The organism is Burkholderia sp. AU45274, assembly GCF_030482505.1.
Taxonomy (GTDB): Bacteria; Pseudomonadota; Gammaproteobacteria; order Burkholderiales; family Burkholderiaceae; genus Burkholderia.
Genome location: NZ_JAUJQE010000012.1, coordinates 111,568 through 200,771 on the forward strand (window position 1 = coordinate 111,568; position 89,204 = coordinate 200,771).

General features: G+C 65.4%; 77 protein-coding genes, 2 tRNA genes, 1 rRNA gene and 1 pseudogene (1 of these 81 running past the window's edge). 30 read left to right on the plus strand and 51 right to left on the minus strand.

Annotated features, from left to right (window positions below; translation table 11 throughout):
- The 5 genes from QZM35_RS31740 to gatC form a co-directional block, all read right to left on the minus strand.
- Positions 1-580 carry the 5' portion of an exodeoxyribonuclease III gene (locus QZM35_RS31740; protein WP_089431843.1) on the minus strand. 194 nt of this gene lie to the left of the window's left edge, so 580 of the gene's 774 nt are visible here — the first part of the coding sequence; it begins with the start codon at positions 578-580; its stop codon lies beyond the left edge, outside the window.
- Between the two features lie 40 nt (positions 581-620).
- A complete protein-coding gene (locus QZM35_RS31745; protein ID WP_089426582.1) occupies positions 621-1,460 on the minus strand; it encodes a polyphosphate kinase 2 family protein in 840 nt (279 codons plus the stop codon).
- A gap of 119 nt (positions 1,461-1,579) precedes the next feature.
- Complete coding sequence (gene gatB / locus QZM35_RS31750; RefSeq protein WP_089426583.1) at positions 1,580-3,055, minus strand: Asp-tRNA(Asn)/Glu-tRNA(Gln) amidotransferase subunit GatB; 1,476 nt, start codon at positions 3,053-3,055, stop codon at positions 1,580-1,582.
- Between the two features lie 4 nt (positions 3,056-3,059).
- Entirely contained in the window at positions 3,060-4,550 is a 1,491-nt protein-coding gene (gatA, locus tag QZM35_RS31755; protein ID WP_301777457.1) for an Asp-tRNA(Asn)/Glu-tRNA(Gln) amidotransferase subunit GatA, read from the minus strand.
- Positions 4,551-4,619: 69 nt separating this feature from the next.
- Positions 4,620-4,919, minus strand: a complete 300-nt coding sequence (gatC, locus tag QZM35_RS31760; RefSeq protein ID WP_089426585.1) for an Asp-tRNA(Asn)/Glu-tRNA(Gln) amidotransferase subunit GatC — start codon at positions 4,917-4,919, stop codon at positions 4,620-4,622.
- A 367-nt stretch (positions 4,920-5,286) separates the two neighbouring features.
- On the opposite strand from gatC, the gene QZM35_RS31765 reads away from it, so the two are divergent.
- The 5 genes from QZM35_RS31765 (at position 5,287) to rodA (ending at position 11,589) form a co-directional block, all read left to right on the plus strand.
- Positions 5,287-6,330, plus strand: a complete 1,044-nt coding sequence (locus tag QZM35_RS31765; protein WP_004189550.1) for a rod shape-determining protein — start codon at positions 5,287-5,289, stop codon at positions 6,328-6,330.
- Between the two features lie 125 nt (positions 6,331-6,455).
- Positions 6,456-7,526: a rod shape-determining protein MreC gene (gene mreC / locus QZM35_RS31770; RefSeq protein WP_089426586.1), complete on the plus strand. Its 1,071-nt coding sequence runs from the start codon at positions 6,456-6,458 to the stop codon at positions 7,524-7,526.
- Positions 7,523-8,035 carry a rod shape-determining protein MreD gene (mreD, locus tag QZM35_RS31775; protein WP_009687274.1) on the plus strand — a complete coding sequence of 171 codons (513 nt, stop codon included), beginning with the start codon at positions 7,523-7,525 and terminating at the stop codon, positions 8,033-8,035. The genes mreC and mreD overlap by 4 nt, the downstream gene beginning before the upstream one ends.
- A 108-nt stretch (positions 8,036-8,143) precedes the next feature.
- Entirely contained in the window at positions 8,144-10,429 is a 2,286-nt protein-coding gene (mrdA, locus tag QZM35_RS31780) for a penicillin-binding protein 2 (protein ID WP_089426587.1), read from the plus strand.
- 11 nt (positions 10,430-10,440) lie between these two features.
- The gene (gene rodA, locus QZM35_RS31785) at positions 10,441-11,589 is read left to right on the plus strand and encodes a rod shape-determining protein RodA (protein WP_089426588.1); all 1,149 of its coding nucleotides are present in this window, start codon (positions 10,441-10,443) and stop codon (positions 11,587-11,589) included.
- Positions 11,590-11,695: 106 nt separating this feature from the next.
- On the opposite strand, the gene QZM35_RS31790 is transcribed toward rodA, so the two are convergent.
- The 14 genes from QZM35_RS31790 to def all read right to left on the minus strand — a co-directional run bounded on the left by QZM35_RS31790 (position 11,696) and on the right by def (position 24,526).
- Positions 11,696-12,472: a tetratricopeptide repeat protein gene (locus tag QZM35_RS31790; protein WP_089426589.1), complete on the minus strand. Its 777-nt coding sequence runs from the start codon at positions 12,470-12,472 to the stop codon at positions 11,696-11,698.
- The gene (locus tag QZM35_RS31795) at positions 12,469-13,254 is read right to left on the minus strand and encodes an HpcH/HpaI aldolase/citrate lyase family protein (protein WP_089426590.1); all 786 of its coding nucleotides are present in this window, start codon (positions 13,252-13,254) and stop codon (positions 12,469-12,471) included. Before QZM35_RS31795 ends, QZM35_RS31790 begins: the two co-directional genes overlap by 4 nt.
- A gap of 309 nt (positions 13,255-13,563) precedes the next feature.
- On the minus strand, positions 13,564-14,016 hold the full coding sequence (queD, locus tag QZM35_RS31800; protein ID WP_011353563.1) for a 6-carboxytetrahydropterin synthase QueD: 453 nt from the start codon (positions 14,014-14,016) through the stop codon (positions 13,564-13,566).
- Positions 14,017-14,034: 18 nt separating this feature from the next.
- Positions 14,035-14,667, minus strand: coding sequence for a 7-carboxy-7-deazaguanine synthase (gene queE / locus QZM35_RS31805; protein WP_011353564.1), 633 nt, complete (start codon positions 14,665-14,667; stop codon positions 14,035-14,037).
- A gap of 75 nt (positions 14,668-14,742) precedes the next feature.
- Positions 14,743-15,477 (minus strand): 7-cyano-7-deazaguanine synthase QueC, encoded by a 735-nt coding sequence (gene queC / locus QZM35_RS31810; RefSeq protein WP_089426591.1) that lies wholly within the window; start codon positions 15,475-15,477, stop codon positions 14,743-14,745.
- A 358-nt stretch (positions 15,478-15,835) separates the two neighbouring features.
- A tRNA-Phe gene (locus QZM35_RS31815) sits at positions 15,836-15,911 on the minus strand.
- Positions 15,912-15,972: 61 nt separating this feature from the next.
- Positions 15,973-16,674, minus strand: coding sequence for a response regulator transcription factor EsaR (gene esaR / locus QZM35_RS31820; RefSeq protein ID WP_021163978.1), 702 nt, complete (start codon positions 16,672-16,674; stop codon positions 15,973-15,975).
- Positions 16,675-19,089: a sensor histidine kinase EsaS gene (esaS, locus tag QZM35_RS31825; RefSeq protein WP_089426592.1), complete on the minus strand. Its 2,415-nt coding sequence runs from the start codon at positions 19,087-19,089 to the stop codon at positions 16,675-16,677.
- Positions 19,079-19,669 (minus strand): DUF4390 domain-containing protein, encoded by a 591-nt coding sequence (locus QZM35_RS31830; RefSeq protein ID WP_039353770.1) that lies wholly within the window; start codon positions 19,667-19,669, stop codon positions 19,079-19,081. The genes esaS and QZM35_RS31830 overlap by 11 nt, the downstream gene beginning before the upstream one ends.
- Positions 19,666-21,057, minus strand: coding sequence for a 16S rRNA (cytosine(967)-C(5))-methyltransferase RsmB (gene rsmB / locus QZM35_RS31835; RefSeq protein ID WP_089426593.1), 1,392 nt, complete (start codon positions 21,055-21,057; stop codon positions 19,666-19,668). Before rsmB ends, QZM35_RS31830 begins: the two co-directional genes overlap by 4 nt.
- A 232-nt stretch (positions 21,058-21,289) precedes the next feature.
- Positions 21,290-22,147: a zinc metalloprotease HtpX gene (gene htpX / locus QZM35_RS31840; RefSeq protein ID WP_011353570.1), complete on the minus strand. Its 858-nt coding sequence runs from the start codon at positions 22,145-22,147 to the stop codon at positions 21,290-21,292.
- 101 nt (positions 22,148-22,248) lie between these two features.
- On the minus strand, positions 22,249-22,884 hold the full coding sequence (locus tag QZM35_RS31845; protein ID WP_089426594.1) for a LysE family translocator: 636 nt from the start codon (positions 22,882-22,884) through the stop codon (positions 22,249-22,251).
- 120 nt (positions 22,885-23,004) lie between these two features.
- Positions 23,005-23,988 (minus strand): methionyl-tRNA formyltransferase, encoded by a 984-nt coding sequence (fmt, locus tag QZM35_RS31850; protein WP_301777458.1) that lies wholly within the window; start codon positions 23,986-23,988, stop codon positions 23,005-23,007.
- Between the two features lie 34 nt (positions 23,989-24,022).
- Entirely contained in the window at positions 24,023-24,526 is a 504-nt protein-coding gene (gene def / locus QZM35_RS31855; RefSeq protein ID WP_006477461.1) for a peptide deformylase, read from the minus strand.
- Between the two features lie 185 nt (positions 24,527-24,711).
- Between def and dprA the strand changes: the two genes are divergently transcribed.
- From dprA to QZM35_RS31870, 3 genes are all read left to right on the plus strand, one after another.
- A complete protein-coding gene (gene dprA / locus QZM35_RS31860) occupies positions 24,712-26,058 on the plus strand; it encodes a DNA-processing protein DprA (RefSeq protein ID WP_301777459.1) in 1,347 nt (448 codons plus the stop codon).
- Positions 26,059-26,094: 36 nt separating this feature from the next.
- Positions 26,095-26,475: a thioredoxin family protein gene (locus QZM35_RS31865; protein ID WP_039353754.1), complete on the plus strand. Its 381-nt coding sequence runs from the start codon at positions 26,095-26,097 to the stop codon at positions 26,473-26,475.
- A 192-nt stretch (positions 26,476-26,667) separates the two neighbouring features.
- Positions 26,668-29,265, plus strand: coding sequence for a DNA topoisomerase III (locus tag QZM35_RS31870; protein WP_039353751.1), 2,598 nt, complete (start codon positions 26,668-26,670; stop codon positions 29,263-29,265).
- A gap of 127 nt (positions 29,266-29,392) precedes the next feature.
- Here the strand turns inward: QZM35_RS31870 and QZM35_RS31875 are convergent, their stop codons facing one another.
- Positions 29,393-30,442 carry a LysR family transcriptional regulator gene (locus QZM35_RS31875; RefSeq protein WP_089426598.1) on the minus strand — a complete coding sequence of 350 codons (1,050 nt, stop codon included), beginning with the start codon at positions 30,440-30,442 and terminating at the stop codon, positions 29,393-29,395.
- 426 nt (positions 30,443-30,868) lie between these two features.
- Here QZM35_RS31875 and QZM35_RS31880 point away from each other — a divergent pair, with 426 nt between their 5' ends.
- Positions 30,869-31,882, plus strand: coding sequence for a D-2-hydroxyacid dehydrogenase family protein (locus tag QZM35_RS31880; RefSeq protein ID WP_089426599.1), 1,014 nt, complete (start codon positions 30,869-30,871; stop codon positions 31,880-31,882).
- A 58-nt stretch (positions 31,883-31,940) separates the two neighbouring features.
- On the opposite strand, the gene QZM35_RS31885 is transcribed toward QZM35_RS31880, so the two are convergent.
- Entirely contained in the window at positions 31,941-32,807 is an 867-nt protein-coding gene (locus tag QZM35_RS31885) for a patatin-like phospholipase family protein (protein ID WP_089426600.1), read from the minus strand.
- Between the two features lie 8 nt (positions 32,808-32,815).
- Positions 32,816-33,220 carry a PaaI family thioesterase gene (locus QZM35_RS31890; protein ID WP_059232891.1) on the minus strand — a complete coding sequence of 135 codons (405 nt, stop codon included), beginning with the start codon at positions 33,218-33,220 and terminating at the stop codon, positions 32,816-32,818.
- 191 nt (positions 33,221-33,411) lie between these two features.
- On the opposite strand from QZM35_RS31890, the gene QZM35_RS31895 reads away from it, so the two are divergent.
- Positions 33,412-33,487, plus strand: a tRNA-Lys gene (locus QZM35_RS31895).
- 184 nt (positions 33,488-33,671) lie between these two features.
- A complete protein-coding gene (locus QZM35_RS31900) occupies positions 33,672-34,721 on the plus strand; it encodes a DUF3592 domain-containing protein (RefSeq protein WP_174975899.1) in 1,050 nt (349 codons plus the stop codon).
- A 54-nt stretch (positions 34,722-34,775) separates the two neighbouring features.
- Here QZM35_RS31900 and QZM35_RS31905 read toward each other — a convergent pair whose 3' ends face one another.
- The gene (locus QZM35_RS31905) at positions 34,776-35,390 is read right to left on the minus strand and encodes a CGNR zinc finger domain-containing protein (protein ID WP_089426602.1); all 615 of its coding nucleotides are present in this window, start codon (positions 35,388-35,390) and stop codon (positions 34,776-34,778) included.
- Positions 35,391-35,471: 81 nt separating this feature from the next.
- Between QZM35_RS31905 and QZM35_RS31910 the strand changes: the two genes are divergently transcribed.
- Positions 35,472-36,287 carry an alpha/beta fold hydrolase gene (locus tag QZM35_RS31910; protein ID WP_089426603.1) on the plus strand — a complete coding sequence of 272 codons (816 nt, stop codon included), beginning with the start codon at positions 35,472-35,474 and terminating at the stop codon, positions 36,285-36,287.
- Positions 36,288-36,333: 46 nt separating this feature from the next.
- Here QZM35_RS31910 and QZM35_RS31915 read toward each other — a convergent pair whose 3' ends face one another.
- From QZM35_RS31915 to QZM35_RS31925, 3 genes are read right to left on the minus strand one after another with little or no spacing between them, the layout of a single operon-like run.
- Positions 36,334-37,092 (minus strand): amino acid ABC transporter ATP-binding protein, encoded by a 759-nt coding sequence (locus tag QZM35_RS31915; RefSeq protein WP_174975896.1) that lies wholly within the window; start codon positions 37,090-37,092, stop codon positions 36,334-36,336.
- A complete protein-coding gene (locus QZM35_RS31920) occupies positions 37,089-37,769 on the minus strand; it encodes an amino acid ABC transporter permease (protein ID WP_089426605.1) in 681 nt (226 codons plus the stop codon). The genes QZM35_RS31915 and QZM35_RS31920 overlap by 4 nt, the downstream gene beginning before the upstream one ends.
- Before the next feature lie 14 nt (positions 37,770-37,783).
- Positions 37,784-38,566: an amino acid ABC transporter substrate-binding protein gene (locus QZM35_RS31925; RefSeq protein WP_043185191.1), complete on the minus strand. Its 783-nt coding sequence runs from the start codon at positions 38,564-38,566 to the stop codon at positions 37,784-37,786.
- Positions 38,567-38,891: 325 nt separating this feature from the next.
- On the opposite strand from QZM35_RS31925, the gene QZM35_RS31930 reads away from it, so the two are divergent.
- Positions 38,892-39,164, plus strand: coding sequence for a hypothetical protein (locus QZM35_RS31930; RefSeq protein WP_301777460.1), 273 nt, complete (start codon positions 38,892-38,894; stop codon positions 39,162-39,164).
- A gap of 88 nt (positions 39,165-39,252) precedes the next feature.
- Here the strand turns inward: QZM35_RS31930 and phnY are convergent, their stop codons facing one another.
- On the minus strand, positions 39,253-40,707 hold the full coding sequence (gene phnY / locus QZM35_RS31935) for a phosphonoacetaldehyde dehydrogenase (RefSeq protein WP_301777461.1): 1,455 nt from the start codon (positions 40,705-40,707) through the stop codon (positions 39,253-39,255).
- 29 nt (positions 40,708-40,736) lie between these two features.
- Positions 40,737-41,975, minus strand: a complete 1,239-nt coding sequence (gene phnA / locus QZM35_RS31940; protein WP_047852694.1) for a phosphonoacetate hydrolase — start codon at positions 41,973-41,975, stop codon at positions 40,737-40,739.
- Between the two features lie 208 nt (positions 41,976-42,183).
- Between phnA and QZM35_RS31945 the strand changes: the two genes are divergently transcribed.
- The 5 genes from QZM35_RS31945 to QZM35_RS31965 all read left to right on the plus strand — a co-directional run bounded on the left by QZM35_RS31945 (position 42,184) and on the right by QZM35_RS31965 (position 48,816).
- Positions 42,184-43,239, plus strand: a complete 1,056-nt coding sequence (locus QZM35_RS31945) for a putative 2-aminoethylphosphonate ABC transporter substrate-binding protein (protein WP_089426608.1) — start codon at positions 42,184-42,186, stop codon at positions 43,237-43,239.
- A 97-nt stretch (positions 43,240-43,336) separates the two neighbouring features.
- On the plus strand, positions 43,337-44,428 hold the full coding sequence (locus QZM35_RS31950) for a putative 2-aminoethylphosphonate ABC transporter ATP-binding protein (RefSeq protein WP_089426675.1): 1,092 nt from the start codon (positions 43,337-43,339) through the stop codon (positions 44,426-44,428).
- Positions 44,425-46,152, plus strand: a complete 1,728-nt coding sequence (locus QZM35_RS31955) for a putative 2-aminoethylphosphonate ABC transporter permease subunit (RefSeq protein ID WP_301777462.1) — start codon at positions 44,425-44,427, stop codon at positions 46,150-46,152. Before QZM35_RS31950 ends, QZM35_RS31955 begins: the two co-directional genes overlap by 4 nt.
- Before the next feature lie 48 nt (positions 46,153-46,200).
- Entirely contained in the window at positions 46,201-47,331 is a 1,131-nt protein-coding gene (locus QZM35_RS31960; RefSeq protein ID WP_089426610.1) for a 2-aminoethylphosphonate--pyruvate transaminase, read from the plus strand.
- Between the two features lie 96 nt (positions 47,332-47,427).
- The gene (locus QZM35_RS31965) at positions 47,428-48,816 is read left to right on the plus strand and encodes an FAD-dependent oxidoreductase (protein ID WP_301777463.1); all 1,389 of its coding nucleotides are present in this window, start codon (positions 47,428-47,430) and stop codon (positions 48,814-48,816) included.
- Between the two features lie 117 nt (positions 48,817-48,933).
- On the opposite strand, the gene QZM35_RS31970 is transcribed toward QZM35_RS31965, so the two are convergent.
- Both QZM35_RS31970 and QZM35_RS31975 read right to left on the minus strand, forming a co-directional pair.
- Entirely contained in the window at positions 48,934-49,662 is a 729-nt protein-coding gene (locus QZM35_RS31970) for a phosphonate utilization associated transcriptional regulator (protein WP_301777464.1), read from the minus strand.
- Positions 49,663-49,868: 206 nt separating this feature from the next.
- Complete coding sequence (locus QZM35_RS31975; RefSeq protein ID WP_089431859.1) at positions 49,869-52,043, minus strand: phosphocholine-specific phospholipase C; 2,175 nt, start codon at positions 52,041-52,043, stop codon at positions 49,869-49,871.
- Positions 52,044-52,271: 228 nt separating this feature from the next.
- On the opposite strand from QZM35_RS31975, the gene QZM35_RS31980 reads away from it, so the two are divergent.
- Positions 52,272-53,189: a LysR family transcriptional regulator gene (locus QZM35_RS31980; RefSeq protein WP_089426614.1), complete on the plus strand. Its 918-nt coding sequence runs from the start codon at positions 52,272-52,274 to the stop codon at positions 53,187-53,189.
- Between the two features lie 95 nt (positions 53,190-53,284).
- Here QZM35_RS31980 and QZM35_RS31985 read toward each other — a convergent pair whose 3' ends face one another.
- Positions 53,285-54,925, minus strand: coding sequence for an L-lactate permease (locus QZM35_RS31985; RefSeq protein ID WP_089431860.1), 1,641 nt, complete (start codon positions 54,923-54,925; stop codon positions 53,285-53,287).
- Between the two features lie 420 nt (positions 54,926-55,345).
- Between QZM35_RS31985 and QZM35_RS31990 the strand changes: the two genes are divergently transcribed.
- The gene (locus QZM35_RS31990) at positions 55,346-55,657 is read left to right on the plus strand and encodes a DUF4148 domain-containing protein (RefSeq protein ID WP_301777465.1); all 312 of its coding nucleotides are present in this window, start codon (positions 55,346-55,348) and stop codon (positions 55,655-55,657) included.
- 102 nt (positions 55,658-55,759) lie between these two features.
- Here QZM35_RS31990 and gshA read toward each other — a convergent pair whose 3' ends face one another.
- The 3 genes from gshA to ada form a co-directional block, all read right to left on the minus strand.
- Positions 55,760-57,373, minus strand: coding sequence for a glutamate--cysteine ligase (gene gshA / locus QZM35_RS31995; RefSeq protein WP_174975889.1), 1,614 nt, complete (start codon positions 57,371-57,373; stop codon positions 55,760-55,762).
- Between the two features lie 511 nt (positions 57,374-57,884).
- The gene (locus QZM35_RS32000) at positions 57,885-58,844 is read right to left on the minus strand and encodes a DNA-3-methyladenine glycosylase (RefSeq protein WP_089441298.1); all 960 of its coding nucleotides are present in this window, start codon (positions 58,842-58,844) and stop codon (positions 57,885-57,887) included.
- Positions 58,841-59,932: a bifunctional DNA-binding transcriptional regulator/O6-methylguanine-DNA methyltransferase Ada gene (gene ada, locus QZM35_RS32005; RefSeq protein WP_301777466.1), complete on the minus strand. Its 1,092-nt coding sequence runs from the start codon at positions 59,930-59,932 to the stop codon at positions 58,841-58,843. The genes QZM35_RS32000 and ada overlap by 4 nt, the downstream gene beginning before the upstream one ends.
- Before the next feature lie 431 nt (positions 59,933-60,363).
- Between ada and QZM35_RS32010 the strand changes: the two genes are divergently transcribed.
- On the plus strand, positions 60,364-60,780 hold the full coding sequence (locus QZM35_RS32010) for a VOC family protein (protein ID WP_301777467.1): 417 nt from the start codon (positions 60,364-60,366) through the stop codon (positions 60,778-60,780).
- Positions 60,781-60,801: 21 nt separating this feature from the next.
- On the opposite strand, the gene QZM35_RS32015 is transcribed toward QZM35_RS32010, so the two are convergent.
- The 3 genes from QZM35_RS32015 to speG all read right to left on the minus strand — a co-directional run bounded on the left by QZM35_RS32015 (position 60,802) and on the right by speG (position 62,938).
- Positions 60,802-61,356 (minus strand): YaeQ family protein, encoded by a 555-nt coding sequence (locus QZM35_RS32015; protein WP_089473768.1) that lies wholly within the window; start codon positions 61,354-61,356, stop codon positions 60,802-60,804.
- Between the two features lie 189 nt (positions 61,357-61,545).
- Positions 61,546-61,893, minus strand: a complete 348-nt coding sequence (gene sap1, locus QZM35_RS32020; protein ID WP_011353606.1) for a surface attachment protein Sap1 — start codon at positions 61,891-61,893, stop codon at positions 61,546-61,548.
- A gap of 487 nt (positions 61,894-62,380) precedes the next feature.
- The gene (speG, locus tag QZM35_RS32025) at positions 62,381-62,938 is read right to left on the minus strand and encodes a spermidine N1-acetyltransferase (RefSeq protein ID WP_089426678.1); all 558 of its coding nucleotides are present in this window, start codon (positions 62,936-62,938) and stop codon (positions 62,381-62,383) included.
- Positions 62,939-63,382: 444 nt separating this feature from the next.
- On the opposite strand from speG, the gene QZM35_RS32030 reads away from it, so the two are divergent.
- The 3 genes from QZM35_RS32030 (at position 63,383) to QZM35_RS32040 (ending at position 65,384) form a co-directional block, all read left to right on the plus strand.
- Positions 63,383-63,631: a DUF2795 domain-containing protein gene (locus QZM35_RS32030; protein ID WP_089426620.1), complete on the plus strand. Its 249-nt coding sequence runs from the start codon at positions 63,383-63,385 to the stop codon at positions 63,629-63,631.
- 109 nt (positions 63,632-63,740) lie between these two features.
- Positions 63,741-65,099, plus strand: coding sequence for a diguanylate cyclase (locus QZM35_RS32035; protein ID WP_089426621.1), 1,359 nt, complete (start codon positions 63,741-63,743; stop codon positions 65,097-65,099).
- Positions 65,100-65,261: 162 nt separating this feature from the next.
- Positions 65,262-65,384 (plus strand): hypothetical protein, encoded by a 123-nt coding sequence (locus tag QZM35_RS32040; protein WP_256976788.1) that lies wholly within the window; start codon positions 65,262-65,264, stop codon positions 65,382-65,384.
- A 45-nt stretch (positions 65,385-65,429) separates the two neighbouring features.
- Here QZM35_RS32040 and QZM35_RS32045 read toward each other — a convergent pair whose 3' ends face one another.
- Both QZM35_RS32045 and mnmE read right to left on the minus strand, forming a co-directional pair.
- Positions 65,430-66,125: a hypothetical protein gene (locus QZM35_RS32045; RefSeq protein ID WP_089426679.1), complete on the minus strand. Its 696-nt coding sequence runs from the start codon at positions 66,123-66,125 to the stop codon at positions 65,430-65,432.
- Between the two features lie 107 nt (positions 66,126-66,232).
- Positions 66,233-67,627 (minus strand): tRNA uridine-5-carboxymethylaminomethyl(34) synthesis GTPase MnmE, encoded by a 1,395-nt coding sequence (gene mnmE / locus QZM35_RS32050; RefSeq protein ID WP_301777468.1) that lies wholly within the window; start codon positions 67,625-67,627, stop codon positions 66,233-66,235.
- Positions 67,628-67,972: 345 nt separating this feature from the next.
- Here mnmE and QZM35_RS32055 point away from each other — a divergent pair, with 345 nt between their 5' ends.
- Positions 67,973-68,404, plus strand: coding sequence for a helix-turn-helix domain-containing protein (locus QZM35_RS32055; protein WP_301777469.1), 432 nt, complete (start codon positions 67,973-67,975; stop codon positions 68,402-68,404).
- Positions 68,405-68,511: 107 nt separating this feature from the next.
- On the opposite strand, the gene yidC is transcribed toward QZM35_RS32055, so the two are convergent.
- The 4 genes from yidC to rpmH all read right to left on the minus strand — a co-directional run bounded on the left by yidC (position 68,512) and on the right by rpmH (position 71,141).
- Entirely contained in the window at positions 68,512-70,179 is a 1,668-nt protein-coding gene (gene yidC / locus QZM35_RS32060; RefSeq protein WP_089426623.1) for a membrane protein insertase YidC, read from the minus strand.
- Positions 70,180-70,187: 8 nt separating this feature from the next.
- Positions 70,188-70,454, minus strand: a complete 267-nt coding sequence (gene yidD / locus QZM35_RS32065) for a membrane protein insertion efficiency factor YidD (protein WP_006750110.1) — start codon at positions 70,452-70,454, stop codon at positions 70,188-70,190.
- Between the two features lie 75 nt (positions 70,455-70,529).
- Positions 70,530-70,991 (minus strand): ribonuclease P protein component, encoded by a 462-nt coding sequence (gene rnpA, locus QZM35_RS32070; protein WP_039364627.1) that lies wholly within the window; start codon positions 70,989-70,991, stop codon positions 70,530-70,532.
- Positions 70,992-71,006: 15 nt separating this feature from the next.
- Entirely contained in the window at positions 71,007-71,141 is a 135-nt protein-coding gene (gene rpmH / locus QZM35_RS32075) for a 50S ribosomal protein L34 (protein WP_004198824.1), read from the minus strand.
- A 421-nt stretch (positions 71,142-71,562) separates the two neighbouring features.
- On the opposite strand from rpmH, the gene dnaA reads away from it, so the two are divergent.
- From dnaA to gyrB, 3 genes are all read left to right on the plus strand, one after another.
- The gene (dnaA, locus tag QZM35_RS32080) at positions 71,563-73,140 is read left to right on the plus strand and encodes a chromosomal replication initiator protein DnaA (RefSeq protein ID WP_301777470.1); all 1,578 of its coding nucleotides are present in this window, start codon (positions 71,563-71,565) and stop codon (positions 73,138-73,140) included.
- Positions 73,141-73,308: 168 nt separating this feature from the next.
- The gene (gene dnaN, locus QZM35_RS32085) at positions 73,309-74,415 is read left to right on the plus strand and encodes a DNA polymerase III subunit beta (RefSeq protein ID WP_039364632.1); all 1,107 of its coding nucleotides are present in this window, start codon (positions 73,309-73,311) and stop codon (positions 74,413-74,415) included.
- A gap of 192 nt (positions 74,416-74,607) precedes the next feature.
- Positions 74,608-77,082 (plus strand): DNA topoisomerase (ATP-hydrolyzing) subunit B, encoded by a 2,475-nt coding sequence (gyrB, locus tag QZM35_RS32090; RefSeq protein ID WP_301777471.1) that lies wholly within the window; start codon positions 74,608-74,610, stop codon positions 77,080-77,082.
- Positions 77,083-77,289: 207 nt separating this feature from the next.
- Here gyrB and QZM35_RS32095 read toward each other — a convergent pair whose 3' ends face one another.
- From QZM35_RS32095 to QZM35_RS32125, 7 genes are read right to left on the minus strand one after another with little or no spacing between them, the layout of a single operon-like run.
- The gene (locus QZM35_RS32095) at positions 77,290-77,997 is read right to left on the minus strand and encodes a M48 family metallopeptidase (protein WP_301777472.1); all 708 of its coding nucleotides are present in this window, start codon (positions 77,995-77,997) and stop codon (positions 77,290-77,292) included.
- A complete protein-coding gene (locus QZM35_RS32100; protein WP_301777473.1) occupies positions 77,997-81,260 on the minus strand; it encodes a type I restriction endonuclease subunit R in 3,264 nt (1,087 codons plus the stop codon). Before QZM35_RS32100 ends, QZM35_RS32095 begins: the two co-directional genes overlap by 1 nt.
- A gap of 9 nt (positions 81,261-81,269) precedes the next feature.
- Positions 81,270-82,346 (minus strand): macro domain-containing protein, encoded by a 1,077-nt coding sequence (locus QZM35_RS32105; RefSeq protein WP_301777474.1) that lies wholly within the window; start codon positions 82,344-82,346, stop codon positions 81,270-81,272.
- On the minus strand, positions 82,346-82,996 hold the full coding sequence (locus tag QZM35_RS32110) for a DUF4433 domain-containing protein (protein WP_301777475.1): 651 nt from the start codon (positions 82,994-82,996) through the stop codon (positions 82,346-82,348). The genes QZM35_RS32105 and QZM35_RS32110 overlap by 1 nt, the downstream gene beginning before the upstream one ends.
- Positions 82,989-84,260, minus strand: coding sequence for a restriction endonuclease subunit S (locus QZM35_RS32115; RefSeq protein WP_301777476.1), 1,272 nt, complete (start codon positions 84,258-84,260; stop codon positions 82,989-82,991). Before QZM35_RS32115 ends, QZM35_RS32110 begins: the two co-directional genes overlap by 8 nt.
- The gene (locus tag QZM35_RS32120; protein WP_301777477.1) at positions 84,253-87,024 is read right to left on the minus strand and encodes a class I SAM-dependent DNA methyltransferase; all 2,772 of its coding nucleotides are present in this window, start codon (positions 87,022-87,024) and stop codon (positions 84,253-84,255) included. Before QZM35_RS32120 ends, QZM35_RS32115 begins: the two co-directional genes overlap by 8 nt.
- Before the next feature lie 35 nt (positions 87,025-87,059).
- Complete coding sequence (locus tag QZM35_RS32125) at positions 87,060-87,380, minus strand: MarR family transcriptional regulator (RefSeq protein ID WP_301777478.1); 321 nt, start codon at positions 87,378-87,380, stop codon at positions 87,060-87,062.
- Positions 87,381-87,675: 295 nt separating this feature from the next.
- Between QZM35_RS32125 and QZM35_RS32130 the strand changes: the two are divergent.
- Positions 87,676-88,251, plus strand: a pseudogene (locus QZM35_RS32130) (transposase); the annotation flags it as partial.
- A gap of 261 nt (positions 88,252-88,512) precedes the next feature.
- On the plus strand, positions 88,513-88,845 hold the full coding sequence (locus tag QZM35_RS32135; RefSeq protein ID WP_131932173.1) for a hypothetical protein: 333 nt from the start codon (positions 88,513-88,515) through the stop codon (positions 88,843-88,845).
- A gap of 242 nt (positions 88,846-89,087) precedes the next feature.
- Here the strand turns inward: QZM35_RS32135 and rrf are convergent.
- Positions 89,088-89,200 (minus strand): 5S ribosomal RNA (gene rrf, locus QZM35_RS32140).
- Positions 89,201-89,204 lie beyond the last annotated feature (4 nt).

Sequence of the window (89,204 nt, forward strand, 5' to 3'; positions counted from 1 at the left end):
GCGTGCGGAACACGTCGACATAGCCGACATCGTCGAACAGCTTCGTGAGCCACTCGCGCTCTTCCGGCAGGCAGCCCGAATTCTTCTGGTTGCTCTTCCAGTTCTTGATGTCGATTTCCTTGTGGACGATGTTCACGTCGCCGCACAGGATCACCTCGCGCTTTTTCTTCAGCGCGGCGAGGTGCGGCATGAACTCGTCCATGAAGCGGTACTTCGCCTGCTGGCGCTCTTCGCCGCTCGAGCCGGACGGCACGTACACCGACACGACCGACAGCTTGCCGTAGCGCGCCTCGACATAGCGCCCTTCGGCATCGAATTCGCTGCTGCCGAAGCCGATGATCACGTCATCGGGCTCGCGGCGGCTGTACACGCCCGCGCCGCTGTAACCCTTCTTCTCGGCATGGTGAAAATAGCTCTTGAAGCCGTGCGGCTCGACGAATTCGGCCGGAAGATCATCGGCCGAGACCTTGATTTCCTGCACGCACACGCAATCGGCGTTCTGTTCGCCGAGCCACTCGAAGAAGCCCTTCTTCGCGGCGGAGCGGATGCCGTTCAGGTTGGCGGTAATCACTCGCATCATGTCGGATTCCGTTCAGTTCGATGTTTTTCAGGGGGGCAGCTTAGCGGATCTTCACGCCTTCGAGCTCGGGCTTCGGCGGCGGGAATTCCAGCTTCATGTCGGTCATCGTGCGCAGCAGCAGCTCGGCGATCATCACGTTGCGGTGCGTCTTCGAGTTCGCCGGGATCACGTACCACGGCGCATGCTCGGCGGACGTCGCGGCAAGCGCGTCGCGGTAGGCGGACTGGTACGCGTCCCAGTGCTTGCGCGCGTCGAGATCGGAGATGTCGAACTTCCAGTGCTTGGTCGGATCGTCGATGCGTGCCTGCAGCCGCGCGCGCTGCTCGTCCTTCGAGATGTGCAGGAAGCACTTGATGATCGTCGTGCCGTTCTCGACCAGCATCGTCTCGAAATCGCGGATCTGCCGATAGCGGCGCTCGCATTCCTTCGTGTCGATCAGGTCGAGCACGCGCGGCACGAGCACGTCTTCATAGTGGCTGCGGTTGAAGATCGCGAGCTCGCCCGCGGCCGGCGCCTGCGCATGCACGCGCCACAAGAAGTCGTGCGCGGCCTCGATCGGCGTGGGCGCCTTGAACGACACGACGCGCAGGCCGAGCGGATCGACCTCGCGGAACACCGCGCGCACGGTGCCGTCCTTGCCGCTGGTGTCCATCCCCTGCAGCACGAGCAGCACGCGCTTCTTCTGCTGCGTGTGCAGGCGCTCCTGCTGCACGTCGAGCTCGGTCGACACGACCGACAGCCGTGCGCGGTCGTCGTCCTTCGAACCGGACGAGAACGGCTTCGCGGCCGGGTCGAACGCATCGAGCTTGAATGCTGCGGCTTCCTTCTCGCGCGTGCAGTACGGCACGCGGAAATCGTCGAGCGACGGTTGTTTCGCCATTCGTTCCTCCGTTGGACGCTGTGGTGCATACGATAACGCATCCACCAAAACGCAACGGGCCGCCCCGATCCGGTTCGGGGCGGCCCGTCGTCATGCGCGGTTCAGGCGCGCGGTCATGCTCAGCCGAGCTTCTTCTTCAGCAGCTCGTTGACCTGCTGCGGATTGGCCTTGCCCTTCGTCGCCTTCATTGCCTGGCCGATCAGCGCGTTGAACGCCTTTTCCTTGCCCGCGCGGAATTCCTCGACCGACTTCGCGTTCGCCGCGAGCACTTCGTCGATGATCGCTTCCAGCGCGCCGGTGTCGGAGATCTGCTTCAGCCCCTTCGCGTCGATGATGCGGTCGGCCGCGCCTTCGTCGGTCGCCTTCTCGTCCCAGATCGTCGCGAAGATTTCCTTCGCGATCTTGTTCGAGATCGTGCCGTCGGCGATGCGCTGCAGCACGAGCGCGAGCTGCGCGGCCGAGACCGGAATCGCGTCGATCTCGATGCCGTCGCGGTTCAGCTGCGACGAAACGTCGCCCATCAGCCAGTTCGCGGCGATCTTCGCGTTCGCGGTGCCGGCCTTCGCGACCACGGCCTCGAAGTACGCGGCCATCGCCTTGCTCGACGTCAGCACGCCCGCGTCGTACGCGGACACGCCGTATTCGTCGGCGAAGCGCTGCTGCATCGCGGCCGGCAGCTCGGGCATCCCGGACTGCACGCGCTCGATCCAGTCCTGGCCGATCACGAGCGGCATCAGGTCGGGGTCGGGGAAGTAGCGGTAGTCGTGCGCGTCTTCCTTGCTGCGCATCGAACGCGTCTCGCGCTTGTCCGGATCGTAGAGGCGCGTTTCCTGCACGACTTCGCCGCCGTCCTCGATCAGCTCGATCTGGCGACGCACTTCGTAGTTGATCGCTTCCTCGAGGAACCGGAACGAGTTCAGGTTCTTGATTTCCGCGCGCGTGCCGAACTTCTCCTGGCCGACCGGACGCACCGACACGTTCGCGTCGCAGCGGAACGAGCCTTCCTGCATGTTGCCGTCGCAGATGCCGAGCCACACGACGAGCCCGTGCAGCGCCTTCGCGTAGGCCACCGCCTCGGCCGCGCTGCGCATTTCCGGCTCGGTGACGATCTCGAGCAGCGGCGTGCCCGCTCGGTTCAGGTCGATCCCCGTCATCCCGGCGAAGTCTTCATGCAGTGACTTGCCGGCATCTTCCTCGAGGTGCGCGCGGGTCAGGTTGACCGTTTTTTCGTACGCTTCCTTGCCGGCCTTTTCGTTGGCGGGCACCTGGATCGTGATCTGGCCGCCCTGCACGACCGGAATCTCGTACTGGCTGATCTGATAGCCCTTCGGCAGATCGGGGTAGAAATAATTCTTGCGCGCGAAGATGCTGCGCGGCGCGATGGTCGAGCCGATCGCGAGGCCGAAGCGGATCGCGCGTTCGACCGCGCCGCGGTTCAGCACCGGCAGCACGCCCGGCAGCGCCAGGTCGACCGGGCAGGCCTGCGTGTTCGGCTCGGCGCCGAACTGCGTCGACGCGCCCGAGAAAATTTTCGAGACGGTCGACAGTTGCGCGTGCGTCTCGAGACCGATGACGACTTCCCATTGAGTAGTCATATGCTTACACCCCTGCCGGAACTTGCTTGTGCCAGTCGGTCGCGCGCTGGAACGCGTCGGCGACCTGCAGCATCCGGGCTTCGTTGAAATAGTTGCCGATGATCTGCAGGCCGACCGGGCGCTTCGCATTCGCGCCCGCGCCGAAGCCGCACGGCACGCTCATGCCGGGCAGGCCGGCGAGGCTCACCGACAGCGTGTAGATATCCGCGAGATACATCTGCACCGGATCGTCGCCCTTCGAGCCGAGATCCCATGCGACCGTCGGCGACGCCGGGCCCATGATCACGTCGCAGGACTTGAACGCTTCCTGGAAATCGTTCGCGATGATGCGGCGGATTTTCTGCGCCTGCAGGTAGTACGCGTCGTAGTAGCCGTGCGACAGCACGTACGCGCCGACCAGGATCCGGCGCTTCACTTCAGGCCCGAAGCCTTCCGCGCGCGACTTCTTGTACATGTCGAGCAGGTCGCCGTACTGCGCGGCGCGGTGGCCGAAGCGCACGCCGTCGAAACGCGACAGGTTCGACGACGCTTCCGCCGGCGCGATCACGTAGTACACGGGGATCGACAGTTCCGTCTTCGGCAGCGACACGGGCACGAGCGTCGCGCCGAGCGCTTCGTATTGCTTGAGCGCCGCGTCGATCGCCGCGCGCACGTCGTCGGCGAGGCCCGCGCCGAAATACTCGTTCGGCAGGCCGATGCGCAGGCCGGCGAGCGGCTTGCCCGCATCGTTGCCGGCGGCCCACGGCTGGCCGAGGTGGCGCGTGAAATCCTCGTCGTCGCGCTCGAGGCTCGTCGAGTCGCGCTCGTCGAAGCCGGCCATTCCGTTCAGCAGCAGCGCGCAGTCGGACGCGCTCTGCGCCATCGGGCCGCCCTGGTCGAGCGACGACGCGAACGCGATCATCCCGTAGCGCGACACGCGGCCGTAGGTCGGCTTGATGCCGGTGACGCCCGCGAACGATGCGGGCTGGCGGATCGAGCCGCCGGTGTCGGTGCCGGTCGCGGCCGGCGCGAGGCGCGCGGCCACGGCGGCCGAGCTGCCGCCCGAGCTGCCGCCCGGCACCGCGTTCGTGTCCCACGGGTTCTTCACCGCGCCGAACGCCGAATTCTCGTTCGACGAGCCCATCGCGAACTCGTCCATGTTGGTCTTGCCGAGCGTGACCATGCCGGCCGCCTGCAGGCGGGCGACGACGGTCGCGTCGAACGGGCTCTCGTAGTTCGCGAGCATCTTCGAGCCGGCGGTCGAGTGCCAGCCGCGCGTGACGAAGACATCCTTGTGCGCGATCGGCAGGCCGGTGAGCGCGCCGCCCGCGCCGCGCGCGAGCTCGGCATCGGCGGCTTTGGCCTGCGCGAGGGTGAGATCGGCGTCGACGTGGACGAACGCGTTCAGGTCGCGCGCGGCTTCGATCCGTTTCAGGTAGAGCTGCGCGAGCTCGACGGCCGAGCATTCCTTGGCGGCGAGCGCGGCGCGCAGTTCGGTCAGGCTTTTTGCGTGCATTGAGTGGTTTTCCTGGGAATTCTGGGTGGCGCGCGGCGCAGCGGCGGCGGCGCGCTTGTCATCGAATGCTTACTCGATCACCTTCGGCACGAGATAGAGGCCGTCCTGGACGGCCGGCGCCGGACGCTGGTTGTCGTCGCGATTGACGACTTCCGTCACGGCGTCGTCGCGCAGGCGCTGCGCGACTGCCTGGATCTGTTCGATCGGGTGGGCGAGCGGCGCGATGCCGGCGGTGTCGACCGCCTGCATCTGCTCGACGAGGCCGAAGAGTTCATTGAGCTGGCCGAGCATGTGCTCGGCGTCGGCGTCGGCCATTTCGAGTCGCGCCAGGTGCGCGATGCGTTTCACATCGGTCAGGGTCAGGGCCATGCGATCACCGGAAAAACAAGGCTGCGCAGCGCATCAAAAGCAGCGCTGCGGCGGGGGGTTGGAGGGTGCGATCCCACCCTCAAAAATCGGGGCCGAAGCGGCAAAAATACCGCCCGTTTCGATTCAAATACCGTGAAATTATAAGGTATCATTACGCGTTCGACCCAAACCCGGCAGCCTTTTCCCGCACCGTTTCGCCCCGCTTCGGCAGGCCGTGCGTGCATCGTGCGATCCCCGGTAGACATCACTCGCAGCTTCGTGCGCCGCGGCGGCCGCTTCCGCCACGCTTCCCGAGGCTGTTATTTTTTCCGCTGCCGCCCTCAGCGCTCGCTATGCAGGGCCGGCCCAGAGCGAAACAGGATTCTGAATGTTCGGTTTTTTGCGCAGCTACTTCTCCAACGATCTCGCGATCGACCTCGGCACCGCAAACACCCTGATCTACATGCGCGGCAAGGGCATCGTGCTCGATGAGCCCTCCGTCGTGTCGATCCGCCAGGAAGGCGGCCCCAACGGCAAGAAGACCATCCAGGCAGTCGGCAAGGAAGCCAAGCAGATGCTCGGCAAGGTGCCGGGCAACATCGAGGCGATCCGCCCGATGAAGGACGGCGTGATCGCCGACTTCACCGTCACCGAGCAGATGATCAAGCAGTTCATCAAGACGGCCCACGAGTCGCGCATGTTCTCGCCGTCGCCGCGCATCATCATCTGCGTGCCGTGCGGCTCGACCCAGGTCGAGCGCCGCGCGATCAAGGAAGCCGCGCACGGCGCCGGCGCCTCGCAGGTCTACCTGATCGAAGAGCCGATGGCCGCTGCGATCGGCGCGGGCCTGCCGGTGTCGGAAGCCACCGGCTCGATGGTCGTCGACATCGGCGGCGGCACGACGGAAGTCGGCGTGATCTCGCTCGGCGGGATCGTGTACAAGGGTTCGGTGCGCGTCGGCGGCGACAAGTTCGACGAGGCGATCGTCAACTACATCCGCCGCAACTACGGGATGCTGATCGGCGAACAGACCGCCGAGGCGATCAAGAAGGAAATCGGCTCCGCGTTCCCGGGCTCCGAAGTCAAGGAAATGGAAGTGAAGGGCCGCAACCTGTCGGAAGGCATTCCGCGCAGCTTCACGATCTCCAGCAACGAAATCCTCGAAGCGCTGACCGATCCGCTGAACCAGATCGTGTCGTCGGTGAAGATCGCGCTCGAACAGACGCCGCCGGAACTCGGCGCCGACATCGCCGAACGCGGGATGATGCTGACGGGCGGCGGCGCACTGCTGCGCGACCTCGATCGCCTGCTCGCGGAAGAAACCGGCCTGCCGGTGCTCGTCGCGGAAGATCCGCTCACCTGCGTCGTACGCGGTTCGGGCATGGCGCTCGAGCGCATGGACAAGCTGGGCAGCATCTTCTCGTACGAGTGATCGTCCAGGCAGTTCCCTGACATGACGCAACCGCGGCGTGGCCGGCTCGCTCGTTTAGAACGAACCGCCGCGCCGTTTGCGCGTCTGAGCATCATTTAACCGATCATTCGCGCCCGGCGCCGACCATGGAATACAGTCCGCCGCCCCTCTTCAAGCAAGGTCCGCCCGCGCTCGCGCGGCTCATCTTCTTCGTTGCCCTCGCCATCGCGCTCCTCGTCTCGGACGCGCGCTTCAGCACGCTCGAAATCGTCCGCGGCGTGCTCGGCACCGTGCTCTATCCGCTGCAGCGCGCCGCGCTCGTGCCGCGCGACCTGTTCATGGGCGCGGCCGACATCGCCGTCACCGGCGCGTCGCTGCGCCACGAGAACGACGACCTCCGCAAACGCAACCTGCAGCTGTCCACGCAAGCCAACCAGGCCGCCGTGCTCACGCAGGAGAACGCGCACCTGCGCGCGGTGCTCGAGCTGCGCCAGCACATCGCGACACAGTCGACGCCGGCCGAGATCCAGTACGACACGAGCGATCCGTTCACGCAGAAGATCGTGATCGGCCAGGGCTCCCAGCAAGGCATCCAGAACGGCGCGCCCGTCGTGAGCGAAAACGGCGTGGTCGGCCAGGTCACGCGCGTGTTCCCGCTGCAGTCCGAAGTCACGCTGGTCACCGACCGCGATCTCGCGATTCCCGTGCAGGTGCTGCGCACCGGCCTGCGCAGCGTGATCTACGGCACGCCGAAGGGCGATTCGCTCGATTTGCGCTTCGTGCCGACCAGCGCGGATCTCGTCGTCGGCGACGAGCTCGTCACGAGCGGCCTCGACGGCGTCTATCCGCCCGGCCTGCCGGTCGCGAAGGTCGTGCGCGTCGACAAGCTCGCCGATACGGCGTTCGCACGCGTGACCTGCGCGCCGATCGCCGCCGTGCGCGGCGCGCGCCAGATGCTCGTGCTGCATTACCAGAACGACATCCCGCCGCGCCCGGCCGAGCCCGATCCGGCCGCCGACAAGAACGCGAAGGGCAAGAAGGGCGCGAAAGCCGCCGCGAAGGGCGAGAAGAGCGAGAAGGCCGACAAGGCTGACGCGAACGCGAAGCCGGCCGCCGCGGCCCAGCCCGGCGCAAAGCCTGCGGCGCCGGCCGCCCCGGCCAAGCCCGCCGCCACGCCCGCGAAGCCCGCGGCCGGGCAATCAGGAGCCCAGCGATGAATCGCCCGCAATACATCCTGCAGCCGGTCAATCCGTACTTCATCGTCTTCAGCCTCGCCGCCGCGTTCCTGCTGAACCTGATGCCGTGGGGCCGCCTGCCCGGCGTGCCCGACTTCGTCGCGCTCGTGCTGCTGTTCTGGAACATCCACCAGCCGCGCAAGGTCGGGATGGGCGTCGCGTTCGCGCTCGGCATCCTGATGGACGTGCATGACGCGGGGCTGCTCGGCGAGCATGCGCTCGCCTATACGCTGCTGTCGTACGGCGCGATCACGATCCACCGCCGCGTGCTGTGGATGCCGATCGGCGTGCAGGTGCTGTACGTCACGCCGCTCCTGGTCGTCGCGCAGCTCGTGCCGTTCGTGATCCGCCTCGTGATGGGCGCCGCGTTCCCGGGCTGGCGCTACCTGGTCGACGGCTTCGTCGAAGCCGCGCTGTGGCCGATCGCGAGCCACCTGCTGCTGATGCCGCAACGCCGCCCGGTCGATCCGGACGATACGCGCCCCATCTGAGCCAGGGGCCTGCCTTGAATACCCGCCGCCTCCACGCCCGCCGCGCGCCGCGCTCCGGGGCGGCACCGCGCCCGCACGGGGTGCGCGGGCCAGATCGCTCCTAACCGCATGACCGAATTCAACGACACCCAACAGCAGCTCTCGAAGTTCCGCCTGCGCGTCGCGGCGGCGGGCGTGTTCGTGTTCGTCTGCTTCGGGCTGCTCGCGAGCCGCTTCTTCTACCTGCAGTTGATGCAGCACGGCAAATACGCGCTGCAGGCCGAGGAAAACCGCATCTCCGTCGCGCCGATCGTGCCGAACCGCGGGATCATCACCGACCGCAACGGCGTGATCCTCGCGAAGAACTATTCGGCGTACACGCTCGAGATCACGCCGTCGAAGCTCGACGACACGCTCGACAACACGATCGACAAGCTGTCCGAAATCATCCCGATCGACGCCCGCGACCGCCGCCGCTTCAAGAAGCTGCAGGAAGACTCGAAGAACTTCGAGAGCCTGCCGATCCGCACCCGCCTCACCGACGCCGAAGTCGCGCGCTTCACCGCGCAGCGCTTCCGCTTCCCCGGCGTCGACGTGCGCGCACGGCTGTTCCGGCAATATCCGCTCGGCACGACGGCCGCGCACGTGATCGGCTACATCGGCCGGATCTCGAAGCGCGACCAGGATCGCATCGACGCGATGAGCGACGACAACGACAGCGATCAGGAAAACTACGATCCGCGCCGCGACGCGAACAACTACAAGGGCACCGACTACATCGGCAAGATCGGCGTCGAGCAGAGCTACGAGACCGAGCTGCACGGGCTGACGGGCTTCGAGGAGGTCGAGGTGACGGCCGGCGGCCGGCCGGTGCGCACGCTGTCGCGCACGCAGGCGACGCCCGGCAACAACCTCGTGCTGTCGCTCGACATCGGGCTGCAGCAGGTGGCCGAGCAGGCGTTCGCCGGCAAGCGCGGCGCGCTGGTCGCGATCGAGCCGAAGACGGGCGACGTGCTCGCGTTCGTGTCGTCGCCGAGCTTCGACCCGAACTCGTTCGTCGACGGCATCGACCAGCAGACCTGGGACGAGCTGAACAACTCGACCGACAAGCCGCTCCTGAACCGCCCGCTGCACGGCACCTATCCGCCCGGCTCGACGTACAAGCCGTTCATGGCGCTCGCCGGCCTGACGCTCGGCAAGCGCACGCCGGGCTGGGGCTTCCAGGATCCCGGCTACTTCACGTTCGGCGGCCACACGTTCCGCAACGACGTGCGCTCGGGCCAGGGCTGGGTCGACATGAACAAGGCGATCATGGTGTCGAACGACACCTACTTCTACATGCTCGCGCGCGACCTCGGCGTGAACTCGATCGCGAACTTCATGAAGCCGTTCGGCTTCGGCCAGATCACCGGGATCGACATCCAGGGCGAGGCGCGCGGGATCCTGCCGTCGACCGACTGGAAGAAAAAGGCGTTCAAGAAGGCCGCGCAGCAGAAGTGGTTCGACGGCGAGACGATCAGCCTCGGGATCGGCCAGGGCTACAACTCGTTCACGATCCTGCAGCTCGCGCACGCGACCGCGACGCTCGCGAACAACGGCGTCGTGATGAAGCCTCACCTCGTGAAGGAAGTCGAGGATCCGATCACGCGCGGGCGCCGCCTGACCGTGCCGAAGGAAAGCGAAACGATCCCGCTCAAGCAGGCCGACATCGACGTCGTGAAGCGCGGGATGGAGAACGTGATCGAGAACCCGTCCGGCACCGCGTACAAGGTGTTCCGCGGCGCGCCGTACCTCGCCGCCGGCAAGACCGGTACCGCGCAGGTGTTCTCGCTGCAAGGCTCCAACTACAAGGGCCACCTGCTCGCCGAGCACCTGCGCGACCACGCGCTGTTCATCGCATACGCGCCGGTCGACCATCCGCAGATCGCCGTCGCGCTGGTTGTCGAGAACGGTGGCTGGGGTGCGCAGGCCGCTGGCCCGATCGCGCGCCGCGTGCTCGACTTCTTCCTCGTCGACCGCCAGAACCCGCAGAACGAGGCCGCGGCCGTGGCTGCCGCGGCGTCGGCGACCGAACCCGTCAACGCGCCGGTGATCGGCGACGCGAACAAGCCGGCTGCCGTCGCGGCCGGCTTCACCGCGCTGCCGCAGCCGGTCGTGCCGACCGCGGCCAGCGCGGCGGAAGCAGCATCGGCCGCGGCCGCCTCCGAAGCATCGGCTGCCGCCAGCGCGAGCGCCGCCCCGCCGGCCAGCGCCAGTGCCGCTGCGCCGAGGGCCGCGAGCCTGCCGCCGATTAGGCGCCCGCACCGGCCACGCCGGCCCGCCAGCGATGCGCAGCCGCTCGTCGCCACGCCGCGCGACGACAATCACCGTGCAACGGCCCCCGCGAAGGCGGCGGACGCCGGCACCGCTCATTAACGGAGAAAGGCATGCAATTCGACAAGCGCGCCTGGCTCGACAAGATCAAGCAGATGTTCGCGGGCTTCGACCGCCCGCTCGCCCTCATCGTGTTCCTGCTGCTGTGCGTCGGCATCGTCACGCTGTACAGCGCGGCGATCGACATGCCCGGCCGCGTCGAGGACCAGTTGCGCAACATCCTGCTGACGTTCGTGCTGATGTGGGTGATCGCCAACATCCCGCCCACGACGCTGATGCGCTTCGCGGTTCCGCTCTATACGTTCGGGGTCGCGCTATTGATTGCGGTCGCGCTGTTCGGGATGACCAAGAAGGGGGCGAAGCGCTGGCTGAACGTCGGCGTCGTGATCCAGCCGTCGGAAATCCTCAAGATCGCGACACCGCTGATGCTCGCGTGGTACTACCAGCGCCGTGAAGGCGGGCTGCGCTGGTACGACTTCATCGTCGCGTTCGGGATCCTGCTGGTGCCGGTCGGGCTGATCGCGAAGCAGCCTGACCTCGGCACGGGCCTGCTCGTGTTCGCGGCCGGCTTCTTCGTGATCTATCTCGCCGGCCTGTCGTTCAAGCTGATCGTGCCGGTGCTCGTCGCGGGCGTGATCGCGGTCGGCTCGATCGCCGTGTTCGAAGAGCGCATCTGCCAGCCCGAAGTGCAGTGGCCGCTGATGCACGATTACCAGAAGCACCGCGTATGTACGCTGCTCGACCCGACTTCCGACCCGCTCGGCAAGGGCTTCCACACGATCCAGGCCGTGATTGCGATCGGCTCGGGCGGCGTGCTCGGCAAGGGCTACCTGAAAGGCACGCAGGCGCACCTCGAATTCATTCCGGAGAAGCACACCGACTTCATCTTCGCGGTGTTCTCCGAGGAATGGGGGCTCGTCGGCGGGCTCGTGCTGCTGACGCTGTACATGGCGCTGATCGCACGCGGGCTCTATATCGCCGCGCAGGGCGCGACGCTGTTCGGCCGCCTGCTCGCGGGCTCGCTCACGCTCGCGTTCTTCGTCTATGCGTTCGTCAACATCGGGATGGTGAGCGGCGTGCTGCCGGTCGTCGGCGTGCCGCTGCCGTTCATGAGTTATGGCGGCACCGCGCTCACGACGCTCGGCATCGCGATCGGGATGATCATGAGCGTCGGGCGGCAGCGGCGGTTGATGAAGAGTTGACCGCGCGGCACGCACCGCATAAAGAAAAACGGCGCATCGGCGCCGTTTTTTTTCGACTGCGGATGACAAGCGCGGCCACGCAGTGCCGCGCGGCGCGCGCCCCGGCTCACGGCGGCGGTGCGTGCGCCCCGCCCGGCTCCGCGCCGGCGCCCGATGCCGGCCCCTGCGCCTTCAGCCGCGCACTCAGCTCCTTGAATTTCAGCCCGGCCGTCTCGTCGCCCTGCGCAGCCGCCGCCGCGTAATACGCCCGCGCGATGTTGAGGTTCTGCGCGACGCCGTCGCCACCGCGCTCGTAGAACGACGCGGTCACGTACTGCGCGGTCGGCTCGCCCGCGTCGGCGGCCTGCTTGTACCACGTGAACGCCTGCCGGTTGTCGCGCGGCGTGCCGCGTCCGTCGAGGAACTGGTTCGCGAGCGACAACTCGGCCTGCACGTGCCCCTGCTTCGCCGCCCGCAGGAACCAGCGGTGCGCTTCGGCCGGATCGCGCGCGACGAACTCGCCGTCGTCGAACATCCGGCCGTATACATACTGCGCATGCGACATGTTCGCGTCGGCCGCGCGCTTCAGCCAGCGCAACCCTTCGTCGACGTTCGCGGTCACGCCTTCGCCCGTCAGCAGCATCATCGCGTAGTTGAATTGCGCGAGACGGTCGCCGCGCTCGGCCGCGTCGTGGAACTGCACCAGCGCCGCACGAAAGTCGCCGGCGTTGTAGTCGGCGACCGCCGATTGCGTCTCGTGCGACGGATCGGGCTTCGCCTGCGGCGCGCCCTGCGCGGCAGCCGCGATCCACACGACCCACAGGCCGAGCACCGCGCCGACCTGCCGGCGCCTCCCGATCCCACCCTGCGCGCGCCCACGGCACGCGCCATCGCCACCGTTCATGACCGCACCTCCTGCAGCGCCTGCCGCGTTGCCCGCAACAACCAGCTGACGTCGGCCGACACCGTGATCATCCGGTAGCCGGCCTCGCGATACTGGCGCGCGGCCGCCGTATCGCCCGCGAAGATCCCGACCGCGACGCCGGCCTGCCGGCCGGCCGCGAGCACGCGCGCCATCGCGGTTTCGACGTCCGGGTGACGGATGTCGCCAAGGTGCCCGAGGCTCGCCGCGAGATCGGCCGGGCCGACGAACAGGCAATCGATGCCGGGCAGCGCCGCAATCCGCTCGACTTCATCGACGCCGCGCGCCGATTCGATCTGCACGATCACCGCGACCTGCGCATTCGCCGTCTGCACGTAGTCGCGACGCATGCCGAACGCCGCCGCGCGCACCATGCCCGCGACGCCGCGCAGCCCGTCCGGCGAATCGGGCGACGGATAGCGCGTGAGCCGCACCGCGTGCGTGGCGTCGTCGAGCGTCTCGATGCAGGGAAACATCAGCGTGCGCGCGCCCGCATCGAGCGCACGCTTCACGAGCCACGGCTCACGCGCCGGCACGCGCACGACGGGCTCGCTCGGCAGATGGGCGGCGGCGATCGCGCGCAACTGCGATGCAACATCGCGGCTGTCGTTCGGCGCGTGCTCCATGTCGATGCAGAGCCAGTCGTAGCCGGCATGTGCGAGCGCTTCCGCGACCGACTCGCTGCCGAGCGACAGCCACAGGCCGTACAGCGGCTCGTCGCCGTCGCGCAGGCGTTGTTTGAGGGAATTGGTGAGCGTGCTCATCGATACGGCCTCCTGGACGGAACGGCAATCGAACGGGACAAGCAACGGGCAAAGCGGAGCGCGACACACCGGGCAGCGAAGCACGGCGGCGCCAGGACCGGGCCCTGGAACGTTGGTCGGCCATGGGCGGCCGATCTGACAGCGCCGACCGCACGACCCGCGCACGGCGGCGTTTTTCGGCGCCACGCAACGATCATAGCGCGGCGTTACGCGAAATGTGGAAACGGACGGGGAGCGAGGCGGGACGGGGCCGCGGGGTGCGGCGTCAGGCAGCCCGCGCCGGGTGGCGGGGCGGCCGGGAAGGCGGGATCAGCGGCCGGGCTGGCGCTCGACGTCGGCCCAGCAGTTCGGCGTTTCGTACAGGCGCACGCGCTCGAGCCGCAGGTTCACGCCGTAGTGCGCGTCGTACACGTTCGCGAGGATGTCGAACGCGATCGCCGCGAGGTTCTCGACGGTCGGAATCCGGTCGATCACGACCGTCTTGTGGTCGGCCATCTGCTCGAGGAACGAGCGCACGACGTCGTCTCGCGCATAGACCAGGAACGCGTGGTCCCACTTGCCGACCAGGTGCTCCATCGCGAGCGCCTTCACGTCGGCGAAATCCATCACCATGCCGCGGTCGGGCGCCCCCTCGGTATCGACGAGATCGCCGCGCAGCGTGACTTCGAGCACATAGCGATGGCCATGCAGGTTCCGGCACTGGCTGCGGTGGTCGGGAATGCGGTGGCCCGCGTCGAATTCGAGTTTTCGGGTAATCAGCACGATGTCAAAAGCCGGGGCTCAGGGAATGTTCAGATATTTGTGGGTCTGCATCGACAGCCGCCACTGCGGATGACGCTTGCACCAGTCGATCGCGAGCTTCGTATTGAGGTCGCGCGACGGGCCGTCCATCGGCTGGACGAGGTAATACTCGAAGTCGAGCTTCGCGTAGTCGGCCAGCCGCTGGTTGTCCTGCGGGATCACGACCTTCAGCTCGTTGCCCTTCGTGACGACGAGCGGCGCGTCGGCCTTCGGGCTCACGCAGATCCAGTCGATCGATTCGAGCACCGGCAGCGAGCCGTTGGTCTCGATCGCGATCTCGAAGCCGGCCGCGTGCAGCGCGTCGACGAGCGGCTGGTCGAGCTGCAGCATCGGCTCGCCGCCCGTGCAGACGACGAAGCGGTGCGCCTCGCCCTCCGGCCACAGGCCGGCGATCGTCGCGACGAGCGCTTCGGCATCCTTGAACTTGCCACCGTTCTCGCCGTCGGTGCCGACGAAGTCGGTATCGCAGAAGCGGCACACGGCCTCCGCACGATCCTCTTCGCGGCCCGACCACAGGTTGCAGCCGGCGAACCGGCAGAACACGGCCGGCCGGCCCGCGTTCGCGCCCTCGCCCTGCAACGTGTAGAAAATTTCCTTGACCGCGTAAGTCATCGTCCTTCGTCCGGCTCGCGCCGCTCGTTGTCGATCAGAATCCGTTAATCACCAGGCGCTGCCGTTGCCGCTGCATCACAGCGGCGCTTCGGTCACCCGCTCGCCCTTCAGGTAGGCCTCGTAGCCGCGCTTGCGCAGCTTGCAGGCCGGGCATTCGCCGCAGCCGAAGCCCCAGTCGTGCAGTTCCGCGCGCTCGCCCACGTAGCACGTGTGCGTCTCGACGCGGATCAGTTCGACGAGCGCTTCGCCGCCGAGCTGTTCGGCGAGCTGCCAGGTTTGCGCCTTGTCGAGCCACATCAGCGGCGTCTCGAGCACCATGCGCGTATCCATCCCGAGGTTCAGCGCGACCTGCAGCGCCTTCATCGTGTCGTCGCGGCAGTCGGGATAGCCCGAGAAATCCGTCTCGCACATCCCGCCGACCAGCACGCGCAGCCCGCGGCGATAGGCGATCGCCGCGGCGATCGTCATGAACATCAGGTTGCGGCCCGGCACGAACGTGTTCGGCAGGCCGTTGGCCGTCGTCTCGATCTCGATCGTGCGCGTCATCGCGGTATCGCTGATCGCGCCGAGCACCGACAGGTCGATCATGTGATCGTCGCCGAGCCGGTCCGACCACGCGGGAAAGTCACGCTTCAGCGCTTCGCGCACGCCTTCGCGACATTCGAGCTCGACGCGGTGGCGCTGGCCGTAATCGAAGCCGAGCGTCTCGACCGTCTGGTAGCGTTCGAGGGCCCATGCCACGCACGTGGCCGAGTCCTGCCCGCCGGAAAACAACACGAGCGCGCCGTCTTTAGCGTCTGTCCGAATCACCGTGATACTCCGTGAATGTGTAGGCTCGCGTCGCGCTGCGCCCCGGGGCCGGCTGCCGCCGGGCGGCCCGACGCGTGCCGGCCAGGGCCGGCTCGACCAGTATAGGCAGCGCAATCGGCCGCGAACGCGGCGGAGCGCTTATACCGCCCATCGCGCGGCATCGTTGCCGCGCGCCACGGCGGCGCCACGCTGGCAGCCTGCCGTGCGCATGAAGCGATGCGCTAAGTTATTGAGCGGACACGGATTTTATCATGCCCTCATGAACACTGCCGGGCACGCCATCCCACGCCACTGGTCACGCAAACCCCACCACAAACGAAAAACCCCAAGAACCTTCCGATTCTTGGGGTTTTAATTCTGGTGGCCTGGGTCGGAATCGAACCAACGACACGCGGATTTTCAATCCGCTGCTCTACCAACTGAGCTACCGGGCCAACGAAGAAGAGAAAGTATATCGATCCTTCGTTACTTGATCAAGTACTTTCACGAAATATTTTATACGGCGCCTTCGGACGGCTTCTTGCCGAGCTCGACGCCGAGCTGCTTGAGCTTGCGATACAGGTGCGTGCGCTCGAGGCCCGTCTTCTCCGCGACGCGCGTCATGCTGCCGTTTTCGCGCGCGAGGTGATATTCGAAGTACGCGCGCTCGAACGCATCGCGCGCTTCGCGCAACGGGATGTCGAACGGGATCGCGGCCGTCTGGCCCGCGAGGCCGAGTGCCGAAGCCATGTCGTCGCCGAGCGTCGGCAGCGCAGCCGCGGACGCCACCGCCGCGGGCCCCGCCGCCTGCCCCGCACCGGCCTTCGCCGCCGCGTTCGCGGACACCGGCGCCGCACCGCGTGCGAGACCGTGCTCGACGGACTTCAGCAGCTTCTGCAGCGCGATGGGTTTCTCGAGGAAATCGAGCGCGCCGATCTTCGTCGCCTCGACGGCCGTATCGATCGTCGCGTGCCCGGACATCATGATCACGGGCATCGTCAGCAGCCCCTGCGCCGCCCACTCCTTGAGCAACGTCACGCCGTCGGTATCGGGCATCCAGATATCGAGCAGCACGAGATCGGGCGCCTGATTCAACCGGTATTCCCGCGCGGCCTGCGCGTTCTCCGCCGCCTCGACGACGTGTCCTTCATCGCTGAGGATCTCCGAGAGCAATTCCCGGATGCCCATTTCATCATCTACCACCAGGATGGTTGCCATTTACGCTGCCTTTGTCTGCTCACTTGCTTTTGTCTTGGCGGGGGCCGCCCCGTCCTGCACGCCCGATTCGGCGCCTGGCGCATCGCTCGCCATCTGCAGGAACAGGATCGACACCTGCGCACCCTCGACGGTCTCGCCGTGCATGCGATTGCGCAGATCGATCCGCGCACCGTGCTCATCGACGATCTTCTTGACCGTGGCCAACCCCAGACCCGTGCCCTTCGCCTTCGTCGTCACATAAGGCTCGAACGCGCGAGTCAGGATGCGCGCCGGAAAACCGGGCCCGTTGTCGGACACGGTAAGACGTACCGCGACGCGCGTTTTGCCCTCGGCGTCGGGATCGCCATATTCTACTGTCTTGGTTTCGATCAACACACGCGGATGCGCCGACTCCGCGACCGAATCCTGCGCATTCTGCAGCAGGTTGTGAATCACCTGGCGCAGTTGCGTCGCGTCACCGCGTATCACCGGCAGCGACGGCGCGAGCTCGGCGACGATCGCGCTCTTGCCTTCGCCCACACCGTACAGCCCGAGCACCTCGCTCGCCAGTTCGTTCAACTGCAGGTTCGAGAGCACCGCCGGCGGCGTGCGCGCGTATTCGCGGAAATCGTCGACCATCCGCTTCATCGCGGCGACCTGATTGACGATCATCGTCGCGCCGCGCTTGAGCACATCGGCATCGGGCGGGGCGAGCTTGTCGGAGAGCTTCATCTGCAGCCGCTCCGCCGACAGCTGAATCGGCGTCAGCGGATTCTTGATCTCGTGCGCGAGCCGGCGCGCGACCTCACCCCATGCAACTGAACGCTGCGCGGAAATCACGTCGGAGATGTCGTCGAACACGACGACGTAACCGGACGTCTGCGGATCGTCGGCCTGCCCCTCGACCGTCGACACGAGGCGCGTGCCGCGCACGAGCAACGTCAGCGGATCGGCTTCGCCCGGCACCTCGATCGCGAACTGCTGCTGCCAGTGGCCGCGATCGCCGCTGCCGCCGTCGGACGCCGCCTCGCGATCGGCAAACGCCTTGCGCACCATCGCGCCGAACCCGGCGGCCACGCCGATCCGGTCGAGCGTCGTGCCGATCAGCGTGTTGAACGGCTGCCGGAAGATCCGCTCGGCGCCGCGATTGGCCGTCGTCAGCCGGAACTGCCGGTCGAGCACGAACACGCCGGCCGTCAGGTTCGCGAGGATGCTCTCGAGATACGTCTTCGAATGCTCGAGCGCGACGCGGTTCTTCTCGACCGCGAGCCGCGCCTCGGACAACTGACGCGTCATCGCGTTGAACGACTGCGTGAGGAAGCCGAGCTCGTCGCGCGTCTTGATCTCGCGCTTCGGCGTGTAGTCGCCTTCGGTGACCTCCTTCGTGCCCTGCGCGAGCAGGAACAGCGGCCGCGCGAGCTGCTGGCCGAGCGCGAGCGCGAGCATCATCGCGATGAAGGTCGCGAGGAACAGCGCAAGCGTCAGCGTGCCGATGTACATCTTGCGCAGCCCCGTGCGGCCCAGCGACTTTTCCTGGTACTCGCGATACGCGCGCTGCACGGCGTCCGCGTTGTGGGCAAGCGTCGGCGGCACCGGCTGCGTGAGCTGCAGGAAGCGTTCCGCCGGCTGCAGCAACGACGTCGATGCATCGGGAATCGGCCGCACGACGCGCAACCGCAGCGCACCCTTCGCGCCGTGCGCGCGCGGGTCGCCGTCGACTTCACCCTCGATCGCCGCGTACGCGCCGTGTTCGCGCGCCTGGTTCAGCATCAGCGGCGTCGGCAGGTCGTCCGGAATCAGTGCCGCGAAATTGCCCGACGCCTGCGCGACGATGTGCAGGTCGGGCGCCGCACCCGAGCCGCCGCGGCTCGGCTCGACGATCGTCGCGTCCTGCACGCCGAACTGGTCGCGCAGGCGCAGCAGCGTGAGCGTCGTGCCGTTGGTGTTCGCATCGACGCTCGCGAGCTGGTCGGACATCAGCCGCGCCTTCGTCTGCAGATCGGACAGCGACGCATCGAGCATCCCGCGGCCGAGGTTCAGGCCGGCCGTCAGCGCCGTCTCGACGTTCACGTCGAACCACGACTCGATACTGCGCGACACGAACTGGTACGACACGATGTAGATGATCCCGCCCGGCACCACGCCGACGAGCGCGAAGAACACCGCGAGCTTCGCGAGCAGCCGCGTGCCGAACTTGCCCTTCCTCAGGCGCACGACGATCATCCCAATCAGCCCGAGCACCACGAGCAGGAACACGAGCGCGACGACGATGTTCGTCGCGTACAGCCACGAGTAGTAGCGGTCGAAGAATTCGGTGTTCGCGCTCGCGGCCGCGAGCAGCACGAGCAGCAGCAGCGCGGTCAGCGCGACGGTCGAGACGATCACGCGAATGAGGAGGCTCTTCCCGCTGGCCGCGCGGCGCACTTTATTTAGCACGTTCGGTCACCGTGAAGTTGAAGCGCTTCCAGTCGGACCCGAGCGTCCAGTCGCGGTTGTTCACGGCATCGACCTGGAACGGCTTCGGCATCAGCGCCGTATCGAGCTGCATCCGCACCGACGCCGTGTAGGTTTCACCGGCGCGCACCTGGTTGCGGTCGATCACGTGCCACGACGTGATGTGCCTGACGACCGCGAGCGCGTCCTTCAGCGACGGGAAACCGAGCTGCAGGCCGCCCGTCGACACGCGATACTCGCGCGTGAGCGGCTGGAACGACAGGCGGATCGTCTGCGTCACCGCCACCGGCTGCTCGTCGAACCAGTACCAGCGCGCACGGCTCAACTCGAAGTCGGTCGTGAAATAAAGCGGAATGCCCTTGTTGACGGCATCCTCGAGGTTCGGGTTCAGTTCGAAATCGAAGCGTGCGTCGAGCGCCCAGCCGCTTCCGTCGGACTGGAGCGACGCGCGTTGCACGGCGATCGACTCGGCATGCGCCGGCCGGACGACGGCCAGGCACAGCGTCAACGCGACCATCAGGACGGCCGCGAGCCGAAGTGGAAAAAGGTGTTTGATCGTCACCGTTTCTGAAACCGCGCGTAGAAAAATCCGTCGTGATCGGTGTTCTGGTCGAGTGCGCCGGCGGCCGCCCCTCCCTGCACTCCGCCCGGTAGCAGCTGGCCGGGGGCGTCCAATCGTACCGCATCTTCACAGGCCGCTTCAAACCAGCGGGCCTGCAGTTCGCCTTCCTCGGGGAAGACCGAACAGGTCACGTAAAGCAGTTCGCCGCCCGGCTTCACGAGCGGCCACAACGCCGCCAGGATGCGGCGCTGTTCCGCGACGAGCGCGGGGATGTCGGCCTCGCGGCGCAGCCAGCGAATGTCAGGGTGCCGACGCACGATGCCGGACGCCGAGCACGGCACGTCGGCAAGGATGCGGTCGAACGGGCGCCCGTCGTACCACGCGTCGGGGGCACCCGCATCGCCGACACGCACGTCCGCTTCGAGCGACAGTCGCACGAGGTTCTCGCCGATCCGTGCCGCGCGCGCGGCGTCGCTTTCCAGCGCGACGACTTCCGCATCGGCCAATTCGAGAATATGACCGGTCTTGCCGCCGGGCGCCGCGCATGCGTCGAGCACGCGCATGCCGTCGCGCGCACCGAGCCATTCGGCGGCGAGCTGCGCGCCGGCGTCCTGCACCGACACGACACCGTCGGCAAACCCCGGAATGCGATCGACCGGCAGCGCCGACGCGAGCCGCACCGCATGCCGGCCGATCGCAGTCGCGTCGATCCCGTTCTCGCGCAGCGTCTCGAGATACGCGTCGACGCTCGCGCGGCGCGCGTTCACGCGCAGCGTCAGCGGCCCTTGCCGCTCGCCGGCCGCGAGGATCGCCTGCCATGCGTCGGGCCACGCGCGCTGCACCGACGCGACCCACCACGCGCGGTAGTTCCAGCGCGCGACGACATCGTCCTGCAGCGCCGCGACGAGCGTGTCGCGCTCGCGCAGGAAACGGCGCAGCACCGCGTTGACCATCCCCTTCGCGAACGCGCATTCGCGGCGCGCGCCGATCACGGTCACAGCCTGGTCGACCACCGTGAACGCCGGATACGCGGCCTCGTCCGCCGGGTCGAGCAGCAGCGCGAACGCACCGGCGAGCACCGCGTGCACGTAGGCGGGCGGCGCCTTGCTGATGAGCCGGCCGATCAGCCAGTCCGCACTGCCGAGACGGCGCATCGTCCGGTAAGCGACGTCCTGCGTCGCTCCGCGCGCGAGCGCCTGCGCACCGGACGGCATCTGCGCGAATACCGCCGACAGCGCCGCCGGCAGCGCGGTGCCGCGCCGCACCGCATCGACCGCCTGCGCGGCCGCGTCGAGGGCGAAGCCGAGCGAATCGGGCGCGAGATGCAGCGCGGACAGGCGCGCCGGGCGGCCGGAAGAAGACGGAGCGGTAGAACGGGTTCGTGTCATCGGAGCAAATTCGGCAAACAAGCGCGGCCAACGGGCACAGCAAGCCAATGCGGCAAACGGCGGGATCGCGGCGCCCGTGGGCTCTGCCATCCCAAACCGGGCATTGTAGCGTGCGATGCTGCAGGCCCTTTGGCCCCTTTACGGCACGCGCAAATGAAACACCCCGCAGCGCGAAGCGTGCGGGGTGGTGTGACGGCCCCCGCGCGGCAACTGCCGCACGGTGTGCCGTGGCTTAGTCGAAGCGGCCGGTACGCGCCATCTCCATCAGGCGCGCGATGCGCTCCTCGGTGGCCGGGTGCGTCGAGAACAGATTCTGCAGGCCGCCACCGTGCAGCGGGTTCATGATCATCATCTGCGCGGTGGCCGGATGCTGCTCGGCCGCCTGGAACGGGATGCCCGCCGCATAGCGATGGATCTTGTCGAGCGCGGTCGCGAGCGATTGCGGATCGCCGGAAATCTGCGCGCCGCCGCGGTCGGCCTCGAACTCGCGAGCCCGCGAAATCGCCATCTGGATCAACGCGCCTGCGATCGGTGCGAGCAGCGCGACCGCGATACCCGCGATCGGGTTGGCCGGCCGGCCGTTCTCGTCGCGCCCGCCGAAGAACATCGCGAAGTTCGCGATGGCCGAGATCGCGCCCGCCATCGTCGCGGTGATCGTCGAGATCAGGATGTCGCGGTGCTTCACGTGTGCGAGCTCGTGCGCCATCACACCGCGCATCTCGCGCTCCGACAGCACGCGCAGGATGCCCGTTGTCGCGGCGACTGCCGCGTGCTCGGGGTTGCGGCCCGTTGCGAACGCATTCGGCGCATCCTCGTTGATCAGGTAGACGCGCGGCATCGGCAGGTTCGCGCGCGTGGCCAGCTCGCGCACCATCCGGTAGAACTGCGGCGCCGTGTTCTCGTCGACTTCCTGCGCGTTGTACATGCGCAGCACCATCTTGTCCGAGAACCAGTAAGAGAAGAAATTCATGCCGAGCGCGAACAGCAGCGCGATCGTCATGCCCCGCGAGCCGCCGATCATCCCGCCGATCACGATGAACAGGGCCGTGATCGCGGCCATCAGCATCGCCGTTTTGACCCAATTGAACATACCCACTCCTTATCCGTCAGGGGACCCGCCGCGCATCAAAAGGGCGCGGCGTAAAATTGTAAGCGTTTTGTTAGATAAGGTCTTGCCGGAAAAATTCAATCTCACCGTTGCGATGTTGCAAGACGAAGACCGAGGCCGACGAAAGCGCTGCCGACCGTGCGGTCAAGCCACTTCTTGACGCCCGGCTTGCCGGAGAAGCGTGCCGTGACACTGCCCGCGACCCACGCGACGAGGCTGGTCCACACCGTGCTCATCACGACGAACACACCGCCGAGGGTCAGGAACGCCCATGCCTTGTGCGGGCTGTCGGCCGACACGAACTGCGGGAAGAACGACACGAAGAACAGCACGACCTTCGGGTTCAGCACGTTGGTCCAGAAGCCCTGCATGAACAGCTGGCGCAGCGGCTTCGCGGCTTGCGTGGCCGCCGTGCCCGACGGCTCGGCCGCCTGCTTCGCGATGATCATCCGCACGCCCAGGTAGATCAGGTAGGCGGCGCCGACCAGCTTGATCACCGTGAATGCGGCAGCCGACGCCGCGAGCAGCGCGGTCAGGCCGAATGCGCAGGCGAGCGCGTGAACGCAGCAGCCGGCCGAAATGCCGAACGCCGACATCAGCCCCGCGCCGCGGCCCTGCGCGACGCTGCGGCCGACGATATAGGCCGTATCGGGGCCGGGCGTGACGTTCAGCAGGAAGACTGCCAGCACGAAGAAGCCGAAATGGGTGATGCCGAACATGAAAACCTCGAAACCGGGGAGCGCAGGGAAATTCTACGCGCGCCTGCCGCGCCGCGCGACTCGACCATCCGGCCGATTGCGCACGCCCGGCAGGCCGTGTCGAATGGCGGTCAGGCAGCGTCAGGCAACGTCGGTCAGCGCGAAACGCTGGCCCGCGGCGAGCGGCGAGCCGGCCAGGAATTCGCGCGCGGGCAGCCGCTTGCCGCCCGGCTTCTGCAACTGCGTGACGCGCAGCGCACCGCTGCCGCACGCGACGACCACGCCTTCCGGCGCGGCTTCGACGATCGTGCCGGGCGCCGCGTCGCCGCGCGCCGCCACCGGCTCGGCTGCCCACAGCTTGATCGCCGCGCCGTCGAGCGTCGCGACGCCGCCCGGGAACGGATCGAACGCACGCACCTGGCGCGCAAGCACGTCGGCCGGCTTGTGCCAGTCGAGCGCCGCTTCGTGCTTGCCGATCTTTTCCGCATAGGTCACGCCGTCGGCCGGCTGCGGTGTCGCCGGCAGCACGCCGTCGCGCTCGAGCTGAACGAGCGCGTCGACGATCAGTCGCGCGCCTTCGGCGGCGAGCCGGTCGTGCAGCGTCGCGGTCGTCTCGTCGGGCGCGATCGCGATGCGCGCTTCCTCGATCATCGCGCCGGTGTCGAGGCCGATGTCCATCTGCATCAGCGTGACGCCCGTCTCGGCATCGCCGGCCTCGATCGCGCGGTGGATCGGCGCGGCGCCGCGCCAGCGCGGCAGCAGCGACGCGTGAATGTTGATGCAGCCGGCGCGCGGAATGTCGAGCACTTCCTGCGGCAGCAGCAGGCCGTAGGCGGCGACCACCATCACGTCATGCGGCGTCGAGCGCAGCAGCTCGATCGCGTCGGCCGCCTCGGCCGGGTACTTGCCCGCGCGGCGCAGCGACGGCGGTTGCGCGACGGGCATCCCGTGCTCGACGGCATAACGCTTCACCGCGCTCGCCTGCAGTTTCATCCCGCGCCCGGCAGGGCGATCGGGCTGGGTGAGCACGAGCGGCACCGGAAAACCGGCCTCGTGGATCGCGGCGAGGGCAGCCGCGGCGAATTCCGGCGTGCCGGCAAAAACTACGCGCAACGTATGGGTCATGACAGCGTTCGGGGTCGGGCAAGGCGAACGCGCGTTACATCGCGCGTTCGAGTTTCTTCATCTTCGTCTTGATGCGCGTCTGCTTGAGCGGCGACAGGTATTCGACGAACACGCGCCCCATCAGGTGATCCATCTCGTGCTGGACGCACACGGCCAGCAGGCCCTCGCAGTCGAGCTCGAAAGTCTCGCCCTGCTCGTTGAGCGCACGCACGCGCACATGATCGGGACGCTCGACTTCGTCGTAGATGCCGGGCACCGACAGGCAGCCCTCTTCATAGATCTGCTTTGCATCGCTCGACCACACGATCTCCGGGTTGATGAACGCGCGCAGCTCGTTCTTCTCCTCGGAGACGTCGATCACGATCACGCGCTCGTGCACGTCGACCTGCGTGGCGGCAAGGCCAATGCCCGGCGCCGCATACATGGTCTCGGCCATGTCGGCGACGAGCTTGCGGATCCGGTCGTCGACCTTGTCGACGGGCTTCGCGACCTTGTGCAGCCGCTTGTCGGGGTAATGAAGAATATTGAGTAAAGCCATGGCGTTCGGTATTCGGTGGAGCGGCGTGCCGCATCGGCCATCCGGCCGGCTGGCGCTGCTGCCAGGATGCAATGAAGATGAGGCGGACGCGCGGCGAATCAATGCCGCGGATCACGCCTCCTGCAATTGGCCGGGCGCCTGCGCGCGCGGCCCTGTCGAGTATTTCGGATGATGAAAATTTTATCATGGCGCCACGCGGTCCGCTGGCCACCGCATTCGAGGGGCGCCTCATGTCGCCGCAAGCGCTGAGCCCCTCCGCCGTGCGCGCGTGGCTGCAGCTTGCGCATGCGCCCGGCCTCGCCCCGGCCGCACTGCAGGCACTGCTCGATGCGTTCAGCTCGCCGGACGCGCTGCTGCGTGCGTCCGACCACGCCATCACCGCCGTCACCAGCGCCGCCGCCGCCCTGGCCGTGCGCGCAAGCGAGCGCGGCGATCTCGACGCGCGCACCGACGCCGCGCTTGCGTGGCTCGACGCGCCGGGCAATGCGCTCGTCACGCTCAACGATCCGGCCTACCCGTCGCGGCTGCGCGACCTGCACGATCCGCCGCTGCTGCTATATGTAAAGGGCCGGCTCGACCTGCTGCACGCGCGCAGTCTCGCCGTGGTCGGCAGCCGCCACGCCACGCCGCAAGGGCTCGCCGACGCAACGCACTTCGCGCGCGAACTGTCCGACGCCGGGCTGCCGATCGTGTCGGGCCTCGCGCTCGGGATCGACGCGGCCGCACATCGTGGCGGGCTCGACGGGCGGTCGGGCACGGTCGCGGTGATCGCGACCGGCGCCGATCTCGTCTACCCGGCGCGGCACCGCGCGCTCGCCCACGAGATCGCCGCGCACGGCGCGATCGTGTCGGAATGGCCGCTCGGCACGCCGGCCCGCGCCGCCCACTTCCCGCAGCGCAACCGGCTGATCGCCGCGCTCGCGATCGGCGCGCTCGTCGTCGAGGCCGCGCCGCGCTCCGGCTCGCTGATCACCGCGCGGCTCGCGAACGAACTGGGGCGCGATGTGTTCGCCGTGCCGGGCTCGATCCATGCGCCGCTCGCACAGGGCTGCCACGCATTGATCCGCGACGGCGCGAAGCTCACGGCGGCGCCGCTCGACGTGCTCGAGGAATACGGGTTGGGTGAATCGAAGGCCGGCACGGCGAGCGGTGCGGCGTGTTCCGGGCATCCGTGCGCGGGCACCGGCAGCCTCCGCGAAACCGAAACCGCCACTCAGCGTGCCGCGGCCGATGTTATCCACAATGGCGATGCCGTTCCGGCCACCGCGTCCGCCCGAGACGAAGCACCGTCGCCGGCGCCACCGCTGCCCGCCGCCCCGGCAGAGCAGGCCGTGCTTGCCGCATTGGGATACGGCCCCGTCACCTACGAATGGATCGCCGAGCACAGCAGCCTGCCTGACGACGTGCTGCACCGCGCGCTGCTGGCGCTGGAACTGGCCGGCCGCGTCGCCAGCCTCCCCGGCGGGCGCTTCGCGCGGCTTGACGCAGCGCGCACCTCGCCCGGGGACGGCGTGCTACATTCCCCCGCATAGGGGCGGCAAGGCCGCCGACGATACCCAAGGAAACCCATGCCCGCGCTGAATCTCGACACCGATGCGGATCGGATCGCCGAGCGCCTCGCCGATCCCGGCACGTTGCTCGTCGCCTGCCTGTGCGCCGAGTGGTGCGGCACGTGCCGCGACTACCGGACGGCCTTCGACCAGCTCGCCGACGCGCATCCGGACGCCTGCTTTGCCTGGATCGACATCGAAACGCATGCCGATCAGCTCGACGATCTCGACGTCGAGAACTTCCCGACCATCCTGATCGAAGATACCCACACCGCCCGCTTCTTCGGCACGGTGCTGCCGCATGCGGCGATCGTCGAGCGGATGCTGTCCGACCTGAGCGCGGTACCCGGTGCGCCGCACGCACCGAAATTGCGCAACATCCTGGCCGTCGAAGCCTGAATTCGCGAGCCGGCCGGTGGTTTAGCGCGCGTTTGCGCGCCCCGCCGCGCCGGGCGCTTGCCGCCGTTGCGCCCCCCCTCTATGATGAGCCGCTTTTTACGCGCTGAGCCGCCATTGCTGCGGCGTGTGCTATAAAGCGGTCGTAAAAGGGACCCACAACCGGCGAACCCGGTCTACCAACACACACCTGTCATGTCCAAAGCACTGATCATTGCGGAAAAGCCTTCTGTCGCGAACGACATCGCACGCGCTTTGGGCGGCTTTACCAAGCATGACGAGTATTACGAGAGCGACGATTTCGTCCTTTCGTCCGCTGTCGGCCACCTGCTGGAAATCGCCGCCCCGGAAGAGTACGAGGTCAAGCGCGGGAAATGGAGCTTCGCGCATCTGCCCGTCATCCCCCCGCATTTCGACCTGAACCCGATCGCAAAAAGCGAGTCGCGCCTCAAGGTGCTCACCAAGCTGTTGAAGCGCAAGGACGTCGACCGCCTGATCAACGCATGTGACGCGGGGCGCGAGGGCGAGCTGATTTTCCGCCTGATCGCGCAGCATGCGAAGGCGAAGCAGCCGGTCCAGCGCCTGTGGCTGCAGTCGATGACCCCGCAGGCGATCCGCGACGGCTTCGCGAACCTGCGCAGCGACGCGGACATGCTGCCGCTCGCCGACGCCGCACGCTGCCGCTCGGAAGCCGACTGGCTCGTCGGGATCAACGGCACCCGCGCGATGACCGCGTTCAACAGCAAGGGCGGCGGCTTCTTCCTGACGACAGTGGGCCGTGTTCAGACGCCAACGTTGTCGATCGTCGTCGAACGTGAAGAGAAAATCCGCCGCTTCGTCCCGCGCGACTACTGGGAAGTGAAGGCCGAATTCGCGTGCGCGGGCGGCTTCTACGAAGGCAAGTGGTACGACCCGAAATTCAAGCGCGACGAATTCGATCCGGAAAAGCGCGACTCCCGCCTGTGGAGCCTGCCGGCTGCCGAAACGATCGTCGCCGCGTGCCGCGACCAGGTCGGCACGGTCTCCGAGGAATCGAAGCCGTCGACGCAGCTGTCGCCGCTGCTGTTCGACCTGACGAGCCTGCAGCGTGAAGCGAACAGCCGCTTCGGCTTCTCCGCGAAGAACACGCTCGGCCTCGCGCAGGCGCTGTATGAAAAGCACAAGGTGCTGACCTACCCGCGTACCGACGCGCGCGCGCTGCCGGAAGACTACCTGTCGACGGTCCAGTCCACGCTCGAGATGCTCAAGGAGAGCAACAACTACCTGCCGCACGCGAAGCAGGTGCTCGACAAGGGCTGGGTGAAGCCGAACAAGCGGATCTTCGACAACTCGAAGATCAGCGACCACTTTGCAATCATCCCGACGCTGCAGGCGCCGAAGTCGCTGTCCGAGCCGGAGCAGAAGCTGTACGACATGGTCGTGAAGCGCTTCCTCGCCGTGTTCTTCCCGGCCGCCGAATTCCGCGTCACGACGCGGATCACCGAAGTCGCCGGCCATCATTTCAAGACCGAAGGCAAGGTGCTGGTCGAGCCGGGCTGGCTGCAGGTGTACGGCCGCGACGCCGAAGGCGCGGATGCGAACCTCGTGCCGGTGCAGAAGGACGAGAAGGTGAAGACGGACGAAATCGCCGCCGTCGCGCTCGTCACGAAGCCGCCCGCACGCTACTCGGAAGCGACGCTGCTGTCCGCGATGGAAGGCGCGGGCAAGCTCGTCGAGGACGACGAACTGCGCGAGGCGATGGCCGCGAAGGGCCTCGGCACGCCGGCCACGCGCGCGGCGATCATCGAAGGCCTGCTCGGCGAGAAATACCTCGTGCGCGAAGGCCGCGAACTGATCCCGACTGCGAAGGCATTCCAGCTGATGACGCTGCTGCGCGGGCTCGGCGTGAAGGAACTCACCGCGCCCGAGCTCACCGGCGAATGGGAATACAAGCTGTCGCAGATGGAGCGCGGCAACCTCGGGCGCGAAGCGTTCATGCAGGAAATCGCCCGCATGACGCAGCAGATCGTGAAGCGCGCGAAGGAATACGATTCGGACACGATCCCCGGCGATTACGCGACGCTCGAGACGCCGTGCCCGAACTGCGGCGGCCAGGTGAAGGAAAACTACCGCCGCTTCGCGTGCACGAAGTGCGAGTTCTCGATCTCGAAGATCCCGGGCAGCCGGCAGTTCGAGATCGCGGAAGTCGAGGAGCTGCTGCGCGAGAAGACGATCGGCCCGCTGTCCGGCTTCCGCAGCAAGATGGGCCGCCCGTTCTCGGCGATCCTCAAGCTGTCCTTCGACGACGAGACGAAGAACTACAAGCTCGAGTTCGATTTCGGCCAGGACACCGGCGGTGAGGAAGGCGAAGCGCCCGACTTTTCCGCACAGGAGCCGGTCGGCGCGTGCCCGAAGTGCAAGGGCCGCGTGTTCGAGCACGGGATGAGCTACGTGTGCGAGCACTCGGTGGCCAACCCGAAGACCTGCGACTTCCGCTCCGGCAAGGTGATCCTGCAGCAGGAAATCACGCGCGAGCAGATGGGCAAGCTGCTGGCCGACGGCCGCACGGATCTGCTGCCGAACTTCAAGTCGTCGCGCACGGGACGCAACTTCAAGGCCTTCCTCGTGAAGCAGCCGGACGGCAAGATCGGCTTCGAGTTCGAGAAGAAGGAGCCGAAGGCCGCTGCCGCGAAGAAGACGGCAAAATCGGCGACGAAGGATGCCGAAACCGTGACGGAAGGTGCCGAAGAGAAACCGGCACCGGCCCGCAAGACCGCCGCCCGCAAGACGACGGCGCGCAAGACGGGCTCGTGACGGCCTGACGGCCGGGGCGCCCCCGGCCATGCCGAACTCGGGCAGGCAGCCATAAAAAAACGCGGATCGATTGCTCGATCCGCGTTTTTTTTGTGCCGGCGGCAACCGCCGCCCGGCCGTCGCGCCGTTACAGCGGCGACGGCGCCGCAACGCGCGTGCGCGGCGAACGCGGCAGACGCGGCGACAGGTTCGGGTCGGCCGCTTCCGGCTGCTCGGCACGTGTCTCGACACCGATCGGCGCGAGCGCCGAACTCTGCGCGGCCCACTGCTCGCCCATCGTCGCGTCGGTCGAGTGGCTGAAATGCTCGACGAGGTGGTCGATGAACGTGCGCACCTTCGCGGGCAGATGGCGCCGGCTCGGGTAAGCGATGTTGATCTCGACCTGCGGCAGCCGGAAATCCGGCAGCAGCCGCACGAGCGCGCCGCGCGCGATATCGCCGCCGATCAGGTAGCTCGGCAGAATCGCGACCCCCATCCCGAGCAGCGCGAACTGGCGCAGCATCGCGGTGTTGTTCGCGACGATCACATTGGTCGGGCGCACGCGCACTTCGCCGTCCGGCCCCGTGAACACACGCTCGTCACCCCAGTATTCGGTCGGCAGGCTCAGGCTCGGGTGCTCGGCGAGATGCTCCGGATGGGTCGGTACGCCGTGCTTCTCCAGATAGCTCGGCGTCGCGCACACGGTCATGCAGCCGGTGGTCAGGCGCCGCGTGACGATGCTCGCGCTGCGCATCTGGCGCGTGACGACGATGCCGACGTCGAAGCCTTCCTCGACGAGATCGACCTGCCGGTCGACCAGCGTGAGATCCGGCACCACTTTCGGGAAATTCTCCGTGTACGACTGCAACACGGGCGCGAGGTTGTGCAGGCCGAACACGACAGGCGCAACGATGCGCAACGTTCCGACCGGCTCGTGATTGCGCGCAACGACCATCTGCTCGACGTCCTCGAGCTCATCGAGGATCTGGCGAGCACGCTCCAGATAGACCTGGCCCGACTCCGTCAGGGAAAGGCTGCGCGTGGTGCGGTTCAGCAAACGCGTGCCGAGACGGCCTTCCAGATCGGCGACGTGACGCGTCGCGACCGCGTTGGAGATATCCATTGCACTCGCGGCCCGCGCAAAACTGCCGAGATCTGCAACCTTGACGAACACGCGCATCGACTGCAAATGATCCATAAACGACTCCTGCCGCTGTTACAACTTCAAAAAGATGAAGCAAATGCGTAATTCTCCTACGACAGCGGAAATGATGCAGAGTTGCTCAACAAGGCCCCGGTTGACGATAAAAATAGTCAAAAATCCTCGCCTTATGCGGATAGTTGATCCAATTATTCTGATTGGAGCAACAATTGGGTGAACCTCGTCGAGTAAGTGGCCGAATCAGGAAGGACGTATTTGATGCGACACAACAGCGCACCCTTCCACCCGTCGCGCAAGCGGCGCCGGGTCAGGCCGCCGCCAATTGCGGCGGAGCGTAACAACCTGTTAAAAAGACACCATGAAGGCGGCCGACGTAGCATCATGTCGGCCCCGGCCGGGCGGGACGGGTGCGCGACGTGCGCCGCCGCCACCGCCGCTTTCAACGCGCGACACCCGCTCACCATGAAAATTGCCATCCTCGACGACTACCAGGACGCCGTCCGCAAGCTGAACTGCTTCGAGATGCTTGCCGACCACGACGTGAAGGTCTTCAACAATACGGTGCGCGGATTGGGACAGCTCGCCAGCCGTCTGGCGGAAGTCGAGGCGCTCGTGCTGATTCGCGAACGGACCCCGATTTCGTCGCAACTGCTCGCCAAGCTGCCGAACCTGCGCATGATCAGCCAGACCGGACGCATTTCGAGCCACATCGATCTCGAGGCGTGTACCGACCGCGGCATCGCCGTGCTCGAAGGCACCGGCTCGCCGATTGCCCCCGCCGAACTGACCTGGGCGCTCGTGATGGCCGCCCAGCGCCGCATTCCGCAATACGTCGCGAACCTGAAGCAAGGCGCGTGGCAACAGTCGGGCCTGAAGACGTCGGCGATGCCGCCGAACTTCGGCCTCGGCCAGGTGCTGCGCGGCCAGACGCTCGGCATCTGGGGCTACGGCAAGATCGGGCGGCTCGTCGCCGGCTACGGCAAGGCGTTCGGGATGAACGTGCTGATCTGGGGCCGCGAGCATTCGCTCGAGGCCGCACGCGCCGACGGCTATACGGCCGCCGAAAGCCGCGAAGCGCTGTTCGAGCAGAGCGACGTGCTGTCGCTGCACCTGCGCCTGCATGACGACACGCGCGGGATCGTGAAGCAGGAAGACCTGATGCGGATGAAGCCGACGTCGCTGCTCGTCAACACGAGCCGTGCCGAATTGCTCGAGGAAAATGCACTGGTCAACGCGCTGTCGCACAACCGCCCGGGGATGGTCGCGATCGACGTGTTCGAGAGCGAGCCGATCCTGCAGGGCTACAGCCTGCTGCGGATGGAAAACGTGATCTGCACGCCGCACATCGGCTACGTCGAGCGCGAAAGCTACGAGCTCTACTTCAGCGCGGCATTCCGGAACATCCTGGCGTTCGACCAGGGCGACATGTCGAGCGTCGTCAACCCGGAAGCACTGACGCCGCGCCGCGTGCGCTGAGCGCCGCGGGCCGCGCCTGCCGCGCGGCCCCGCTTCCTGCTCCTCCTGCTTCCCGTCTTCAGGCGGCCACGCGGCCGCCCGTCATCGCGCCGACGCGCGTGAGGAAATGCTCGCCGTCGCGCCGCCCGAGGTCGTACGCATGCCGCATCTGCGACGGGCTCGTGTAATCCCAACTCGAAATCGGCACCTTGCTCGACGGCTGGACGTACAGCCGTCGCTGCTCGCCGTGCGCGACCGTGAACATCTGCGGGCGCGGGTACAGCCGCGTGACGAGCACCAGCACGTCGCCGGGCGTCGGGTCGAGCGCGTCGACCGGCACGTTGTCGACCATCCCGCCATCCAGCACGGGCCGGCCGCCGCGGCGCAGCACCGGCGTGAACGGCGGCGTGCAGGACGACTGCAGGATCAGATCGGCGAGATCGTCGACGCGCGCGCAGGCCTGCGCGCGCACGAATTCCGGCCGAAAGCCGAGCGAGCGCCCGAGCGTCGGGTGCAGCGTCTTGCGCACGTACTTCTCGATGTTGTACGCGACGAGCCCGGCGGCCACCGCGCTGCGCGCGCCGAGCCAGCGTGGCACATGCGACACGCCGATGCGGATCTCCGGCGCCGCGGCCAGCTTCGCGAACGGCTCGCCGTAGATGTCGAGCAGCGCCTGGCGGTAAATCCGGTAATGCGGAAACACGGGCTCGCGCCCGAACAGGTTGCCCCAGTACGCGTTCTTCCGGTTGTGGCGCAGCGCCTCTTCGTAATAGCGCATCACCCAGGCGGCGTCGCGCGTATACAGCATGCACGCGGTCGCCGCGCCGGCCGAGATGCCGGTGATCACGCGCGGGCGCAGGCCGAGCGCCGGCTGGGCGACGTCCCAGAAGCCAGCCTGCCACCAGCAGCGATTACCGCCGCCCGCAAAGACGATCTGGTCGAACATCGCGCCGCTCAGCTGACGAGCGCGTAGGTCGACGTCGCGTGAACGGCCATCTTGCCGTCCTCGTCGAACAGTTCGACTTCGCCGAACACGAGATTGCGGCCCATCCGCAGCACGCGTGCGGTGACGAGCACGTCGCCCTTGCGCACGGGCCGCATGAAGTTCGTGTTCAGCGATACGGTGGTCATCGGCCGGAACTCGCCGAGCGCGACCGAGATCGCGACCACCATCGCGGTGTCGGCGGCCGCCGTGAACACCTGGCCGCAGATGATGCCGCCCGAATGGCGGAATTCGCCGGAAAACGGCAGGCGCAGCGTGACGCTGTCGTCGCCGATCGACACGGGGACCAGACCGAGCGAGCGGACCCAGGGGGCCAGCAGGCGATCCAGCAATTCGCGGACTGCGTTTTCGTCCATCTTCGGGAAGCCCAGAAAGCGTTGCGCGACCGCCGCGCAACACATGTGGCGTCATCATACCGGGAGCGCGAAAACTGCGATCGCTCGTGATCGGGCCGGCAACTGCCGTCGTGGTGACGAAATATTTTCAGGAAATTTGCAGAAAGGGCTTGCAAGACCCGAAATACCCGTGCATAATCTTTCTTCTGTTGGGGGCGTTAGCTCAGTTGGTAGAGCAGCGGACTCTTAATCCGTAGGTCGAGTGTTCGAGTCACTCACGCCCCACCAGGAATTCCGAAGCCCGGTTAGCGAAAGCTAACCGGGCTTTTTCCTTTTCCGCCGCACGCGCGGCGTGCGCCCTGTCGCAGTACGCCATCGCACGCCTGTTCCACATCGTTTCCGCTAGAATCGTCCGACAAATATCACACGACCGGCGCAGGCACTGCCGTTTGCCCGCCGGCACTGAGAGAACATGGGACGTCAGACATGGAAGCATGTAACCGAGACGCGACCATTCAGAGAGCCTGGTTGCGCCGATATCGGCCGGTCCGTGAGGACACGCCATTCCCCCGATCACACCGGCATCCGCAGTGCGACGCACGAACCGGATCCGGCCATGCCGGGTAAGGACGCACTTGTCGCCATGGCGCTCGGCGTCGTACTGCTCGTACTGGCAGGCGTGCTCGCCGTCATGACCGGCCAGGCGACCGGTCATCTTGTCCGCACGCCGGGCACGGTCGTCCGTATCGTGCAGGACAGCGACGCGATGCGCGCGTACCGGCCGATCGTCGCGTATCTCGCGAACGACGGCCAGCGCCGCGAGGTCGCTGGCAATACCGCGTCGACCACCCCCGCCTACGACATCGGCGAGAACGTCGAGGTCCTGCTCGATCCCGTCCATCCCGAGCGCCCCGCGCTGATCGACGATTTCGCGCAACGCTGGTTTCCGGCGGCGGTGGCGGCGCTGCTCGCCGTCGCGTCGTTCGCGATCGGCGCCCTGCTGATCGCCGGCAAGCGCCACCGCATGCAATCCGATGCGCCGCCCGCCCGGGCCGAGCGCAAGCAGGCGCGACGCCGCTGGGATATCGCGATCGTGCTGATTCCGATCACGATCGGCACGGGCTTCATTGCCGGTGCCGGCGCAGCCGGCCTGCGTCAGTGGCAGATCGCCCACCACTACGCGCGCTCAACCGGCCACGTCGTCGAGATCGCAAAAAATGCGCGATCGGCCCGCTCGCGCACGTCGCTGTATTCGGCGATCGTCGCGTTCACGACCGACAGCGGACGCCGGATCACGTTCGCCCAGGGCGCGGCGTCGTCGCATCCGGGCCTGCAGGAAGGCGAAGCGGTCAACGTGCTGTACGACCCCGTCACCCCCGAGCGCGCGGTCGTCGACCGCTTCTGGGATCGCTGGGGCCTCACGGCCATCCTGCTCGCAATCGGTGCGCCGTTCCTCGCGGCCGGGCTGTTCGTCGCCGCGACGCTGTGGCCGGAGCATCGGTCGCACGAGGTCGCCCCATGATGCTCGCGCGCCGGCCGCACATCGCGTGGCACGACAAGCGGTACGGCGCGCGCGTCACCGCTCCCTGAACGCCTCCACCTTCGCGCGGTTCCCGCATGTGCGCATGTCGCACCAGCGGCGCCCGACGCCGCGGCCGCGATCGACGAAGAACCACGTGCACCGGCCGCACTGCCTCACCCGCGCGAAATCGTCGCTGCGCAGCAGTTGCTCGAAGCCGAGTGCGGCCGCGTCGACCCAGCGCGACGCGGCACGCGCGTCGGGCCGCCACGCGAACCGGCCGTCGACCGCATCGAACGCGCTGCGCCCGATCGCCTCGCGAATCGCGACGGCGAGCCGGTCCGCCGCGCGCGCGCCGGTCGTGCCGCCGCCTCCGGCCGTCAGGTGCGAGATTGCCGTGTAGGCATCCTCGCGAAAGCGATGCAGCGCCGCCAGCGCGTCCGCGTCGTCCTGCCGCGCATGACGCAGCATCCGCGCCAGATCGGCCGGCGCCAGCAGCCCCGATCGTTCCGCCCACGCATGCACGGCCGGCCAGTCGACGAGCTTGTCCGCGTCGCGCGTCTTGCCCGTATCGGCCACCGTGTTGAGGAAATCGAGCGCCGGATGGCCGCCGACGAAATCGGCCGAACCCCATGCGTGCGCGGCCCGCGCGGACTCGTGTCGAGTAACCATTTATTTTCACCTATCGGTTTCATACCCGGACAATCGGGAGTAACCTGTTAACAACCAAAACAGGTTAGCACGGAGAGGCCGATGCTCGAACTCGCCAACCGCTTCATTTTCGAAGGCCACCGGATTGCCTGGGGAACGATCGGCGAAGGCCCGCCGCTCGTGCTCGTGCACGGCACGCCGTTTTCGTCGCAGGTGTGGCGCCGGATCGCGCCGTGGCTCGCGCGGCGTCATCGCGTGTTCTTCTACGACCTGCTCGGTTACGGTCAGTCCGACATGCCGGACGCGGACGTGTCGCTCGGCCGCCAGAACAGGCTGTTCGGCGCGCTGCTCGACGAGTGGAACATCTCACGCCCCCGCGTACTCGCGCACGACTACGGCGGCGCAACCGTGCTGCGCGCGCACTTTCTCGACGGCGTCGCCTATGCGGATCTCACGCTCGTGAATCCGGTCGCGATCGCGCCGCAGGGTTCGCCGTTCGTGCGTCATGTCGCGCAGCACGAAGCCGCCTTCACCGGATTGCCCGCGTATGCGCATCACGCGCTGGTGTCGGCGTATCTCGGCAAGGCGGTCGCGCGGCCGCTGAGCGACGAGGCGCTGTCGATCTACCGCGCGCCGTGGCTCACGCCCGACGGGCAGGCCGCGTTCTATCGCCAGATCGCGCAGATGCGCCAGCGCTACATCGAGGAAGCCGAGGCCCGTTACGCGCCGCCGGACTTTCCGGTGCGCATCGTGTGGGGCGAGGACGACGCGTGGATTCCGCTCGAACAGGGGCAGGCGCTGGCCGATCGCATCGCACACGGCCAGCTGATTCGGGTGCCGGGCGCAGGCCATCTGGTGCAGGAAGATGCGCCGGAGGCGATCGTCGCGGCGGTGCTCGACGCATCAGCGCAAGGTTGACGCCCGCCGAAGCGCATGTCGCATGTCGCTTGTCACGTGTGCCGCGTCAGAACACCGGCACGCCCTGCGCGAGCGTCGAGATGAATTTCGCGGTGCGCGGATCGCGCGGATCGCCGAACAGGTCGCGCGACGCACCGGCTTCGACAACGCGGCCTTCCGCGAGAAACACCGCGTCGTGTGCAATCGACGCGGCCAGGCGCAGGTCGTGGGTGGCCATCAGCATCGTCGTGCCTTCCCGTGCGAGCTGGCGCAGCACCTCGACCACTTCGACGGACAGCTCCGGATCGAGCGCCGACGTCGGCTCGTCGCACAACAGCACCTGCGGCGACGGCGCGAGCGCACGCGCGATCGCGACGCGTTGCTGCTGGCCGCCCGACAGCGTGCCGGGCCACGCGTCGGCCTTGTCCGCGATGCCGACCTTCTCGAGCAGCGCGAGCGCACGTTCGCGGGCCCGCTCGCGCGGCCAGCGCTGCACGGTGACGAGCCCTTCCATCACGTTCTGCACGACACTCAGGTGCGGAAACAGCTGGAAGTTCTGGAACACCATGCCGGTCTGTCGGCGCACCGCGAACACCGCGTCGCGCGCCGGCCGCTGCGCCGGCGAGAAGTCGATGCGGGCGTCGCCGACCGTCAGCGTGCCCGCCTCGGGCACTTCGAGCAGGTTCACGCAACGCAGCAGCGTGCTCTTGCCGCTGCCGGACGGCCCGATCAGCGCCGTCACGCTGCCGGGTTGCAACGCAAGGTCGATCCCTTGCAGCACGCGGTGCGTGCCGAACGACTTGTCGATGCGTTCGAGCCTAATCATCGCAGTTCCGCCTGGAACAGCGCATGACGGCCGAAGCGGATTTCGAGGCGACGCTGCAGCGTGGACAGCACCGAGCTGAGCAGCAGATAGACCAGCGCGGCTTCCGTATAGAGAATCATCGGCTCGTAGGTCACGGCCGCGATCCGCTGCGCGGCCTGGAAGATTTCCGGCACGGTCAGCACGGCCGCGAGCGACGTGTCCTTCACGAGCGAAATGAACGAATTAGACAATGCGGGCAGCGCGACGCGCGCGGCCTGCGGCAGGATCGCGCGGCGCAGCGCCTGCGGGCGCGTCATCGCCATCGAGTACGCGGCTTCCCACTGCCCCTTCGGAATCGATTCGATCACGCCGCGGATCACCTCGGCGTTGTACGCGCCGACGTTCAGCGAGAAGCCGATCACCGCGGCCGTCAGCGGATCGAGCACGATGCCGACGCTCGGCAGCCCGTAGAAAATTACGAACAGCTGCACGAGCAGCGGCGAACCGCGAAACAGCCAGATGTAGAAACGGACGGCGGCCTGCGCCCAGCGCGGCCCGAACAGCCGCGTGAGCGCCGCGCCGAAGGCGAGCAGCAGGCCGATCGCGAACGACGCGAGCGTGAGCGGCACCGTGAACACGAGCCCCGCGACGAGCAGGGGCCGCAGCGATTCCGCCATCAGGTGAAGCCAGGCCGGCATCGTTCAGCCTCGCGTCACGGCTGCGACACGTCGCGGCCGAAATACTTCTGCGAGATCTTCGCGTAGGTGCCGTCGGCCTTGATGTCCGCGAGCGCCTTGTCGATCGCGGCCACCAGCGCGGGGCTGCCCTTGCGCAGCAGCACGCCCGATGCGTCGCTCGCGCCGCCCGTGTCGGTCGCCGCGATCTTCAGCTTCGCGTCCGGCTTGTGCTTGCGGAAATCGAGGTACGACAGCGAATCGTTGATCGTCGCGTCGACGCGCCCCGAGCTCAGCAGGTCGATCGATTCGTTGAAGCCCTGCACGGGCACGACGTCCGCACCGTGCGCGGCCGCGAGCTTGCCGAAATTGCTGGTCAGCGTGTTCGCGGATTTCTTGCCCTTGAGGTCGTCGAACGAGCGGATCGTCGTGTTGTCCGCACGCACGATCAGCACCGCGCGCGACGTGATGTACGGCGTCGAGAAATCGTATTTCGCCTTGCGCGCGTCGGTGATCGACACTTCGTTGACGACCGCGTCGTAGCGGTTCACGTCGAGGCCCGCGATCAACCCGTCCCACTTGCCTTCGACGAACTGCGGCTTCACGCCGAGGCGCTGCGCGATCGCGGTCGCGATGTCGACGTCGAAGCCCGTCAGCTTGCCGGTTTCGTCGTGGTACGTGAACGGCGCGTACGTGCCTTCGGTACCGACCCGGAACACGCCGGACGACTTGATCTGCGACAGGTCGTCGGCAGCCAGTGCGCTCGTGACCGAAACGGCCTGCAGCATGGCGACGACCAGGATGGAGCGAAGGAATTTCATGGTGCGGACCCCGAATGATTGGAGGGAATGGTCCCGCGGCACATATATGCCGTTCGAGAGGTCCGCGAATTCTACCGACGCGTCGAGGCCCGGCAAAAACGCAAATCGGCTATCGATATGAGCGCGACGAATAACGCGCCGGCCAGCCCCCCTCATCCCTCAGATGAAATCCGTCGCGATGCAGCGCGGCAATGATCCGACGATTCGTTACCGGCGGTTACAGAAGCGACACCGTGGTATCACCCGTTCGGCATGCGCTACGTACCATGAAGGCAGGTCAACCTGTTGCTCGCGGGCCTTGCCCCGCGAACGGAGTGAACGGCAAATGAAACGCTTCCTGTTCTCCAGTGCCGTCGGACTCGCGGCCGCCTGCCTGTCGGCAGGCGCATTCGCGCACGCCGACGTCGGCGTGTACTTGGGCGTGCCGGGGCCGGTGATCGAGGCGCCGCCGCCTGTCTACTACACGCCGCCCGTCGTGTACGAGCCGGCACCCGCCTATTACGGCCCGTACTACGGCGAATATCGCTATCGCCGCTACCGTCACGACAACGGCTGGCATCGCGGCTGGCGACATCACCACCACGACGACGACGATTGACCGTCGCCTGGCGGCCATCGCGGGCGCATCCGCCCGGGGAATCTCCGCGCGCCGGCCTTCGAGCCGGCGCGCGCGCATCACGCGTCGCTTACCACGGCAGCGAATACGTCTTCGTATTCGTGAAGCTCTTCATTGCTTCCTGCACGCCCTCCTTGTACCCGAGCCCCGAATCCTTCACGCCGCCGAACGGCGTCAGCTCGAGCCGGTAGCCCGGCACTTCGCGCACGTTCACGCTGCCGACTTCCAGCTCGGTGATGAAGCGCGTGATGTGGTCGAAGCGGTTCGTGCAGACCGATGACGACAGCGCATAGTCGGTGCTGTTCGACATCCGGATCGCGTCGTCGATGTCGCGAAAGCGCATGATCGGCGACACGGGGCCGAAGGTTTCGTACTTCACGAGCGGCATGTCGGGCGTCACGCGATCGATCACCGTCGGCGAATACAGCGCGCCGTTGCGGACGTTGCCGACCAGCAGCCGCGCCCCGCGGGCGATTGCGTCATTCACCTGCTGCTCGCAGAACTTCGCGGCCGCCTCGTCGATCACCGTGCCCATGTCCACCGACGGATCGGCCGGGTTGCCGTACGACCACGCCCTGGTTTTCTCGACCACCAGCTCCGTGAAGCGATCGGCCACCGACTCGTGCACGAGCATCCGCTTGATCGCCGTGCAGCGCTGCCCCGAGTTTTTATACGAACCCGACACCGCGAGCGTGCTCGCTTCGTCGAGATCGGCGTCTTCCATCACGATGATCGGATCGTTGCCGCCGAGTTCGAGCACCGCGCGCCGGTAGCCCATCCGCGACGCAATCGACTTGCCGATCGATACGCCGCCCGTGAACGTGATGAGATCGATCGCCGGGTTCGTGATCAGCTCGTCGGCAATCTCCTGCGGATCACCGGTGAGCACTTGCAGCATCTGCGGCGGCAGGCCGGCTTCGTACAGGATGTCCGCGAACAGGTAGCACGACAGCGGCACCTTCTCCGACGGCTTCACCACGATCCGGTTGTTGGTGGCCACCGACGGCACGATCTTGTGCGCGACCTGGTTCATCGGGTGATTGAACGGCGTGATCGCCGAGATCACGCCGAGCAGCGGATCGCGCTGCGTGTACACGCGGCGCTTCTTGCCGTGCGGAGTCAGGTCGCACGAGAAGATCTGCCCGTCGTCCTTCAGCACTTCCCCGGCACCGAACGTCAGCACGTCGGCCACGCGGCCCGCTTCGTACGTCGAATCCTTGATGCACAAGCCGGCCTCGGCCGTGATCAGCGCTGCAATCCCGGCAGTGCGCGAGCGCACGATGTCGGCCGCACGGCGCAGGATCGCCGCACGATCGTGGCGCGTCAGTGTCGGCCGGTACGCACGTGCGGCGGCAAACGCGCGCCGCACGTCGTCCAGCGTCGCCTTCGGCACGGTGCCGACGAGCTCGCCGTCGTACGGGTTGCGCACTTCGATTACCGCGTCCCGATGAATCCGTTCTCCATCGATTCGCAGTGCTTCGCGACGAATCTCGCGGACGTCCGTCGATGCTGCAATGGCGTTCATGAGTGTGTCCCCTTACGGATGCGTGCGCATCACTGCAGATGGTTGAGCGCGATGTCGATGATGTCGAAGTTGCGCAGCCGCGCGCGGCCCGAGACGTCGCCGGCGACCGGCTTGCTGAAGATCAGCGGCACGATCTGCTCCGAGATCCCGCCGTGCGAGCGCAGCGGCACGTCGAGACCCGACAAGTCGTGCTTGATGCGGCGCGTGCCGAGCACGACGTCCTGCTTCGAGATCACGATCAGGTCGCCCATCCGCGCCGGCGGCAGCTCGAAGCGCGCGCAACCCTCGGCGCCCGTGAGCACGACCTCGATGCCGTCGACCGCGGCGAGCCGTGCGCGCAGCGCTTCGGCGTCGGCCGTCGCCGGCACGTAGACGGTCGCGAACGAGCCGAGCGCGCCGTGGTGCACGACGTACGGATCGGTGATCGGCAGGATCACGCGCGCCGCATCCTCGCCGAGCCACTCGTCGAACAGCTCCTGCAGGTAGATCACGTTCGGCTCGCCGGTTTCGTCGTCGTGCTTCGCGTTCATCCCGTGGTCGGCCGTGATCGCGACGATCGCGCCGAGCGCGTCGAGACGCTGCAGGTAGGTGTCCATCATTGCGTAGAACGCGTTCGCGCCTTCCGTGCCGGGCGCGCACTTGTGCTGCACGTAGTCGGTGGTCGACAGGTACATCAGGTCGATCGGGCGCGTCTCGAGCAGGCGCACGCCGGCCGCGAACACGAATTCCGACAGGTCCGCGCTGTACACGCTCGGCACCGGCTTGCCAACCAGCTCGAGCACGTTGTCGATGCCGTTTTCCTCGATGCTCGCCTCATCGGCCTTTTCCGACGAGAAGCAGATGCCCTTCAGCCCCTTGCCGAGCAGGCGGCGCAGCTTGTCCTTCGCGGTGACGACCGCGACTTTCGCACCCTGCTCCGCGAAGGTCGCGAGCACGGTCGGTGCGACCAGGTACTTCGGATCGTTCATCAGCACCTCGGCGCCGGTGTCGCGATCGTAGAAGTAGTTGCCGCTTATCCCATGCACCGCCGGCGGCACGCCTGTCACGATCGACAGGTTGTTCGGGTTCGTGAAGCTCGGCACCACGCACTCGCCCTTGAGCGCCGTGCCCGGCTTCAGCAGCGTGCGCAGGAACGGCGCGACGCCGGCCTCGGCCGCTTCTTCCAGATATTCGTATGCGCAGCCATCGACGCAGACGACCACCACGGGCCGGCTCATCCAGTTGTAGCGGCGGCCGTTCACTTCCACGGATACAGGCGTTTCATTCATGACGTTCATTCCTTTCAGGTCGAAGGGGTGAGCCGTCGGCGCCCGCGCCGCGCCGAAGGGAGGTGTTTTCCATGCTTGACATTAAAATTGATGATTTGTAGATTGTCAACAACATGCAGAGAACAGAAAGCAAAACAACGGTGCAGCAAGAGGGCTGGTCTCCACTCATCCGCCGCGTGCCGCGGCGTCACAGTCAAGGGGTCTGAAGATGAACGAAGTGCCGGTAAACAAGCGTTTGAACGCATGGGCGGCGGGCGCGGCCCGTTTCGCGCTGGCCGCGGCGGTCGCGCTCGGCGCGGTGCAGGCGGCGCACGCGAAGACGTCGCTGCTCGTCTATACCGCGCTGGAAGACGAGGCGATGAAGCCCTACAAGGACGCGTTCGAGAAAGCGAACCCCGATATCGAGATCCGCTGGGTTCGCGACTCGACCGGCTCGGTCACCGCGAAGCTGCTCGCCGAGAAGAACAACCCGCGCGCGGACGTCGTGCTCGGCCTCGCCGCGTCGAGCCTGACGCTGCTCGACCTACAGGGGATGCTGATGCCGTACGCGCCGAAGGGCTTCGACCAGCTCACGCGCAAGTACAGCGACGCGAACACGCCGCCGCACTGGGTCGGCATGGACGTGTGGGGCGCGACGATCTGCTACAACCGCGTCGCCGCGCAGGCGAAGGGCATCCCGAAGCCGACGTCGTGGGAAGACCTGACGAAGCCTGTCTATAAAGGCGCGATCGTGATGCCGAGCCCGGTTTCGTCCGGCACCGGCTACCTCGACGTGACCGCGTGGCTGCAGACCTTCGGCGACGACAAAGGCTGGAAATTCATGGACGCGCTCGACAAGAACGTCGCGCAATACGTGCATTCGGGCTCGAAGCCGTGCACGCTCGCCGGCACCGGCGAATTCCCGATCGGCATCTCGTTCGAGTTCCGCGGCCACGAACTGCAGTCGCAGGGCGCGCCGATCGATCTCGTGTTCCCGAAGGAAGGGCTCGGCTGGGACATGGAAGGCACCGCGATCATGAAGACGACGAAGCAGCCCGACGCCGCTAAGAAGCTGGCCGACTTCATGGCGAGCAAGGAGGCGAACCAGATCACCGCGCGCTGGTGGGCGATCGTCGCGTACCCGGGCGTCGCGCGCAAGCTGGCCGGCATCCCCGACAACTACTCGGACCTGCTCGTGAAGAACGATTTCGTGTGGTCGGCGAAGAACCGCCAGTCGATTCTCGATACGTGGCAGAAGCGCTACGGCGCGAAAGCGCAGCAGTAATACCGCGACCCGCCGCGGGGCCGCGCCGCGCGCCGCCCCGCGCCACCCTTTCCATCGTCGAATCCGGCCCCCGGGCCGCCCCAGCATGGAGGCGCGCATGGCACCTTATCTGAGCGTAGAACGCATCGAGAAGCGGTACAACGACACGCAGGTCCTGACCGACATCAACCTGAGCGTGATGAAGGGCGAAATGATCTGCTTCCTGGGGCCGTCCGGCTGCGGCAAGACTACGCTGCTGCGGATCATCGCGGGGCTCGAGACGCAGAACGCCGGCCACATCATGCAGGACGGCCGCGACATCTCGCGGCTGCCGCCGCAACTGCGCGACTACGGGATCGTGTTCCAGTCGTACGCGCTGTTCCCCAACCTCACCGTGTACGACAACGTCGCGTACGGGCTCGTGAACCGCAAGATGAAGCGCGACGCGATCCACGAGCGCGTGCACACGCTGCTCGCGCTGGTCGGCCTGCCCGACAGCCATCGCAAGCATCCGGGCCAGCTGTCCGGCGGCCAGCAGCAGCGCATCGCACTGGCGCGCGCACTCGCCACCTCCCCCGGCCTGCTGCTGCTCGACGAGCCGCTGTCGGCGCTCGACGCGCGGGTGCGCGTGCGGCTGCGCCAGGAGATCCGCGCGCTGCAGCAGCGGCTCGGCGTGACGACGATCATGGTCACGCACGACCAGGAAGAAGCGCTGTCGATGGCCGATCGCATCGTCGTGATGAACCACGGCGTGATCGAGCAGATCGGCACGCCGCTCGAAATCTACCGGCAGCCCGCGTCGCCGTTCGTCGCGGACTTCATCGGCCGCGTCAACACGATTCCCGCCGAAGTCGCGCAGGACGGCTCGCTGCGCGCGGGCGCGGTCGGCCTCGACTGCCGCCATGGCACGGCACGGCCGGCGCAAGGCGCGGCGGTGTCGGTCTACGTGCGGCCTGAGGACCTGCGCATCCGCGTGCCGGGCGAGACGGCCGACAACGTGCTGGCCGGCCGCGTCGAGAAGCTCGAATTCCTCGGCGCGTTCTGCCGCGTGAGCTTCCGGATCGACGGGCTCGACGGCCAGGAGATCGTCGCCGACCTGTCGTATCACGACGTCGACCGCACCGGCGTGCAGGCCGGCGCGCGCATCGACCTCGCGCTCGATCGCGAGCATGTCCGCGTGTTCCCGAGCGCGAAGGAGCGACTGCAATGAGCACCGTCCTGACCGAGCGCCGCCGCGGCGCCTCCGCCCCCGCCGACGTGCGGCAGATCACGCACTGGCACGACCGCATCGCGCAGCTCGCGCTCGTCGCGATGGCCGCGCTGATGTCGATGTTCCTGCTGCTGCCGCTCGCGCTCGTCGTGCAGAAATGCTTCGTCGATGCGGACGGGCGCTTCGTCGGCGCGCACAACTTCGTCGAGTATCTCGAGGACAGCGGCGTGCTGCGCTCGATGCTGCATTCACTGACGGTCGGCGCGCTCGTCACGTCGATCGTCGTGCCGATGGCGTTCACGTTCGCTTACGCGCTGACGCGCTCGTGCATGCCGCTGAAGAACGCGGCGCGCACGATCGCGCTGCTGCCGCTGCTCGCGCCGACGTTGCTGTCCGCGGTGTCGTTCATCTACTGGTTCGGCAACGCGGGGCTGCTCAAGCCGCTGCTGCACGGCCATTCGATCTACGGGCTGCCGGGCATCGTGCTGAGCATGGTGTATGCGTCGTTCCCGCACGTGCTGATGATCCTCGTCACCGCGCTGTCGCTGGCCGACGGCCGGCTCTACGAGGCCGCCGACGCGATGGGCACGAGTCGCATCCGCAAGTTCTTCACGATCACGCTGCCGGGCGCGAAGTACGGCTTGATCAGCGCGACGATGGTGGCGTTCACGATGTGCATCAACGACTTCGGCGTGCCGGTGGTGATCGGCGGTTCGTACAACGTACTGTCGACCGACATCTACAAGCTGATCATCGGCCTGCAGGATTTCAACCGCAGCGCGGTCGTGAGCCTGATGCTGCTGTGTCCGGCCCTCGTCGCGTTCGGCGTCGACTTCTTCATCCGCCGCCGCCAGCAGTCGCAGCTCGGCGCACGCTCGACGCCGTACCAGCCGAAGCCGTCGCGCGGCTTCGACGCCGCGATGCTCGCGTACTGCGGCATCGTGTGCGCGTTCTTCATCGCGGTGGTCGGCATCTCGGTGTTCGCGTCGTTCGTGAAGTTCTGGCCGTACCAGATGAGCGTCGGGCTGCAGCACTACGAGATGGGGCTGATCGGCGCCGGCATCTTCGACGCGTACAAGAACAGCCTGCGGATGGCCGCGACCGTGGCGCTCGGCGGCACGATCGTCGTGTTCGGCGGCGCCTACCTGATCGAGAAGACCCGCGGCGCGCGCTGGCTGCGCGGCTTCATCGCGCTGTGCGCGATCCTGCCGATGGGCGTGCCGGGGCTCGTGCTCGGCATCAGCTACATCTTCCTGTTCAACGCGCCCGGCAATCCGCTGAACGGGCTGTACGGGTCGCTGTGGCTGCTCGCGATCGTCACGGTGGTGCACTACTACGCATCGAGCCACCTGACCGCCGTCACCGCGCTCCGGCAGATCGACAGCGAGTTCGAGGCCGTGTCCGCGTCGCTGAAGGTGCCGTTCTACAAGACCTTCCTGCGCGTGACCGTGCCGGTATGCCTGCCGGCGATCCTGCTGATCGCGCGCTATCTGTTCGTGAACGGGATGACGACGGTCTCGGCCGTCGCGTTCCTCTACTCGCCCGACACGCAGCCCGCATCGGTCGCGATCCTGAACCTCGACGACGCGGGCCAGATGGGCCCGGCCGCCGCGATGGCCACGCTCGTGCTCGCGACGTCGTCGTTCGCGTGCGTGCTGTTCGCGTGCATCTCGCATCGACTGTTGCGCCGCACGCAGGCCTGGCGCAATCCGCATCGCCGTTGATTCTTTGACCGTATTCACGTGACGTCCCGACTTCATCAAGGAGACACCATGACGCTCGCCGCCCAGCCCATCCTGCTCACCCCTGGCCCCCTGACGACCTCCGACACCACGCGCGACGCGATGCTGCGCGACTGGGGATCGTGGGACAGCGACTTCAACGCGATCACCGCGCGCTTGCGCGAACGCCTGCTGCAGATCGTGCACGGCGAAGGCACGCACGAATGCGTGCCGCTGCAAGGCAGCGGCACGTTCTCGGTCGAAGCGGCCCTCGGCACGCTCGTGCCGCGCGACGGCCACGTGCTCGTGCCGAACAACGGCGCGTACTGCCAGCGCATCGCGAAGATCTGCCGCGTGCTCGGCCGCCAGCTGACGACGATCGACTACAGCGAGGATCGCCGCGTCGATCCGGCCGACGTCGAGCGCGCGCTCGCCGCCGATCCGACCATCACGCACGTCGCGCTCGTGCACTGCGAAACGGGCGCCGGCGTGCTGAACCCGCTGCACGACATCGCGCAGGTCGTCGCGAAGCACGGCCGCGCGCTGATCGTCGACGCGATGAGCTCGTTCGGCGCGATCGACATCGACGCGCGCACGACGCCGTTCGACGCGGTAATCGCCGCATCCGGCAAATGCCTCGAAGGCGTGCCGGGGCTCGGCTTCGTGATCGCGAAGCGCAGCGCGCTCGAACGCTGCGAAGGCAACAGCCACTCGCTCGCGATGGACCTGTACGACCAGTGGGTCTACATGCAACGCACGACGCAGTGGCGCTTCACGCCGCCGACGCACGTGGTCGCGGCACTCGACGCCGCCGTCGCGCAATACGTCGACGAAGGCGGGCTCGCGGCGCGCGGCGGCCGCTACCAGCGCAACTATCGCGCGCTGATCGACGGGATGCTCGCGCTCGGCTTCCGGCCGTTCCTCGATCCGGCGATCCAGGCACCGATCATCGTCACGTTCCATGCACCGGACGATCCGAACTACGACTTCAAGCGGTTCTATCAGGAGGTCAAGCAGCGCGGCTACATCCTGTATCCGGGCAAGCTGACCGAGGTCGAGACGTTCCGGGTCGGCTGCATTGGCCACTTCGGCGAAGCCGGCATCCCGGGCGCGGTCGCCGCGATCGCCGACACGTTGCGGGCAATGGGCGTGCGTCGCGTGTCGGCGGAAGCGGCCGCCTGACGTGACGTGATGTAACCCGCCGCATGCACGTTCGCATGCGGCGGCCGTCTTTTTTCGGGCCGTGCACGGCACGGCCCCTTTTCGACGAACCCTCCCATGCGACCCTTCTGGATCGAACAAGCGCTGTTCAACGACGGCGATCTCGCCCCCGCACTGCAAGGTGCGACGCAGGCCGACGTGTGCATCGTCGGCGGCGGCTTCACCGGGCTCTGGACGGCGATCCAGGCGAAGCAGCAGAACCCCGCGCTCGACATCGCGATCGTCGAGGCCGACCTGTGCGGCGCCGGTGCGAGCGGTCGCAACGGCGGCTGCCTGCTCACGTGGTCCGCGAAATTCCTGACGCTGCGGCGGCTGTTCGGCGAAGCCGAGGCGATCCGGCTCGTGAAAGCATCCGAAGCGGCCGTGCAGCACATCGCCGATTTCTGCCGCGCGCACGACATCGATGCCGAGCTGCGGCTCGACGGCACGCTGTACACCGCGACGTCGCGCGCGCAGGTCGGCACGCTCGCGCCGGTGCTCGACGCGCTCGCCGCATGCGGCATCCATAGCTACGAGCCGCTGCCGCCTGCCGAGGTCGCGCGCCGCTCGGGGTCCGCACGCAATCTCGACGGTGTCTACTCGCCGATCGCCGCGACCGTGCATCCCGGCAAGCTCGTGCGCGGGCTGCGGCACGTGGCGCTCGCGATGGGCATCCGGATCTACGAACGTACGCCGATGCTCGACTTCACGCCCGGGCAGCCGGCCGTCGTGCGCACGCCGTCCGGCAGCGTGCGCGCGGGCAAGCTCGTGTTCGCGATCAACGCGTGGATGGCAAGCCGCTTCCCGCAGTTCGAGCGCACGATCGCGGTCGTGTCGAGCGACATGGTCATCACCGAGAAATGCCCCGAGCTGCTCGAGAAAACCGGGCTCGTGGACGGCGTGTCGGTGCTCGATTCGCGAATCTTCGTCTACTACTACCGCACCACCGCCGACGGGCGGCTGATGCTCGGCAAGGGCGGCAACACGTTCTCGTGGCGCAGCCGCATCGCGCCCGTGTTCGATCAGCGCTCGCCGTACGAGGCGCAACTCACGCAAAGCCTGCGCGAGTTCTTTCCGTCGCTCGCGGGCGTGCCGGTCACCGCGAGCTGGAACGGGCCGTCGGATCGCTCCGTCACCGGCTTCCCGTTCTTCGGCCGCCTCGACGACGCGCCGAACCTGTTCTACGGCTTCGGCTACTCGGGCAACGGCGTGGGGCCGACCTACATGGGCGGGCAGATCCTGTCGTCGCTCGTGCTCGACCTCGACAACGCATGGACGCGCAGCCCGATCGTGCGCGGCCCGCTGGGTCATTTCCCGCCGGAGCCGATCCGCTATGTCGGTGCGCACGTCGTGCGCAATGCGATCCGCCGCAAGGAGCGCGCGGAGGACGAGAGCCGGCCGCCGGCAGTTGTCGACACGTGGCTCGCGAAATTCGCGAGCGCGGCGGGGAAAGCCGACAAGGCGTGACGATGCGTCGACCTGCGGGACCTGCATGACCTGAAGACGCAATGAAAAAAGGGACGCGGCGAAGCGTCCCTTTGCGTTGTGCCGTGCGCGGCACCCCGCGCGGGCCTTGCCGGGCGCTTACGCGCGCACGGTCTTCTCCCGCGCCGCCTTCCCCGCCGCCGGCAGCCCCTGCTCATGCGTGCGGCGCATGCGCTCTAGGCCGTGCGACACGTGCTCGCGCACGAGCGCCACCGCCTGCGCTTCATCGCCACCCGCGAGCGCCTGCACGATCTTGTCGTGCTCGGCCGCGGACACGGCGATTGCATCCTCTTCGGCCTCGATTGCCGCCTGGCGCAGCAGGCCGAGCTGGCGCACGAGCCGGCGGTAGGTATCGGTGAGATGCGTATTGCCGACGCCGACGACCATCGCATCGTGGAACTGCACGTTCAGCTCGGTATAGCGCGTGACGTCGTGCGTCTTCGCGGCGTCCTTCATCGACTGGATGATGCCCTTCAGCACCTTCAGCGTGTCGGGCGAGATACGCTTCGCGAGCGCGCGCGCGACCGACTCGTCGAGCATCGCGCGCACTTCGTAGATCTCCTCGGCTTCGCGCAGCGGCACGACGCGCACCGTCACGCCGCGGTTCTTCTCGTTGCGCAGCAGGCCGGCCTGCTCGAGCGCGCGGAATGCTTCGCGCACGGGGCCGCGCGACACGTTCAGCTTGGTCGCGATCTCGACTTCGTTGAGCTTCTCGCCGGGCGCGTATTCGCCGGAGACGATCGCGCGCTCGAGCATGTCCTGGACGATCATCGCGAGCGACTGGCTTTGCAGGAGTTCGATGGCGCTGAGCGCGTTCGGGGCTGTCATGGTCGGGCAGGCAGCAAGGCTGCGGTAGAGAACGAGGGCGCCATATCGGCGAATGATCCTTGTATACCCTCGGCCCGGCACATTGTCAACAGTTTTCAGTTTCCAAAAGCCAATTCCGCCTGCCGGAATGCAACCGCCGCGCAACCGGCAGGCGGCGGTCGCGCGGCGGGCTGACCTCACCCGCCTCGCGCGACGCGTGGCGACCGTCAGGCCGTCGGGTGCTTCACCGGCCCCGGATCGCTTTGGCTCGGCCGCCCCGTCTCGACGTGGCCCGCGAAGCGGCGCACGACCTTGTCGTCGCCGCCGCGCAGCGTCGTCGCGGTGATCGTCAGATCGTACCAGCCGTGGCTCGACGACAGCTCGAAGTGATCCTCGATGCGCTCGCCCGGCTCCAGCGTGTAGGTCCGCGCATGCTTGTGGCTATACGCGTTGTCGACCGTGACGCGGCACGTCGCGCGCCCGCTGTTGCGCAGTTGCAGGTACACGTGGCGGTTGCGCACGTCGTAGCCGATCCGCGCTTCGGGGTTCGCGTGGCGGCCGTCCGCCGCGAGCCGCGTGTTGCCCTGGAACTCGCACAGATAGCCGTTCGGGCCGTAGGCCGCGAGATGGTAGTCGCCGCGCGCGGCCGACGTGTTCCACGTGTCGACGAAGCGGTCGTGCGCGGACACCGCATAGCGGCGCGGCGGCGTCGTCGGGTTGCGGCGGTCGTATACGTAGAACGCGGCCCCTGCGTCACCGGTGTTCGCGAAGTCGAGCGACACGCTGTCGTCGTGCCCGCTCACGCGGCTGTGCACGAACAGCTCGTACGGCAGCGCACGTGCCGGACGCGTGCCGGGCTCCTGCGTCGGCATCGACTGCTGCGCGGGCACCTGGTACGCCTGGCCGGCCGTCGCGATGTGCTGCGGCACCGTGAAGCTGACCGTGCGCGTGTCGGGGCGCGCGGAAAAGTCGAACGCCGACGTCAAGTCGCCGCAGATCGACCGGCGCCATGCGCTGATGTTCGGCTCCTTCACGCCGAAGCGCGCTTCGAGGAAACGCAGCACCGACGTATGGTCGAACGTCTCCGAGCACACCCAGCCGCCCTTCGTCCACGGCGAGATGATGATCAGCGGCACGCGCGGCCCGAGGCCGATCGGCTGGATGCCGCCCGGGTCGGCGCCCGGCACGAGCGGGCTCATTTCGCCCGGGTACTTGTTCAGGTCGAGCAGCTCGTCGCCGAGATTCGACAGCAGGTTCGACGACACGATGCCCTGGCCGCCCACGCCGCTCGTGACCGGCGGCACCGGCGGCACGACGTGGTCGAACAACCCGTCGTTCTCGTCGTAGTTCAGGATGAACACCGTCTTCGCCCACACTTCCGGGTTCGACGTGAGCGCCTCGAGCACCATGTTGATGTAGAACGCGCCGTCGGTCGGCGACGCCTGCGGGTGCTCGCTGTACTTGTACGGCGACACGATCCACGACACCTGCGGCAGCCGGTTCGCCTGCACGTCCGCCTTCAGCTCGGCGAGCGTATGGTCCGACGCGCCCTTGTCGACCAGCGGGCCGCTCGCGCCTTCCTTCACCTGGAAGCGCTTGAAGAACATCAGCGAGTTGTCGGTGTAGTTGTCGGTCGGGTCGCCCGGGATGCCCGTGCCGCCCTGGTACACCTTCCAGCTGATCTTCGCGTTCTCGAGGCGTTCCGCGTAGGTCGTCCACGTGTAGCCGTTCACGTCGTCGCGCTCGCCGATGCCCGGGCCGTTCGGCGGGTTGCCGTAGATGTTGCGCGGGTCGACCGTGCCGGTCCACAGGTAGATGCGGTTCGGTGCGGTGTCGGCGTGCGCGGAGCAGAAGTACGAATCACAGATCGTGAACGCGTCGGCCAGTGCGTAGTGGTACGTGAGATCCTGGCGCTTCAGGTAGCCCATCGTCAGCACGTCCTGCTTCTGGTTCACCCACTGGTCCCACTGGCCGTTGTTCCAGGACAGGTGGCCGCTGCTCCAGCCGTGGTTGGTGCCCGGCTGGAATTCGGTCGTCTGCTTCGGATCGAGGTAGAACGGCAGCACGTACGGCGCCGACGGATCGAGGCCGCGCGAATGGTAGTTCTTCGTGAACACCGACGCCGGCGGCTGCTGCCACACCGGTGCACCGCTCGGCAGCAGGTGCGGGCGCGGGTCGTTGAAGCCGCGCACGCCGCGCAGCCCGCCGAAGTAATGGTCGAACGAACGGTTTTCCTGCATGAAGATCACGACGTGTTCGACGTCGCGGATCGTGCCCGTGCGATAGGCGGCCGGCATCGCCAGCGCATTGCGGATCGCGGGCGGGAAGCCCGCGTAGGCGGCCATCGCGCCGGCCGACTGCGCGGCGAGGCGCAGGAAATCGCGTCGATTGTTCGAGGACATGAAGAGAACCCTGTTGTCGGTAGAAATGGGGGCGCCAGTCGAGCGGGGCCGGCGGTTTGCGTCGCCGTTATTACCCCGCATCGGCGTGTCCCGCCCGTGACCGGTTACCGCAGGTTTCTTTGGGTTACCCACAGGAATTTTTTCGAAGCGGCGCACGACGCGCCTTTCATCCGGCCGACATACGCGTGCGCTACGCTGACGCGCGATACAGAGGGGAGAAGCCGAGTCGTGTTCGATCAGCTGAAGGCGTTCCACGCGACCGTCCGGCAGGGCAGCATCACGCGCGCCGCGCGCCACCTGGGCGTGAGCCAGCCGACGATCGCCGCGCAGATCCGGCAGGTCGAGCAGGTGTACGGCGTCGAGCTGTTCTACCGCAGCGGCCGCAAGCTCGAAGTCACCGAGACGGGCATCGAGCTGCTGCCGCTCGTCGAGAAGATGATCGCGCTCGAGGCGCAGGCCGACATCATGCTGCGCAACGTCGGCGGCCTGTTCGAAGGCCACCTGCGGATCGGCGCGACGGGGCCGTACTACATCATGGACGCGGTCGGCCGCTTCTCGAGCGCGCACCCGTCGATCGCGCTCACGTGCCGGATCGGCAACTCCGAGGAGATCCTGCAGGCGCTGCAGGAATTCCGCATCGATCTCGCCGTCTCGTCGCAGCGCAACGATGCCGACGGCCTCGAACGCAAGGTGATCTCGACCGACCCGCTCGTGCTCGTCGTGCATCGCAACCATCCGCTCGCGCGCTTCGACGCGATCGAGCCGGCGCAACTCGCCGACGTGCGGCTGCTGATTCGCGAGGAAGGCTCGGTCACGCGCCGCTGCACGGAGACGATTCTCGAGGCGGCCGGTGTCGCAGCCGTCTCGGTGGCCGAGATCGGCAGCCGTGAAGCAATTCGCGAAGCGATCCTGCACGGCGTGGGCGGCAGCCTGTTTCCGCTCGGCGAGGCCGAACGGCATCCGGATTTGCGCGTGATCGCGCTGCGCGGCGTCGACACGACGATCGACGAATACGTGTACTACCTGAAGGCGCGCCGCCAGAGCCCCGCGATCGACGCGTTCCTCGCCTGCATCCTGCCGGCCGGCAGCGGCACTGCCGGGACGGATGAAGCAGGACGAACGGCGCGGCGGGCGAACGCACGCTGAACTGCCGCGCGTTCGCCGGTTCCGCACGTGACTGGCGCTTTTCCCGCGCCTTCCCTCGCTTTTCCTCGTGCCTTCCTTCTGTCGTCGCGCTCACCTCACTTCGGCAGTGCCGGAATCATCCACGTCAGCACGTGCTGCTGCAGGAACACCAGCACACCGAGCAACAGCGTGAGAATCACGCTGTGCCAGAAGGTGCGCGCGAACACGACACCTTCCTGTCCTTTCAGGTCCGTCGTCGATACCCCCGTTGCGATGTTCTGCGGCGAGATCATCTTGCCCATCACGCCGCCCGACGAGTTGGTCGCGGCCATCAGCACCGGATCGAGGCCGAGCTGCCGCGCGGCGACGACCTGCAGGTTGCCGAACAGCGCATTGCCCGACGTGTCGCTGCCGGACAGGAACACCGCAATCCAGCCGAGCGACGCGGACACCAGCGGGAACAGCGCACCGGTCGACGCGACGCCGGTGCCGAGCGTGTAGCTGATCCCCGAGTAGTTCAGCAGGTACGCGAGCCCGACGATCATCATCACCGTGACGATCGCGATCCACGTTTGCCGCCAGGTCTTGACCACGCAATCGAAGAAATCGCCCACGCCGGTGCGTGTCAGCGCGGCCGTGATGATCGCCGAGAGCAGGATCGCGGTGCCCGTGCCGAGCGGCTGGAAGTCCCAGATCGCCGCATACGGCTTGTGATACAGCGACACGAACACCGCGTTGTGCAGGCCCGGCCACTTGATCTTCACGTCGCCGATTGCCGCGATGTTCGCGTGCACCCATACGATCACGACCACCGACACGACGAGCCACGGCAACCAGCCGCCGAAGCCCGCGCGCGCGGCGCCGGCCGTTGCCGGCACGCTGCGCGCGAGCGCGTATTGCGGATCGGGCTGCGGCTTCCACAGCTGCAGGAAACCGATCGTGACGATCAGCGACGTGAGCGACGACAGCACGTCGGTGAGCTGGTAGCCGAGGAAGTTCGACGTGACGAACTGCGCGATCGCGAAGCTGCCGCCCGACACGAGCAGCGCAGGCCACAGCTTCGAGATCGAGCGCAGCCCGCCGTACGCGCCGACCACGTAGAACGGCAGCAGCAGCGCGAAGAACGGCAGCTGGCGGCCGACCATCTGCGCGAGGGTCGCGGGCGGCAGCGACGTGACCGCGCCGAGCACGGTGATCGGCACGCCGAGTGCGCCGAACGCAACCGGCGCCGTGTTGAACAGCAGCGTGTAGGTGAGCGCTTCGAGCGCGGGGAAGCCGAGCGCGATCAAGAGGGCGCTCGTGATCGCGACCGGCGTGCCGAACCCCGAGATCCCTTCGAGCAGGCAGCCGAACGAGAACGCGACGACGAGCAGCACGAGGCGGCGGTCGTCGGGCAGGTTGTCGAGCATCCACTGCCGGAACTGGTCGAAGCGGCCCGACTTCACCGCGATGTTATACAGCAGCAGCGCGTTGAAGACGATCCACATCACCGGCACGACCGCGAGCGCCATGCCCGCGCCGACCGCGTTAAACGCGAGCCCCGCCGGCATGCCCCATGCGCCGATCGCGACCGCGAGGCCCGCGACGAGCCCGGCGAGCGACGCCTGCCAAGCGGGGCGGCGCAGCACGCCGAGCGCGATCAGCGCGACCGCGATCGGGATCGCGGCGACGAGGAAGGACAGCAGCAGCGAGTGGGCGACCGGCGTCAACGGCTGTGCGAAGACGATGCCGGGCGGTAGGGCGTCGGTGGGGTTCATCGTGTCTCCAGAGTCGACCCGAGCTCGCAACGGGATGCCCCGGGTTCGGTACAAGGCGATGTCCTGCGGTCACGACAACAATCAGGCGCTTGCGCACGCAACGACGTTGCACGGCCAACCGATCAGTCGCTTAAAAGAGGTTAGGAGGCGCGCGGCGCTTGTACAAGGAGGACAAGCCCGATCCGTGCCGACCCGATATGGGCCAGCCGCCGCATGCTGACCGGCAGCGGGCAACCCGCTGTCGTATTCGACAGAAAGCCCGCCGCGAGCGGCTCCCCCGCGCAATGTTGCACATGCGGCAAAGGTGCCTGACGACGCGCGGGATGTTTCGTTTGGCGTCCGAAGCCTAGACTGGTCGCATCGATTCCGCCCGCGCCGGCCACGGCAGGCACGGCGCCGGAACCTCACGGAGTGAACACGATGAAGACGATGAAACGGACGGCATGCGCCTGGGTGCTGATCGGCGCGGCCTTCGCCGCTCACGCGCAGGCCGCGTCGACGCTGACGCGTGCCCAGGTCCGCCAGGAACTCGTGGAGCTGCAGGCCGCCGGCTACCGGACGAGCCTCGCGAGCAGTCCCGACTTTCCCGACCACATGCAGGCGATCATGCGCCGTGCCGCACAGGCACGCGGCGAGGACCCCGGCTACGGCAGCGAAGGCGGGGCAAACGTGGAATCGGGCAAACCGGCGCTGCCGCACGCGATCGACCGCGGCACCTACGCGCATCACTGACGGCAGATTCAACCGGACCGCGCGCACAACGGTGCGCCGTGACCAGCGACGGAGAGACGCATCGCGCACCGCGCCGACCGACGCGATGCACGTGCGCAGACATCACACGCTGAAGCGGTTCAGCGTATAAGCGCGATAGGCGGCGACGAACGCGTCGAACGATCCGGCCTCCTTCGCTTCGAGCTCGGCCTGCTCGGCCAGCGATTTCGCGGCGAGCGCCTGCTCGGTGCGCAGCGTCTCCGCCGACGGCGGACGCGCACGGAAATGCGCGGCATGCGCTTCGCTCTGCGCCAGCGCGAACCCGAGGAACGACTGGCCGCGTTCACGCATCGTGCGCAGCACGCGCGCGGACGGCGTGCGCTCCGGATCGGCGAGCTTCTCGCGTTGCGCGGCGATTGCGCGCACATGCTCGTCGCCGCCGCGGATCTCGTCGAGACGACGGCCGACGGTTTCGATATCGGCCATCAGGTCGTCCGCCCATGCCTGCAGCGTGACCGGTTGGCCGTCGCGCTGCAGCGTGAGCCCCGGCTTGCGCCCTTCCATCGTCACGCTGCCGAAGTTCGCGTTCGCTTCCTTGTACGCGGGGCAGTCGAGCGCCGGGCTCTCGTCGAGCGCGCACGCGAGCAGGAACGCATCGATGAAGCGCGCGGTTTCCAGTGCGATGCCGGTCGGCTCGAACGGATCGATGTCGAGACAGCGCACCTCGATGTACTGCACGCCGCGCGACGCGAGCGCATGCAGCGGCCGCTCGCCCGAATACGTGACGCGCTTCGGCCGGATCGTCGAGTAGAACTCGTTCTCGATCTGCAGCACGTTCGTGTTGATCTGGATCCACTCGCCGTCGCGATGCGTGCCGATCGCCTCATACGCCGGATACGGCTCGCTCACGGCCTTCGACAGCGCGTCCAGATAGCCGGGCAGCGTGTTGTAGTCGACGTGCAGCGCGGCCTGGGCAGTCGTGTTCGAGTAGCCGAGATCGCTCATCCGCAGGCTCGTTGCATACGGCAGGTACAGCGTATCGGCATCGAACGTGTCGAGCTTGTGCGGCTTGCCGCGCAGGAACTTCGTGTCGAGCGCGGGCGACGCGCCGAACAGGTACATCAACAGCCAGCTGCGGCGGCGGAAGTTGCGGATCTGCGCGAGATAGCGCTCCGACTGGTAATCGACGAGCGTGGCCGTCGAGCCCTCTTCCGCGTGCAGGCGCCGCCACACTTCCTCGTGCAGCGAGTAGTTGTAGTGGATGCCGGCGATGCACTGCATCGTGCGGCCGTAGCGATACGCGAGACCGCGCCGGTACACCGTCTTCAGGCGGCCGATGTTCGACGTGCCGTAGTTAGCGATCGGGATCTGGTCATCGGCCGGCAGCAGGCCGGGCATCGAGTCGTTCCACAGCATCTCGTCGCCGAGCGACGCATAGACGTAGCGATGCAGATCGTCGAGACGCTCGAGCGTGATCGCGGCGTCGCCTTCCGCGGGCGTGATCAGCTCGATCAGCGCTTCGGAATAGTCGGTCGTCAGCGCCGGATGCGTGAGCGCCGAACCGAGCGCGCGCGGATGCGGCGTGAACGCGATCATCCCGTCGCGCGTCACGCGCAGGCTTTCCTTTTCGATGCCGCGCAGGCCGTCGGGCAGATGCTGCCGCGTCGGGCCCGAGCTCAGCGCGTCGAGGCGATTCAGCAGCAGTTCGGACTGGCGGTGAGTCATGGTGTTCGACATGGAGACGCAAGTGCGTGACGGCCGCGCGCAGAACGCCGCGCGCGGCCGGCTGGATTGTTGGTCGCTTCGTTGGTAGCGGGCACTTTAACATCTCGCCGAAACACGCGCTTGAGGTGGCGCGGGGCACGGTGTGCGGGCTGGAGCGGGCCGCCGGGCGGGCCGGTCACGGCGGTCGCCGCATCTGCGACCGGTTCCATGCGGCGGCAACGGGCACGCCGGTTATGCGAATTCGTCGGACGGAACGTGATGCGCGAACGGGTGGCGGCAGGTGCAACCCTGCCGCTGAACCGATCGCGGAAAGCGGGGTGAGTGGGCATCGCGCGTACGGCATCCGGCCGACGACGGATGCGCTGAATTGCCGTGACGGCCGGTGCGGTGTCCGGTGTCCGGTGTCCGGTGTCCGGTGTCCGGTGTCCGGTGTCCGGTGGTTAGCCTACGCAGGTCGGCATGACCTGCGCAACGGGTTGCATCGCGGCCTCGCCAGGTCGCACCCGGCCGCGGGCCACAGCGATCACCCGCCGCGCGCGCCGCCCGCCCGGTCGGCCACCTCATTCCACAAATGCAGCGCCGCGTACGCGCGCCACGGCCGCCAGCCTTCGGTGCGGTGCTTCTGGGTCGCGAGCCGGTCGAGCGCCGGATCGCGTGCGGCGATCGACTGCATCAGCACGAGATCGGAGGCCGGCCACGCGTCCGGATCGCGCCATGCGCGCATCGCGATGTATTCGACGGTCCACGGGCCGATGCCGGGCAGATCGAGCCACGCACTGCGCAGCGTCGCGAGATCGGCGTGCTCGCGATCGACCGGCACGTCGCCGGCCGCCACCGCGCGCGCCACGCCCGTCAGTGCCGCCACCCGCTTGCCGGGCATCCCGATCTTGTCGAGATCGCACGCGGCCAGCGCATCGGGCGTCGGGAAACGCCATGCGGGCATGCCGTCGTCCTCCTGAACCACTCGTTCGCCGGCCCGTTCGACGAGCCGGCCGACGATCGTCGTCGCGGCCTTCACGCTCACCTGCTGGCCGACGATCGCGCGCACGGCCAGCTCGAACCCCGACCATGCGCCCGGCACACGCAGCCCCGGCGCGGCCTCGACGAGCGGTGCAAACCACGGATCGCGCGCGAGCCCGCTGCCGATGGCGGCCGGATCGGCGCCGAGGTCGAACATCGTCGCGACGCGCATGGCGAACGCATCATCGACATGGCGCGCGACCGCGCCTTCGACCGTCGCGACCAGGCAGTGCTTGCGCGGATGTTTCGCGACCGTGAGCCGGCCGGCATCGCCGTGCAGGTCGACGATGCGGCGATACACACCGTCCGCCACCTGCTCGACACCCGGAATCGCGCGCCCGCTGAAGAAGCGCAGCACGCGCGCCCAGTCGTAAGGCGCATTGAAGCGCAGCTCCATTTGCGCGGACGGCGGCACATGGCCGCCGTTCACGATGGAGGTGATGGTTGTTTTTGCGATGCTCAAACTGCGCTGCCCTCCGCAACGGATTCGGTTTGATCGTCGTGCACATGACGCGCTTCGGATGCGAGCAGCGTCGCCTTGCGGCGCACGCCCCAACGATACCCGGAAAGCGCGCCGCCCTTCTGTACGACGCGGTGGCACGGGATCGCGAGCGCGACCGGGTTCGATGCGCACGCGGATGCAACAGCGCGCACCGCGCGCGGCGCACCGAGCGCCTCGGCGATCTCCGAGTAGCTGCGCGTTTCGCCGTACGGAATATGCGTCAGCGCCTCCCACACGCGCTGCTGGAATGCGGTCGGCGCGATGTCGAGCGGCAGGTCGAACGCGTGCCGTGTGCCATCCAGATACGCGCGGATCTGCGTGACGAACGGCGCGAGCCGTGCCGACGCTTCGACCAGCTCGGCACGCGCGAACGCATCCTTCAACTCGCCGACGAGCGCGGCCGGCTCGTCACCGAACGCGATCCGGCAGATGCCCTGCTCGGTCGCGGCGACGAGCACGGTGCCGAGTGACGTCGATGCGGTCGCATAGTCGATCCGCAACCCCGCGCCCTGCCGGCGAAACGCCGACGGCGCCATCCCGAGCTCGCGCGGCACCGACGCATAAAGCCGCGACGGGGAGTTGAAGCCCGCGTCGACGGCCGCCTGCGTGACCGGCTGCCCGCTTTGCAGCGCCTGCCGCAGCGCGGCGCCGCGTTGCGCGGCCTGGTACTGCCGCGGCGACACGCCGACCACGCGCTTGAAGAGCCGCTGAAGGTGAAACGGGCTCACGTGCACGGCATCGCTCAGCTGCTGCAGCGTGAGCCGTTCGGCATGCGCGTCGAGCACCGCGCACGCGCGGTTGACGATCTCGAGCTCGCGCGGCAGCCCCTCCGGCTGGCAACGCTTGCAGGGCCGGAAGCCGGCCGCACGCGCAGCGGCCGTATCGGCGAAGAAGGACACATTTTCGCGACGCGGCAGCCGCGACGCGCAGGTCGGGCGGCAGAACACGCCGGTCGTGCTCACGGCGTAGAAGAACGCGCCGTCCGCATGCGGATCGCGCTCGGTGACGGCGCCCCAGCGGGCATCATCGGTCGGATAGGCGATTTTCATCTGAACCTCGCACTCTCTAGTGTAGATGGTGCCTACTCTAGACATCGGCACGTGCCGTCGCGCCCTGAATCTTGCTCTGTGATTCGCCCCGGATAATCGGGTCGCATCAACTGAAAATAAATCCGACAAAACGCGCGCGCCGGCTGTTCCGGCGCGGTTTTCGTCATTGTCCCGTCACCATTTTGCTGCAGTGCGGATGCGACAAATCGCCGTCCTGACGTTTTTTTGCATTCGGAATATTGCGTCGCACCATCGCCGTGTGTATAGTTGGAACTGTCTCCTCCATGTCTCCTCCTGATATGGATTAAGCCCGTTCCGCTCTGCGTGAACGGGCTTTTTTTCGTCCGTCGATTGTGCCGCGTTCCGGCCGGCGGCGCAGGCGCGATGCGTCTACACTCGATGCTCGTGGACTGCGAAGGAGAGCCTTGCCCATGAAACCGACCATCCGCGCGATCGACCACATCGTGCTGCGCGTGACCGACATGGCCGCGATGACGCGCTTTTACTGCGACGCCGTCGGCTGCCATGTGGAGAAGGAACAGCCCGATCTGGGCCTCGTGCAACTGCGCGCCGGCGACGCGCTGATCGACCTGCTGACGGTCGGCGGCCCGATCGACCGTCCCGACAGCGGCCCGCCCGGCACGGGACGCAATCTCGATCACCTGTGCCTGCGCGTCGAGCCGTTCGATCCCGACGCGTTGACCGCCCATTTCGCCGCGCATGGCGCGCGGCCGGGCGCGCCCGCGGAACGCTACGGCGCCGGCGGCTACGGGCCGTCGATCTATCTGTTCGACCCCGAAGGCAACATGCTCGAATTCAAGGGGCCGCCGCCGGCCGCGATCGGCTGAACGCGGCCGGCACGCGGGCCGTCACGCGTCCGCGCGCGCCTTCAGCACCGTCCACTCGACCGCCACCGGATCGTGGTCGGCGCTCGAGATCCACGCGGCGCCGTCCTGCACCGTGCATTGCAGGCGCATCGTGCGCTCCGCGAGTTTCCCGAGCGCGGCCGCGACACCGTCGTTCAGCGACAGCACCTGCACGTTGCGCAGCCGCTCGACCTTGCTGCGCACGCCCTGCCACCAGATATCCGACGTCTTGCCGCCGTATGCGATCACCGTGACCTGCCCGGCGCGGCCGGCCGCCTTCGAGATGCGCCGCTCGTCGGGCTGGCCGGCTTCGATCCAGACGTCGATCGCGCCGGTCAGGTCTTTCTGCCACAGATCGGGCTCGTCGACGTCCGACAGCCCCTTGCAGAATTCGAGCCGCTCGTGCGCGAACAGCGCGAACGCGACGATGCGCACCATCATCCGCTCGTCGGTTTCGGACGGATGGCGCGCCACCGTCAGCGCGTGATCGGCGTAGTAATGCCGATCCATGTCGGCGATTTGCAGTTCGGCTTTGTAGATCGTGGATTTCAGCGCCATGCGGAGTCGGCCCGGGCGGGCATTCGGTTCGGTCGGGCCGTGATGATACCGAATGCGGGCCGTGCGGCGCGTGTCATGCGCCACCCACAGCGCAACGGCCCGGCGTGGGCCGGGCCGTGTTCGGTTCGCGCCGCCGGCTCATCGGGCCGGCGCGCTCGCGCGTCGTGTGACGGCGCGGTGAATGGACGGTTACTGCTTGACGAAGCGCGAATCGGTCCAGAGACCCTGCTGGTCGCTGTTGTCGGCGCTGACGAACTGCACGTCGCCCTGGTCGACCGACACCACGCGGAAGCGCTGGCCTTCCGGCACCGACAGGCACCGGTAATCGTCGAAGTATTGCTGCTTCGCCTGCGACTTGCCGTCACGTTCGTGACTCAGTACGGAGTCCAGATTGTCTTTCGACAGGCAGCCCCATGCGTTCTTCGTCAACTGGATTTCCTGCTTCGGCTTGACGGCCGAATCGCCGCCGGCTTGGGCAATCGACACCGCGCAAAATGCGCCGACGAGGGCAAAAAGGATACCGGTACGTTTCATCATGTTCTGTCTCCAGGCTTGCGGGCACCAGGCTTGGGTTAGCTATGTGTTTAAAGGTGATCGTGAACCCGCGTTTTTCACTTTAGAAGACCGGCAAGCGATAGCAAGCACATTTGTTGTGCGACCGCAATAGCGGCGGATTGTCGCACCCCGTGCGCAGCCTGTTTTTCTCACCCCGCGCAGACATGCCGACGCGCACTGCCCGACGCACAGGCTCGCGCCGCCGGGCGGAAAGCGTTACTCAGCAAGACTTTCATCAAAGTTACAATGCGGCGATTGAACGGTTTGGATAATCCATTTCGCTATCCGGATCATTTTGATGCGCCGCACATAAAGTCATCCGAAACGATTCGACTTTACCGCAACGCGGAATCGCATTTACCTGATACAAGAAAAATGCCAGGTATAAGCGCATCCGTATTTATCCGTACTTCGCCGCGTGGTTTCAGCGCCCGCGAAAGCCCGCCGCAAGCGCCTTTCGCCAGCGTGTTTACCCTGCCTTATTCTGGGTAGCTTGCTGGCGTTCGAAATAATCGCGCTGAAAAATGCACATGCGATAAGCGTTGTGATACGCGCCGTTTCCGAAAAATTCTTCCTTCAATTCGGCCTCGTGCTGGAATCCGCATTTCTCGTACACGTGAATCGCCGCCGCATTCGACGTATCGACGATCAGGTACAGCTTGCGCATGTTCAGCACCTTGAACGCATATTCGATCGCAAGACGCGTCGCCTGGCCCGCATAGCCGCGCCCCTGGCGTTGCGGCGCGATGATGATCTGGAACTCGCCGCGTCGATGGATGTAGTCGAGCTCGATCAGCTCGACGAGGCCGACCAGTTCGTCTTGCGCATCGACCGCGACGAAACGGCGCTCGCGCTGGTCGTGCACGTGGCGGTCGTACAGTTGTGACAGTTCCGAGAAGGTTTCGTACGGCTCCTCGAACCAGTAGCGCATGATCTTGGCGTCGTTGTTCAGCTCGTGGACGAAGCGCAGGTCCTGGCGCTCCAGGGGCCGCAGCGCGAGCGTGTTGGTATCGTTCTGGAGTTGCATGTTCATGTCCTTTTTGATGCCGGCGCACGTGCGGCAAGGCCGCATCCGGGCCTGTTTCGCACTGTAAGAAGTTGAACGCGGGCGAAGTTCAGAGCCTAGAATGGGAGCAAGGGTTCCTGCCACCGCAAGGAGGCTATCGTGTTCGAGCAAGTCATACTCGGAATATTCCTCGTGCTGCCGCTCGTGATCGTCGCGGCGCTGTTTTCCGACGAACTTTGGCAGGAACATCGGCGCCAGCATCCGCGCGACGAAAACGCACCGCACATCGACTGGAAGCATCCGTGGCGCCGCGTGCGACGCGGGCATTGAGTCGATTGCCGTTCATCCACGAGGCGTGCCGGCCCGGCCGCCCTGGCATGTGAACGCGTGACGTGCCCTGTTAAGCCCCCGAATTTCGCCTCGATCCGATTCCCACTTGATCCGCTCACCCCGCGAGACGCCGCCGTGAACGACCTGCCCGCCCAACCTCCGCACGACATTCCCAGCGAAACGATCGACCTGCAGATCGCCGACGTGCTGGCGGCCGTCCGCTACCCGGCCAACAAGGATGCGATCGTCGATGCCGCGCGCGACGCCGGCGCCAGCAACGAGGTGCTGTCGATGCTCGACGGCCTGCCCGAACAGGACTACGCGGACGTCAACGCCGTCACCCAGTGGGTCGCCGGTAACTTCGGTCCCGGCCTCGGGGTTTGAGCGCGCACCCATAACGCGATAGGATCAGGCCGCACCGGTCGCGCAGCGGCCGGTTGCCTGTCGCCCGGCGCAAGACCGGGTGTTTCCGCCTACGTGCCCGGGGAATTCCATGGAAGGCATCCTGATCCAGCACACGACACGCCGTCAGCTCTGGTTCGGCGCCCTGACGGCGCTCGTCATCGTGCTCGCGCTCGGGATCGCCGCGCCGCACGCGAACGTCGAGCTGCCGGCCGTCGAGCCGTTCATGCCGATGTGTGCGCTCACCGTGTTCACCACCGCGAGCATCGCGGCGTTCTTTCTCGGCGCGCAGTTCACCGTGACGCGCCAGCCGGTGCTCGGCGCGCTCGGCGGCGCCTACGCGTTCACCGCACTCGCCGTCGCATTGCAGCTGCTCACCTTTCCCGGCGTGTTCGCGCCGCACGGGCTGTTCGGCGCGCAACCGCAAAGCGCCGCGTGGATGTGGATCTTCTGGCATGCCGGCTTCCCCGGTTTCGTGATGGTCGCGCTGCTCGCGCGCGAGCGGCTGGCGCGCGCCCCGATCGGCGCGCAGCAGACACGCAGGTGGACGGTCGCGCTGATCGGCGGGCCGGCTGTCGTCGCCGGGCTGCTGTGCCTGTTTGCACTGAACGTGTCGCTGCCGCCCGCGTTTCATCCGCCGGGCGACGCGGCCGTGCTGCCCGTCAATGCCGTCGCGCTGATCGTGTGGCTGCTCAATGCGCTGGCGCTCGTGGCCGTGCTGGCCACCGGCCGGCTGCGCACGACGCTCGATCTGTGGCTCGCGATCGCGGTGCTCGCGTGCCTCACCGACACGACGCTGAACCTGATGAGCACCCATCGCTTCACGGTCGGCTGGTATCTCGCACGCGTGTTCAGCATGTTCACGCCCGGCGTGCTCGTGTGCGTGCTCGCGTGGGAAGTGACGATGCTGTACCAGCGGCTGTTCGAGGCGCACGCGACGCTGATCCGTTCGTCCGCACGCGACGGCCTGACGGGCGCCTTCAACCGCATGCACTTCAACGATCATTTCCACACGCTGTTCCTGCAGGCGCGACGGCAAGGCGAACCGCTGTCGCTGCTGATGGTCGACGTCGATCGCTTCAAGGCGTACAACGACGCGTTCGGCCACGTGAAGGGCGATGCTTGCCTGATCGCGGTCGCGAATGCGCTGGCTGGCGCGGTGCGGCGGCCGGCGGACATGGTCGCGCGTTACGGCGGCGAGGAGTTCGCGATCGTGCTGCCGAACACGGGGGCGCGTGGGGCGCGGCTGGTCGCCGAGGAAGCGCGCGAAGCGGTGCTGCGGCTCGATCTCGCGATGCCGACCGCACCCGCCGGACGCGTGAGCGTGAGTGTCGGCTGCGCGACCGTGTCGCCCGACGATCTGTCGACGCCCGACGCGTTGATCGAAGCCGCCGATGCCGCGCTGTATCGTGCGAAGGATACGGGGCGAAACAGGGTCGTCACCGCCTGAAAACGTCTGCGGTTTCAGGGATTCTTCGGGGATTTGTTACGGTCATTGTGACCGGAATAATCCGCCGTTACGGATTGCGAAGCAGGGAAACGATCGCTTACAGCCGGTGTTGCGGGCGCTCGCTATGCTGGGTTTCATATTGAACCCATGCAGATGAACGCGATGAAGAAGACCCTTTTGCTGATTGCCGGTGTCGCCGTGCTGTTGAGCGGCTGTATCGTGGTGCCGGATGGTGGCGGGTATTACGGCGACGGGTATTACCACCATCATCGTCATTGGGATTGATGTGGGCGAAGGTCCGGATGGGGCGAGCCGGCCCCTCTCGCGCGATCAGGCCGGCTTGGTCAGCTCGGCATGCGTCAGAAATATCTGTAGCGCTGCTCGCGTTTCGTAGTGGAGACGCTCGAGGCGCGCGTCCTTTTCAGCGTCTTCGATCAGATTGCGTTCGGTGTCGAACTGGTAGGGCTCGCCCAGTAGTTCGGCCATGTCGATCTGGATGTACGTGCACTCCCCGTACGGCCGCTTGCCGTCGATGTAGGACAGCGGCCAGAAGTCATCCATCTCCAACACCGCGTCGATCGAGTAATCGTCGAGCGTTCTCCAGATGGTTCCCTGCAGGATCGCGAGATGCTCGGCGCGAAAATCGAAACGCCCCGACGCATCGACACCGCTTTCCGGGTAATCGAACGCATCGCGCAATTCCTCGGGGATCGCGTATTGTCCCGGCGCCAACTCGCCCACGGCCGTGACGAATTCGGGTAAGACGTGGCCGAGTTCTGCCAGCGTGCGAATGGCCAGCACGTCATCGTCGGTTTCGAGGATCGCCTTTGCAACATCGATTGTCGCGCCGTCTCCCGTCAGCGGCTGCTCGGGAACGATGGCCGGCGCGCCCGATTCGACCGGCAGCCACCCGACGCGCAACTTTCTCATCAGCGCGACGTGACGGGGCGCCAGGTCGGGATACGGCGCGTCGTCGGCAAAGACGGCGCGAAGAATGGCGTTGCGTTCAGTCGGATTGATTGACATGGGAGCCCTCGGCGTAGTGCGCACGGCCAGCGTCGGCAGCGCGACGGGATTCAATCAAAAACGAATGACGAGCCACGAAGGGCTGTCGAACTGCAAATGCGCGGGCATTACTTGCCAATACAAAACCTGCTGAAAATCACCCCCAGCAGATCATCCGAAGTGAATTCCCCGGTAATCGCATTGAGCTGCTCTTGTGCGAGCCGCAGTTCCTCGGCAAACAGATCGAGCGATTGCGCGCGCTGCTCAGCATGATCCGCCGCCTGCGCGAGATGCTCCTGCGCAGCCCGCAGCGCAATCAGATGCCGCTCGCGCGCGAGATACACCCCTTCCGCTCCCGCCTGCCACCCTGCAATCCGCAGCAGTTCCGCACGCAGCATGTCGATCCCGTCGCCGCGCTTCGCGGACAGATGCACCTCGGTCAGATCACCTTCCGCCGCCGGATGCTCGACGCACGCCGCCACACCGGTCAGATCCGTCTTGTTCAACACGCGCACGACTGGCACGCCGCCCGGAAACCGCGCGGCGATCACTTCGTCATCCGCCGTCATCCCGGTGCGCGAATCCAGCAGATGCAGCACGACATCCGCCCGTTCGATCTCGCTCCACGTGCGTGCGATGCCGATGCGCTCGACCTCGTCCTCCGTCTCGCGCAACCCGGCCGTGTCGATGATGTGCAGCGGGATCCCTTCGACCTGGATCGTCTGCGCGACCTTGTCGCGCGTCGTGCCCGCGATCGGCGTGACGATCGCCAGCTCCGCGCCAGCCAGCGCATTCAGCAACGACGACTTGCCGACGTTCGGCTGCCCCGCCAGCACGACCGACAGCCCGTCGCGCAGCAGCGCCCCCTGCCGCGCATCACCCAGCACGTGCGCGAGCTGCGCGCGGATCTTCGCGAGCTTGCCGCGCGCGTCGGCCGCCTCCAGGAAATCGATCTCTTCTTCCGGAAAATCGAGCGTCGCCTCGACCAGCATCCGCAGCGTGATCACGTCGTCGACGAGCGCATGGATCTGCCGCGAGAACGCGCCGTCGAGCGAACGCCCGGCCGAACGCGCGGCGGCTTCGGTGCTCGCCTCGATCAGGTCGGCAACGGCCTCGGCCTGCGCGAGGTCGAGCTTGTCGTTCAGGAACGCACGCCGCGTGAATTCGCCGGGCTCCGCGAGCCGCAGCCCGAAACCGCGCCCCGCATCCAGGCAGCGCTGCAGCAGCAGCTGCATCACGATCGGCCCGCCGTGCCCCTGCAGCTCGAGCACGTGCTCGCCGGTGTACGAATGCGGCGCCGGGAAGTACAGCGCGATCCCGCGGTCGAGCGGCGCGCCGTGCTCGTCGAGGAACGGCACGTAGCTCGCGTGGCGCGGGGCGAGCTTCTGCCCGCACAACGCGTCGATCAGCGGCAACGCGGCCGCCTCGCCGCCGCGCCCGAACGACACGCGGACGACCCCGATGCCACCCCGGCCGGCAGCAGTGGCAATGGCGACGATCGGATCGGAATCGGTAGCGAGCATGGGAATCGGATAGATGGGATGAATCGGGTAATCAGCGAATATGGTGCGCCCGCGCAACACTTCGGGCATCGGAACGCCGGCATTGTAGCGTGCCGGCACACCCGTCGCCGGCCGCCGCGCAGGATTCGGACGCGCTCGAATTTATCCCGCCGGGGATAAGCCAAGTATCAGCCCGGCGCCATGTCGTAGCCACCGTTTCGGACGAGTATGCCTGCCGGAGCGGCCTAACAATGCGGCCCTTAATTCCGACACCCACCTCGATCAAGACCGGGATTCGTCTGAACGAGATATGTTTAGCTCAAATGGTTGTCTGAGAGGCGGCGGTGGAATTGCACAATCTCCCCCATGCCGACATCCGAAGAAAAAGCCGCGTTCTCGGAACGCCTGAAATTCGCCCTGCGGCGCAGCCCGGAGAAGGTCACCGGTGCGACGGAGCTGGCGAACCGATTCAATCTGCGCCACCGCGGAGCGCAGCCCGTTTCGCCGCAAACCGCGCACAAGTGGCTGACGGGCCGCACGATCCCGACGTCGGACAAACTCGTCACGCTCGCCGAATGGCTGCGCGTCGAAGTCCACTGGCTGCATTACGGCCCGTCGCCGAGCGTGATCGAACACCCGACGCCGCAACCGCTGCCGCGCGACGAGCGCTATCCGCCGACGCCCGAGACGATCGAACTCGCGTCGAAGATCGAAGCGCTGTCGCCGCACCACCGCTACCTCGTGCAGGAGCTGGTCGAGCAGTTCTACGGCGGCTCGGGCGAGGCGAAGAAGGGCTGAACTCGCGCTACCGGACCCGCAAAAAGCAAAAAGCCGCATGGGCGAACCATGCGGCTTTTTTTCGTGCATCGCGGGGCGAACGCGCCGCCCCGCGTGTGCCACGGGCATCAGGCCGGTTTCTTCTTGGCCCCGCCGAGCTTGCGCGTGATGTAGTACTGCTGTGCGATCGACAGCACGTTGTTCACGACGTAGTACAGCACGAGGCCGGCCGGGAAGAAGAAGAACATCACCGAGAACGCGATCGGCATGAACTTCATCATCTTTGCCTGGACCGGATCCGGCGGCGTCGGGTTCAGGCTCGTCTGCACGTACATCGAGACGGCCATCAGCACCGGCAGGATGAAGAACGGATCGCGCTGCGACAGGTCGTGAATCCACAGCACCCACGGCGCGCCGCGCATTTCGACCGACGCGAGCAGCACCCAGTACAGCGAGATGAACACCGGGATCTGGATCACGACCGGCAGGCAGCCGCCGAACGGATTGACCTTCTCGGTCTTGTACAGCTCCATCAGCGCGGCGTTCATCTTCTGCGGATCGCTCTTGAAGCGTTCGCGCAGCGCCTGCATGCGCGGCGTGATTTCCTTCATGCGCGCCATCGACTTGTAGCTCGCCGCCGACAGCGGGAAGAACACGGCCTTGATCAGGATCGTCAGCAGCACGATCGACCAGCCCCAGTTGCCGATGTAGCCGTGGATCTTCTCGAGCAGCCAGAACAGCGGCTTCGCGATGATCGTCACCCAGCCGTAGTCCTTCACGAGTTCCAGGCCCGGCGCGATGCCTTCGAGCATGCGCTCTTCTTCCGGACCGGCGAACAGGCGGGCCTGCACGTCGGCCGACTGGCCCGGCGCGATCGCGGCAACCGGCTGCTTCACGCCGACGCGGTACAGCGCCGGATCGATCTTTTCAGCGTAGATGTCGCGCTTCACGCCCTGCTGCGGAATCCAGGCCGACGCGAAGTAGTGCTGCACCATCGCGACCCAGCCGTTGTCGGCAGACTTCTCGAAGTTCGCCTTGTTCTTGTCGAGGTCGCTGAAGTCGATCTTCTGGAAGTGCTTCGCATCCGTGTAGACCGCCGGCCCAAGGAACGTGTGCGAGAACATCGGCGTTTCGACGGCCGTGTTGTCGCGCACCAGTTCCATATAGACCGTCGGCGTGACCGGTGCCGTACCGACGTTGTCGATCTTGGTGTCGACGCCGATCACGTAGCTGCCGCGCGTGAACGTGTAGGTCTTCACGACCTTCACGCCGCCCTTCACCGGCGATTCGAACGACAGCTTCAGCGCGTTCTGGTCACCCGTCAGCGACGTCGTGCCCGGATTCAGCTGCGTGTAGACGTCGTTGTGGTTCGGGAAATCGCCGCCGAGCAGGCCCGAGCGTGCGAGATACGTGTGGCCGGCCGTGTGGTCGAACAGCGTGATGTACAGGTCGGGCTGCTTGCCGTCGCCCTGCTTCTTCAGCGTCAGCTTCGCGAGCGTGCCGCCGCGCGTGTCGATTTCGCCGTCATATACGTCGGTCGAGAACTTCACGAGCTGCGCCTGGGCGGCCGGTGCCGTCGTCGACGGTGCAGCGCCGGCTGCGGCGGCAGGCACTTCACCTGCGGTCGTCGTCGTCGCGCCCGTGCCCGATGCACCGCCGGCAGCGGCCGCGGGGGCCGTCTGCGTGGCACTCGGGAAGAACATCGACGGGCGTCCATGGTCCCGCTGCCAGTTGTCGTACAGCATGACAGCTGACATGAAGAAGATCACCCATAGGACGGTGCGTTTGATATCCATGCGTTGTCTCAGAGTCGATGGGACCGCGCGTCGGCTTCGCCGCGAGCGCGAGTGTCGGAGTTGGGCGGCGGGACGAGGTCGATGCCGCCCGCGGAAAACGGATGGCATCGGCACACGCGCCTGACGGCGAGATACGTGCCGCGCGCGGCGCCATGATACTGGATTGCCTCGCGCGCGTAATCCGAACAGGAAGGATAAAAACGGCAACGGTTGCCGAGCATCGGGCTCACGGCAACCTTGTAGAAGCGCAGCAAGGCGATCAATACCGTTTCCATACCTTGGGCGACGCCGTTCGGCGCCGCGTCAAAACCGGCCGGGCAGGCGCGAACGCCGCACCGGGCACGGATGCGTCACTCGGACGCGGGCTTCGACGCACGGCGGGCGATCTCCCGGACTGCCCTGTCGAGCAGTTCGCGAATCTCGGCCGCGCACATCGCCGCGAGCGGGGCGGAAGCCGCGCTCGGCAGCGCTTTCTTGTCGAAGCGCGTGTGCTGCCGCAGCAGCAGGTCGTAACCGGCGAATTCGGCCCGGCGCAGGCGAAACTGATCGCGCGCCAGCCGCTTCACGAGGTTGCGGGTCACCGCACGCGGCGCATACTTCTTGCCGACGACGAGCCCCAGACGCGCGGGCTGACCGGTCGGCTTGCCGTAAATCACGAAGTGCGCGGAGCGCCGCCAAGGACGCAAACGAAAAACGGATGAAAATTCATCCGTTTTCAGAAGTCGCGCAGCTTTCGGGAAGGCGGCTTTCGTCTGCGACGGATTCGCACCCGGCTCGACGGCACCTTCCGCAGGACTGCGGACGGCGGACACAGCGCGCAACCTGCCTTAGATGGCGAGGCGCTTGCGGCCCTTCGCGCGGCGAGCGTTGATGACCTTGCGGCCACCTGCCGTCTTCATGCGGACACGGAAGCCATGGGTGCGCTTGCGGCGCGTCACGGACGGTTGGTAAGTACGTTTCATGATGTTCTCACTTGTTCGAGAATGTCGAAATTCAGGGGACCGCGTGCCCTTAACCGGAGGCATTCGGGCGAACGCAATCGCCGGGAATACAGGATTGGTTTTCGCGGAACCCGCTATTTAAACCGTTTTTCCGTTGACGGTCAATACTTTAGGAGTCGATCGCCTGTGCCCGCCCCGAGCGATCCGGCCCCGCGCCCCACACAACCGGCCTGTGGATAACTCACGCTGTGGCCGCGTTTGGCGGTAGAATCTCGCCTTATCTCCAAGAATCCCGCACGCCGCTTCGGCTCGCGCCTGCCCCTCCAAGACTGTGACGCAGGCGTCCGAGGCACGCTCGCACGACCGCTTCGGGCCTTGTTGCGCTACCGCGACAAGGGCGCCGGCGAGCCGCGCTGTGCACGCAAAAAACGACAGTTACTTGATGAACGATTTCTGGCAACACTGTTCCGCACTGCTGGAGCGCGAGCTGACGCCCCAGCAGTACGTGACGTGGATCAAACCCTTGGCCCCGGTGGCCTTCGATGCGTCGGCGAACACGCTGTCCATCGCCGCGCCGAACCGCTTCAAGCTGGACTGGGTCAAGAGCCAGTTTTCGGGACGGATCTCCGATCTGGCCCGCGAATTCTGGAGCGCGCCGATCGAAGTCCAGTTCGTCCTCGATCCGAAGGCAGGCATGCGCAGCGCCGCCGCCGGTGCGGCACCGTCCGCCCCGCGCGCGCCGCTGGCCCCGACCGGCCCCGCCGCGACGGTGGCTGCGATCGCCGCCAACCTGGCCGCGAATGCCGGCGCTGCGCCCAGTGCGCCGGCCGACGTGCCGATGACGCCGTCGGCAGCCGCCGCGCACCACCTGAACGCCGACGACGCCGACATCGACCTGCCGAGCCTGCCCGCGCACGAAGCGGCCGCCGGCCGCCGCACGTGGCGCCCGGGCCCCGGTGCCGCGCCCGCCGCCGGCGGTGAAGCCGATTCGATGTACGAACGTTCGAAGCTGAACCCCGTGCTCACGTTCGACAACTTCGTGACCGGCAAGGCGAACCAGCTCGCGCGCGCCGCCGCGATCCAGGTCGCGGACAACCCCGGCATCTCGTACAACCCGCTGTTCCTGTACGGCGGCGTCGGTCTCGGCAAGACCCACCTGATCCATGCGATCGGCAACCAGCTGCTGCTCGACAAAGCCGGCGCGCGGATCCGCTACATCCACGCCGAGCAATACGTGTCGGACGTGGTGAAGGCGTACCAGCGCAAGGCGTTCGACGACTTCAAACGCTACTACCACTCGCTCGACCTGTTGCTGATCGACGATATTCAGTTCTTCTCCGGCAAGTCGCGCACGCAAGAGGAATTCTTCTACGCGTTCGAGGCGCTGGTCGCGAACAAAGCGCAGGTGATCATCACCAGCGACACGTATCCGAAGGAAATCTCGGGGATCGACGATCGCCTGATCTCGCGCTTCGACTCGGGCCTCACCGTCGCGATCGAGCCGCCCGAGCTGGAAATGCGCGTCGCGATTTTGATGCGCAAGGCGCAGTCGGAAGGCGTGAACCTGTCGGAAGACGTCGCGTTCTTCGTCGCGAAGCACCTGCGCTCGAACGTGCGCGAGCTCGAAGGCGCGCTGCGCAAGATCCTCGCGTATTCGAAGTTCCACGGCCGCGAGATCTCGATCGAGCTGACCAAGGAAGCGCTGAAGGACCTGCTGACCGTGCAGAACCGGCAGATTTCGGTCGAGAACATCCAGAAGACCGTCGCCGACTTCTACAACATCAAGGTCGCGGATATGTACTCGAAGAAGCGTCCCGCGAACATCGCGCGGCCGCGGCAGATCGCGATGTATCTCGCGAAGGAACTCACGCAGAAGAGCCTGCCGGAAATCGGCGAGCTGTTCGGCGGGCGCGATCACACCACCGTGCTGCACGCGGTGCGCAAGATCGCCGACGAGCGCAGCAAGGACGCGCAGCTCAACCACGAGCTGCACGTGCTGGAACAGACGCTGAAGGGCTGAGCGCGACGCGCGCTTGATAATTCGGCCTCCGCCCCAATTTAAGGGGGGCGGTTCGGTTTTGAGGCACAATACTGGTTTGACCGCCCCGGTGGTGGCGGGCCAAGAGCCCGGCCGGCGGGGCGCTGCGAGGCTGCTGCGCTGCAGGCCGTTACTCAACGAAGGAACTCTATGCAACTGGTCAAGACCGAACGAGACACCCTCCTCAGGCCGCTGCAAACGGTCAGCGGCATCGTCGAACGCCGCCATACGTTGCCGATCCTCGCCAACCTGCTGATCACCAAGAACGGCTCGGACGTTTCGTTCCTGTCGACCGACCTGGAGCTGCAGATCACCACGCGCGCCGATTTCGGCGTCGGCGGCGACCAGGTCGCGACCACCGTCGCCGCGCGCAAGCTGCTCGACATCCTGCGCGCGATGCCTGACGGCCAGGTCACGCTGTCGCTCGCCGACAAGCGCCTCACCGTTCAATCCGGCAAGAGCCGTTTCGCACTCCAGACGCTGGCGGCCGACGAGTTCCCGACCGTCGCGCAGGCGAAGGATTTCGGCGCCACGCTGACCGTCCCGCAGAAGTCGTTCCGCCAGCTGCTCGGCATGGTGCACTTCGCGATGGCGCAGCAGGACATCCGCTACTACCTGAACGGCATGCTGCTCGTCGTCGACGGCGACCAGCTGATGGCCGTGGCCACCGACGGCCACCGCCTCGCGTTCTCGTCGATGAAGCTCGAAGGCGGCACGTTCGGCCGCCAGGAAGTCATCGTGCCGCGCAAGACGATTCTCGAGCTGCAACGCCTGCTCGAAGACATCGACGACACCGTCACCATCGACATCGCGCAAACCCAGGCCAAGTTCACGTTCGGCCAGGTCGAGCTCGTGTCGAAACTCGTCGAGGGCAAGTTCCCCGACTTCCAGCGCGTGATCCCGAAGGCGCACAAGAACACGTTCGAGATCGGCCGTGAAGAGCTGCAGCGTTCGCTGCAACGTGCGGCAATCCTGACCTCGGACAAGTTCAAGGGCGTGCGCTGCATCATCGCGCCGGGCCAGCTGAAGATCATGTCGACCAACGCCGATCAGGAAGAGGCGCAGGAAGAACTGGAAATCGCCTACCAGGGCGATACCGTCGACATCGGCTTCAACGTCACGTATCTGCTCGACGTGCTCGCGAACCTGAAGGTCGACACCGTGCAGGTGAGCCTCGGCGACGCCAGCTCGAGCGCGCTGATTACCGTGCCCGAGAACGACGAGTTCAAGTATGTCGTGATGCCGATGCGCATCTGACGCGCGCGACATCACGACACACACCAGGGGGCGGCAAGCCCCTTTGGCGTTTTTATGGCGAACCGACAACCCGTCCCTTTGGTGCCCTAACGGCACCTCGGACGGGCCAGGAAAACTGGAGCGGCCCGGCGTTTTCGCAAGGAAACGCACCGCGCCGCCGCTTGAGTGGCCTCGCAGAACCGGAAGATATCCATGAGTGAACAGCACAATTCGCAACCCGATAACAGCAGCTACGGCGCCTCGTCGATCCAGATCCTCGAAGGTCTGGAAGCGGTGCGCAAGCGCCCCGGGATGTACATCGGCGACACGTCGGACGGCACCGGTCTGCACCACCTCGTGTTCGAGGTGCTCGACAACTCGATCGACGAAGCGTTGGCCGGGTACTGCAACGACATCCACGTGACGATTCACGCTGACAACTCGATTTCCGTGACCGACAACGGCCGCGGGATTCCGACCGACGTGAAGATGAACGACAAGCACGAGCCGAAGCGCAGCGCTGCGGAAATCGTGATGACCGAGCTGCATGCCGGCGGCAAGTTCGACCAGAACAGCTACAAGGTGTCCGGTGGCCTGCACGGCGTGGGTGTGTCGTGCGTGAACGCGCTGTCGAGCTGGCTGCGCCTCACGGTGCGCCGTGACGGCAAGAAGCGGTTCATGGAGTTCCATCGCGGCGTTGCGCAGGATCGCGTGCTCGAGACGGTGGACGGCGTGGAAGTGTCGCCGATGCTCGTGACCGGTGACACCGAGAACCGCGGCACCGAAGTGCACTTCATGGCCGATCCGACGATTTTCGGTACGGTCGAGTATCACTACGACATCCTCGCGAAGCGGATGCGTGAGCTTTCGTTCCTGAACAACGGTGTGCGGATTCGCCTCACCGATCTGCGTTCGGGCAAGGAAGACGATTTCGCGTTCGCCGGCGGTGTGAAGGGCTTCGTCGAGTACATCAACAAGACGAAGACCAACCTGCACCCGACCGTTTTCTTCGCCAACGGCGAGAAGGATGGCGTGGGCGTCGAAGTCGCGATGCAGTGGAACGACAGCTACAACGAGAACGTGCTGTGCTTCACGAACAACATTCCGCAGCGCGACGGCGGCACGCACCTGACCGGCCTGCGCGCCGCGATGACGCGCGTCATCAACAAGTACATCACCGACAACGAAATCGCGAAGAAGGCGAAGGTCGAGACGACCGGCGACGACATGCGCGAAGGGCTGTCGTGCGTGCTGTCCGTGAAGGTGCCGGAGCCGAAGTTCAGCTCGCAGACGAAGGACAAGCTGGTTTCGTCCGAGGTTCGTGCGCCGGTTGAAGAAGTCGTCGCGAAGGCGCTCGAGGAATTCCTGCTGGAAACGCCGATCGACGCGAAGATCATCTGCGGGAAGATCGTTGAAGCCGCTCGTGCGCGTGATGCTGCGCGGAAGGCACGTGAGATGACGCGCCGCAAGGGCGTGCTCGACGGCGTCGGCCTGCCCGGCAAGCTCGCGGACTGCCAGGAGAAAGACCCGGCGAAGTGCGAAATCTACATCGTCGAGGGTGACTCGGCGGGTGGGTCGGCGAAGCAAGGCCGTGATCGGAAGTTCCAGGCGATCCTGCCGCTGCGCGGCAAGGTGCTGAACGTCGAGAAGGCACGCTACGACAAGCTGCTGTCGTCGGAACAGATCGTCACGCTCGTGACTGCGCTTGGGTGCGGGATCGGCAAGGAAGATTACAACCTCGACAAGCTCCGCTATCACCGCATCATCATCATGACCGACGCGGACGTCGACGGTGCGCACATCCGGACGCTGCTGCTCACGTTCCTCTATCGCCAGATGCCGGACATGATCGAGCGCGGGTACGTGTATATCGCGCAGCCGCCGCTTTACAAGATCAAGGCGGGCAAGGACGAGCGGTATCTGAAGGATGACGTGGAGCTCAACGCGCACATGCTGCGGTTGGCGCTGCAAGGGTCGGAGCTGGTGCCGGGTGAGAATGCGGCGGCGATTTCGGGTGATGCGCTTGGGGAGCTGGCTCGGTCGTATCTGCTGTCGCAGAGCGTGATCGAGCGCTTGAGCCGGTTGTATGATCCGGCTGCGCTGGAAGCGGTCATGGACGGTGTGGTGATCGATCTTTCCAATGAGGCTTCGACCGAGGCTTCGGCGAAGGCGCTGCACGCTGCGTTGCATGATGAAGCGCTGAAGAATGAAGTGCGTGTCGTGCCTTCGTATGACCCGGTTCGCGAACAGCGGTCGCTGCATGTCGAACGTACGCATCACGGCAATGTGCGGGTTTCGGTCATCGACCAGGAATTCCAGCACACGGCGGATTATCAGCAGCTCGTGACCACCGCGAATACGTTCAAGGGACTCATCGGGGAAGGTGCGGTTATCAAGCGCGGTGAGCGCAGCATGGCCGTGGCGGACTTCAAGAGCGCGATGAAGTGGCTGCTGGCTGATGCTGAACGCAACGTCTCCAAACAACGCTATAAGGGGCTGGGAGAGATGAACCCCGAGCAGCTGTGGGAAACGACGATGGATCCGGCTGTGCGGCGCCTGTTGCGTGTGCAGATCGAAGACGCGATTGCGGCGGATGGGATCTTTACTACCCTCATGGGGGATGATGTGGAGCCGCGGCGGGCGTTTATCGAGTCGAATGCATTGCGGGCGGGGAATATTGACGTTTAACCCGCGCTGTCGGATGACAGAGAAAGTGAAAATCCCGACGAGTTAGTGAAAAAAATCCAATAAGTCCAAATTGAGAACGCCCGGTTATACCGGGCGTTCTCGTGCTGACTGGACTCCTGAGCTTATGAGCACAGGTGAGGTGAGGAGTGCTGTGGGCTGGCGCGGAGTTATTCGGAATCTTCCGATAACTGCCGCTATGGCCTCGCGTCAGAGATCCAGCTCCGCACCGCGCACCCGGAGCCACTCTTTGCGTTTTCGATAATCGGGCAGCACTTTGTCCACCTCATTCCAGAACGCTTCTGTGTGGTCGCGATGGTGCAGATGGCAGAGCTCATGGACGATGATGTAATCGATGATCGTCAGCGGGGCCATGAGGCATTTCCAGTGGAAATGCAGATCACCGCGCTTGGTGCAAGATGCCCACCTGTAGCCAAGATCCTTGATTTGAATCTCGCCTGCCTTCACGCCAACCTTTGCTGCAAAGTACGCCACTCGCTTTTGAATCCGGGGTAAACCTTTTGACTTGTAGAAAGCTTCAAACACTTGATGGGCCGCATCTTGGCTGCCATGATCGACAACCTTGCGCAGCAGGCAGAACCGGCCATCTTTCAGCTTGAGCGGCTCATCCTGCTCAGCCACCAGCTGCAGGCGGTAGCAACTGCCCAAGTATAGGAACGTCTCGCCGCTAACCCATTCACGCGTGACACGAGTAGCATTGAGGTCACGCCATTCAGCCAGATTGCGGTAAATCCACATCCGCTTGGCCAAAACGGTTTCATCCACTTGCTCGGGCGACATCCGCTTTGGTGGGCGAACAGTGATGATGCCATTGCGTTCAATCACGATGTCAGTGGTTTGCCGATCTGAACCGGGCAAGAGCTGATATTCGATATCTCGCACCTGACGGAGTTGCATCACGCCTCCCCTGTCCGTACCATCTTGACCAGTTCGTCGTGGCGGTTCTTGGCCAGCTTCATGATCTCTACGGCCACACGCTCACGATTGAGCTTCAACTCCTCGATGCCGGTCTTGGCGACCTCAGTCTTGATCAAGCCGCGCACGCGCTTTTGTTTGTCGGGGTTCTGCCAGAAATCGATACTGGCAATGGTTTCCTGCAGTATTTCCACGGTGGTCTCCATCAATGCCTTGAATGCAGGCTTGTCTGCATCATTGACAGAACCACTCGCGAAACCAAGCTGAACGATGTATTCGTAGAAGGTAGTCGCCTCGCGGCTCATACCATCCTCACCTTGCTGACGGCCCGCGATGGCTTCCTTGCGCAGCTCGGCCAGCTTTTCGGCCAGCAGATCCCACTCGCCGTGGTGCTTCTCGATCAGTGCATCGACCTTTTCCGACAGGCTCTTGTAGAAAGCGGGATCTTCATCGTGGTGAACGGTGCAGTGCTTGCGGATGGCGTGTTCCATCTCGCTGGCCTTTGCCTCGTTGTTCTGACCCGCGTGCGCGGCCAGTTTGTCGAGAAAGTCTTCTGCCAGCAGCTCGATCGGCGGCACCTTGGGATTGATGCCCAGGCTGATCAGGTGTTCGTTGATCAGCGCCTTCACCTTTTCGCCTGCGCTGCCGAGGTCCAAGCTAGTGTCTTTGTAGCGTTCCTTGGTCACCTGCAGGATGTACCCGAAGCGCTTTGCGGGCACGCGGTACGGTTGCGCGGATAAGTTGGGGAGGATGATGTCCAGGCTCATCAAGAACTGCTTGAAGTACACCTCAAAATCAGCGCGCTTCTTGTCGTCCTTGAGCGCCTTCGCCGCTTCATGGACCACGGCGGCCTCGGCATCCAGATTGGGCAACTCGCCGTTCACGAAAGCCCGAATCTGTTTGATGCCCAGTGTGGTGAAGTGCTGGAGCAAACGCTGATAACGTTCTTCCAGCACCGGCAGCTCCGACGTGATGTTCTTCATCCCGTCGTGTAGCTCCTGCTGTTCGTCGCTAGCCGCGTAAAGGGTCAATGCCTCAGTCAGATGGTTGGCCAAGCCGATGTAATCGACGATGTACCCGCGCTGCTTCCCCTTCTTTACGCGATTGGTGCGAGCGATGGCTTGCAGCAGGGCGTGCTCACGCAGCTTCTTGTCGATATACATCACCTGCTCGATGGGCGCGTCGAAGCCCGTCAGCAGCATGTCGCACACGATCAGGAAGGCAATGCCGGTGTATTCCTTGTCCGGGTTTTCACAATCGAAGCTGCGGCAGAAGTTCTCCACCGCATTCATGCGCTGGGCTTGCTTGCGCGCCTGGGTGATGTACGCAGCCTCGTTGGTGCCGTCCGACGACACCACGACGGCGGTCTTGAGAAAGCGCAGGCGTTGCACTAGATCTCTGTCTGGCGAAACCTTGGCTTCTTCACGGGCCACGCGCTCTGTCAATGCCGCCTTGATGCCGTGCTGATATCGAATGCACGCCAGCTTCGAGTGGCACACCACCTGTGCCTTGAAACCATTGGGCAGGATGTTGTCGACATAGTGCGCCACTATGTCACGCGCAATGGCGTTGATGCGGTTTTCGGCCTCCAGGATGTCGCCGGTCGCGCCGTACTTCTTTTTGATCGCCAACAGCTCCTCTTCGCTGCGGTCGCGGAACAGGTCTTCAAAGGCCTCGTCGAAAGCGTGCTTTTCGTTCAGTGCGCTGTCGGCGGTTTTCCCTTCGTAGAGGATTTGCAGCGTGGCCCCATCGTTTACCGCGTCCATCAGGCGGTAGGTGTCGATGTACTCTCCAAAGCGCTTGTGGGTCTTCTTCTCACCGTGGCGCTCCGTGATCAGAGGCGTGCCGGTGAAGGCAATGCGAGTGGCGTTGGGGAAGGCCTCGAACAGGTTGTCGCCCAGGTCAGAGCTTTGCGTGCGGTGGGCTTCATCGATCATCAGGATGATGCGATCCGACATATTCACCACCCCGAATGTCTTGCCCGCAGGCATGGCCGAGTAGGTGCCCAGCGCTTCCGCCACGGTGTTGGTCAGCGTCTGCTTTTGCTCCTGGAACTTGTGGATCATCACCATGCTGATGTCCGAGCTATCCGTCGACATATGCTGGCGCAGGCCCGCCCGGGTTTCGATCACATTCACCCGCCCGCCAATCAGCGTTGCGGTGTCGCCCAGCTGCTCTTCCAGGTCTTGCCGGTCATTAACCAACACGATCTTGAAGTCGGACAAGTCGCGACTGGCACGCAGCATCCGGGCTAGAAACACCATGGTCAGGGATTTGCCCGAGCCTTGCGTGTGCCACACCACGCCACTGCGCTCCAGCACGGTTTCTCCAGTGCGCAAGCGTTTGACAATCTTGCTGGCAGCGCGGAATTGCTGATAGCGGCTCACGACCTTCACCCGTGGGCCGCCATCGGTATCCATGAACACTGAACTGGTGCGCAGGATCTGCAGCAGGTTGGACTTGTTCAGCATCCCAGCAATCAACTGCTGCTGGGCATTTAGCCCGACCAGCGCGGAATCGTCAGCGGGGTGAAGTGTCTTCCAGGCATAAAAATGTTCTTCACCCGAGGTGATAGTGCCGTAGTCGGCCTCCAGCCCGCAGCTGCGCACTAGCATTAGGCTGCTGTAGAACAGCCGGGGCTCGCCTTCCTTCAGGTCGGCGGCTTCTGTCTCCTTTCGGCGGCGCATGTAGCGCTGCAGTTGCACAAAGGCTTCCTGCATCGGATTGGCGCAGGTTTCCGAACCCTTCTTGCACTCCACCACCACCAGCGGGATGCCATTCACGAACAGCACGATGTCCGGAATGATGAAGGCCTTCACGCAGCCCGGCGTGTCGATGCGGAACTGGTTGATGGCGTGAAACTGGTTGTTTGCGTGATTGTGAAAGTCGATCAGGCGCACCACCGGGTCCGCTTCGCCCGTCAGCTCGTTCACGTCGGCCTGTGCCTTGAACAACATTGCCTGCACGGCCTCATTGGCCTCCAGCAGGGTGCGGTTGGGGTGGCGCAGCAATTGGCTGCGCAAGTCTTCCAACTGGCGGTCGGTCAGCCACTCACGCCCGTCGTCCGTGCGGTTGATGGCGCGCACGGCGCAGTTGAACACCTCTGGCAGCAGCCATTGGCGGAAGTTGCTGCGCAGGCTCGGGGGCGCCTTCTGGGGCACACTCGTGCCCTGGTCGATGACCGTCCAGCCCAACTCAGCCAGTTGTTGCAGGAAAGGGCGTTCGACCTCCGTGTATTCGCTCACACAGCCCCCTCACGCCAGCGCGCTGGCTGGCTGTGTCAGGCGCTCCAGGGCAATGCCCAGTGCCCGGTCATCAAACAAGCGATCTTTCCGCGCAGCGGCCTCCGGGCCACCGCGCCAGTGGCGCAGCCCTTCACGCAAAGCGGGCACCGTGGGCGCCACGCCTTCGCGGGCCAGCAACCAGTCCACAGTGGCCAGCAGCTCCATGCCGAAAGGCGATTCAAAGCCATCGATGAGTGCGGCGGTGGATTCCAGCGCTTGTGTGTAGACTTTGGCCTCGCTCTTGAGATAGGTCTGCACAAGAGCCTTGCGCTCATCGTCGAACCAGATCGCGTCCAGCGGGCCGGCGTCGCTGATGCGCTTCTCGGAGTGCAGGTAGCTGCCATCAAGGTTGTTCAATAGATGATCAAGCCGGTTGGCGTATGGGCCGTACTTGTCCGGCGCGAACCTCAGGTCCAGCGGGTTGTCGCCGGGGTTGCAGCGCTCGATGGCCCGCTCCAGAAACCACGCCAGCTTCTGGATCTCCAGCAGGCTGCACTCCATGCCCAATACCCAGTAGCGGCGCACCAGTTCCGCAATCAGCGCACGGGCGGGGGTCAGCTTCTCAACGCCAGCACGTTTGGCCACGTTCTGGTACTGCTTGGTGGGTTCGAACACCAGAATGTCGATATCCAGATCGCCCAGAGCTTGCTCGATCTGCTCACGCACATCAGCCCATTCCAAGCCGCCATTGCCCGCACCCAGCGGTGGAATGGCGATGGACTTGATCTGCTGCTCAATCAAAAAACGCCGCAGGTCTTGCAGGCCCTCGACCACCCACTCCATCCGCGACGGCGCACGCCAGTGCTGCTTGGTGGGGAAATTGACGATCCAGCGCGGGCCATCCAGCTCGTGAACTGGCGTCACGAACATCTTGCCGGTCTGCACTTCCTTGGCTTTGCAAGCAGCGGCATAACGGCGGAAGTTCTCGTCGAAACGCTCCTTGAACATCAACGCGATGCCCTTGCCCATCACCCCGACGGTGTTGACCGTGTTGACCAGCGCCTCGACGCGAGACTCCAGCAAATTGCCTTGAGTGAATGTAATCATCAGAAGTACCACTGTGGCATGACTCGCACATCCATTTTCAAGCCTCTGGCCTGAATGTGCTGGTCTAGTGTGTTTTTTACTGCATCCGTGTAGCAGATGATGCCAACCAAGCCGGTGACCGGTAAATGGTTTTGAACCAAAGCCTCGGCCTGATAGCGCTCAATCTGCTCCGGATCATCCGGATTCCGCTTGAAATTGCGGGCCTGCAACAGCGGCCAATCAATCTCATTCAAACTGTCGACACTATTGAAATACCTTGCAAGCGGCGGATAGGCGTGCCGATCTGTAAACACAAAAGGCAAGCCCATCTGGTGCACCTTGTGCAGCGTGGAGACGAGGATGCAGATTTCTTCATTGCGCCGCTTTGCCACTTCCCCGCGCCCGGTGTAAATGTTGTACATCATGGGCGAAAAGGGGGTGAAGTAAAACGGCACGTAATTCGAAAGTACTCCGCCCGGCGCTACTGGCACTACCCGGTGTGTGCGCCGATTTATCAAATCTGCATTGCCAATGGGCACGAAGTTTGGATCCTGCATGGCAGAATTTTTGCAATGCACACCGTTTTCCAGAATCCACGGCAAATTATCGCGATGGACGATGCGCCAGATCAGTGCCTTTTCCGGGTTGAGGTTGGGATAGTGGTTAGCCATCGACCACCTCGGGTTCTTCAACCTTGGCGGGCACTTTGCCGGTCAGCAGGTCGCGCATCAGGCCGATTTTTTGTTTTTTCAGTTTCTCTAAGATCGTTACTTCGGTAGCGATTCTCTTGTCAGCGGCTTCAATTCGCGAGTTGATCCAATTCTGTTCGTCATGTTCAGGAATTGGAATAAGAAGTGAATTTATTGCCGATTGATTGACGCTACACTGATTAGAAGCATTCACTCTCGAACTAATGTGGTTTCGAGCTGCGGGTGACTTCAGCCACTCGAAGAGGAGACGGGGAATCACACTGCATAAGTTGACCTGCATACGCATCATGTTGGATTCGTATACCGCCGGCTCGGGAATGTGCGGCACCAATGTGGGCAACCCAACCCCTTCGATGGTCGCAAAAACGCGGGTCATCAGAATATCCCCCTCAGCCAGACCGTAATTTCTGATCTCGGCAGGCGAAACTACTCCACGGCGACAGAGGGAAAAGTCAACCGAACGCTCAACCGTGAAGGCGGTCTGTCCAACCATCAACGTCCCTTCGGCGCCAATTTGATCTGCCGATTTGTAAATTCCGTTAGTCGGATTCCCCAACAGACATGCTCGTAGCGTCGAAACACCCCACTCCCTCGGAATCCACCCAATCGCCGTTTCCTGATACAGCTCCGGTGCTTGTTCGCGGGCCGGGCGTAGTTGGCCGTTGGGCAGCACACCACGGGTAAACAGGTCGTGCATCAGGCCGGCCTTGATCTGTTGGTATTTGGCGATCAGGGCTTCGGTTTTTTCGATGGCGGTGTCGATGCCGGTGAGGATGGTGCCGATCTTTTCCTGCTTCTCAGGCTTGAAAACAGGTATGGGTACCGTTTTCACATCATCTGTCGAAACTGCAGCAAACGTTGAACCTTGACTGCGACGGTGAAGGTAAGCCGCGTTCAATTCAACTGCATGCTTCAGAAAGACCGTGTCCGATACACCAGACTTCGCCTTGAACGCACCCAGACCGCGACCGATGCAATAGTCCTGGTCGGCATAGTTCATCGTGCCGACAGGTGCCCGCACGCTGATTAGCACTGACCCAGCTTTGGCAACCCGCAGCGAGGGTGAGCAGTAAACATCCGAGTAAGGGTGGCGTGGACCGAACTCCGCGCAGCCTTGGAGAAAAGGCAGGCCCCGCTCTTCGGTATTACAGCGATCGGCACCGGGAGATTGCCCCATCACGACATCGGCGAAGCGGGCCAAGGGAGCGAAAGCGACTTCACTCATACCCCAACTCCGCCAGGAAGTCCTGCAGCGCCTTCGCTGCTTCAACCCGCTCGGTCTCAATCTGTTTGGCCGTGACGGCATATTTGCCCCACAGGTTCTCGACGGCGGCGATGCAGGCTCGTTGATCTGCCCGCAAATACTGCCGGTAACTCTCGAACAGCAGCTTGCCCAGGCGCTCGACGATGACCTGCCGTGCTTCGTCCTTACTGATCTTCAGGCGTGCCTGCTCAACCAGCTCATCCTTCTTCGCCCCCGTAGACTTGATGGCGGCTTTCAGGGCTTTGGCTTCGTCCTCCAGAGCCTTGTGCGTGGTCAGCTTGGCTTCGGTGCGCTCAGAAGCGGCCTTGGCTTGCTGGCCAGCGGCCATGGCGGTTTCGATGGCTGCAGTGAACGTGGAGGTGTGTCCCACCGAGGCGGCGAGATCGAGCACACGCTGGCCGTTGCTGAACTGCGCCCCCTTGGCAGTGAAGCCGTTGCTGCAGTGGTAGGCTTTGTCCGTGCCCTTGGGTAGTAGCCCGGCGACCTTGATTTCGGTGAACAGATCGCCCACAGCCCCCTTGAGCACCTTGAGCTGGGCCTTCCACTCTGCGTTAGCTTCTTTGAGTTCGTCTTTGAGAGTTTTGACCTCATCGGTGGGCAGCACGCCAGTGTCGTCAGTATCTTCAAAATCGTCTTCATTCGCGGCGGCAAACAGGGCTTGCAGCTCGGCTAGGCGGGCGTGTTGCTGCTCCAGTTCTGCCAGCACCTCGGGGAACTGGCTTTGCAGAATGTCTTCATCCGGAATCAGCTCCGGTCCCCAGCCGCTGGCCGCGATGGATTTGAAGTCGGACACCAGCCCTTTGTAGTAGTTAGCGAAGGCGCCGCGCACCTGATAGCGGTTGAGCAGATGCTGGCCTGCAAACGTACGTTCGATGCTGTCGAGCAGGGTGGCGCGCACAGCGTAGACGTTTCGACCTGTGGCGTGCTGGTTGTCCGCATCCGGGGCCAGCGCCTCGATGACGGGCAGGTGCTGCTGCCACCAGTTGGACAGGTCGGCCATGAACTGGGCGTGGCGCTGAGTGACGCCGGCGTGGCTGTTGATGTGCAGGGCGATGTCTCGCTTGCCAGCCAGAGTAGCGGTGAAGTCGGCATACCAAGTGCCGTGCGTGGCAGTGGCACGACGCACAAAAATACTTTCGCGCAGGCCCACGTAGTTATGCCAGAAGTGACCCAGGGCATCGATCTCGCCGACCGGTACGCCACCGTGCAGATGGGCGCGCACGTCGTGCGGTTCCGGCGGTGGGGTGTTATCCACGTAGCGGCGGATGTTGCAGTTGTAGTCTTCCGCCTTGATGTTGGCCACGGGTACACGCTTGGCGTAGCCGTCGATGTTCTGCCCGGCGCGGTAGGCGTGCACGATCTTGTCGATATCCTCCGGCCGTAGGTGGTTTTGCGCCTTGCCTTCGCGGTATTCGCGATCGGCATTGATGAACAGCACGTGGCCGCGCTGCTGGGCACCATCCTTGTTCAGCACCAGAATGCAGGCAGGGATACCGGTGCCGTAGAACAGATTGCTAGGCAGACCGATAACGGCTTCGAGGTAACCCCGGTCGATGAAGTACTGGCGCGCCTCGCGCTCTTCACCGCCACGGAACAGCACACCGTGCGGCATGACTGTAGCCATGCGGCCATTGCTCTTTAGCACGGCCAGCATGTGCTGCACGAACATCAGGTCGGCCTTTTTGCCCTTTTCCGGCATCCAGACGTGGAAGCGGCCGGGATGGGCAATAGGAACTTTCTTTTTAGTTCCGCTGCCATCGTCCTTTGACTGATTGCGAGCGTAATTCTGGCTAAAAGGTGGGTTCGCAAGAACTCGATCAAAGTGTTCCAACTCGCCATCGCCACGCTTGTGTCGTGGGTCAGTGAGGGTGTCAGCGTTTTCAATCTTGGCGTGCGAGATGCCATGCAGCAGCATGTTCATCTTGCAGATGGACCAGGTGGTGCCCATCTTTTCTTGCCCGTTGAGTGACAGCTCTGCGGCATCAGCCCCGCATTCACGCAGGTAGTCCCGCGCTTGGATCAACATGCCGCCCGAGCCAACCGTAGGGTCGTACACGCTCATGCCTTCCTTGGGATCACAGATCTCGACGCAGATGCGAACCACCTCGGCCGGGGTGTAGAACTCGCCTGCCTTCTTGCCCGCCGAATCGGCAAAGTGCTTGATCAGCCATTCATACGCTGCACCGAGCAGATCGGGGAATTCGAAATCATTGTCTCGCAGCGGGATCTTTTCGAAGTTCTGGATGAAGTCGACCAGCGTGTCGTCATCCAGCGTGTTCTGGCCGATCTTGCGGTTGAAGTTGATGGTGCCCTTGAGCACATCCTGCAAGGCATCGGCGTTTTCCTCTTCCAGGGCCTCCAGCGCTTTGTTGAGCGCGGAGCCGACGTTTTCCTTGACGTGCTTGAGCGCAGGTTGGGCGTTGCCAGCATCGTCTATCCACGGCTCGTTCCAGCGGGCGCGTGGAGGCACGTAGAAGTACTTGCCGGAGTATTGATCGGGATCTTCAAGGTTAAGGGCGATATCGGCGTCCGACAGACCCGCTACCTTGCCTTCCTTCTTGATCTCTTCCCGACGCTGATCGAACAGATCACTGGCACGCTTGAGGAACAGCATACCAAAGATGTATTCCTTGTACTCGCTGGCATCCATGTTGCCGCGCAGGTCGTCGCATGCGGTGAGCAGCAGGCTTTCCAGGCGGGCGAGTGTGAGTTTGGCGGACGGCATCGGTCAGTCTATTCCTCGATTTTTATCTCTGCAGTTCAATCCAGCACCACCAGAAATTCGGTGGCTAGCGCAGTGGGACGGGTTTGCCGGGCATTCTTGGTCAATGCCACCAGCCCGTACCCCTCCATCATGCGCAGCGTGCGCGACAGGTTGGGCACTTGCCGTCCCGACAGCGCGGCAAGTTCGGTCATGGTCTTGGGCTTTGCCTGCCGGATCAGCCGCAGCAATGCGCGGTTGTCCTCCGACAAGACCGCCGCCAGCGTGGCCATCGACGGAAACCAGACCGTGGGAACCTGCTTGCCAACCGTGGCTTCAGCCGCATCAGGGGGGCGAATTCCGACTACGCAGCGCTTCATGGCGGATGGTTCTGGATCAACAGAAAATTGCCGTCTATTGTATCAGTCCAACACAACTATGAGGACGGACCGGATGGCAAGATTTCCGCTCAACTTCACCCGGCTTTTCGACTGTTCAGCGCTAAATGGTGTTGTTATCTATCAACCCGCTCCCTGCCTTAATCGCCTGCAAACCGCCCTTGCCACCTTGGTCGTATCGCACGGACACTAGCTCTACAAGTCTGTTATGGATCAAATGAGGTCGGACGAAAAAGTAGAAGCCAACGTTTCGTAAAATCGAAAAACAGGGGCATGCATGAATCGAATTCCAAGAGCGGTCTATAGGAAGGAGCTTCGCGACGAAGTGGTCAAGCTGGCGTTGGCGGAAGGCGTCGGGGTATCGGAAGCTTCCCGACTGTTGTCGATCCCGCTCAAGACGCTGCCAAACTGGGGACGCGTGGCGAAGGGGGAAAGCTGAAAGATGTCGGTCGACACCAGAAACCCGTGACGGAAATGGAGGCCGAGCTAGCGCAGGTTAAGCGCGAACTGACCTAGGTCAAAATGGAACGCGATCTGCTAAAGAAGTTCGCGACGTACTTCGCGAAGGAGCCGTGGTGAAATACGGCGGGATTGAGCAAATGCAACAAGCCCCCCCTGCCGCCGATGTGCCGCGGGTGTATCGGTAAGCGGCCACTATGCGTGGCGCAAGTGCAAGCCGTCCGAAAGAGCGCGGCAGGAGCCTCGCCTGGAAGCGAAGGTGCTCGCCCGGCGAACCCGGGAGAGTTTCGCGCCCGAACGCCTGTAGCAATATCTCGAGGAGCACGGTGTGCGAATCGGTGTGTATCGGATCAGGCGACTACGCGGACAACTGGGACTGCGCTATAAGCAGAAATAGCGGTTCAAAGACAGGGCGGCGCCGCTACCGCGGCGCCGTTAGAAATAAACTTGGGAAAATTACTTCGACGAAGGTCGGGAGTATCTATCCGACGCCGACAACGCTCTCCTATGCCATTTGGCCATTCCCCGAATTTTCCATATTTCGAGATGCCCAGTTAGATAGACTCAAATGGCATCACCGCAAAAAGCGCGGGCCGCATGGGCTGCCACCCATACGACCCGCTGACCACAACCAACTCACAGCAGGAGTCGGAAGATGGCTAACGCCTATAGTAAGTCACGTCCCAAGAAGCTCAAACAGTATCCCGAGGTTGAGCTGACCCTCGGCAACAAGCCGGACCTTCCCCAGGATGGCCAACCGTACATGCCGTGGATGCGCGCCATCGACGCGCATTTCGAGATGTTCGGATTCAAGCCGGGCGATCGCGTCTATCTTCGGTTCAACTTTGATTCCCGAAGGGTCATCATCACGCCCGACTACAGCGCGCTGAACTGGCGAGAGCAGCCCTATGGTGCAGCTGCGCAAGAAGAGGACGAGGAGCTGGAACGCGCAGCGCTGGCCCCTTTGCGCCGCTCTGTTGACTGGTGATGGCTCGGCGTGAAGCACTTCGGCGCGCGCCTTGATGCAAATGGTCCGCGGCGGCGCTGCAAGTAACTTCAACAATCGTCACAACAGACGAAAAGTTGCGTTCCGCTCACTCGACATTCGACGGCATCGCAAGCATCAGCGCATGCAGCACGACAAGCATCCATGCCGAGTACTCCACGCACATTTCTGCCGCGCCAATGCAAAAACCCCCGCCTTTCGGGCGGGGGTTCTTGGCTTAGGGAGCCTGACGATTACCTACTTTCACACGGGAATCCGCACTATCATCGGCGTAGAGTCGTTTCACGGTCCTGTTCGGGATGGGAAGGGGTGGGACCGACTCGCTATGGTCATCAGGCAAA

Coding starts and splice junctions, on each gene's coding strand:
- QZM35_RS32015 (WP_089473768.1), bottom strand. CDS start 61,356: ATGGCGCTGAAATCCACGATCTACAAAGCCGAACTGCAAATCGCCGAC.
- QZM35_RS31890 (WP_059232891.1), bottom strand. CDS start 33,220: ATGGACGAAAACGCAGTCCGCGAATTGCTGGATCGCCTGCTGGCCCCC.
- QZM35_RS31925 (WP_043185191.1), bottom strand. CDS start 38,566: ATGAAATTCCTTCGCTCCATCCTGGTCGTCGCCATGCTGCAGGCCGTT.
- QZM35_RS31960 (WP_089426610.1), top strand. CDS start 46,201: ATGACGCTCGCCGCCCAGCCCATCCTGCTCACCCCTGGCCCCCTGACG.
- mrdA (WP_089426587.1), top strand. CDS start 8,144: ATGACCGAATTCAACGACACCCAACAGCAGCTCTCGAAGTTCCGCCTG.
- rsmB (WP_089426593.1), bottom strand. CDS start 21,057: ATGACACGAACCCGTTCTACCGCTCCGTCTTCTTCCGGCCGCCCGGCG.
- fmt (WP_301777458.1), bottom strand. CDS start 23,988: ATGACCCATACGTTGCGCGTAGTTTTTGCCGGCACGCCGGAATTCGCC.
- dnaA (WP_301777470.1), top strand. CDS start 71,563: ATGAACGATTTCTGGCAACACTGTTCCGCACTGCTGGAGCGCGAGCTG.
- dnaN (WP_039364632.1), top strand. CDS start 73,309: ATGCAACTGGTCAAGACCGAACGAGACACCCTCCTCAGGCCGCTGCAA.
- QZM35_RS31885 (WP_089426600.1), bottom strand. CDS start 32,807: ATGTTCGACCAGATCGTCTTTGCGGGCGGCGGTAATCGCTGCTGGTGG.
- gatA (WP_301777457.1), bottom strand. CDS start 4,550: ATGCACGCAAAAAGCCTGACCGAACTGCGCGCCGCGCTCGCCGCCAAG.
- esaR (WP_021163978.1), bottom strand. CDS start 16,674: ATGGCAACCATCCTGGTGGTAGATGATGAAATGGGCATCCGGGAATTG.
- QZM35_RS32045 (WP_089426679.1), bottom strand. CDS start 66,125: ATGTCAATCAATCCGACTGAACGCAACGCCATTCTTCGCGCCGTCTTT.
- mnmE (WP_301777468.1), bottom strand. CDS start 67,627: ATGCTCGCTACCGATTCCGATCCGATCGTCGCCATTGCCACTGCTGCC.
- QZM35_RS31880 (WP_089426599.1), top strand. CDS start 30,869: ATGAAAATTGCCATCCTCGACGACTACCAGGACGCCGTCCGCAAGCTG.
- QZM35_RS32095 (WP_301777472.1), bottom strand. CDS start 77,997: ATGCAACTCCGTCAGGTGCGAGATATCGAATATCAGCTCTTGCCCGGT.
- rodA (WP_089426588.1), top strand. CDS start 10,441: ATGCAATTCGACAAGCGCGCCTGGCTCGACAAGATCAAGCAGATGTTC.
- QZM35_RS32040 (WP_256976788.1), top strand. CDS start 65,262: ATGAAGAAGACCCTTTTGCTGATTGCCGGTGTCGCCGTGCTGTTGAGC.
- gyrB (WP_301777471.1), top strand. CDS start 74,608: ATGAGTGAACAGCACAATTCGCAACCCGATAACAGCAGCTACGGCGCC.
- dprA (WP_301777459.1), top strand. CDS start 24,712: ATGGCGCCACGCGGTCCGCTGGCCACCGCATTCGAGGGGCGCCTCATG.
- QZM35_RS31990 (WP_301777465.1), top strand. CDS start 55,346: ATGAAGACGATGAAACGGACGGCATGCGCCTGGGTGCTGATCGGCGCG.
- mreC (WP_089426586.1), top strand. CDS start 6,456: ATGGAATACAGTCCGCCGCCCCTCTTCAAGCAAGGTCCGCCCGCGCTC.
- def (WP_006477461.1), bottom strand. CDS start 24,526: ATGGCTTTACTCAATATTCTTCATTACCCCGACAAGCGGCTGCACAAG.
- QZM35_RS31795 (WP_089426590.1), bottom strand. CDS start 13,254: ATGAGCACGCTCACCAATTCCCTCAAACAACGCCTGCGCGACGGCGAC.
- QZM35_RS31975 (WP_089431859.1), bottom strand. CDS start 52,043: ATGTCCTCGAACAATCGACGCGATTTCCTGCGCCTCGCCGCGCAGTCG.
- QZM35_RS31875 (WP_089426598.1), bottom strand. CDS start 30,442: ATGGATCATTTGCAGTCGATGCGCGTGTTCGTCAAGGTTGCAGATCTC.
- speG (WP_089426678.1), bottom strand. CDS start 62,938: ATGCAACTCCAGAACGATACCAACACGCTCGCGCTGCGGCCCCTGGAG.
- phnA (WP_047852694.1), bottom strand. CDS start 41,975: ATGAATGAAACGCCTGTATCCGTGGAAGTGAACGGCCGCCGCTACAAC.
- mreD (WP_009687274.1), top strand. CDS start 7,523: ATGAATCGCCCGCAATACATCCTGCAGCCGGTCAATCCGTACTTCATC.
- QZM35_RS32135 (WP_131932173.1), top strand. CDS start 88,513: ATGGCTAACGCCTATAGTAAGTCACGTCCCAAGAAGCTCAAACAGTAT.
- phnY (WP_301777461.1), bottom strand. CDS start 40,707: ATGAACGCCATTGCAGCATCGACGGACGTCCGCGAGATTCGTCGCGAA.
- QZM35_RS32105 (WP_301777474.1), bottom strand. CDS start 82,346: ATGATTACATTCACTCAAGGCAATTTGCTGGAGTCTCGCGTCGAGGCG.
- QZM35_RS32010 (WP_301777467.1), top strand. CDS start 60,364: ATGAAACCGACCATCCGCGCGATCGACCACATCGTGCTGCGCGTGACC.
- yidD (WP_006750110.1), bottom strand. CDS start 70,454: ATGGAAACGGTATTGATCGCCTTGCTGCGCTTCTACAAGGTTGCCGTG.
- htpX (WP_011353570.1), bottom strand. CDS start 22,147: ATGTTCAATTGGGTCAAAACGGCGATGCTGATGGCCGCGATCACGGCC.
- QZM35_RS31950 (WP_089426675.1), top strand. CDS start 43,337: ATGGCACCTTATCTGAGCGTAGAACGCATCGAGAAGCGGTACAACGAC.
- QZM35_RS31930 (WP_301777460.1), top strand. CDS start 38,892: ATGAAACGCTTCCTGTTCTCCAGTGCCGTCGGACTCGCGGCCGCCTGC.
- QZM35_RS31970 (WP_301777464.1), bottom strand. CDS start 49,662: ATGACAGCCCCGAACGCGCTCAGCGCCATCGAACTCCTGCAAAGCCAG.
- QZM35_RS31915 (WP_174975896.1), bottom strand. CDS start 37,092: ATGATTAGGCTCGAACGCATCGACAAGTCGTTCGGCACGCACCGCGTG.
- sap1 (WP_011353606.1), bottom strand. CDS start 61,893: ATGATGAAACGTACCGGTATCCTTTTTGCCCTCGTCGGCGCATTTTGC.
- QZM35_RS31905 (WP_089426602.1), bottom strand. CDS start 35,390: ATGGTTACTCGACACGAGTCCGCGCGGGCCGCGCACGCATGGGGTTCG.
- QZM35_RS32115 (WP_301777476.1), bottom strand. CDS start 84,260: ATGAGTGAAGTCGCTTTCGCTCCCTTGGCCCGCTTCGCCGATGTCGTG.
- QZM35_RS31845 (WP_089426594.1), bottom strand. CDS start 22,884: ATGTTCGGCATCACCCATTTCGGCTTCTTCGTGCTGGCAGTCTTCCTG.
- QZM35_RS31920 (WP_089426605.1), bottom strand. CDS start 37,769: ATGCCGGCCTGGCTTCACCTGATGGCGGAATCGCTGCGGCCCCTGCTC.
- QZM35_RS32035 (WP_089426621.1), top strand. CDS start 63,741: ATGGAAGGCATCCTGATCCAGCACACGACACGCCGTCAGCTCTGGTTC.
- gshA (WP_174975889.1), bottom strand. CDS start 57,373: ATGTCGAACACCATGACTCACCGCCAGTCCGAACTGCTGCTGAATCGC.
- QZM35_RS31865 (WP_039353754.1), top strand. CDS start 26,095: ATGCCCGCGCTGAATCTCGACACCGATGCGGATCGGATCGCCGAGCGC.
- QZM35_RS32120 (WP_301777477.1), bottom strand. CDS start 87,024: ATGCCGTCCGCCAAACTCACACTCGCCCGCCTGGAAAGCCTGCTGCTC.
- QZM35_RS31945 (WP_089426608.1), top strand. CDS start 42,184: ATGAACGAAGTGCCGGTAAACAAGCGTTTGAACGCATGGGCGGCGGGC.
- yidC (WP_089426623.1), bottom strand. CDS start 70,179: ATGGATATCAAACGCACCGTCCTATGGGTGATCTTCTTCATGTCAGCT.
- QZM35_RS31955 (WP_301777462.1), top strand. CDS start 44,425: ATGAGCACCGTCCTGACCGAGCGCCGCCGCGGCGCCTCCGCCCCCGCC.
- queE (WP_011353564.1), bottom strand. CDS start 14,667: ATGACTTACGCGGTCAAGGAAATTTTCTACACGTTGCAGGGCGAGGGC.
- QZM35_RS32110 (WP_301777475.1), bottom strand. CDS start 82,996: ATGGCTAACCACTATCCCAACCTCAACCCGGAAAAGGCACTGATCTGG.
- QZM35_RS31790 (WP_089426589.1), bottom strand. CDS start 12,472: ATGAACGGTGGCGATGGCGCGTGCCGTGGGCGCGCGCAGGGTGGGATC.
- QZM35_RS31745 (WP_089426582.1), bottom strand. CDS start 1,460: ATGGCGAAACAACCGTCGCTCGACGATTTCCGCGTGCCGTACTGCACG.
- QZM35_RS31965 (WP_301777463.1), top strand. CDS start 47,428: ATGCGACCCTTCTGGATCGAACAAGCGCTGTTCAACGACGGCGATCTC.
- QZM35_RS31765 (WP_004189550.1), top strand. CDS start 5,287: ATGTTCGGTTTTTTGCGCAGCTACTTCTCCAACGATCTCGCGATCGAC.
- QZM35_RS31900 (WP_174975899.1), top strand. CDS start 33,672: ATGGGACGTCAGACATGGAAGCATGTAACCGAGACGCGACCATTCAGA.
- QZM35_RS32125 (WP_301777478.1), bottom strand. CDS start 87,380: ATGAAGCGCTGCGTAGTCGGAATTCGCCCCCCTGATGCGGCTGAAGCC.
- QZM35_RS31985 (WP_089431860.1), bottom strand. CDS start 54,925: ATGAACCCCACCGACGCCCTACCGCCCGGCATCGTCTTCGCACAGCCG.
- QZM35_RS31870 (WP_039353751.1), top strand. CDS start 26,668: ATGTCCAAAGCACTGATCATTGCGGAAAAGCCTTCTGTCGCGAACGAC.
- gatB (WP_089426583.1), bottom strand. CDS start 3,055: ATGACTACTCAATGGGAAGTCGTCATCGGTCTCGAGACGCACGCGCAA.
- QZM35_RS32055 (WP_301777469.1), top strand. CDS start 67,973: ATGCCGACATCCGAAGAAAAAGCCGCGTTCTCGGAACGCCTGAAATTC.
- QZM35_RS31910 (WP_089426603.1), top strand. CDS start 35,472: ATGCTCGAACTCGCCAACCGCTTCATTTTCGAAGGCCACCGGATTGCC.
- ada (WP_301777466.1), bottom strand. CDS start 59,932: ATGAAAATCGCCTATCCGACCGATGATGCCCGCTGGGGCGCCGTCACC.
- rpmH (WP_004198824.1), bottom strand. CDS start 71,141: ATGAAACGTACTTACCAACCGTCCGTGACGCGCCGCAAGCGCACCCAT.
- gatC (WP_089426585.1), bottom strand. CDS start 4,919: ATGGCCCTGACCCTGACCGATGTGAAACGCATCGCGCACCTGGCGCGA.